This is a genomic window from Streptomyces sp. NPDC032161 (genome assembly GCF_040636995.1).
Taxonomy (GTDB): Bacteria; Actinomycetota; Actinomycetes; order Streptomycetales; family Streptomycetaceae; genus Streptomyces.
On sequence record NZ_JBEZVN010000001.1, the window covers coordinates 1 to 115343 of the forward strand.

The 115343-nt window shown below is 71.8% G+C and carries 92 protein-coding genes, 2 pseudogenes and 1 riboswitch; of the genes and pseudogenes, 29 read left to right on the forward strand and 65 right to left on the reverse strand.

The genetic code is table 11. From position 1 onward, the window contains the following. Positions 1-419: 419 nt before the first annotated feature. From AB0E67_RS00005 to thyX, 3 genes are all read right to left on the reverse strand, one after another. Entirely contained in the window at positions 420-2105 is a 1686-nt protein-coding gene (locus AB0E67_RS00005; RefSeq protein WP_362018839.1) for a ribonuclease J, read from the reverse strand. A gap of 130 nt (positions 2106-2235) precedes the next feature. Then, positions 2236-3135 carry a 4-hydroxy-tetrahydrodipicolinate synthase gene (gene dapA, locus AB0E67_RS00010; protein WP_362018842.1) on the reverse strand — a complete coding sequence of 300 codons (900 nt, stop codon included), beginning with the start codon at positions 3133-3135 and terminating at the stop codon, positions 2236-2238. Between the two features lie 152 nt (positions 3136-3287). After that, positions 3288-4025: an FAD-dependent thymidylate synthase gene (thyX, locus tag AB0E67_RS00015; protein ID WP_362018844.1), complete on the reverse strand. Its 738-nt coding sequence runs from the start codon at positions 4023-4025 to the stop codon at positions 3288-3290. A gap of 187 nt (positions 4026-4212) precedes the next feature. Between thyX and AB0E67_RS00020 the strand changes: the two genes are divergently transcribed. After that, on the forward strand, positions 4213-4449 hold the full coding sequence (locus AB0E67_RS00020) for a hypothetical protein (protein WP_362018847.1): 237 nt from the start codon (positions 4213-4215) through the stop codon (positions 4447-4449). A gap of 104 nt (positions 4450-4553) precedes the next feature. Then, positions 4554-5120: a hypothetical protein gene (locus AB0E67_RS00025; RefSeq protein ID WP_362018849.1), complete on the forward strand. Its 567-nt coding sequence runs from the start codon at positions 4554-4556 to the stop codon at positions 5118-5120. Positions 5121-5387: 267 nt separating this feature from the next. Here the strand turns inward: AB0E67_RS00025 and AB0E67_RS00030 are convergent, their stop codons facing one another. The 6 genes from AB0E67_RS00030 to eccD all read right to left on the reverse strand — a co-directional run bounded on the left by AB0E67_RS00030 (position 5388) and on the right by eccD (position 12613). Next, the gene (locus AB0E67_RS00030; RefSeq protein ID WP_362018851.1) at positions 5388-5885 is read right to left on the reverse strand and encodes a hypothetical protein; all 498 of its coding nucleotides are present in this window, start codon (positions 5883-5885) and stop codon (positions 5388-5390) included. Between the two features lie 12 nt (positions 5886-5897). Continuing rightward, positions 5898-6650, reverse strand: coding sequence for a 4-hydroxy-tetrahydrodipicolinate reductase (gene dapB / locus AB0E67_RS00035; protein ID WP_362018854.1), 753 nt, complete (start codon positions 6648-6650; stop codon positions 5898-5900). A gap of 36 nt (positions 6651-6686) precedes the next feature. Then, entirely contained in the window at positions 6687-8066 is a 1380-nt protein-coding gene (locus AB0E67_RS00040; protein WP_362018857.1) for a pitrilysin family protein, read from the reverse strand. Continuing rightward, positions 8063-10300, reverse strand: coding sequence for a polyribonucleotide nucleotidyltransferase (locus tag AB0E67_RS00045; RefSeq protein WP_362018860.1), 2238 nt, complete (start codon positions 10298-10300; stop codon positions 8063-8065). Before AB0E67_RS00045 ends, AB0E67_RS00040 begins: the two co-directional genes overlap by 4 nt. Before the next feature lie 334 nt (positions 10301-10634). Next, positions 10635-10922, reverse strand: coding sequence for a 30S ribosomal protein S15 (gene rpsO, locus AB0E67_RS00050; protein ID WP_073791486.1), 288 nt, complete (start codon positions 10920-10922; stop codon positions 10635-10637). Positions 10923-11122: 200 nt separating this feature from the next. Beyond that, positions 11123-12613 carry a type VII secretion integral membrane protein EccD gene (gene eccD, locus AB0E67_RS00055; protein WP_362018863.1) on the reverse strand — a complete coding sequence of 497 codons (1491 nt, stop codon included), beginning with the start codon at positions 12611-12613 and terminating at the stop codon, positions 11123-11125. Between the two features lie 183 nt (positions 12614-12796). On the opposite strand from eccD, the gene eccCa reads away from it, so the two are divergent. The 5 genes from eccCa (at position 12797) to AB0E67_RS00080 (ending at position 21697) form a co-directional block, all read left to right on the forward strand. Then, on the forward strand, positions 12797-16756 hold the full coding sequence (gene eccCa, locus AB0E67_RS00060) for a type VII secretion protein EccCa (RefSeq protein ID WP_362018865.1): 3960 nt from the start codon (positions 12797-12799) through the stop codon (positions 16754-16756). Between the two features lie 240 nt (positions 16757-16996). Beyond that, a complete protein-coding gene (locus tag AB0E67_RS00065) occupies positions 16997-17449 on the forward strand; it encodes a hypothetical protein (RefSeq protein WP_362018868.1) in 453 nt (150 codons plus the stop codon). Between the two features lie 103 nt (positions 17450-17552). Further along, a complete protein-coding gene (locus AB0E67_RS00070; RefSeq protein WP_362018870.1) occupies positions 17553-19847 on the forward strand; it encodes a hypothetical protein in 2295 nt (764 codons plus the stop codon). Between the two features lie 65 nt (positions 19848-19912). After that, positions 19913-20923 (forward strand): hypothetical protein, encoded by a 1011-nt coding sequence (locus AB0E67_RS00075; protein WP_362018873.1) that lies wholly within the window; start codon positions 19913-19915, stop codon positions 20921-20923. 540 nt (positions 20924-21463) lie between these two features. Next, a complete protein-coding gene (locus tag AB0E67_RS00080; protein ID WP_073791479.1) occupies positions 21464-21697 on the forward strand; it encodes a DUF397 domain-containing protein in 234 nt (77 codons plus the stop codon). A gap of 96 nt (positions 21698-21793) precedes the next feature. Here the strand turns inward: AB0E67_RS00080 and AB0E67_RS00085 are convergent, their stop codons facing one another. The 4 genes from AB0E67_RS00085 to eccB form a co-directional block, all read right to left on the reverse strand. Then, positions 21794-22099, reverse strand: coding sequence for a WXG100 family type VII secretion target (locus AB0E67_RS00085; protein WP_360104238.1), 306 nt, complete (start codon positions 22097-22099; stop codon positions 21794-21796). A gap of 50 nt (positions 22100-22149) precedes the next feature. Next, a complete protein-coding gene (locus tag AB0E67_RS00090) occupies positions 22150-22506 on the reverse strand; it encodes a hypothetical protein (protein WP_351520417.1) in 357 nt (118 codons plus the stop codon). Positions 22507-22746: 240 nt separating this feature from the next. Next, entirely contained in the window at positions 22747-23997 is a 1251-nt protein-coding gene (gene mycP / locus AB0E67_RS00095) for a type VII secretion-associated serine protease mycosin (RefSeq protein ID WP_362018877.1), read from the reverse strand. A 47-nt stretch (positions 23998-24044) separates the two neighbouring features. Next, the gene (gene eccB, locus AB0E67_RS00100) at positions 24045-25595 is read right to left on the reverse strand and encodes a type VII secretion protein EccB (protein WP_362018879.1); all 1551 of its coding nucleotides are present in this window, start codon (positions 25593-25595) and stop codon (positions 24045-24047) included. A 226-nt stretch (positions 25596-25821) separates the two neighbouring features. On the opposite strand from eccB, the gene eccE reads away from it, so the two are divergent. The 8 genes from eccE (at position 25822) to AB0E67_RS00140 (ending at position 37624) form a co-directional block, all read left to right on the forward strand. After that, the gene (gene eccE / locus AB0E67_RS00105; protein WP_362018882.1) at positions 25822-27153 is read left to right on the forward strand and encodes a type VII secretion protein EccE; all 1332 of its coding nucleotides are present in this window, start codon (positions 25822-25824) and stop codon (positions 27151-27153) included. Next, positions 27153-27875, forward strand: coding sequence for a hypothetical protein (locus tag AB0E67_RS00110; protein ID WP_351520424.1), 723 nt, complete (start codon positions 27153-27155; stop codon positions 27873-27875). The genes eccE and AB0E67_RS00110 overlap by 1 nt, the downstream gene beginning before the upstream one ends. Before the next feature lie 448 nt (positions 27876-28323). Further along, positions 28324-31272, forward strand: a complete 2949-nt coding sequence (locus tag AB0E67_RS00115; protein ID WP_362018885.1) for an SCO5717 family growth-regulating ATPase — start codon at positions 28324-28326, stop codon at positions 31270-31272. Between the two features lie 197 nt (positions 31273-31469). After that, entirely contained in the window at positions 31470-33350 is a 1881-nt protein-coding gene (locus AB0E67_RS00120; protein ID WP_362018887.1) for an ABC transporter substrate-binding protein, read from the forward strand. A 176-nt stretch (positions 33351-33526) separates the two neighbouring features. Beyond that, complete coding sequence (locus AB0E67_RS00125) at positions 33527-34609, forward strand: ABC transporter permease (RefSeq protein ID WP_362018890.1); 1083 nt, start codon at positions 33527-33529, stop codon at positions 34607-34609. A gap of 11 nt (positions 34610-34620) precedes the next feature. Then, positions 34621-35568, forward strand: coding sequence for an ABC transporter permease (locus AB0E67_RS00130; RefSeq protein WP_362021304.1), 948 nt, complete (start codon positions 34621-34623; stop codon positions 35566-35568). Between the two features lie 80 nt (positions 35569-35648). Next, entirely contained in the window at positions 35649-36635 is a 987-nt protein-coding gene (locus AB0E67_RS00135) for an ABC transporter ATP-binding protein (RefSeq protein ID WP_362021307.1), read from the forward strand. Beyond that, positions 36632-37624, forward strand: a complete 993-nt coding sequence (locus tag AB0E67_RS00140) for an ABC transporter ATP-binding protein (protein ID WP_362018892.1) — start codon at positions 36632-36634, stop codon at positions 37622-37624. Before AB0E67_RS00135 ends, AB0E67_RS00140 begins: the two co-directional genes overlap by 4 nt. Positions 37625-37689: 65 nt before the next feature. On the opposite strand, the gene AB0E67_RS00145 is transcribed toward AB0E67_RS00140, so the two are convergent. The 9 genes from AB0E67_RS00145 to rimP all read right to left on the reverse strand — a co-directional run bounded on the left by AB0E67_RS00145 (position 37690) and on the right by rimP (position 49844). Beyond that, positions 37690-38643: a bifunctional riboflavin kinase/FAD synthetase gene (locus tag AB0E67_RS00145; protein WP_362018895.1), complete on the reverse strand. Its 954-nt coding sequence runs from the start codon at positions 38641-38643 to the stop codon at positions 37690-37692. 43 nt (positions 38644-38686) lie between these two features. Beyond that, positions 38687-42472: a serine protease gene (locus tag AB0E67_RS00150; RefSeq protein ID WP_362018898.1), complete on the reverse strand. Its 3786-nt coding sequence runs from the start codon at positions 42470-42472 to the stop codon at positions 38687-38689. 213 nt (positions 42473-42685) lie between these two features. Further along, positions 42686-43633 carry a tRNA pseudouridine(55) synthase TruB gene (gene truB, locus AB0E67_RS00155; RefSeq protein ID WP_362018901.1) on the reverse strand — a complete coding sequence of 316 codons (948 nt, stop codon included), beginning with the start codon at positions 43631-43633 and terminating at the stop codon, positions 42686-42688. Next, positions 43630-44082: a 30S ribosome-binding factor RbfA gene (rbfA, locus tag AB0E67_RS00160; protein ID WP_362018904.1), complete on the reverse strand. Its 453-nt coding sequence runs from the start codon at positions 44080-44082 to the stop codon at positions 43630-43632. Before rbfA ends, truB begins: the two co-directional genes overlap by 4 nt. Before the next feature lie 83 nt (positions 44083-44165). Then, positions 44166-44462 carry a DUF503 domain-containing protein gene (locus AB0E67_RS00165; RefSeq protein WP_073791457.1) on the reverse strand — a complete coding sequence of 99 codons (297 nt, stop codon included), beginning with the start codon at positions 44460-44462 and terminating at the stop codon, positions 44166-44168. Positions 44463-44632: 170 nt separating this feature from the next. Beyond that, the gene (gene infB / locus AB0E67_RS00170; RefSeq protein WP_362018908.1) at positions 44633-47671 is read right to left on the reverse strand and encodes a translation initiation factor IF-2; all 3039 of its coding nucleotides are present in this window, start codon (positions 47669-47671) and stop codon (positions 44633-44635) included. A 148-nt stretch (positions 47672-47819) separates the two neighbouring features. Beyond that, on the reverse strand, positions 47820-48098 hold the full coding sequence (locus tag AB0E67_RS00175; RefSeq protein ID WP_199883403.1) for a YlxR family protein: 279 nt from the start codon (positions 48096-48098) through the stop codon (positions 47820-47822). 205 nt (positions 48099-48303) lie between these two features. Continuing rightward, a complete protein-coding gene (nusA, locus tag AB0E67_RS00180; protein WP_351520439.1) occupies positions 48304-49344 on the reverse strand; it encodes a transcription termination factor NusA in 1041 nt (346 codons plus the stop codon). A 2-nt stretch (positions 49345-49346) separates the two neighbouring features. Next, positions 49347-49844, reverse strand: a complete 498-nt coding sequence (rimP, locus tag AB0E67_RS00185) for a ribosome maturation factor RimP (RefSeq protein WP_362018911.1) — start codon at positions 49842-49844, stop codon at positions 49347-49349. Positions 49845-50020: 176 nt separating this feature from the next. Here rimP and AB0E67_RS00190 point away from each other — a divergent pair, with 176 nt between their 5' ends. From AB0E67_RS00190 to AB0E67_RS00200, 3 genes are read left to right on the forward strand one after another with little or no spacing between them, the layout of a single operon-like run. Then, on the forward strand, positions 50021-50545 hold the full coding sequence (locus AB0E67_RS00190) for a hypothetical protein (protein ID WP_362018912.1): 525 nt from the start codon (positions 50021-50023) through the stop codon (positions 50543-50545). A 14-nt stretch (positions 50546-50559) separates the two neighbouring features. After that, the gene (locus AB0E67_RS00195) at positions 50560-51069 is read left to right on the forward strand and encodes a ferritin-like domain-containing protein (RefSeq protein ID WP_362021310.1); all 510 of its coding nucleotides are present in this window, start codon (positions 50560-50562) and stop codon (positions 51067-51069) included. Positions 51070-51097: 28 nt separating this feature from the next. Then, the gene (locus tag AB0E67_RS00200; RefSeq protein ID WP_362018915.1) at positions 51098-51997 is read left to right on the forward strand and encodes an aminoglycoside phosphotransferase family protein; all 900 of its coding nucleotides are present in this window, start codon (positions 51098-51100) and stop codon (positions 51995-51997) included. Positions 51998-52150: 153 nt separating this feature from the next. Here the strand turns inward: AB0E67_RS00200 and AB0E67_RS00205 are convergent, their stop codons facing one another. From AB0E67_RS00205 to AB0E67_RS00250, 10 genes are all read right to left on the reverse strand, one after another. Continuing rightward, on the reverse strand, positions 52151-53851 hold the full coding sequence (locus AB0E67_RS00205) for a proline--tRNA ligase (RefSeq protein ID WP_362018918.1): 1701 nt from the start codon (positions 53849-53851) through the stop codon (positions 52151-52153). 172 nt (positions 53852-54023) lie between these two features. Further along, positions 54024-54593, reverse strand: coding sequence for a GNAT family N-acetyltransferase (locus AB0E67_RS00210; RefSeq protein ID WP_073791443.1), 570 nt, complete (start codon positions 54591-54593; stop codon positions 54024-54026). Positions 54594-54684: 91 nt separating this feature from the next. Then, complete coding sequence (locus AB0E67_RS00215) at positions 54685-55530, reverse strand: GNAT family N-acetyltransferase (RefSeq protein ID WP_362018921.1); 846 nt, start codon at positions 55528-55530, stop codon at positions 54685-54687. A 232-nt stretch (positions 55531-55762) separates the two neighbouring features. Continuing rightward, complete coding sequence (ispG, locus tag AB0E67_RS00220; RefSeq protein WP_362018924.1) at positions 55763-56917, reverse strand: flavodoxin-dependent (E)-4-hydroxy-3-methylbut-2-enyl-diphosphate synthase; 1155 nt, start codon at positions 56915-56917, stop codon at positions 55763-55765. A gap of 193 nt (positions 56918-57110) precedes the next feature. Next, on the reverse strand, positions 57111-58421 hold the full coding sequence (locus tag AB0E67_RS00225) for a site-2 protease family protein (RefSeq protein ID WP_362018927.1): 1311 nt from the start codon (positions 58419-58421) through the stop codon (positions 57111-57113). Continuing rightward, positions 58418-59671 carry a 1-deoxy-D-xylulose-5-phosphate reductoisomerase gene (dxr, locus tag AB0E67_RS00230; RefSeq protein WP_362018930.1) on the reverse strand — a complete coding sequence of 418 codons (1254 nt, stop codon included), beginning with the start codon at positions 59669-59671 and terminating at the stop codon, positions 58418-58420. Before dxr ends, AB0E67_RS00225 begins: the two co-directional genes overlap by 4 nt. A 141-nt stretch (positions 59672-59812) precedes the next feature. Further along, entirely contained in the window at positions 59813-61759 is a 1947-nt protein-coding gene (locus tag AB0E67_RS00235) for an acyl-CoA dehydrogenase family protein (protein ID WP_362018933.1), read from the reverse strand. 590 nt (positions 61760-62349) lie between these two features. Then, on the reverse strand, positions 62350-63795 hold the full coding sequence (locus AB0E67_RS00240; RefSeq protein ID WP_362018935.1) for an aldehyde dehydrogenase family protein: 1446 nt from the start codon (positions 63793-63795) through the stop codon (positions 62350-62352). Between the two features lie 367 nt (positions 63796-64162). Further along, complete coding sequence (locus AB0E67_RS00245; protein WP_362018938.1) at positions 64163-65770, reverse strand: PucR family transcriptional regulator; 1608 nt, start codon at positions 65768-65770, stop codon at positions 64163-64165. Positions 65771-65944: 174 nt separating this feature from the next. Then, on the reverse strand, positions 65945-68446 hold the full coding sequence (locus AB0E67_RS00250; RefSeq protein WP_362018940.1) for an ATP/GTP-binding protein: 2502 nt from the start codon (positions 68444-68446) through the stop codon (positions 65945-65947). Between the two features lie 296 nt (positions 68447-68742). Here AB0E67_RS00250 and gabT point away from each other — a divergent pair, with 296 nt between their 5' ends. Both gabT and AB0E67_RS00260 read left to right on the forward strand, forming a co-directional pair. Further along, positions 68743-70083: a 4-aminobutyrate--2-oxoglutarate transaminase gene (gene gabT, locus AB0E67_RS00255; protein ID WP_362018943.1), complete on the forward strand. Its 1341-nt coding sequence runs from the start codon at positions 68743-68745 to the stop codon at positions 70081-70083. Positions 70084-70230: 147 nt separating this feature from the next. Beyond that, the gene (locus tag AB0E67_RS00260; RefSeq protein WP_362018946.1) at positions 70231-71085 is read left to right on the forward strand and encodes a phosphatase PAP2 family protein; all 855 of its coding nucleotides are present in this window, start codon (positions 70231-70233) and stop codon (positions 71083-71085) included. On the opposite strand, the gene AB0E67_RS00265 is transcribed toward AB0E67_RS00260, so the two are convergent. From AB0E67_RS00265 to AB0E67_RS00300, 8 genes are all read right to left on the reverse strand, one after another. Beyond that, entirely contained in the window at positions 71070-72893 is a 1824-nt protein-coding gene (locus AB0E67_RS00265) for a glycoside hydrolase family 18 protein (RefSeq protein ID WP_362018948.1), read from the reverse strand. The two genes, AB0E67_RS00260 and AB0E67_RS00265, sit on opposite strands and share 16 nt — an antisense overlap. Positions 72894-73033: 140 nt before the next feature. After that, positions 73034-73495, reverse strand: coding sequence for a hypothetical protein (locus AB0E67_RS00270; RefSeq protein ID WP_362018950.1), 462 nt, complete (start codon positions 73493-73495; stop codon positions 73034-73036). Positions 73496-73768: 273 nt separating this feature from the next. After that, the gene (locus tag AB0E67_RS00275; protein WP_362018952.1) at positions 73769-75190 is read right to left on the reverse strand and encodes an FAD-dependent oxidoreductase; all 1422 of its coding nucleotides are present in this window, start codon (positions 75188-75190) and stop codon (positions 73769-73771) included. 58 nt (positions 75191-75248) lie between these two features. Next, positions 75249-76049, reverse strand: a complete 801-nt coding sequence (locus AB0E67_RS00280; protein ID WP_073792016.1) for an ABC transporter permease — start codon at positions 76047-76049, stop codon at positions 75249-75251. Then, entirely contained in the window at positions 76049-76978 is a 930-nt protein-coding gene (locus AB0E67_RS00285; RefSeq protein WP_362018955.1) for an ABC transporter permease, read from the reverse strand. The genes AB0E67_RS00280 and AB0E67_RS00285 overlap by 1 nt, the downstream gene beginning before the upstream one ends. Further along, positions 76975-78150, reverse strand: a complete 1176-nt coding sequence (locus AB0E67_RS00290) for an ABC transporter ATP-binding protein (protein WP_362018958.1) — start codon at positions 78148-78150, stop codon at positions 76975-76977. The genes AB0E67_RS00285 and AB0E67_RS00290 overlap by 4 nt, the downstream gene beginning before the upstream one ends. A gap of 217 nt (positions 78151-78367) precedes the next feature. Then, positions 78368-79618 (reverse strand): spermidine/putrescine ABC transporter substrate-binding protein, encoded by a 1251-nt coding sequence (locus AB0E67_RS00295; RefSeq protein WP_362018959.1) that lies wholly within the window; start codon positions 79616-79618, stop codon positions 78368-78370. Positions 79619-79660: 42 nt separating this feature from the next. Further along, positions 79661-81175, reverse strand: coding sequence for a gamma-aminobutyraldehyde dehydrogenase (locus tag AB0E67_RS00300; protein ID WP_362018961.1), 1515 nt, complete (start codon positions 81173-81175; stop codon positions 79661-79663). A gap of 202 nt (positions 81176-81377) precedes the next feature. Here AB0E67_RS00300 and AB0E67_RS00305 point away from each other — a divergent pair, with 202 nt between their 5' ends. Continuing rightward, complete coding sequence (locus AB0E67_RS00305) at positions 81378-81926, forward strand: NADAR family protein (protein WP_362018964.1); 549 nt, start codon at positions 81378-81380, stop codon at positions 81924-81926. 165 nt (positions 81927-82091) lie between these two features. On the opposite strand, the gene AB0E67_RS00310 is transcribed toward AB0E67_RS00305, so the two are convergent. Next, positions 82092-82838, reverse strand: coding sequence for a DUF4190 domain-containing protein (locus AB0E67_RS00310; protein ID WP_362018966.1), 747 nt, complete (start codon positions 82836-82838; stop codon positions 82092-82094). A 134-nt stretch (positions 82839-82972) separates the two neighbouring features. On the opposite strand from AB0E67_RS00310, the gene AB0E67_RS00315 reads away from it, so the two are divergent. From AB0E67_RS00315 to AB0E67_RS00325, 3 genes are all read left to right on the forward strand, one after another. After that, a complete protein-coding gene (locus AB0E67_RS00315; protein ID WP_362018968.1) occupies positions 82973-84007 on the forward strand; it encodes an adenosine deaminase in 1035 nt (344 codons plus the stop codon). Between the two features lie 222 nt (positions 84008-84229). Next, complete coding sequence (locus AB0E67_RS00320) at positions 84230-84982, forward strand: glycerophosphodiester phosphodiesterase (protein ID WP_362018971.1); 753 nt, start codon at positions 84230-84232, stop codon at positions 84980-84982. Positions 84983-85063: 81 nt separating this feature from the next. Continuing rightward, on the forward strand, positions 85064-85861 hold the full coding sequence (locus AB0E67_RS00325; protein ID WP_362018973.1) for an SAM-dependent methyltransferase: 798 nt from the start codon (positions 85064-85066) through the stop codon (positions 85859-85861). 67 nt (positions 85862-85928) lie between these two features. Here AB0E67_RS00325 and AB0E67_RS00330 read toward each other — a convergent pair. The 3 genes and pseudogenes from AB0E67_RS00330 to AB0E67_RS00340 form a co-directional block, all read right to left on the reverse strand. Further along, positions 85929-86537, reverse strand: a pseudogene (locus AB0E67_RS00330) (serine hydrolase); the annotation flags it as partial. 214 nt (positions 86538-86751) lie between these two features. Continuing rightward, the gene (locus AB0E67_RS00335) at positions 86752-87915 is read right to left on the reverse strand and encodes a spermidine/putrescine ABC transporter substrate-binding protein (protein WP_362021313.1); all 1164 of its coding nucleotides are present in this window, start codon (positions 87913-87915) and stop codon (positions 86752-86754) included. A 252-nt stretch (positions 87916-88167) separates the two neighbouring features. Then, on the reverse strand, positions 88168-89607 hold the full coding sequence (locus AB0E67_RS00340) for a gamma-aminobutyraldehyde dehydrogenase (RefSeq protein ID WP_362018976.1): 1440 nt from the start codon (positions 89605-89607) through the stop codon (positions 88168-88170). Between the two features lie 163 nt (positions 89608-89770). Here AB0E67_RS00340 and AB0E67_RS00345 point away from each other — a divergent pair, with 163 nt between their 5' ends. The 4 genes from AB0E67_RS00345 (at position 89771) to AB0E67_RS00360 (ending at position 93811) form a co-directional block, all read left to right on the forward strand. Beyond that, on the forward strand, positions 89771-90277 hold the full coding sequence (locus tag AB0E67_RS00345) for an Lrp/AsnC family transcriptional regulator (RefSeq protein WP_362018978.1): 507 nt from the start codon (positions 89771-89773) through the stop codon (positions 90275-90277). Then, on the forward strand, positions 90262-91641 hold the full coding sequence (locus AB0E67_RS00350; protein WP_362018981.1) for an aspartate aminotransferase family protein: 1380 nt from the start codon (positions 90262-90264) through the stop codon (positions 91639-91641). Before AB0E67_RS00345 ends, AB0E67_RS00350 begins: the two co-directional genes overlap by 16 nt. Positions 91642-91910: 269 nt before the next feature. Then, positions 91911-92648, forward strand: coding sequence for an ATP-binding cassette domain-containing protein (locus tag AB0E67_RS00355; protein WP_362018984.1), 738 nt, complete (start codon positions 91911-91913; stop codon positions 92646-92648). Continuing rightward, complete coding sequence (locus AB0E67_RS00360; protein ID WP_362018986.1) at positions 92630-93811, forward strand: hypothetical protein; 1182 nt, start codon at positions 92630-92632, stop codon at positions 93809-93811. The genes AB0E67_RS00355 and AB0E67_RS00360 overlap by 19 nt, the downstream gene beginning before the upstream one ends. Before the next feature lie 108 nt (positions 93812-93919). Here AB0E67_RS00360 and AB0E67_RS00365 read toward each other — a convergent pair whose 3' ends face one another. The 9 genes from AB0E67_RS00365 to rpsB all read right to left on the reverse strand — a co-directional run bounded on the left by AB0E67_RS00365 (position 93920) and on the right by rpsB (position 104104). Next, positions 93920-94945 carry an ABC transporter ATP-binding protein gene (locus tag AB0E67_RS00365; protein ID WP_362018989.1) on the reverse strand — a complete coding sequence of 342 codons (1026 nt, stop codon included), beginning with the start codon at positions 94943-94945 and terminating at the stop codon, positions 93920-93922. A 22-nt stretch (positions 94946-94967) separates the two neighbouring features. Then, positions 94968-96581 carry an iron ABC transporter permease gene (locus AB0E67_RS00370; protein WP_362021316.1) on the reverse strand — a complete coding sequence of 538 codons (1614 nt, stop codon included), beginning with the start codon at positions 96579-96581 and terminating at the stop codon, positions 94968-94970. 140 nt (positions 96582-96721) lie between these two features. Beyond that, positions 96722-97852 (reverse strand): thiamine ABC transporter substrate-binding protein, encoded by a 1131-nt coding sequence (locus tag AB0E67_RS00375; RefSeq protein WP_362018992.1) that lies wholly within the window; start codon positions 97850-97852, stop codon positions 96722-96724. A 73-nt stretch (positions 97853-97925) separates the two neighbouring features. Next, a riboswitch (TPP riboswitch) is annotated at positions 97926-98043 on the reverse strand. A gap of 242 nt (positions 98044-98285) precedes the next feature. Beyond that, entirely contained in the window at positions 98286-99392 is a 1107-nt protein-coding gene (gene rlmN, locus AB0E67_RS00380; protein WP_351516841.1) for a 23S rRNA (adenine(2503)-C(2))-methyltransferase RlmN, read from the reverse strand. A gap of 140 nt (positions 99393-99532) precedes the next feature. Further along, positions 99533-100618, reverse strand: coding sequence for a phosphatidate cytidylyltransferase (locus AB0E67_RS00385; RefSeq protein ID WP_362018995.1), 1086 nt, complete (start codon positions 100616-100618; stop codon positions 99533-99535). Then, positions 100618-101175: a ribosome recycling factor gene (gene frr / locus AB0E67_RS00390; RefSeq protein ID WP_335938695.1), complete on the reverse strand. Its 558-nt coding sequence runs from the start codon at positions 101173-101175 to the stop codon at positions 100618-100620. The genes AB0E67_RS00385 and frr overlap by 1 nt, the downstream gene beginning before the upstream one ends. 180 nt (positions 101176-101355) lie before the next feature. After that, on the reverse strand, positions 101356-102132 hold the full coding sequence (gene pyrH / locus AB0E67_RS00395) for a UMP kinase (protein WP_362018999.1): 777 nt from the start codon (positions 102130-102132) through the stop codon (positions 101356-101358). Positions 102133-102292: 160 nt separating this feature from the next. Further along, on the reverse strand, positions 102293-103129 hold the full coding sequence (gene tsf, locus AB0E67_RS00400; protein ID WP_362019002.1) for a translation elongation factor Ts: 837 nt from the start codon (positions 103127-103129) through the stop codon (positions 102293-102295). A 99-nt stretch (positions 103130-103228) separates the two neighbouring features. Beyond that, positions 103229-104104 (reverse strand): 30S ribosomal protein S2, encoded by an 876-nt coding sequence (rpsB, locus tag AB0E67_RS00405; RefSeq protein WP_351516836.1) that lies wholly within the window; start codon positions 104102-104104, stop codon positions 103229-103231. 596 nt (positions 104105-104700) lie between these two features. On the opposite strand from rpsB, the pseudogene AB0E67_RS00410 reads away from it, so the two are divergent. Then, a pseudogene (locus tag AB0E67_RS00410) lies at positions 104701-105147 on the forward strand (peptidoglycan DD-metalloendopeptidase family protein); the annotation flags it as partial. Positions 105148-105250: 103 nt separating this feature from the next. On the opposite strand, the gene AB0E67_RS00415 reads toward AB0E67_RS00410, so the two are convergent. The 12 genes from AB0E67_RS00415 to rplS form a co-directional block, all read right to left on the reverse strand. Next, on the reverse strand, positions 105251-105817 hold the full coding sequence (locus AB0E67_RS00415; protein ID WP_362021319.1) for a helix-turn-helix domain-containing protein: 567 nt from the start codon (positions 105815-105817) through the stop codon (positions 105251-105253). 116 nt (positions 105818-105933) lie between these two features. Further along, positions 105934-106770 carry an RNA polymerase sigma factor WhiG gene (gene whiG / locus AB0E67_RS00420; RefSeq protein ID WP_362019005.1) on the reverse strand — a complete coding sequence of 279 codons (837 nt, stop codon included), beginning with the start codon at positions 106768-106770 and terminating at the stop codon, positions 105934-105936. 248 nt (positions 106771-107018) lie between these two features. After that, complete coding sequence (dprA, locus tag AB0E67_RS00425) at positions 107019-108221, reverse strand: DNA-processing protein DprA (protein ID WP_362019008.1); 1203 nt, start codon at positions 108219-108221, stop codon at positions 107019-107021. 74 nt (positions 108222-108295) lie between these two features. Further along, positions 108296-109927, reverse strand: coding sequence for a YifB family Mg chelatase-like AAA ATPase (locus AB0E67_RS00430; RefSeq protein ID WP_362019011.1), 1632 nt, complete (start codon positions 109925-109927; stop codon positions 108296-108298). Continuing rightward, positions 109927-110283, reverse strand: a complete 357-nt coding sequence (locus tag AB0E67_RS00435; RefSeq protein WP_351629591.1) for a YraN family protein — start codon at positions 110281-110283, stop codon at positions 109927-109929. The genes AB0E67_RS00430 and AB0E67_RS00435 overlap by 1 nt, the downstream gene beginning before the upstream one ends. Before the next feature lie 320 nt (positions 110284-110603). Continuing rightward, the gene (locus tag AB0E67_RS00440; protein ID WP_043444228.1) at positions 110604-110912 is read right to left on the reverse strand and encodes a DUF2469 domain-containing protein; all 309 of its coding nucleotides are present in this window, start codon (positions 110910-110912) and stop codon (positions 110604-110606) included. A 64-nt stretch (positions 110913-110976) separates the two neighbouring features. Further along, positions 110977-111465 (reverse strand): NUDIX hydrolase, encoded by a 489-nt coding sequence (locus tag AB0E67_RS00445; protein WP_362019015.1) that lies wholly within the window; start codon positions 111463-111465, stop codon positions 110977-110979. Continuing rightward, positions 111455-112255: a signal peptidase I gene (gene lepB, locus AB0E67_RS00450; RefSeq protein ID WP_362019018.1), complete on the reverse strand. Its 801-nt coding sequence runs from the start codon at positions 112253-112255 to the stop codon at positions 111455-111457. The genes AB0E67_RS00445 and lepB (AB0E67_RS00450) overlap by 11 nt, the downstream gene beginning before the upstream one ends. A 52-nt stretch (positions 112256-112307) precedes the next feature. After that, positions 112308-113204 (reverse strand): signal peptidase I, encoded by an 897-nt coding sequence (gene lepB / locus AB0E67_RS00455; protein WP_362021322.1) that lies wholly within the window; start codon positions 113202-113204, stop codon positions 112308-112310. Next, positions 113113-114180 (reverse strand): signal peptidase I, encoded by a 1068-nt coding sequence (gene lepB, locus AB0E67_RS00460; protein WP_362019021.1) that lies wholly within the window; start codon positions 114178-114180, stop codon positions 113113-113115. Before lepB (AB0E67_RS00460) ends, lepB (AB0E67_RS00455) begins: the two co-directional genes overlap by 92 nt. Next, a complete protein-coding gene (lepB, locus tag AB0E67_RS00465) occupies positions 114173-114943 on the reverse strand; it encodes a signal peptidase I (RefSeq protein ID WP_362019024.1) in 771 nt (256 codons plus the stop codon). The genes lepB (AB0E67_RS00460) and lepB (AB0E67_RS00465) overlap by 8 nt, the downstream gene beginning before the upstream one ends. 45 nt (positions 114944-114988) lie before the next feature. Next, entirely contained in the window at positions 114989-115339 is a 351-nt protein-coding gene (rplS, locus tag AB0E67_RS00470) for a 50S ribosomal protein L19 (protein WP_148839582.1), read from the reverse strand. Between the last annotated feature and the right edge of the window lie 4 nt (positions 115340-115343).

Sequence of the window (115343 nt, forward strand, 5' to 3'; positions counted from 1 at the left end):
ACGCTTCCTTCGTACTCACCCCGACCTTCCGGTCCAGGCTTTCCTCCGGGCTTTTCCCTTCGGTCTTGCGTTTCCGACTCTATCAGACTCTTTCGCGTCCGATTCCCGGTCGAAGCGGGTTCGCCTCCCAGGTCCCACGCTTTCGCGCTTTTCCCTTTCGGCGGTTCCAACCGTACCAGATTCTATTTCCGTTCCGTTTCCGGTACGAATTTCAATTCCGGTGGCCGCTGGAAGACCTTTTGCCTTTCGGCGGGCCCGACTTTATCAGAGATTCTGAGTCGGAAATTCCGCCGCGCTGCAGAGGCCACGGACACAAGGGTGCCTGTGGTGCTGTGCGGTCGGGCGGAGCCGTAAACGTACTGGAGCGGGGTGCCCCGATGCAAATCGGGGCACCCCGCTCCAGGGTTCGCGTGCGCCGGTCAGACCTCGACGACGACGGGAAGGATCATCGGGCGCCGACGGTAGGTGTCCGAGACCCACTTCCCCACCGAGCGGCGTACGAGCTGCTGGAGCTGGTGCGGCTCCATCACCCCGTCCTGCGCCGACTTGTTGAGCGCGTCCTCGACCTTCGGCACGACGGCGTCGAACGCCGAGTCGTCGATGCCGGATCCGCGGGCCTGGATGTAGGGACCGCCCGTGATCTTGCCGGTGGTGCTGTCGACGACGACGAAGACCGAGATGATGCCCTCGTCGCCGAGGATGCGGCGGTCCTTGAGGGAGGCCTCGGTGACGTCGCCGACCGAGAGCCCGTCGACGTACACGTAACCGGCCTGGACCTTGCCGGCGATCCTGGCCCTGCCGTCGACGAGGTCGACGACGACGCCGTCCTCGGCGATGACGATGTGGTCCTTGGGCACGCCGGTGAGGGCGCCGAGTTCAGCGTTGGCCCTCAGGTGACGCCACTCGCCGTGCACCGGCATCAGGTTCTTCGGCTTGCAGATGTTGTAGAAGTACAGCAGCTCGCCGGCCGAGGCGTGCCCGGAGACGTGGACCTTGGCGTTGCCCTTGTGGACCACGTTGGCGCCCCAACGACTCAGACCGTTGATCACGCGGTAGACCGCGTTCTCATTGCCCGGGATCAGCGACGACGCCAGGATCACGGTGTCGCCCTGGACGATCCGGATCTGGTGGTCACGGTTGGCCATCCGGGACAGCGCGGCCATCGGCTCGCCCTGGGATCCCGTGCAGACCAGCACGACCTCGTCGTCGGGCAGGTCGTCGAGGGTCTTGACGTCGACCACCAGGCCCGCGGGGACCTTCAGATAGCCCAGGTCGCGAGCGATGCCCATGTTGCGCACCATCGAGCGTCCGACGAAGGCGACCCGGCGGCCGTACTCGTGGGCGGCGTCGAGGATCTGCTGGATGCGGTGCACATGACTGGCGAAGCTCGCGACGATGATGCGCTTGTGGGCGTTGGCGAAGACCGTGCGCAGGACGTTGGAGATGTCCCGCTCGGGCGGCACGAAGCCGGGGACCTCCGCGTTGGTCGAGTCGGAGAGCAGCAGGTCGATGCCCTCCTCGCTCAGCCGGGCGAACGCGTGCAGGTCGGTGAGCCGGCCGTCCAGCGGGAGCTGGTCCATCTTGAAGTCGCCGGTCGCGACGGCCATGCCCGCAGGGGTGCGGATGGCGACCGCGAGGGCGTCCGGGATGGAGTGGTTGACCGCGACGAACTCGCAGTCGAAGACGCCGATGCGCTCGCGCCGGCCCTCCTCGACCTCGAGCGTGTACGGGCGGATGCGGTGCTCCTGCAGCTTCGCCTCGATCAGCGCGAGGGTCAGCTTGGAACCGATGAGGGGGATGTCCGGCTTCAGACGCAGCAGATACGGGACACCACCGATGTGGTCCTCGTGGCCGTGCGTCAGGATGATCCCCTCGACCTCGTCGAGGCGGTCCCGGATCGTGGTGAAGTCCGGCAGGATCAGGTCGACTCCGGGCTGCTCCTCCTCCGGGAAGAGGACACCGCAGTCGACGATGAGCAGACGGCCGTCGAACTCGAAGACCGTCATGTTGCGGCCGATCTCACCGAGGCCACCGAGCGGGGTGACGCGGAGGCCGCCCTTGGGGAGCTTCGGCGGGGCGCCGAGTTCGGGGTGCGGATGACTCAAAAGACTCTCCTTACCACGCGCGCCACGTACCGCTTGGGCACGTGGCGCGCATGTCATTTCGTGCACTTGCTGTTGTCTGTTGTGTTGCTCTTGAGAGTTTTCTTCTTTTATTCAGTTGTGAAGTCCGTGATCAGAGCTCTACCCCGCCGGCGGCGAGATCGATCTTGAGCTGTGCCGTCTCCTGCGCGGTGAGCTCCACCATGGGCAGGCGCAGCGGGCCGCCGGGAAGGCCCTGGAGCGCCAGCGCGGCCTTGGTGGTGATCACACCCTGGGTGCGGAACATGCCGGTGAAGACGGGCAGGAGCTTCTGGTGGATCTCCGCGGCCTTCTGGACGTCGCCACCGAGGTACGCCTCGATGAGGGCACGCAGCTCGGGGGTGACGACGTGGCCGACGACGGAGACGAAGCCGACGGCGCCGACGGAGAGGAGCGGCAGGTTCAGCATGTCGTCGCCGGAGTACCAGGCGAGGCCGGACCGGGAGATGGCCCAGCTCGCGCGGCCGAGGTCGCCCTTGGCGTCCTTGTTGGCGACGATGCGGGGGTGCTCGGAGAGCCGAACCAGCGTCTCCGTCTCGATGGGCACACCGCTGCGTCCGGGGATGTCGTAGAGCATCACCGGCAGTCCCGTGGCGTCCGCGATGGCCGTGAAGTGACGGAAGAGGCCCTCCTGCGGCGGCTTGTTGTAGTACGGCGTCACCGCGAGCAGGCCGTGCGCGCCGGAGCGTTCGGCCGTGCGGGCGAGTTCGACGCTGTGGCGGGTGTCGTTGGTGCCGATGCCGGCGACGACATGGGCCCGGTCCCCCACCGCTTCCAGGACCGCCCTGACGAGCTGGTCCTTCTCCGCGTCGCTGGTGGTCGGGGACTCGCCGGTGGTGCCGTTGACGATCAGGCCGTCGTTGCCCGCGTCCACCAGGTGGGCGGCGAGCCGCTGGGCGCCGTCGAGGTCGAGTGCGCCGTCCGCCGTGAAGGGCGTGACCATGGCGGTGAGGACCCTCCCGAAGGGGGTCTGCGGAGTGGAGATCGGAGCCATGGGTAACACGCTACTCGCTGCTCAGGGCCCGTGGACCCCTCGGGGGGACACACCGTAGGAGCCCGACACTGCCTGCTCGGGGGTTCAAGCAGTGCCGGGTCCGTTTGATCAGCCTAGATGAACTTCACGAAACGTCGCAATATGGACACCGCTTACGGGGCAACACGTCCGTTTTTGTTGAAGGCTGCATGGGTGAGCGGCATGAGCCGGGCCCAGTGCTCCTCCATCCGCTGCCCGACCATCTCGATCTCCCGCTGCGGGAAGGAGGGCACCGTCGCCATCTCGTGCTGGGTGCGCAGACCGAGGAAGTGCATCAGTGAGCGGGCGTTGCACGTGGCGTACATCGAGGAGTACAGGCCGACGGGGAGGACCGAACGGGCGACCTCGCGGGCCACCCCGGCGGCGAGCATCTCCTGGTACGCCTCGTACGCCTGGCGGTAGGAGTCCTCCATGACGCGGCCGGTGAGCTCGTGCTGCGCCTGCGTGCCCTCGACGAACTCGTACTTGCCGGGACGGCCCTGCTGGACGAGCTTGCGCGACTCGTCCGGGACGTAGAAGACCGGCTCCAGCTGCCGGTAGCGGCCCGATTCCTCGTTGTACGACCAGCCCACGCGGTGGCGCATGAACTCGCGGAACACGAAGATCGGGGCGCTGATGAAGAAGGTCATCGAGTTGTGCTCGAACGGGCTGCCGTGCCGGTCGCGCATCAGGAAGTTGATGAGCCCCTTGGAGCGCTCGGGGTCCTTGGTGACCTCCTCCAGGGACTGCTCGCCCGCCGTGGAGACACGGGCCGCGAACAGGACGTCGGCGTCGCCCGCGGAGTGTTTCACCAGCTCGACGGTGACATCGCTGCGGAAGCTGGGCTTTGCGGGCTCGGGGGTCTCGGTCACCGGCGGGGTCCTTCCAAATCGCGTCGCACGGGCGGCGCCCACTCTACGGGCCGCCACCGACAACGCTGCCCGGAAGGTCCACCCCGGGACTTCTTCGACGAATTCGGCGATTCGGGGCACCAAACGGGCCTGTCGCACGTCTGTCTCAATAACAGCACCGACCACAGAGTTCAAGGAGAGCTTCCTCATGTTCCGCCGGCGCGAGTCCGTCCCGTTCTCGTTCGTGTCCGAGGCCGACAGGTTCCGCAGCAACGTCACTCCGCCCCCGCGGGAGCGCACCAGCGTCTCCCAGATGGCCGCCCGCTCGCTCGTCGGGCTCACGATCGTCGCGGGTCTCGTCGGCTCCCTGGTGCTGGGCATGCCCGCTCTGAGCCCGCAGAGCGAGTCGCACCCCCAGCAGACCGAGGCCGCGACCGGCCGCTGAGCGGCCCCGCCCCGCACAGGCCCCCTGGGGTGGTCGGGCCGGTGATCTCCTCGATAGCCTCACCGGGCACAACAATCGAGCGTGCTTGTGAGTGAGGATCAGTCGTGCCCCTGCCCTTCCTGACGGCCGACCGCGCGTTTGACGCGGGCGCTGAGGACGTAGCGCTGCCGTTCGACGACCACGACAGCTGGCGGCGCCCGTACCGCCCCGGGCCCTGGCGGGTCGCGGCCGCGGCCTCCCTGCTGCTGCTCGCGTCGTTCGTCCTCCTCGCGGGGATGATCACCGCGTTCGCCGGGGCGGTGTCCGGCGCGGCCGTGTGTCTGGGACTCGCCGCCGCGGTCATCGCCTCCGCCCTGCGGCTGCTGCGGATGGGCGCCTGGGTGAGCCGGCACGGGGTGCGCCGGGTGGGCTTCCTCTCGACGGCGACGGTGCCGTGGGAACGGGTCTCGGCGATCCGCACGGTTCAGCAGCCGGTGCGGTGGCTGGGGTTCCCGCGCACGGTGCAGGGTCAGGCGCTGATCGTCGTCCGCCGGGGCGGCGAGGCCGTGGAGCCGCTGCTCACCGACAGCAACGCGGACTTCCTGGGGCGGCCCGAGGCGTTCGACCGCGCCGCCGACACGGTCGAGGTGTGGGGGGACGAGTACCGGCGGGACCGAGAGCCTGTCGGGTGACCTCCGACCGGGCGGCCACGCCCTGGCACGCGCGCTTCCGGCGTCACCGGGATGCCCTGGGACGAGGTTTCCCCTGCTCGAACGAAGCCGAGTGCCCGGGGAAGCCGCTACAAGAACATCTGGGTGCCTCGGCAGCCGACGCGCCATGCCGACGCGTCGGCTTGCCTGGTCGAACGGTCACCCGGCAGGCGCTGAGACGCCTGTTCATCGCTCGGGCCCGGCGGCCGTCCACGGCTGCCGGGCCCGAGCCCGTTCGTCACACCCTTCTCAGGCGCCGGACGGGCGTGATCCGGCGGCCTTCGCACCCTTGCCGGGCCGGGCGGGCGTCGCCCGCGCGTGCAGGGCGATGGCGCGCTGCATGGCCTTCCGGGCCCTGGGGGTGTCCCTGGCGTCCTGGTAGGCGACGGCCAGCCGGAACCAGCAGCGCCAGTCGTCCGGGGAGTCCTCCGTCTCCGCGCGGCGCCGGGCGAACACGGCGTCGGCCGAGTCGCGGTCGATGCGGCCGGAGGGGGTGCGGACCAGTTCGTCGACCGGCAGGCCGCCCTCCGCGTCGAGTTCCGCCGCCAGCGCGTTGGCCCGCGCCACGAACCGGGTGTTCTGCCAGAGGAACCAGACCCCGATCACCGGCAGGATGAGCACGGAGACCCCGAAGGCCACCGTCAGCGGGGTGCCGTGCTCGATGAGCAGGACGCCACGGCTGCCGACCAGGACGAAGTAGAAGACCAGGACGGCGGCGGTGACGAAGTACGTGATCTTTGCGCGCATGGCGGGGCCCAGTCAGTCCAGGTCGAGGAAGTTTTCCAGGCCGAACGTGAGCCCGGGGGTGGCCACCACGCGGCGGACGCCGAGCAGGATGCCCGGCATGAAGCTGCTGTGGTGCAGGGAGTCGTGCCGGATCGTGAGGGTCTCGCCCTCGCCGCCCAGCAATACCTCCTGGTGGGCGAGGAGGCCGCGCAGCCGGACCGCGTGGACCGGGACCCCGTCGACGTCCGCGCCGCGCGCGCCGTCCAGGGCCGTGGTGGTGGCGTCCGGCTGCGGGGCGCAGCCGGCCTTCCGCCGCGCCTCGGCGATCAGCTGGGCGGTGCGGGTCGCGGTGCCCGAGGGGGCGTCGGCCTTGTTCGGGTGGTGCAGCTCGACGACCTCGACGGACTCGAAGTAGCGGGCGGCCTGCTGCGCGAACCTCATCGTGAGGACGGCGCCGATGGAGAAGTTCGGCGCGATGAGCACCCCGGTCTCCGGGGAGCCTTCCAGCCAGGTGCGCAGCTGCGCGAGCCGTTCGTCGGTCCAGCCCGTCGTGCCGACGACGGCGTGGATGCCGTGCCGTACGCAGAAGTCGAGGTTGCCCATCACCGATGCGGGGGTGGTGAGCTCGACGACGGCCTCGGCGCCGGACTCCACGAGGGTCTCCAGCTTGTCGCCGCGGCCCAGGGCGGCCACCAGCTCCATGTCGTCGGCGGCCTCGACGGCTCGTACCGCCTCGGCCCCGATGCGGCCCCTGGCGCCGAGAACGGCCACGCGCAGCTTGCTCATGTGCTCTGCTTCCTTACCGGTTCTTGGGGTCTCGTGCTACGAGACCGCTTCTTCGAGGCGGTCGGCCTGCTTGTCCTTGAGCGGGCCGATGACCGAGAGCGAGGGGCGGTGTCCGAGGACCTCGCCCGCGACCGCGCGGACGTCGTCGGGGGTGACCTGTGCCATCCGGTCCAGCATGTCGTCGACCGACATCTGATCGCCCCAGCACAGCTCGCTCTTGCCTATGCGGTTCATCAGCGCGCCGGTGTCCTCCAGGCCGAGGACCGTGGAGCCGGAGAGCTGACCGATCGCCCGGCCGATCTCCTCGTCGCTCAGTCCCTCGGACGCTACCCGGTCCAGCTCGTCGCGGCAGATCTTGAGGACGTCGTGGACCTGGCCGGGCCGGCAGCCCGCGTACACGCCGAACAGGCCGCAGTCGGCAAACCCTGAGGTGTACGAGTAGACGCTGTAGGCGAGGCCGCGCTTCTCCCGTACCTCCTGGAAGAGGCGTGAGCTCATGCCGCCGCCGAGCGCGGTGCTGAGGACCCCGAGGGCCCAGCGGCGCTCGTCGGTGCGGGACAGTCCCGGCATGCCGAGGACGACGTGGGCCTGCTCGGTCCTGCGATTGAGCAGTTCGACGCGGCCCGCGGTGCGCAGGGTGCGGGAGCCGGTGCGCGGGCCGACCGGGACGGCGTCGGTGCGGGACAGGGCACCGGCGCGTTCGAACGCCTTGCGGACCTGGCGTACGACCGTGGCGTGGTCGATGTTGCCCGCGGCGGCGACGACCAGACGGGTCGGGTCGTAGTGCTTCTTGTAGAAGCGGGCGATCCGGCCGCGGTCGAGTGCGTTGATGGTGTCGACGGTGCCGAGGACCGGGCGGCCGAGGGGGGTGTCGCCGAGCAGGGTGTGCGCGAACAGGTCGTGCACGCAGTCGCCCGGGTCGTCCTCCGTCATGGCGATCTCCTCGAGGATGACGCCGCGCTCGGCGTCGACGTCCTCGGGGGTGATCAGCGAGCCGGTCAGCATGTCGCAGACGATGTCGATGGCCAGCGGCAGGTCGGTGTCGAGGACCCGCGCGTAGTAGCAGGTGTACTCCTTCGCCGTGAAGGCGTTCATCTCGCCGCCGACCGCGTCGATGGCGGCGGAGATGTCGAGGGCGCTGCGCCGGGCGGTGCCCTTGAAGAGGAGGTGTTCGAGGTAGTGCGTCGCGCCGTTGAGGGTGGGGGTCTCGTCGCGTGATCCGACGTTGGCCCAGATCCCGAAGGTGGCGGAGCGGACGGTGGGCAGGGTCTCGGTGACGATCCGCAGACCGCCGGGGAGGACGGTGCGGCGGACCGTTCCGACGCCGCCGGTGCCCTTGAGAAGCGTTTGGGTACGGGCGACGGCCCGCGCCTTCGAGGAGGCACGGGCCGTCGTCACGGAACTACGGGACGTCACTTGGCGGCGTCGTCCTTCTTGTCGGCCCCCGCGGCGGTGCCGCTTTCGGACTCGGCGTCCTCGATGACGGGGACGAGGGAGAGCTTGCCGCGCGAGTCGATCTCGGCGATCTCCACCTGGACCTTGGTGCCGACACCGAGCACGTCCTCGACGTTCTCCACGCGCTTGCCGCCGGCGAGCTTGCGGATCTGCGAGATGTGCAGCAGGCCGTCCTTGCCGGGCATGAGGGAGACGAACGCACCGAAGGTGGTGGTCTTGACGACCGTACCCAGGTAGCGCTCGCCGACCTCCGGCATGGTCGGGTTGGCGATCGAGTTGATCGTGGCGCGGGCGGCCTCGGCGGCCGGTCCGTCGGCGGCACCGATGTAGATGGTGCCGTCGTCCTCGATCGTGATGTCGGCGCCGGTGTCCTCCTGGATCTGGTTGATCATCTTGCCCTTGGGGCCGATGACCTCACCGATCTTGTCCACCGGGATCTTGACGGTGATGATCCGCGGGGCGTTCGGGGACATCTCGTCCGGGACGTCGATGGCCTCGTTCATCACGTCGAGGATGTGGAGGCGGGCGTCGCGGGCCTGCTTCAGCGCGGCGGCCAGGACCGAGGCGGGGATGCCGTCGAGCTTGGTGTCGAGCTGGAGCGCGGTGACGAACTGACGCGTACCGGCGACCTTGAAGTCCATGTCGCCGAAGGCGTCCTCCGCACCGAGGATGTCGGTGAGGGCGACGTAGTGGGTCTTGCCGTCGATCTCCTGGGAGATCAGGCCCATGGCGATACCGGCGACGGCGGCCTTGAGCGGCACACCGGCGTTCAGCAGCGACATGGTGGAGGCGCAGACCGAGCCCATGGACGTCGAGCCGTTGGAGCCCAGCGCCTCGGAGACCTGGCGGATCGCGTACGGGAACTCCTCGCGCGACGGCAGCACCGGCACGATGGCGCGCTCGGCGAGCGCGCCGTGGCCGATCTCGCGGCGCTTGGGCGAGCCCACGCGGCCGGTCTCGCCGACGGAGTAGGGCGGGAAGTTGTAGTTGTGCATGTAGCGCTTGCGGGTCACCGGGGAGAGGGTGTCCAGCTGCTGCTCCATGCGCAGCATGTTGAGGGTGGTGACGCCCAGGATCTGGGTCTCGCCGCGCTCGAACAGCGCCGAGCCGTGCACCCGCGGGATGGCCTCGACCTCGGCGGCGAGCGTACGGATGTCCGTGACGCCGCGGCCGTCGATGCGGACCTTGTCCTTGATGACGCGCTCGCGGACCAGCCTCTTGGTCAGCGCGCGGTAGGCGGCGGAGATCTCCTTCTCGCGGCCCTCGAAGGCCGGGAGGAGCTTCTCGGCGGCGATCTCCTTGACGCGGTCCAGCTCGGTCTCGCGGTCCTGCTTGCCCGCGATGGTGAGCGCCTGGGCCAGCTCGGAGGTCACGGCGTCGGCGAGGGCCGCGTAGACGTCGTCCTGGTAGTCCAGGAAGACCGGGAATTCGCCGGTGGGCTTGGCGGCCTTGGCGGCGAGGTCCGACTGGGCCTTGCAGAGGACCTTGATGAACGGCTTCGCGGCCTCGAGACCGGCGGCGACGACCTCCTCGGTCGGGGCCTCGGCGCCGTCCTTGACGAGCTGGATGGTCTTCTCGGTGGCCTCGGCCTCGACCATCATGATCGCGACGTCGCCGTCCTCCAGGACACGGCCCGCGACGACCATGTCGAAGACGGCGTCCTCCAGCTCGGTGTGCGTCGGGAAGGCGACCCACTGGCCCTTGATCAGAGCGACGCGGGTGCCGCCGACCGGACCGGAGAAGGGCAGCCCGGCGAGCTGCGTGGAGCAGGATGCGGCGTTGATCGCGACCACGTCGTAGAGGTGGTCGGGGTTGAGCGCCATGACCGTCTCGACGATCTGGACCTCGTTGCGCAGGCCCTTCTTGAAGGAGGGGCGCAGCGGGCGGTCGATCAGGCGGCAGGTGAGGATGGCGTCCTCGGAGGGACGGCCCTCGCGGCGGAAGAAGGAGCCGGGGATCTTGCCGGCGGCGTACTGCCGCTCCTCGACGTCCACCGTCAGGGGGAAGAAGTCGAGCTGGTCCTTGGGCTTCTTGGAAGCGGTGGTGGCCGACAGCACCATGGTGTCGTCGTCCAGGTACGCGACGGCGGAGCCGGCGGCCTGCTTGGCCAGGCGGCCCGTCTCGAAGCGGATGGTGCGGGTGCCGAAGGTGCCGTTGTCGATGACGGCCTCGGCGTAGTGGGTCTCGTTCTCCACTAGCGTTTTCTCCGTTACATGTCGTCTTTTCGTCCCCGCGCCCGTGTGGCGGGGGGACGGTTGCGGAGAAGCGCTCCTTGACGGGCCGGTCTTCGATCGAAGCACCCGGTCGATGGGTCCGGGAGCCACTACCGAGGACCGGCGGCGGGGAGTTTCGCTTCTCGCTCGTCCGCGGGACGTTTCTGCGACCAGGTTACTGAGATCCGGGTCGGCTTGGCATTCCGGCCGTGCGGGTCGGCCCGCCACGACCCGCGCATGTGTATGTACGTACAACTGTACGTACGGCAAAGGGAGCGGTCCCCTCGATTGCGGGAACCGCTCCCTTCACGGCGTCTTACTTGGCGCCGGCCGCACCGCGACGGATGCCGAGGCGGTCGACCAGCGCACGGAAGCGCTGGATGTCCTTCTTGGCCAGGTACTGCAGCAGGCGGCGGCGCTGGCCGACCAGGATCAGCAGACCACGGCGGGAGTGGTGGTCGTGCTTGTGCGTCTTGAGGTGCTCCGTCAGATCCGAGATGCGACGGGAGAGCATCGCGACCTGGACCTCGGGGGAACCGGTGTCACCCTCCTTGGTGGCGAACTCGGCCATGATCTGCTTCTTCGTAGCGGCGTCGAGCGACACGCGGTACTCCTCTTCGGTGTTCGAGCGCCCGCGAGTGCCCCTGTCTTGACACCAGGGGGTCTTCCGTTACTCGGGGGCGAGGGTCCGATGGGCGCTGCTCCCAGGATGTTCCGGGAGCGCGTACACAAACGGCCGTCACACAGCGTACCAGTCCCCTGCGTGGGGGGCGTACGCCGGTGACGGCCGCGGGGCCCGCGGGGTCAGCCGGTGAGGGCCCTGGCCCGTACGAAGACGTCCAGGACCGCCAGGCAGAGCGGGACCAGGGAGAGCAGGACGGCCCCCTCCGCCAGGTCGAGCAGGCGCCCCCAGAACGGGGAGAGGCCCTTGCGCGGGATGATCAGGCCGATCGCGGTGAACAGCGCGGCCCCGGCGGCGACCGCCGCGGAGAGCCAGATCGTACGGATGTCGAGGGAGCTGCGGTCGCCGTAGCGGACCAGGTCGAACAGCAGGTCGACCGGCGGGTTCAAGGAGAGGCCGAGGACCAGCAGGGCGATCGCGCCGATGCCCGCGACCAGGACGCAGGCGACCTGCGAGGTGTAGCGGAAGAGGCGGGCGCGCAGCAGCATCGCGAGCCCGGAGGCCAGGGCCAGCAGCTGACCCCACACGCTGTCGGAGAAACCGAGGACGGCCGCGCAGCCGACGACGACCGCGGCACAGCCTCCGACGAGACCGAGCAGCATCTCGTGGCCCCGGCGGGCCTGGGCCGCGATGCGGTCGGCGTCGACGGGGTCGGCGGGGGCGCCGGATCCGTCCGGGCCGGCGTTCGGGTCGGTGAGGCTGTCGTCGTAGCCGCCGGGGGCGGTGTGCGGCGAGGCGTAGCCGATGGGCAGCCGGGCGAAGCGGGCGGAGAGGCCGGGCAGGAAGGCGACGAGTCCGAGGGCGACGGGGGCGCAGACGGCGGCGGTCTCGGTGGCGGTCGCCTCGGTGAGGATCGCGACGAAGGTGGCGAGGGTGCCGACGGTGGCGAGGAACGTCGCCGCGACGAACGGGGCGTCGCCGCTCGGGGTGAGGGCGACCAGGGCGACGGAGGCGACCAGGACGGCGACGCAGCCGAGGAGGAACTGGAGCCTGCCGGGGCCCTGGTCCGCGTCCGGGCCGATGATGCCGGAACCGGCGATGAGCACGAGGGGCAGGGCGCCGAGGCCGAGGGCCACGGCGGTGGCCCGGTCCGCGTAGACCCGGGCGCGGACCCCCGCGAACGCGGTGAGCAGGAGCCCGGCCGAGCCGGCGACGACACCGGGCAGTCCGTGCATGTCGTGCCGGACCGGGTCGGCGAACCAGAGCACGAAGCCCATCAGGACGAGCAGGAGCACGCCGCCGACCAGCCCCGCGCCGCGCAGCAGGTCGTCGCTCCACAGATGGCGGTCGCGGGTGACGGCCGAGGCGACGGCATCCGAGACGTCGTCGAAGACGGCGGGCGGCAGGGACTGGGCGAAGGGGCGCAGACTGAGGAGTTCGCCGTCGAGGACCTGCTGGGCGGCGAGGGTGCGCGCGCCGTCGAGGACCGTGCCGTCGCGGCGCACGAGGTGGTATCCGGCGGGCGCGCCGGTCGGCTGGCTCTGGCCGGTGAGGCGCAGGATCTCCGGGTAGACGTCGGCGACGGCGATGTCCTCCGGCAGGGCCACATCGATCCGGCTGTCGGGCGCCACGACTGTCACGCGGCAGAATCCCGTCGCTGCGGTCGAACTCACGTGTCTGGTCCCCCTGATTCGCGGTTGCGCACAGTGCGCGCGCCACCCTACCGGGAGGGGTCCCGGTGGTCTGCACGTAGGATCACCGTCACGCGGAGGGACGTCCGCGAGCAGGGGAAGCCACGGGGGGCTTCGGTGCGCATCCGGCCTTCCGCCCGTCCGTACCGAGGGATTGGTGTTTCGGTGAGCCAGATCGTCGTGAAGCGACCTCCGCGTGCCCTGCCACCGGAAGTCCCCATGGACGAGTTGACGTTGGAGGCCCCTCCCGAACTGCCCCGCGGGCAGCAGGAGGGGATGCTGATGCAGATCCTGCCGGTGCTCGGCATGGGGTCGTCGGTGGTGTTCTTCTTCTCGCCCCAGGCCCCTCCGTTCATGCGGATCATGGGCGTGCTGATGCTCGTCTCGACGGTCGGCATGGTGGTCGCCCAGTTGGTCCGGTATCGCCGGGGTACGCAGGGGCAAATGGCAGATGTCCGGCGCGACTACCTCAAGTACCTGGCGCAGACCCGGCGTACGGTGCGCCGGACGGCGCGCGCGCAGCGGGACGCGCAGTTGTATCTGCAGCCCGCTCCGGAGCAGTTGTGGTCGGTGGTCGCCGAGGGCAGCCGGGTATGGGAACGGCGCGCCGGGGACAAGGACTTCGGGCAGGTGCGGCTCGGTCTGGGCGCGCAGCAGCTGGCCACCCCGTTGGTCGCGCCGGACACGGCTCCGGTGGACGAGCTGGAGCCGATGTGCGCGGGGGCGATGCAGCGGTTCCTTGCCGTGCACGGGTCGCTGGACGGTCTGCCGATGGCCGTGTCGATGCGGGCGTTCTACCACGTGACGGTCTCCGGGCAGCCGGAGGCGGCGCAGTCGGCGGCGCGGGCGCTGGTCGCGCAGCTGGTGACGCTGCACTCCCCCGAGGACCTGGTGGTCGCGGTGGTGGCGGCGCGGGGCGCGGTGGAGCGCTGGGACTGGACGAAGTGGCTGCCGCACGCGCAGGTGCCGGCGCAGGTCGACGGGGCCGGTACGAAGCGGCTGTTCGGGGACGATCTGGGTGAGCTGGAGCAGTTGCTGGCGGGCCGGCTGGAGGGACGGCCGCGGTTCGGCCGGGACAACCAGCCGCTGCTGGACCAGCCGCACGTCGTGGTGGTGCTGGACGGCGGGATCGTGCCGCCGGACTCGCTGTTCGCGGCGGCCGAGGGCCTGCAGGGGGTGACGATCGTCGAGGTGGTGCCCGGCGAGCTCGACGAGCCGCGCGGTGGCCTCTCGGTGGTGGTGCGGCCGGGGCTGCTGCGACTGGAGTCGGGCACGGGGATGGTGTACGAGGGGGTTCCGGACGGCCTCTCGCTGCCCGCGGCCGAGGCACTGGCCCGGCAGCTGGCGCCGCTGCGGATGGGCGGGGGCGACGACGACGAACCGTTGCTGGCCAACCTGGACTTCACGGATCTGCTGAACCTGGGCGACGCGGCCTCGGTCGACGTGGCGCGGACCTGGCGGCCGAGGTCGGTCGCCGAGCGGCTGCGGGTGCCGATCGGGGTCGGCGAGGACGGCCAGCCGGTGATGCTGGACCTGAAGGAGGCCGCGCAGGAAGGCATGGGCCCGCACGGGCTGTGCGTCGGTGCCACGGGTTCGGGGAAGTCGGAGCTGCTGCGGACGCTGGTGCTGGGGCTCGCGGTCACGCACTCCTCGGAGACGCTGAACTTCGTGCTCGCGGACTTCAAGGGCGGTGCGACGTTCGCCGGGATGTCGCAGATGCCGCACGTGGCGGCCGTCATCACCAACCTGGCGGACGACCTGACACTGGTCGACCGCATGGGGGACGCGATCCGCGGTGAGCTGCAGCGTCGTCAGGAGCTGCTGCGGGCGGCGGGCAATTACGCGAACATCCACGACTACGAGAAGGCGCGGGCGGCGGGCGCGGCGCTGGAGCCGCTGGCCTCGCTGGTGCTGGTGATCGACGAGTTCTCGGAACTCCTCACCGCCAAGCCCGACTTCATCGACATGTTCATCCAGATCGGGCGCATCGGGCGTTCGCTGGGTGTGCATCTGCTGCTCGCCTCGCAGCGTCTGGAGGAGGGCAGGCTGCGGGGTCTGGACACGTATCTCTCGTACCGGATCGGTCTGCGGACGTTCTCGGCGGCGGAGTCGCGGACGGCGCTGGGCGTGCCGGACGCGTACCACCTGCCGTCGGTGCCCGGCTCGGGGTATCTGAAGTTCGGCACGGACGAGATGACCCGGTTCAAGGCGGCGTACGTGTCGGGGACGTACCGCACGGGCGGTCCCGACCTGTCGGTGGGGGCGTTGCCGATCGAGCGGCGGGCCGCGGTGTTCAGCGCGCTGCCGGTGCCGGTGGTGTACGCGGCGCCCGACCCGGCGCATCTGGTGGCGGCCCGGGCCGAGGCGGAGGACGACGCGCTGGCGGACACGGTGCTGGACGTGATCGTGCGGCGGCTGGAGGGTCAGGGGGTGCCCGCCCATCAGGTGTGGCTGCCGCCGCTGGACCGGGCGCCGGCGCTGGACCAGTTGCTGCCGGGGCTCGCGCCGACAGCCGAGCGCGGGTTCACGGCGACGGAGTACACGCGTCCCGGCGGGCTGACCGTTCCGCTCGGGCTCATCGACAAGCCCTTCGAGCAGCGGCGCGAGGTGCTGTACACGGACTTCTCGGGGGCGGCGGGCCACATGATGGTGGTCGGCGGGCCGCAGTCCGGGAAGTCGACGCTGCTGCGGACGCTGGTCTCGTCGTTCGCGCTCACCCACACCCCGCACGAAGTGCAGTTCTACGGGCTGGACTTCGGTGGTGGCGGTCTGGCCTCGCTGGCGGAGCTGCCGCATGTCGGCGGGGTGGCGTCCCGGCTGGATCCGGAGCGGGTGCGACGTACGGTCGCCGAGGTCGTCGGGGTGCTGAACCGGCGCGAGGAGTTCTTCCGCGCCCATTCCATCGACTCGATCGCCACCTACCGGCGCAAGCGTGCGCTCGGTGAACTGCCCGGCGAGGCGTGGGGCGACGTGTTCCTGCTGGTCGACGGCTGGGGCGGTTTCCGGTCCGAGTACGAGCTGCTGGAGCAGACGGTCACCGACATCGCCTCGCGCGGTCTCGGCTACGGCATCCACGTCGTGATCACGGCCGCCCGCTACATGGAGGTGCGGGCCGCGCTGAAGGACCAGATCCTCGGCCGGCTGGAGCTGCGGCTGGGTGACGTGATGGACTCCGAGTTCGACCGGAAGGTGGCGGCCAACGTGCCCGCCGGGGTGCCGGGCCGGGGTCAGGTGCCGCAGAAACTGCACTTCATGGGCGGGCTGCCGCGCATCGACTCCTCCAGCGACGCCTCGGACCTCTCGGAGGGCACGGCGGCGTTCGTGTCGGCGGTGAAGTCGAACTGGTCGGGTCCGTCGGCACCGGCCGTACGGCTGCTGCCGCGCAAGCTGCCCGCGGACCATCTGCCGAAGGGCTTCGAGTTCCCGCAGCAGGGTGTCGCCTTCGGTATCGACGAGACCGCTCTGGAGCCGGTGTTCGTCGACTTCGAGACCGATCCGTTCTTCCTGGTCTTCGGGGAGAGCGAGTCGGGGAAGACCAATCTGCTGCGGCTGCTGGCGAAGCAGATCTCGGAGCGCTACTCCCCCGACGAGGCGAAGCTCGTCGTCGGCGACTACCGGCGCGGGCTGCTGGGCGCGCTGCCGGAGAGCCATCTGCTGGAGTACGCGCCGATGGCGAGCTCGATGCAGATGCACATGGAGGCGCTGGCCGGAGTGTTCGCGCGCCGGCAGCCGCCGACGGACGTCACGCCGCAGCAGCTGCGGGACCGCAGCTGGTGGAGCGGTCCGCAGATCTTCATCATCGTCGACGACTACGACCTGGTGGCGACCAGCTCGGGCAACCCGCTGGCCCCGCTGGCGGAGTACCTGCCGTTCGCCCGGGACACCGGCGTCCGTTTCATCATCGCGCGCAACTCGGCGGGGGCCTCCCGGGCCATGTACGAGACGTTCATGCAGCGCGTGAAGGAGCTGGGCGCGCAGGGCGTGGTGCTGTCGGGCGACCCGTCCGAGGGCGACCTGATCGGCTCGGTGCGCGGTCACGCGATGCCCCCGGGGCGCGGCTACTTCGTCTCGCGGCGCCGGGGCAACCCGCTGGTGCAGATCGGGCGGCTGCCGGAGCAGCGCTGAGCGGGGGCGCGGGCGGGAGACCGCGCCGTGCGTACCGGGCCGGGGTCTCGCCGTGTGCCGGGGCCGGGGTCCCGGGTGCGGATCCCGTGCCGTTCACCGGGACTCCGCACACCGGGTCCTCGCCCGGGCGCCGGGTTGTATGGGCGTATGAGGTGTGATTTTCACCCGCGTACCGGCTGACGGGTCGCGTGTGGACGCCGGACGTCGTTCCGGGCGGGTTCAACAGAATTGGGGAATGTCATGGGTTTTGACGAGGAGTGGGGTCTGCTGCGCGGGGAGGCCGCGACACGGCAGGGCACCCGGATGCGGCTGAACGGCACGGGCGGCGCGTCGTCGGACGGTCCCGGAGACAAGGACTTCGCCTCGACACCGGCGCAGAAGAAGGCCGCCGCGAACACCATCGAGACCGAGCTGGAGCCGAACACGAAGAAGGCCACCGACTGGGCGGACGAGACGTCCGAGGCGGCGGTCAAGGAGTTCGACGGCTGGGACACCGGGGCCGGGCTCAAGAAGGTGATGGAGACGTGGGACAAGCAGGTGAAGGTCCTGATGGGCCGGCTGTCCGTGGAGAAGGGCGCGCTGCGCGGCGCGTCCGGGCTCTTCACCGGCAACGACGAACTGATCAAGTCCCAGTTCACCCCGTTGCTGAAGCCGCAGCAGGGTCCGTACTCCTCCGGGCTCGACGGTCTGTAGGGCTGAAGTGGCCGACGGCACGGCCCCGCCGGAGCGGGGCTGCCGTCATCCGTACGACGAACTACGCGAATCACGGGGACGCATGCTCACGTATCACGACGTAATGACCACGGATCTCGGTCAGTTGACCACAGCGGCCGGCAAGTGGGACGAGATGGCTGCGGAGATCAAGAAGGTCGAGGACCGTTACAAGGACAGCGTCCAGAAGATCACGCTCGGGACCGCCTGGTCGGGGGTGAGCGCCCAGACCGCGCACACCAATTTCGCCGCCACCCGCTACGAGTACTCGGCCGCCCAGGCGGAGGCGAAGGCCATGGCCTCGCTGCTGCGCGACGCGCACGAGGACTTCGTGCGGCTGAGGAAGAACCTGGAGTCCAAACGCGCGGAGGCCATCAAGGCGGGGATGCGCGTCTCCGAGAGCGGAGTGGTCAGTTACGACTACGAGAAGCTCACACCCGGAGAGCGTTCCGCCATGCACCACGACCCGGACTACGCACAGAGCGTCAGCAAGGCCGTGACGTCGTGGACCGAGGCGATCAACGCATGCGTCAAGGCGGTGGACGACGCCGACCAGGGGGTGAAGATCGCGCTCGACGCGGTCACCAGGGACGGCTACGGCGACAAGAACGACGAGACGCTGGGCATCGGCTTCAACAAACACGCGTACGGCGACATCGAGAAGTACGAGGCGGAGAACACGGCGGACATCGCCACCCGGCTCAACAACGGCGAGAAGGTCTCCGCCGCCGACATGGCCGAGTTCCAGCGTGCGGTGCGGGACAACCACGGCGACAAGACGTTCTCGCAGACGCTGCTGAGCAGCTTGGGACCGGACGGCTTGTCCAAGGTCACCATCCGGCTGAACGACCGGGCCTACGACTCCGACAAGAAGCACAAGGGCCAGTACCTGGACATCGAGAAGAACCTCGCGAACACGGTCGCCACCGCGACCCGGGTGCCCGGCAGCGTGAAGGACGCCCCGCCCGGATCGGACGCGTTCAAGAAGTGGGTGAAGAGCGACGAGGGCAAGTTCTACCGCGAGTGGATGGAAGGGCTCGACAAGAGCGGCAACAAGGACTACGACGTCGAGACCGGCAACCCGCTCTACGGGTATCAGACCGTCGTCAGCCTGATGCAGAGGGCCGACACGCAGTTCGACGACCAGTTCCTGTACGACATGGGCGACAAGCTCATCCGGGCCGAAAAGCAGCAGCCCGGCATCTTCGAGATGTGGAGCGACGGTCACGCCGGTATCGAGACGGACGCCATCGACGGTCTGATGGGCGTGATGAGCAAGAACCCCGACGCCGCCACCGCCTTCTTCGATCCGGACGGGAACGGGACCGACCCGAACCATGTCGACAACGACCACTTGAAATACCTGGTGGGCAGTGGCGAGGGTTCCCGCGAATGGCCCCGGCAGACCATCACGGGCGTGGCCGTTCTCAGGTACGACGACCCGACGACCCGGATGGGGCTGGGGGCCGCGCTCGAAGCCGCCGCGACCGGGCACGTGCCGCTGGGCGCGGGGCAGGACGCGTGGCCGGAGGCCAGGCACAACGAGGCGCAGGCACGGGTGATGAACGGCGTCCTGGAGCAGTTCGCGCCGGGCAAGGGCGAGGGCACCGAGGCGTCCGTACCGAAGAACCTGCAACTGCCCGTTGCCAACGCCCTGGCCGAGTACGCCTCGGACACGCACGAGATCATCAGTGAGACGTCGGGGGACCACGTCCACAACCGGGTCGAAGGATACTTCGTCGACGCGGACGGCCACGGCCATCTCTCGACCACGTCGAAGGACCTCATCCAGGTGATGCGCGGGCTCTCCGACGACCCGAACGCCTATGCCACGCTCCACAAGGCCGAGGCACGTCATCTCAATGCCCTGCTGGACGACATCCCGAAGGGACAGACGGACTTCGACCACAGCGGCCGATTGGGGGACGCGGGTGCCGTCCTCGGCGCGTACTCGGCGATCCGTGAGGACGTGATCAACGACGAGCGGATGAGCGAGTACAGCAAGGCCGACTGGAAGTCGAAGATGGCCTACCACGTGGTGGGCGGGGCCGTCACGCCCCTCACCCTGCCGGTCGGTGGGAAGATCCTGCCCATTGGGGACGCGATTCAGCGCGGTGTGGACACCTGGGCCTGGGAGTGGGGCAACCAGATGAAGAGCGAGGCCGACGTGAAGGCCAACGCCGCGATCGCGGACGAGTATCTCGATGCATCCATGCAGGTCACCGAGACCCTCGACGGCTGGGCCGATGGGCGTGACGACATCGACAGCAGCACCGAGGACGGCAAGGAAAAGCTCAGAACGCTCAGTCGGCTGATGCTCAATGGTCGAACGACCGGCAGCACCCAAGCCCAGAAGTACCTGACCGACACCACCAACTGACCGCGCGGAGCACAACGCCTCCGGCCCGACCGGCCACACGCCCACCTGTCGAAGAGGAACACCAGATGTCAGGACCGTCCGCCGACAAGCCGCGCAGCCGCCGCCCGCTGTACGCGGTCACCGCCGCCCTGCTCGCCGTGGCCCTGGCCGGGGGCGCGTGGTTCCTGCTCGGCCGGGGGCAACCGACGGACGACTGCGGCACGCTCATCAAGGACGATCGTGTCCGGTCCGCGCTCGGCTCGCACTACTCGGCCGGCATGAGCTGCACGGATCTGGGTGCGGCGGTGAAAGCCGCCACCACCGGCGGCAAGGCCGCGCCGCACACCCGAGCCCAGGCCGACAGCATGAAGAAGATCCTGCTCGCTGTGAACGACAGTCTCATCCACGGCGACGGGGCCCTCGCCGCGGAACTCCGGCTGCCGCTCGCCGAATCCCTGGCCGACTACGCGAACGACACCCAGGAGATCCTGGACGGCACCAACTCCGAGTACACCCGTTGGGCCTCCCCGAACAGCATCGCGTGGCAGGACGCGACCGGATACCACTTCTCGGTGTTCAACGGCTTTCTCGTTCGCGTACTGCGGGCCGTCTCGGAGGAACCGGCGGCATACGCGGCCCTGCGCGACGCCCAGACGCGGTGGGGAGCGGCGCAGCTCGGTTCGCTGACCGCAGAGGCGAGGAAGAACGATCTGGGAGGGGCGCCGGTCACCAATGCCGCGGCCCTCGGCGGCTACGACGCGATCGCGGCCGATGTGGTACGGAGCAAGGAGGCGTCGGACGCGCCCCGGTGGGTGGACGCGGTGTACGCGGCCCTGCGCAGCCCCGAGGCGCCCGTGTCGGCGGCACCTCGGTCCGCGCTCTCCGACCCGATCGCCAAGAGTTGGCGGGCGTCGCTGGCATCAGTACCGGCCGAGGAGCGGACCGACCACCTGCGCGAGCAGGGCGCGTTCATGTTCACCGCCTGGGCCGAGGCGGCTGGAGTGGGCCGTGACCGGGCGGAGCCGGTGGAGGAGCAGTGCCGTCGGACCGGCCAGGAGCGGTACGGTGCAATCGCCCAGGACCTGAGAAGGTCATGACCACCCGGGAGCGGAAGAACAACATCCGCAGCGGCAGGGGGCGGGACGGCAACCTCGGATACGAGTGGGCGGCTCTCAGGACGACTGACGGCGCCCCGGGGCGGAAGCAATGCGGTGACGTGCTGATGGACGACACGACGGAGCAGTCCCGCCCGAGGAGCGAGCGGCTGCGCGCCACCGCGGTCGTGGTGGGCCGAGCCCTGGCCGCCGCGGTGGCCGCGACCGCCGTCCGGCTCGTCGTGGGAACGAGTCCCCGGGGGACCATGCGGGCTGCGACGGAGTGGTCTCTGACGAAGCGGGCGTCGGGCGATGCGTACCGGTCCGATCCGACCTGTCCGGAGCTCGGCACCGTGGTGGTCAGGGCGGGCGACCGCACGAACGGGCAGGCAGTCCGTCGGCCCCGTCCCGTCGGGCGTGCGAACCGCGCCGCTACCACCACCGTGCCGCAGCTGTCCATCGCGGACCGCGGTCCGTCCCGGCGGGGGATAGTCTGCACGAGGGCGACGACCGCGTTCCGCCGCAGGAGACGAAAGGCACCTGATGGGTACTCAGCAGGAGAAGGACGAACTGTACGCACTCGACATCTCGGGCGTGGAATGGCTCAGCGCGCCCGGCACGGAAGAGGCGGAGGAGCGCGTCGAGATCGCCCATCTGCCGGGCGGTGCCGTGGCGATGCGGTCCTCGCTGGATCCCGACACCGTGCTGCGGTACACGGAGGCCGAGTGGCGGGCGTTCGTCCTGGGTGCGCGGGACGGCGAGTTCGACCTCAAGTAGGGGTTGCGGAATGCCCGTTGGCCCCGGCCCCGGGGCGCGCGGGAAGGGGCACGACCTGGACGGTCGTGCCCCTTCCCGCGTAGGAGTGCCGGGCGGTCAGTACGCCTCGGTGAAGCCGCGCGAGGCCCGCAGGTCGGTGGCGCGGTAGCTGTCCTTGCCGGACTCGATGATCTTCGCGACCTCCGCCAGGCGGTCCCTCATGTGCTCCGCGCGGCCCTTGTACTTCCTCTGCAGGACCACGTACTCCTTGTGCGCCTCACCGTCCCAGGTGTCGGTGACGACCCTGAGCGCGGCGTCCATCTCCTCCAGGTCCTTGACGATGTTCTGCGACACCGCGCGGACGCGGTTCGCGATCTCCTGGACGCTCTCGTACCTGACCTTGGTGTTCGGGTCGTGGCCCATGGTTGTTCTCCTCGGTGCTCGCGTGTGCGGAAGGGGTGGTGCGGCGCGGTTCAGACGTTGTTCAGGCCGGAGGTGTTGGCGGGGGCTCCGCCCGGCCCCTCCTTGACCCGGTTGAAGGCCGCGCGGACCTCCTCGTCGTTGGCGTTGCTGAGGTTCTTGGTGCTCTCCACCGCGTTGTGCAGGACGTCGAGGAGACGACGGATCTGGTCGTGGTCCTCGTTGATCATCAGCTGCGCGGAGGTGAATCCCGAGGCACCGACACCGGTCCACCCGGCGCCCACCGTGGCGAGGATGTTGGCCAGTTCGCGGGACTGCCGCGAGACGGCCCCGGCGGTCTCCACGATCTTGTTCTTCGCCTGGACGATCGGATCGTCGGCAAGTCCGAAACCGCCTGCGGGGTTGGTCATCCGGAGGTCCTATCTCTCAGTTCTCCGGCCCGTCCGCGCGATGCGGCCGGGCCCTTCCTGTCCCCCGTGTGCTCCGGCAAAGGAGTGGGGAGAGCGCGGGGCCGGGAAGTGCGCTGTCGGCATTTCCGCGCTCCGAAATCGGACTCGGCCACTTCTCGTTCCCCCGTCACACACGTGAAGTCTGCTGCCACCCTAGTCAATTCGTCCGCCGTCCCCAACTGTGCTTCCTCCGGGGGGAAGTCACCTCGCGGGGCGGACGGAACGGCGCGCGGAGCGCCGTCGGCGGACATCCCGGACGACCGTCGCGGTTCCGGCGATCACACCGACGAGTACGACGGTCAGGGCCAGCGCGTAGGTGGCGTACCGCTCGCTGCGCTCCTGCGGAGTCTCCGACAGCGAGAAGTGCGCGGGCTCGGGCGCGGGGGCCCTGGGCGGCGCCGGATCGGGGCGCGGGGCGTCCTGCGGGGTGTCGTCACCGGACAGGGCGCGTACCGGGTCGACGACGCCCCAGCCCACGAAGGGGTCGTGCCCGGTGACGGAGCGCTCCGCGGTCTGCTCGATGCGGGCGACGATCTGGGCGGCGGTCCACTTGGGGTACTTGGCGCGCATCAGTGCGGCTACCCCGGCGACGTACGGGGCGGAGAAGCTGGTGCCGTTGTCGGTGCACTGGCCGTTGCCCGGGACGGTGGAGACGATGTCGACGCCCGGGGCCGCGACCCCGACGAAGTCGCCCGCCTGGGAGAAGGGGGCGCGTTCGTTGTTGCGGTCGGAGGAGGCGACGGCGAGGACGCCGTCGAACGCTGCGGGGTAGGTGCGCCTGAGCTTGCCGTCCATGCCGTCGTTGCCCGCCGAGGCGACCACGACGATGTCGGCGGCGAGCGCCCGGGCCACCGCCCTGCCCAGTGCCGAGGTTTCCGACAGGGGCTTCGCCGTGTCCTGGGAGATGTTGATGACCTGGACCTTCTTGGCGATCGCATGGTCGATCGCGGTGGCCATGGTGGTGTCCTTGCCGCTGTTCTTCTCGTCGTTCTGGCGGATCGGGACGATCGTGGCCTCGGGGGCCAGTCCGACGAATCCGGTGCCCTTGCGGGGGCGGGCGGCGATGATCCCGGCGACCTTGGTGCCGTGGCCCACCTCGTCGACCGTTCCGTCGCTCTTGCCGCCCTTGAGGAGGTCGGCGCCCGACGACGCGTCGACGGCCGTTTTCAGCTGCGGGTTGTCGTTGTCGACGCCGGTGTCGATGACGGCGACGCGTACGCCCTTGCCCTTGGTGTCCTGCCACAGTTCGTCCAGGAGGACGCGTTGCAGGGACCAGGGCCGCCCCTCGTACTGGTGCTTCATCGGGAAGGTGCATTCGCCGCCGCCGTCTATCCCGACGCCGCCGGCTCCCCGGACGCCCTCCGCGTACGCCGTCGGCACGGTGGCCGCGGTCAGTGACGCGGTCAGCGCGGCGACGGCCGCCGCCGTGCGGGCCGTCCTTCGGTACGCCATCTCTTTCTCTCCCCCGGGTCTCTCGATGCGTGTGTGGCCGCGGGCCGTCATGAACCCTGGGGCTGCCGGGCGCTGTTGGTGTCGAGCCGGGGCCCCTTGGAGAGGAAGTCCGACCAGGCGATCGGCACCAGCGCGGGCGTCACCTTCTCGTAGCCGAGCCTGCTCTGTGCCTGGCTGGGCTCGGGGCGGCCGTCCGACTGCTGCTGTCCGTCCCCGGCGCCGATGTCGGAGGGCCGGGCGTCGCTGTCGCCGTTCGCCTGGACCGCGTAGCGCAGTCCGGTGTCGGTGACCAGGAACAGCGATCCGTCGGGGCGGGTCTGGCGGCCCTGGACCTGGGTGTAGAGCAGGCCGCTGCCGGGGGTGACGTAGGTGCTGGTGCCCCCGGCGCTGATGGCGGCCGGGTACGAGGTGCCCGCCCACGTGCTCAGCGTCGTGCGGCCGGAGCCGTCGACCTTGCGCAGCACGTTGCAGATGGTGTCGCGCCCGCCGCTGCCGCCGTCCGCGGAGTTCACCTGGGTGGCCCTGCGGGCCGGCCAGTGCGCGGGCTGGCCGGCGAAGGTCTCGGGGTCCGGGACGAAGGTCTGCAGGCCGACGGAGCGCGCCTCGCTGTCCAGGTCCAGACCGGCCGTCTGCGGGGAGTTGATCAGCAGCCAGGCGGTGAACTCGGAGACGGGCTGCACCTTTCCGTCGAGCACCACGTAGTACTGGGTGCCTTCACCGGTCCTGGTCCTGAGCACCGTGCCGATCCGGTTCTCGTCGTCGGAGAGCTGCCCCTGGACGTTCGCCGGGGCGCCGACCTCGCCGGGGATCCGCGGGAAGGCGACGGGGCTGCCGTCGTGCAGGGTGGCCAGCCAGTCGTCGGTGACGGGCTGCGGACGGCGGCTGCCGACCAGCGCGTTGGTCAGGTGGCCGTTGTCGGCCGCGGTCTCCTCGATGCGGTACTTGGTGCCCTTCGCGTCGACCAGGTAGCGGGCCTGGTCCTGGCCCTGGACGTAGAGCACCTGGCCGCCGGTGAGCCGGTCGCGTCCCTCGGTCCGCTCGTCGTCGCGCGCGCCGAAGACGAAGGTGGCCTTCTGTACCGAGTTGCCCTTGCCGCCGGGCTGTACGCACACGGCCCAGCGCTTGGCCGTCCCGGCGTCCTTGGCGTCGGGCAGCCGGTCGGGGGCGTACGGGATGCCGAGGATGGGTCCGCGCGGGGGCTTGCCCGCGTCGAGCACGTCGTCGGCGACCTGGATGACGTCGTAGTCCTGCGGGTTGAGGAGCAGCCGGGCCGAGGCGAGGTTGAGCACCGGGTGCAGCAGTGTCTTCTTCTGCTTGCCCTTTCCGGTGGTGAGCACGACGTAGCGGGTGGTGGACTTCTTGCCGACGATCACCTTGGCACCCGGCTTGTCCCAGTCCTTGGGCGCGGTGGGTTTGAACATGCCGAAGGCGCCGAAGCCGGCGAGGATCAGCGCACCGACGACCACGCTCGGCAGGACCGCGCGCAGCGGCCGGGGAGCGCCCTCGTCCGAGCCGGTGGACGAGGGTTGGAGGAAGGCCGCCACCGTGCGCTTCTTCGCAAAGGTGTATGCGTTGAGCTCATCCCGCCGTGATGCCATGAGTCGCTTTTCTCCCGTGTCTCCCCGCGCGGCACCGGTGCGGTCGCTGTCCCCCGGCCCGTGCCGGGCCCGCGACGCCGGACCTCGGTGCCGGACCGGCCCCCTACTATGCCTGCTGGCCGTCGGCGACGGTGGGGCGGGTAGGGTGATCCAGCCGCCGAGGTCCTGCCCGGGACAGGCGGAATACGGGTGGAGTTGGGGACTGATGAACGGGGGGAATGCCGGAATGACGGCTTCCGCTGCACCGACGCGTCCGACCGGGCGCGCGCGTACCGCCGGGGCTCCCCCGGCCGGTGACCCGCCGCCGTCCCGGGGCTCCGCACGGCGCTCCCCGCGACCGGCGGCGGCCCGGTTCAACGGGCCTGCGGGACAGTTCGGTTCATTCCGATTGCAACAGTTCGTGCTGCTGGAGATCGCCGCCGCGGTGCTGCTCACGGCGTGGGTGATCGAGCCCCTGCTGCTGGTGCCGGCCGCCGTCGTCGCCGCCCTGCTGATCCTGCTGGCCGTCGTGCGCAGGCACCGCCGTTCGCTCCCGGAGTGGCTGGGCACCGTCCTGGCCCTGCGGGCACGTTCGCGGCGGGCCGGCTCCCTGGAGCTGCCTGCGGGCACGGAGCCGGGGATCGCGCCCGTCGTGGAGTGCGATCCGGCGTTGCGCACGTACTCCTTCAGCGACCGCGACCGGCGGCCCGTGGGCATGATCGGTGACGGTACGTTCGTCACGGCGATCGTCCAGGTGGAGTCGGACGCCTCGGCACTCCGACCGGACCGTTCCGCCCGTCCGCTGCCGCTGGCACTGGTCCGGGACGTGCTCGAAGTCGACGGCATCCGGCTGGAGTCGGCACAGATCGTGCAGCACACACAGCCGGCCCCCGCCCCGCATCTGCCTCCGCAGTCCGTCGCCGTGCGCAACTACGCGCCGCTCCAGGCCCAGACGGGTTCGCCCGCCGTGCGGATCACCTGGATCGCGCTGAAGCTGGACCCCGAGCTCTGCCCGGAGGCCGTGCGGGCGCGCGGTGGCGGGGTCGTCGGGGCGCAGAAGTGCGTGGTGCGCGCGGCCGACCAGTTGTCGAGCAGGCTGACCGGGGCCGGTTTCCGCGCGACGGTGCTGACCGAGCAGGAGCTGACGTCGGCGATCGCGACCTCGGTGTGCGCCAGCCCGTCCGCCATGACGCAGGCGGGCCGCACCGGGTCGCCCGCGCGGCGCACCGAGGAGTCGTCCAGGACCTGGCGTTGCGACGACCGGTGGCACACCACCTACTGGGTGGCCCGCTGGCCCCAGTTCGGCACCGGCGGCTCGGCGATGCCGCAGCTCGTGGCGCTGCTCACCTCCATGCCGGCGCTCGCCACGACGTTCAGCCTCACCCTGGGGCGCGGTGAGCGGCAGGGTGTCTCGGTCGCGGGACACATCAGGATCACCGGGCGCAGCGACGAGGAACTGCTCAGCGCCCGCCATGAGTTGGAGCGTGCCGCGCGCGGTGTCCGGACCTCGCTGGTCCGGCTCGACCGCGAGCAGCTGCCCGGCGTGCTCGCCACCCTGCCGCTCGGAGGTACCCGCTGATGTCCGCACTCACGGGGGGTCGTACCCGGCTCGGTTTCGGTCTGATCGGTCCGCGTCGCGAGCGGCAGTCGGTCACGCTCGACCAGTTGGCTTCGCTGGCCCTGCCGGTCGGGGACGACGGCATGGTGATCGGCGTGGATGCCCAGGGCCGTCCCGCCGTCCTCGGCATCAACCACCCGACCCCGTACGACGTGACGTTGATCGGCGGTCTGTGGACGGCGCAGGTGCTGGCGCTGCGGGCGGCGGCCACGGGCGCGCGGATCGTCGTGGAGACGGGGCGCGCGCAGACGTGGACGGGGCTCGCGCACGCCGCGGGCGGCGGTCAGCCGTGCGTCACGCTGCACGACGTGGGGCGGGTGCCGCCGCAGGGCCCCTCGGCGGGTTCGCCCGTGGTCGTGGTCCGGGACTGCGGCATGCGCCCGCCGCGCGGGCGGGTGGTGTCCGCCCCGTGGCAGTCGGTGCTGACCCTGCTGCCGTATCTGAGCCCGGTGGCGCCGCGGTTGATGGAGAAGTCGGCCCTGGTCGGCGTGCAGCGGGTGTCCCCGGACGAGGCCGCCCGGATCGGCCGGATCCTGCACCTTCCGGCCGCCGAGACGCAGGCGCTGTCGACGCTGGCGGACGGGGTGACCCTCTGGTGCTCGGGCGGCGACCGGCAGTTCGTGATGACGCAGGCGACCGACGCCGAGACCGGGCTGCTGGGCGGCGCGCGCCGGATGGACTGAGGTCTCGCCGGCCCCCTTACGGGCCACGCGTACGCGTTCGCCTGTGTGCGCGTGTGCCTGTGCACGGTGCGTCGGCGGGCGTGTGCCGGATGCCGTACCGGACGCGTCCGGGTGCGTGTGCGGGACGCGTGTGTGGGATGCCGGGCGGCGCGTGTACGGAATGTTCGGCGTTCCGTCAGCAGTTGTACGGCTTTGACTGCTTCGCCCTTCACCTTGTGCCGCTGGCGGTTCACTTGAGAGTCCCTTCGTTACGTAAGGGACAGCTCTTGCGGTGCCGTACGGCCTGACGGAGCGGGCCCCTTGACGATTAGGGTGGGTCCGGGCGCGGCAGAGGAGCCTGCGGGCAGGCGTTGCGTGTCCCAGGGGGAGAGCCGGGCGCTCGGCAGAACGGAAACGGTCGCCCCCACCCATCAGTGCACAAGGGTGCTCGACCACACCAGGAGGCAAAGTGAACGGCGATCGGGACGAGAAGCGCGGGAGCTGGAACATGCCCGTCGACGAGTCGTCCGACGCGGAGCCCGCCGAGATGACGGGTGAGTTCACCATCGACTACACCCCGCCCGCCTGGTACACGCAGAACTCGTCGGGGGACTCGTCGGGCGGTGCCGGAGCGCATCTGGCGCCGCCTCCGCCGCCCAGCGGGGCGCCGCTCGCCGTACCCCCGCCGCCGCCGGGGAGCGGCTTCGACCACGGCTGGACCGCGGCGCCGCCGACCCCGCCCGTGCCGGACCCGGCCCAGGCTTCCGAACCGGCCCGTGCCGCGGCGGGCGACCCCTCGGCCGCCGCCCCGGAGGGGGCGACGGCGGGATCGCCGGCAGCGGGTGACACCGACGCGACGACGGACCCGTTCGGCGGCGGGGACGTGGAGAGCGGCGCGACGATGCGGTTCTCCCCCGCTTCACTGAAGCGGGAGATCGCCGAGCGCGAGGAGGCGTCGAAGCGCGCGGAGGAGGACGGTTCCGCCAGGGGTACGGGTACGGGCCCGGCCGCCGGATCCGCCACGGCCACCGATGCGGGTGCGGCTGCGGGCGCGGACAGTACGGGCAGTGCCGACGGTACGGACGGGAGCGGGGGCACCGGTTCGCTGCCCAACCCCGCGCCGACGACGGACGTGGCCGCCGACGCACCGGCAGACGCGAACGCCGGTGCCGGTACCGGCGCCGGCGCCGGCGCGCCCGAGCCCGCGGCGGACGGTATGGCGTCCGCCGACGACGCCGGCGGCACCGGGGATGCCGTCGACGGCGATGCCCCGGAGGCGCCGCAGGACCCCGCGCCCTCGGACGCCGTCCCGGACGCGGCGCACCAGGACGCGCAGCCCGCCGCCGAGCCCCAGGACGTTCCGCCCGCCCCGTGGGCCCCGGCGCCGCCACAGGGTGGTCTGCCGCCGCTGCCGCCCGCCTTCCAGCCCGCCGCGCCGCAGCCCGCCGCGCCTCCGGCGGCGTCGCAGTGGCCCGTGCAGGCCCCGGCCGCCGCCCAGGGCCCCGGAGGATACGGATTCCCGCAGGCCGGCGCCCCTCAGGCACCGCGGCAGCCACAGCAGGGCGGTTACGGCTTCCCGCAGCAGGGCGGCTATGGCTTCCCGCAGCAGCAGCCCGCTCAGCCGGCACAGCAGGCCCCCGCACAGCAGACCCCGGCGCAGCCGCTTCCCCCGCAGGCGGGTTACGGCTTCCCGCAGCAGCAGCCGCAGGCACCTCATGCGCCGCAGACATCGCTGCCGCCCCAGGCTCCTCACGCGCCCCAGGCACCGCAGGCACCCCAGTGGCCCGCACAGCAGGGTGCGCCCCTGCCCGCACAGACCACGCCGCAGCAGTCCGCTCAGCCACACCAGGCACAGCAGTCCGACCAGCCGCAGCAGGCGCAACAACAGCCCCAGCCGCAGCAACAAGCCCAGCAGCCGCAAGCCCAGCAGCCGCAGGGCCTGCCCGAACAGGGCCGGGGACAGCACCCCCAGGCCCAGCCCGTCGACCCGCGCACCGGAACCGCCTGGCCGTCCCCGATCACCCACGACCAGCGCGAGCGTTCCGTGCCCGGCGCCCCGCTCGGATACACGGCGGCGGTGGAGCTCTCCTCCGACCGGCTGGTCCGGGGCAAGCAGAAGGCGCGGAGCAGCCGCGCGCCGTCCGCCGCGTCCCGCTTCAGGCTGGGCGGGAAGAAGGAGGAGGCCGAGCGGCAGCGCAAGCTCGAACTGATCCGCACCCCCGTGCTGTCCTGCTACCGGATCGCGGTCATCAGCCTCAAGGGCGGCGTCGGCAAGACCACGACGACCACGGCCCTCGGCGCGACCCTGGCGACCGAGCGGCAGGACAAGATCCTCGCCATCGACGCCAACCCGGACGCGGGCACGCTCGGCCGCCGGGTGCGCCGGGAGACCGGGGCCACCATCCGCGACCTGGTCCAGGCGATCCCGTACCTCAACTCGTACATGGACATCCGCCGCTTCACCTCGCAGGCGCCCTCCGGCCTGGAGATCATCGCCAACGACGTGGACCCGGCGGTCTCCACGACGTTCAACGACGAGGACTACCGGCGCGCGATCGACGTACTGGGCAGGCAGTACCCGATCATCCTCACCGACTCGGGCACCGGTCTGCTCTACAGCGCGATGCGCGGGGTGCTGGACCTCGCCGACCAGCTGATCATCATCTCGACGCCGTCGGTCGACGGTGCGTCCAGCGCGTCCACCACCCTGGACTGGCTGTCGGCGCACGGGTACGCGGAGCTCGTCCAGCGCTCCATCACCGTCATCTCCGGGGTTCGCGAGACCGGCAAGATGATCAAGGTCGAGGACATCGTGCAGCACTTCGAGACCCGCTGCCGCGGCGTCGTCGTCGTCCCGTTCGACGAGCACCTCGCGGCCGGCGCGGAGGTCGACCTCGACATGATGCGCCCGAAGACCCGCGACGCGTACTTCACGCTCTCGGCGATGGTCGCCGAGGACTTCACGCGCGCCCAGCAGCAGCAGGGGCTCTGGACGGCGAACGGCTCCACGCCCCCGCCGCAGTACGCCCCGCCGATGCCCGGCCAGCAGCAGTACGCGCCCCAGCAGCCCCACCCGCAGCAGCCCCAGCAGCCGTACGCCCAGCCCCAACCCCAGCAACCGCAGCAGCCCCAGGCGCCGTACGGCGGTGCTCAGCCGCCCCAACAGCCTTACGGCGGCGGCCCGTACCCGCCGCACCCCGGCCCCGGCGTGCAGCAGCACGGCTGGCAGTCCCCGCCGTCCCAGGCGCAGTCCCCGGCGAGTCCGGCCGGCCCGCCCGCGCCGGCCCAGCAGCCGCCCGGCGCGCCGGACCAGTCCGTTCAGCCTGGTCAGCCCGGTCCTTCGCAGGGCCCGCTCCCCCAGGCCCCGGTACCGCCTCCCGGCTGGCAGCAGCAACCGCCGTCAGCGCCTCAGCAGTAAGGCGACAGAGGAATAGACCAATGAGGGCCCGCACCGTCTCCGCGGTGCGGGCCCTGCGCGCATTACCGCAGACCACACGCTGTTTCGAGGACCGTTGACGTGGCTCGACCACCGCTGATAAACCTTCGCTTCACCAGCTGGCGAACCACAGATCAACCCGCCTTCTCCGTGCGAGTCATGACGCGAGGTCCCTGACCATGGTTGAAAGAGTTCCACCACGCTCCGCCCAGCCGCGCCGATCCCGGCGTGTCCTTCTGGCCTCCGGTGCCGCCGCGCTGGCGCTGGCCGCCGGTTCCGTCGTACCGGGCGCGCCGCTCGGTGCCGCACCGCAGGCGCAGGCCGCCGACAACGGCACGTCCACACTGACCGTCGCCGTCGCACAGAGTGTCGACTCCCTGAGCCCGTTCCTGGCGCAGAAGCTGATCAGCACCAGCGTCTCCCGGCTCATGTACGACTTTCTGACGAACTACGACGTCAAGGACAGCCATCCGATCCCCGCGCTCGCCACCAAGTGGGAACCCTCCGCGGACAAGTTGACCTGGACGTACACCATCCGCTCCGACTCCAAGTGGACGGACGGGCAACCGGTCACCGCCGAGGACGCGGCGTGGACGTTCAACAAGATGATGACCGACGAGGGCGCCGCGCAGGCCAACGGCAGCTTCGTCACCAACTTCAGGAAGGTGACGGCGCCCAGCCCGACCCAGCTGGTCATCGAGCTGAAGGAACCGCAGGCCACGATGGCCGCGCTCGACGTGCCGATCGTCCCGAAGCACGTCTGGGAGAAGGTCGGTGACTTCTCCAAGTTCAACAACGACACGAAGTTCCCGATCGTCGGCAACGGCCCCTTCGTCCTGGCCGACTACAAGGTCGACCAGTACGTGAAGCTCAAGGCCAACGAGGACTACTGGCGCGGGAAGCCGAAGTTCGACGAGCTGGTCTTCAAGACGTACAAGGACCAGGACGCCGCGGTCGCCGCCCTGCGCAAGGGCGAGGTCTCCTTCGTCGCCGGATCCCCGGCCCTGACGCCCGCTCAGGCGGCCTCCCTCAAGGGCGAGAAGAACGTCAAGGTCAACGAGGGCCCCGGCCGCCGCTTCTTCGCGCTGGCCGTCAACCCCGGCGCGCAGACCAAGGACGGCAAGGAGTTCGGCGACGGCAACGAGGCCCTGCGCGACCAGAAGGTCCGTCAGGCCCTCTTCCTCTCCATCGACCGCAGGACCATCGTCGACAAGGTCTTCCAGGGCCACGCCGTCGAGGGCCAGGGCTACATCCCGCCGCGCTTCTCGGACTACTACTGGCAGCCCTCCGCCGGACAGAGCCTCGCCCACGACCCGGCCAGGGCCGCGAAGCTGCTCGACGAGGCGGGCTACCCGCTCAAGGACGGCAAGCGCGTGGGCCAGGACGGCAAGCCGCTCGACCTGCGCATCCTGTGCCACGCCACCGACCCCAACGACAAGGCGATCGGCAAGTACCTCAAGGAGTGGTGGGGCAAGCTCGGCATCGGCCTCAAGGTCGACTGCCGCGACGACGTCTCCGTGCCCTGGTACGCGGGTGAGTACGACCTCGTCTTCGACGGCTGGTCCGTCAACCCGGACCCGGACTTCGTCCTCGGCATCCACACCTGCGCGGCACTGCCCGTCAAGGCCAAGGAGAGCGCCGCCACCGACAACTTCATCTGCGACAAGACGTACGACGGGCTCTACCGCAAGCAGCTCGCCGAGTACGACCCGGCCAAGCGCGCGGATCTCGTCAAGCAGATGCAGTCGTGGCTGTACGACTCCGGGTACATGAACGTCATCGCGTACCCGAACGCGGTCGAGGCGTACCGCACCGACCAGATCAAGTCCATCACCACCATGCCCGAGGCGGCCGGCAACATCTACGGCCAGGACGGGTACTGGAGTTGGTGGTCGGCCGTTCCGGCGGACGGCGAGGGCGCGCACGGGGCGGGCGGTTCCGACTCCGGTTCGGGTTCCACCGGTGTCGTGATCGGCGTCGTCGTGGTGGTCGTGGTCCTCGCGGGCGGCGGGCTGCTCCTCGCGAAGCGCCGCCGCGCCACGGCGGACGACCGCGAGTAGGAGGGCCCGGCAGTGGGCAGCGCGGCCCGCGACGCCGCGAAACCTGCTGCCGGACCCTCTGAGCGCACCAGGACGGCCGGGACCGGCGGAGCGGTCGCGGGGTCTCCCGCGGCCTCCGCCACCAGCGGCCGGTCCCGGTGCGGCACGAGTATCAGCACGAGTAACGAGAGTTCCTTATGACAGCTGACAGCACTCCGGCGCTCGTGCGGAACGCGGACGCGGATCCCGAAGGCCCGGCCCCGGCCGGTCCCTCGGCCGCACGCGGTCCACGGGCGCGCGACACCCGGGCCTATCTCCAGTACGTCGCGGCCAGGATCGGCGGCGCGATCGTCTCCCTCTTCGCCGTCCTGGTCACCAGCTTCTTCCTCTTCCGCCTGCTGCCCAGCGACCCGGTCAAGCAGATGACCGGCGGCCGCCGCGTCTCCGCCGAACAACTCCAGTCCCTGCGGCACCAGTTCGGGCTCGACCTGCCGCTCTGGAAGCAGTTCACCAGCTATGTGGGCGACGCGCTGACCGGGGACTTCGGCACCTCCTACCAGTTCCACGCCCCGGTCATCGACAAGATCGTCGAGGCGCTCCCGGCGACGCTGCTGCTCACCGGCACGGCGTACGTCCTCTACACCGCGCTCGGCATCTGGCTGGGCACCCGTACCGCCTGGCGCAACGGCTCGACGAGCGACCGCTTCCACACCGCGTTCGCGCTCACCCTCTACTCGGTCCCGTCGTTCTGGCTGGGCCTGCTCCTGATCATCGTCTTCTCGGTGGGCGTCGGGCCGATCCCCGGCATGTTCCCGACCGGAGGCATGGAGTCGGGCGGCGAGAGCGGGTTCGGGTACGTGCTCGACGTGGCGCACCACCTGATCCTGCCGGTGATCACACTGGTCGCGGTCGGGTACGCGCAGACGCTTCTGGTGATGCGCTCCTCGCTGCTCGACGAGATGGGCAGCGACTACCTGACCACGGCCCGCGCGAAGGGGCTGCGGGACGACGTCGTGCGCCGCAAGCACGCCGTGCCCAACGCCATGCTGCCGACGTTCACGCTGATGTTCGTGAACCTGGGGCATGTGGTCGCCGGGCAGATCCTGGTCGAGACGGTGTTCTCCTGGCCGGGCCTCGGCGGCCTCTTCTACCAGGCACTCAGCGTGCCCGATCTCCCTCTCGTACAAGGGCTGTTCTTCGTCTTCGCCACCGCGGTGATCCTGGCGAACACCCTGGCCGACGTGCTGTATCCGCTGCTCGATCCCCGGGTGGGCCGATGACGACCGATTCCATGCCCACGCCCGCCGAGGGGGAGGCCGCCCCCGCCGAGACCGGGCCCACGCCCGCCGGGAACCCGCGCGCCCTGGCCAGGGCCCGCAGACGGCAGTCCGCCGCCCGCTTCTGGCGCGACTACCGCCGCAACCGGGGCGGCCTGTGGGGCCTGGGCGCGCTCGTCCTGATCGCACTGGTCGCCGTGTTCGCCCCGCAGCTCGTCGGCGCGGACTCGCAGAGCGTCACCGACGCGCCCGGCGGCGCACTGGAGTCGCCGAGCGGTGAATTCCCGCTCGGCACCGACCAGTTCGGGCGCAGCGTGCTCGCGCTGCTGGTGTGGGGGGCCAGGGTCTCACTGACGGTCGGCCTGCTGGCGGCGTTCCTCTGCGTCGCCATCGGCACCCTCGTCGGCATCGTCGCGGGACACTTCCACGGCTGGTACACCACGGTCCTGATGCGGATCACCGACTGGTTCCTGGTGATGCCGACCCTGGTCCTGGCCATCGCGCTCGCCACGGTGATGGACCGCTCGATGTGGACCGTCATCATCGCCATCGGCGTCACGACCTGGCCGACCACGGCCCGCCTCGTGCGCGCCCAGACCCTGGCCGTGGAGTCCCGCCCGTACATCGAACGGGCCCGGGCCCTCGGCGGCGGCCACGGGCACATCATGATCCGGCACGTCCTGCCGAACGTGATGCCGCTGGTGCTCGCGCAGACCACGCTGGTGATCTCCAGCGCGATCCTCACCGAGGCCACGCTGGCCTTCCTCGGCCTGAGCGACCCGACCGTCACGTCCTGGGGCGGCATGCTCCAGGACGCCCGCGAGGCGGGCGCGGTGAGCGCGGGCCACTGGTGGTACCTGGCACCGCCCGGCATCGCCGTCGCCGCGGTCGCCCTGGCCTTCACCCTGTGCGGACGCGCCATCGAGTCCGTGCTCAATCCCAAGCTGGGGGTGACCCGTTGAGTACGCCGCGTACGCCGAACACGACGAGCGCAGCGAGCACGCCGGGTGCCGCGGGCGACCGCGGGGCGCCGCTCCTCGAGATCCGGGACCTCACCGTGACCTACCCCGGCGGGGCGCGCGCCGTCCGCGGGGTGGACCTCGCCGTCGACGCCGGGCAGAAGCTCGGCATCGCCGGCGAGTCGGGCTGCGGCAAGTCGACCCTGGCACTCGCGCTGCTGCGTCTGCTGCCCGCCGGGACGAAGGTCACCGGCGAGATCCTGCTGAACGGCGAGGACGTCCTCACCATGAAGTGGGGCCGGGTCCGGGCGGTGCGCTGGGCGGGGGCGTCGATCGTCTTCCAGGGCGCCATGCACTCCCTCAACGCGGTGCACCGCATCGGGGACCAGATCGCCGAGCCGATCCTGCTGCACGGCGGGGCGAGCCCGGCCGCCGCGGCCCGGAAGGCCGGTGAACTCCTGGAACAGGTGGGGCTGCCGGCCGCCCGCGCGAGCGCGTATCCGCACGAGCTGTCCGGCGGGCAGCGCCAGCGCGTGATGATCGCGATGGCCCTCGCCTGCGATCCGGACCTGGTCGTCGCGGACGAGCCGACCACCGCGCTCGACGTGATGATCCAGGCCCAGATCCTGCGGCTGATCGAGCGGCTGGTGTCCGAGCAGGACCTCGGCCTGATCATGATCAGCCACGACCTCGCGGTGCTCTCGGACACCTGCGACCGGCTCGCGGTGATGTACGCGGGCCGGGTCGTGGAGGAGGGCCCGGCCGCCGAGGTCCACCGCGACGCTCAACACCCGTACGGCAGGGCCCTGTCCGGAGCCTTTCCGCGCATCGGCGACCCGGCCTCCCGGTTCGCGCCCCGCGGGCTGCCCGGCGACCCGCCGGACCCGTCGGCGCTGCCGGACGGTTGCGCGTTCCACCCCCGCTGCCCGGTGGCACTGGACTCCTGCGCCACGCGGGACCCGGAGCCGCGGGAGTCGGGACCGGGGCGACGGGCCGCCTGTGTGCTGGTGGGACCGGAGGCGGCGACCGCGGCCCGGCCGGCCGCCGAGGAAGCGAGGAACACACCATGACCCCCACCACTCCCCTGCTCAGCGCCGAGGGGCTGAAGGTCGCCTTCCCCGGGCGGCGCGGGGACGCCCCGGCGCGCGCCGTGGACGGCGTCGACCTGGACATCCGGCCCGGCGAGATCGTCGCGCTGGTCGGGGAGTCCGGCTGCGGCAAGACGACGCTGGCGCGGTCGCTGCTCGGCCTGGTGCCGCCGACGTCCGGGCGGGTGACCTTCGACGGGCAGCCGCTCGACCACACGAGCCGGGCGCTGAAGGCGTACCGCAAGCGGGTCCAGCTGGTGCTCCAGGACCCCAGCGGTTCGCTCAACCCCCGGCACACGGTGTACGACGCCGTCGCCGAGGGTCTGCGCATCCACGGGTACGCGGGCGACGAGCGGGCCGCGGTCGCCGGGGCGCTGTCGCGGGCCGGGCTGCGGCCACCCGAACGGTTCTTCCTGCGCTACCCGCACGAGCTGTCCGGCGGGCAGCGCCAGCGGGTCGTGATCGCGGGCGCGCTGGTGCTGGAGCCGGAACTCCTCGTGGCCGACGAACCGGTGGCCTCGCTGGACGCCTCGGTGCGCGGGGAGATCCTGGCCCTGCTGCTGCGGCTGCGGGACGAGCTGGGTCTGTCGGCCCTGGTGGTCACGCACGACCTCGGGCTGGCGTGGAACATCGCGGACCGGGTCGCGGTGATGTACCTCGGGCGGATCGTGGAGACCGGCGAGGTGGAACAGATCCTCACGGCCCCCCGGCACCCGTACACCCGGGCCCTGCTGTCGGTGCTGCCGGAGGCCGGGACCGAGTCCGTGGTGCTGACCGGTGAGCCGCCGGACCCGTCCCGGGTGCCGTCCGGCTGCCGGTTCCACGCCCGCTGCCAGGTGCTGGCGTCGGGTGAGGCGGAGCGGGCGGGCGTCGCGGAGGCGTGCCGCACGGAGGAGCTGCCGGTGCTCGCAGGCGGCGGCCGGACGCAGGTGGCGTGCCACTGGGCGACCGCCACGGCGGCGCGTTCCTGACCCGGCGGGGCCGGGCCACCGCGACGCGGCGGCGGCCCGGCCCCTTATCCCGGCGGAAGACCCGGTCAGCGGCGCTCGTACGCGGAGATCAGCTCGCCGCACCGCTTCACGTCGGCGGCCATCGCCACGAGCAGCTCGTCGACCGATTCGAACTTCCGCATCCCGCGCACGTAGGCGAGGAAGTCCACCGAGACGTGGAGCCCGTACAGGTCGAGGCCGACGCGGTCGATCGCGTACGCCTCCACCGTCCGCTCCGTGCCGTCGAACTGGGGGTTGGTGCCGACCGAGATCGCGGCGGGCATCGACTCGCCGTTCGCGTTGAGCCAGCCCGCGTAGACGCCGTCGGCGGGGATCGCGGTGTGCGGCAGCGTCTCCAGGTTGGCCGTGGGGAAGCCGAGCTCGCGGCCGCGCTGGGCGCCGCGGACCACGATCCCCTCGACCCGGTGCGGCCGTCCCAGGATCTCGGCGGCGCCCGCGACGTCGCCCGCGGCGACCAGGCGCCGGGTGAGGGTGGAGGAGAACGGTTCGCCGCCGCCCGCCTCGCCGCTCACGTACAGGTCGATGACCTCGACGTCGTAGTCGTACGTCGTGCCGAACTCGGTGAGCAGCTGTACGTTGCCGGCCGCCTTGTGGCCGAAGCGGAAGTTCGGGCCCTCGATGACCAGGCACGCGTGCAGCCGGTCGACGAGCACCTTCACGATGAAGTCGGTCGGCGCCAGCTTCGAGAACTCGGTGGTGAAGGGCAGGACCAGCACCGCGTCCACGCCGAGGTCGGCCATCAGCTCGGCACGCCGGTGGTGCGGGGCGAGCAGCGGGGGGTGGCTGCCGGGGCGCACGACCTCGCTGGGGTGCGGGTCGAAGGTCACCACGACCGACGGCACGCCCAGTTCGCGCGCCCGCTCCACGGCACGCCCGATGATCAGCTGGTGTCCGCGGTGCACTCCGTCGTAGGAGCCGATGGTGACGACGCTGCGTCCCCAGCCCTCGGGGATGTCCTCCAAGCCACGCCAGCGCTGCACTGTGACCGCTCCTCGCCCGAACCCGTGTACGTGAGATTGCCTTTTACGCAGGTCTAAGACTGCCATGCTCACGCCCCGCGGCCCGCATCGGCATCGGTTTCGGGCCTCCCGACGCCGCCACCGCCCGCCGTGCGTCCGGGCCGAGGAGGGCCTGCCATTCCTGCGGGGCGTCGTCCGCCCACCCGGCGACCAGGGCGGCGAAACCGGGCACATCACGCATCGTTCCGGCCAGCAGGCGGTCGAACCGGGAGGCGCCCTCGGGGGTGCGGACCAGCAGCGTCCCGGCGCGGTGGACCAGGGCGCGGGTGCGGGTCGGGGCCCGCTCGCCGCAGCCCGTCGCGGCCGCCCGCAGCAGGGCCTCCAGCACGCGGGGGTCGCGGTGCGCGCCCTCCTCGAAGTCGAGCAGGACCTCCAGCAGCTCGCCCCGGAGCCGCCCCGAGTCCCGTCCTCCCGGTGCGGCGAGCACCCCGGCGAGGGAGACGCGCACCGCCGGGGGCACGGGACGGTCCCGCAGCAGTCCGGTCACCAGGGGCGGCAGCAGGGCGCGGGCGGCCGGGCCGTGCTCCAGCCTGCGGTCGAGGTAGGCGGCGGGGTGGACGGTGTCGGCGGGGTGGCTGTCGATGTATGCCCGCACGAGTCCGGCGGCGTGCAGGGCCAGCGCGGGGGCGTCGGTCCCGGCGAGCGCGCGCAGCGTCTCCGCCGCTCCCTCGCCGGGTCGGGTGAGCCGTTCCCGCAGCGCCGCGAGCACCTGTTCCGGGTGGGTGGGCAGCGCGGCGACGAGGGCCTCGACGGGCAGCGGCGGCGTGCCCCCGACGAAGGCCCGCAGCGCCTGCGCGAGGACCCGGTCCCGGGTCCCCGGGTCCTGGACGAGCAGGGTGAGCGCGGCCCCGCGCGCGGCGTCGTCGCCGGGGCGGGCCAGCAGGGCGTCGGCGGCCCCGCGCAGCAGCTCGCGGTCGTCGTCGAGGACGACGTGCGGGGCGGTGAGCAGGGTGCACGAGGCGGCGGCGGCCCGGCGTCCGGGGTGTTCCTCGTCACGCGCCCAGCGGTCCACGGCCCGGCACAGCGCCGACGGCTCGTCCTCGGCCAGCACGGCCAACAGTTCCCCGGCCCTGGGGTGGCCGCTCGCGACCAGGGCGTCGGCCAGGTCGTCGACGGCCAGGTCCCGGTGGGCGTGGAGCAGGGCCTGGGCGACGGCGGCCACGGTCGGGCGCGGGACGCCGCCGTCCCCGGCGGCCAGCGGGCGCTCGTCGGTGAACCAGGCGCACAGCAGCGGCTGCACGGTCCGCGGCCGGGCGGTGAGGAGGCGTGCGACGGCGTCGAGGTACCCCTCACCATCGGTACCGCCCTCGCTTCCCGGGCCGGGGCCGTGGCCGTCGCTGCCCGCGTCGGCCCGGCGCGGCCCGTCGGCGGGGACGAGGCGCCGGAGCAGATCGATCCGGTCCGGCTCGGGCAGCCTCAGCCGCCGCCAGAACCACGGGCCGAACCCGGCGTACGTCCCGACGGCTCCCGGCCCGCCCGTGACGGCGTGCCGGACGACGAGGCCGGCGAGCAGCCGCAGCACGTCCAGATGGGGCCGGGCGTCCGGCACCCGGAGAAGGGTGCGCGAGAGCAGGTGGGCCGCCCACCAGCGGGCGTCGTCGCGGGCCCGGTGCCCGGCCGTCGGCGAGGGCGCGCACGTCAGCCGGTCCAGGGCCTCGACGAGACCGGCCAGGCGGTGCGCCAGCGCGGCGGGGCCCTCCCGGCGTCCCAGGAGCAGCAGCGCCTGGATCACCGGACCGGTCCGGTGGCGCGGCACGGACAGGGCCCCGGGCCGGTGCGCCGGGCCCGTCACCGTTGCCGCCTCCGCCACCGCTTGCGGCGCGGGCGGGCCGCCCGGCGCGCCCGCTGCCGTGGGAGCCGCCTCGGACGCGGGGGCGGTGCCGCGCCGGTCCCGCGCCCGGCGCGGCCTCGGGACACGGGGCACGCGCGCCACGGCGTCCGCCGTACCCGGCCCGGCCCCGGACCCCGGTCCCGGGTCCACGTCCGGCTGCCCGCGGTGGACCAGTGCGTGCAGGGCCGTGTCCAGGTCCAGGTGGGCGCCCTGCACCCAGTCCCCCAGCTCCTCGTGGGCGAAGCGGTAGCCCGCGCCCGCCGGGACGATCAGGCCCTCGGTGAGGACCGCCGACGCCCAGCCCGTGCGCCAGGGGAAGATCTCCTCGAACGTCGCCCGGTCCAGCTCCCCCTGTCCGGGGCCCAGACAGCGCCGCGCCGCCTCGTGGACCTGTCCGGCCACCCGGGCGGCCAGGCGGCGGACCGCGCCGCCCCCGGGCGCCGGGTCCGACCGGGCCGCGACACGGAGCGCGACGCGCAGGCACATCAGGTCCAGGTGGGCCCCGAAGACCTCGTCCGTGTCCGGCCGTCCCCCGGCGTCCGGCGGCAGTGCCTCGCGCACCTCCGCGAACAGGCGCAGCGTGAGCGGGTGCCGGTCGTGGCCGGGCGCCAGCGCGCCGGGCGGGACGGCGTACCGTTCCGCGGCCCGTGCGGCCTGGCCCGCGGTGAGGTCGCCGAGACGGACGGCGTACGGGGGCCGTCCGGCCCGCCCCGCGGGCCGGTGCGGCGCGTCGGGCGGGAGGAGCGCGCCGGCCGTCTCCCAGTGCTCGGGCGTGCAGGCGATCACGAGCCGTACGTCGTTGGCGCGCAGCCAGTCCACCGTCCCGGCGGTCCACCGGGCCAGGTCGTGGGCGAGCACGGGGGGCATCTCCTCGGGCCCGTCCAGCAGGACGAGCAGCGGGTTCCCGTTCCCCGAGGCCAGCCGGGCCACGCGTTCGGGGACGGCCGTGGTCATGTCGCCGCGCGCACCGGCGGCGGACACGATCCGTCCGGCCCGCCGCAACGCGCGGCCGATCGCGTCGGCCACCGAGGTGTCGTCGGCCAGCAGATCGGCGCCCCGCAGCCAGACCGTGGGGGCGGGCACCGACCCGCTGGCCCGGCGGGCGGCGAGCGCGGCCAGTTCGGTGGTACGGCCGGAGCCCGGCGCTCCGACGAGGCCCAGGACCACGGCGGGTCCGGGCGCCGGTGCCGGTGGGCCCGCGGGGAACGTGAAGACGGCGAACTCCGCGGTGACGTACGGGCGTTCCACCGGATCGGGGCAGCCGGACGGGCCGCCCGCCGCCCCCAGCGAGGTCGCCGTCAGGTGGAGGACTCCCGCGAGGTTCAGGTCGCGCCCGTAGCCGGGCACGCCCGTCGTGTTGCGCCGCAGCAGCTCGCCCAGCGGGCCGTCGGCGCCCGGGCCGCCGAGCGGCACCGCGAGACCCGCGGCGGGGTGCCCGGCCCGCAGGGCGGTGCCCAGGACGGCCACGACCGCCCCGCTGTCCGGGTCGACGACGGGCCCGCCCCGGGCCGTACCACCCAGCCGCAGCGCGTCCGCGCCGTCCGTGCCGAGCGCGAGTTCCAGCGCGCCCTCGATCCGGTGGTCGCGCCCGTCGACGGTGGAGGTCACCGGGCAGGTGCCGAGCACCCGTGCCTCGCGCCAGCCGTGGGCGGCGATCGTCACGTACGTCCCCGCCTCGATCCGGCTCCGGGAAGCGATCGGGACGGGATCGACGCCGAGCACGCGTGGCCCTCCGGTGCGCAGCAGCGCGAGGCCCCGCTCGGGCAGTGCGGTGATGTCCCCGGCCCCCGCGGAGCAGGTGCGGCCGTCCGCTCCGTGCAGGACCAGCCGGGCGGCGCCGGTGATCGTTTCGTGGCTGGTCACGACCGTGCCCCGGTCGTCGGCGACGAAGCCGCTCCCCCGCGGCCGGCCGGCCGGATCGCAGATTCGTACCAGCGTCGTCCGGTCCCCGCTTCCCATGGTCCGACGTTAGGCCGGCCACGATCGGCGCGCGGACCACTCGGGTCGCAAGCACCCCTGGAACACCCCCAATTCACCCCTCGCGCCTGCTCGTTGGGGTGAATTCTGGGCGTTCGGCGGACCGGAGCCGCCGGGCCCCGTCCTGGAGCGGACGCGGCGGCCCCGTCCGCTCCGGGACGGGGCCCGGCACGGTTCGCGGTCCCCTGCCGTCGGTCAGGCGAAGACGGCGAGGCTCTTGGCCTTGCCCTTCTGCTCCTCGACGAGGACCAGGAAGCGCCCGTCGGGCCCGAAGACCCCGACCGGCCCCGGCGGGAAGGCGGGCATGTCCAGCCGTACCCCGTTGAGCAGCAGCCTGGCGCGCTTCTCGTCGACGTCCCAGCGGGGGAACGCGGAGGCGGCGGCCTCGGCCACCGGCATCACGGTCAGCCGTTCCTGGTGCTGGTCGAGCGTCCGCGCCGCGTCGAGTCCGTACGGGCCGACGCGGGTGCGCCGCAGCGCGGTCAGGTGCCCGCCGACGCCGAGCGCGGCGCCGAGGTCGCGGGCGATGGCACGGACGTACGTGCCGGAGGAGCAGACGACGGAGACGACCAGGTCGATCACCGGCGTGCCGTCCTCGGCGGTCTCCTCGCGCACGTCGTAGACGCGGAAGGACGAGATCGTCACCGGCCGGGCCGGGATGTCGAACTCCTCGCCGCCGCGCACCCGGGCGTAGGACCGCTTGCCGTCGATCTTGATGGCGCTGACCTTGGACGGCACCTGCATGATCGGACCGGTCAGGGCCGCGACTCCGGCGTCGATGGCTTCACGGGTCACCCCGGAGGCGTCGGCGGACGAGATGATCTCGCCCTCCGCGTCGTCGGTGACGGTGTTCTGGCCGAGCCGGATCGTGCCGAGGTACTCCTTCTCGGTCAGCGCGAGGTGGCCGAGGAGCTTGGTGGCCCGTTCCACGCCGAGCACGAGGACGCCCGTCGCCATCGGGTCCAGCGTGCCGGCGTGGCCGACACGCCGGGTCCGGGCGATGCCGCGCATCTTGGCGACGACGTCGTGCGAGGTGAAGCCGGCCGGCTTGTCGACGATGACCAGGCCGTCCTCGGGGCCCGTGCCGCCCCGGCCCGGGGCCGCCTTCCCGCCCCGGCCGGCCGTCTTGTTCTGCGATGTCATTCGGAGGCGGTGTCCTCGTCGTTCGCGCCGTCCGCCTTGCGGTACGGATCGGCGCCACCGGCGTACGTGGCACCCGAGGACGCCTCGCGCACCCGCGCGTCCGAGGCCCGGGCCCGGTCGAGGAGGTCCTCGATCGTCCTGGCGTTCTCGGGGAGCGCGTCGGCCACGAACGTCAGCGTGGGGGTGAACTTGGTCCCCGCCGCCGCTCCGACCGCCGAGCGCAGCACGCCCTTCGCGCTCTCCAGCCCGGCCGCCGCGCTCGCCCGCTCCTCGTCGTCCCCGTAGACCGTGTAGAAGACCGTGGCCTCCCGCAGGTCACCGGTGACCCGGGTGTCCGTGATGGTCACGTGGGTACCCAGACGGGGGTCCTTGATACCGCGCTGCAGTTTCTGGGCGACCACCTCCTGGATGAGGTCCGCCAGCTTTTTCGCCCGCGCGTTGTCGGCCACTGGTCCGTCTCCTTCTCAGCTTCGGGACAGGCCACCGAGGGGTGGCACGTACCACCCCTCGCCGTCCCTTCCTTCTTACGTGCTCAATCGTCTTGGTCGCTGTGCAGCCGCCGTCGTACGGACAGCAGCTCCACTTCCGGCCGGGCGGCCACCAGCCGCTCGCACCGGTCCAGAACATCTGTGAGGTGTCCGGTGTCCCCGGAGACCGCGGCAAGGCCGATCTCGGCCCTCCGATGGAGATCCTGACCGCCCACCTCCGCCGCGCTCACCGCGTATTTGCGCTGGAGCTCGGCGACGATGGGACGGACGACGGAGCGCTTCTCCTTCAACGACCGTACGTCGCCGAGAAGCAGATCGAAGGACAGTGTCCCCACATACATGAATGTCCGGATGTCCCGCCGGTTCGGGTTCGCGCCCTGCCAGCGCTTGGCAGGGACACCAGAACCGTACACGGAACGGCCGGGGCCGATCGACGGAAATACGACCCGTCGACCGGCCCCGAACGTTGCGGAGAACCCCGGGAGGCGTCCCCCCGGAGACCCGCCGCGGATCAGCCTCGCGGCTTCTCGCGCATCTCGTACGTCGCGATGATGTCGTCGACCTTGATGTCGTTGAAGTTGCCGAGGTTGATACCGCCCTCGAAGCCTTCGCGGATCTCGGTGACGTCGTCCTTGAAGCGGCGCAGACCGGAGATGGTGAGGTTCTCCGCGATGACCTTGCCATCGCGCAGCAGGCGCGCCTTGGTGTTGCGCTTGACCTCGCCGGACCGGACGAGCACACCGGCGATGTTGCCCAGCTTGGACGAGCGGAAGATCTCGCGGATCTCCGCCGTACCGAGCTCGACCTCTTCGTACTCCGGCTTGAGCATGCCCTTGAGGGCCGCCTCGATCTCCTCGATCGCCTGGTAGATGACCGAGTAGTAGCGGACGTCCACGCCCTCGCGCTCGGCCATCTGCTGCGCACGCCCGGCGGCGCGCACGTTGAAGCCGATCACGATGGCGTCGGAGCCGGTCGCCAGGTCGATGTCCGACTCGGTGACCGCACCCACGCCGCGGTGCAGGACCCGGATGTCGACCTCGTCGCCGACGTCGAGCTGGAGCAGCGAGGACTCCAGGGCCTCCACCGAACCGGACGCGTCGCCCTTGATGATGAGGTTGAGTTCCTGGACCAGACCGGCCTTGAGCGCCTCGTCGAGGTTCTCCAGGGAGAACCGGACGCCCTTGCGGGCGAAGTTGGCGTTGCGCTCGCGGGCGGCACGCTTCTCGGCGATCTGCCGGGCCGTGCGGTCCTCCTCGACCACGAGGAAGTTGTCGCCGGCGCCCGGGACGTTGGTGAGACCGAGCACGAGGACCGGGGTCGAGGGACCCGCCTCCTCGACGTTCTCACCCTTGTCGTCGAGCATGGCGCGCACGCGGCCGTAGGCGTCGCCGACGACCATCGTGTCGCCGACGCGGAGGGTACCGCGCTGGACGAGGACGGTCGCCACGGCGCCGCGGCCGCGGTCGAGGTGGGCCTCGATCGCGATGCCCTGCGCGTCCTGCTCCGGGTTGGCCCGCAGGTCGAGCGAGGCGTCCGCGGTCAGGACCACGGCCTCCAGGAGCTCGTCGATGTGCAGCCCCTGCTTGGCGGAGATGTCGACGAACATCGTGTCGCCGCCGTACTCCTCGGCCACCAGACCGAACTCGGTGAGCTGGCCGCGCACCTTGGTCGGGTCGGCGCCCTCGACGTCGATCTTGTTGACCGCGACCACGATCGGCACGTCGGCCGCCTTGGCGTGGTTCAGCGCCTCGATCGTCTGGGGCATCACACCGTCGTTCGCCGCGACCACGAGGATCGCGATGTCGGTGGACTTCGCACCACGGGCACGCATGGCGGTGAACGCCTCGTGACCCGGGGTGTCGATGAAGGTGATCCGACGGTCCTCGCCGTTGACCTCGGCGGAGACCTGGTACGCACCGATGTGCTGCGTGATCCCGCCGGCCTCGCCCGCGACGACGTTCGTCTTGCGGATCGCGTCCAGCAGTCGGGTCTTTCCGTGGTCGACGTGACCCATGACGGTCACGACCGGCGGGCGCGGGATGAGCGCCTCGTCGCCGCCCTCGTCCTCGCCGAACTCGATGTCGAAGGACTCGAGCAGCTCGCGGTCCTCCTCCTCCGGGCTGACGATCTCGAGGACGTAGTTCATCTCGTCGGCCAGCAGCTTCAGCGTGTCGTCGGAGACCGACTGCGTGGCCGTGACCATCTCGCCGAGGTTCATCATCACGGCGACGAGCGACGCCGGGTTGGCGTTGATCTTCTCCGCGAAGTCGGTGAGGGAGGCACCGCGCGACAGACGGACGGACTGCCCGTTGCCGCGGGGCAGCATGACGCCGCCCACCGACGGGGCCTGCATGGCCTCGTACTCCTGGCGCCTCTGCCGCTTCGACTTGCGGCCACGACGCGCCGGACCGCCGGGACGGCCGAACGCACCCTGCGTGCCACCGCGGCCACCGGGGCCACCGGGACGGCCGCCGAAGCCGGGACGACCGCCGAAGCCGCCGCCACCGCCACCGGGACGACCGGCACCGCCGCCACCGCCACCGGGACGGCCGGCGAAACCGCCGCCACCGCCACCGGGACCGGCCGGACGGCCGGCGAAGCCGGGACGACCGCCACCGCCACCGGGACGACCGCCACCGCCACCGGGACCACGGCCACCGGGGCCGCCGCCGGGACGCGGGCCCGCGGCGGGACGCTGCGGCATCATGCCCGGGTTCGGACGGTTACCACCGGGGCCGCCGCCCGGACGGGGCGCCTGCGGACGCGGCATGCTGCCCGGGGTGGGACGCGGAGCGCCCTGACCCTGGGGACGCGGGGCGCCACCGGGGCCGCCCTGCGGGCGCGGAGAAGGACGGTCCTGGCCGCCGGGGCGCGGAGCGCCGCCCGGACGGGGCGCCTGCGGACGGGCCATGCCCGTCGAGCCACCGGACGTGAAGGGGTTGTTGCCCGGACGGGGACCGGCCGGACGTGTGCCGGGGCGCGGGCCGCCCTGGCCGCCGGGGCGGGCCGGACGCTCGCCGCCGCGGCCGCCGTCACGCTGGCCGCCGCCAGGACCCGGGCGTGCGCCGGGGCGCGGGCCGGGGGTGGCGCCGGAGGGGCGCGGTGCCTGCTGCTGGGGCGCGGCCGGCTGGGCCGGGGCCGAGAACTCGGCGGCCGGGACCGGGGTCACCGGCGCGGGCTTCGGCGCCGGACGCGGGCCGGGGCGCGGCCCGGGAGAGGGCGCCGAGGGGGTGCTGCCCGCCGGGGCGGCGGGGGCCGGCTTGGGGGCCGGGGCGCCGGGCTTCGGGGCAGCGGGACGTGCCGCGGCGGCCGGAGAGGGCGCCGAGGGCTTGGCAGGCGTCGCCTTGCGGGGCGCGCCAGGCTTGGCAGCGGGCTTGCCGGCGCTGCCGCCGGGCCCCTGCAGTGCGTCAGTCAACTTGCGTACAACCGGCGCCTCGATCGTCGAGGACGCCGAACGGACGAATTCACCGAGTTCCTGGAGCTTGGCCATGACGACCTTGCTCTCCACACCGAACTCCTTGGCGAGTTCGTATACCCGGACCTTAGCCACTTCGCTCCTTTTAGGTCCGGTTACCGCCGGACCGTCGCTACTTCATGGGCGTACTCATCGCGTACTCATCGAGTGCTCATCGCAATCTCGACCTACTTCCAACTCGCGAGGTACCTGACCGCACGGGGTTTTCCGTGCCGTTCACTTCTTACGGTGTCGCCCGCTCGACGAACCCCCGCAGTGCGGTGGTGTCGAACGGCCCCTTGGCCTTGAAGGCCCGGGGGAACGCCCGGCGGCGAACCGCCAGGTCCAGACAGACAGAGACGGGGTGTACGTACGCACCCCGGCCGGGCAGCGTACCGCGAGGATCGGGGACGCAGGCGTCCCCGTCCGCGACGATGCGCAGCAGCTCGTGCTTGGCCGCCCGCTCCCGGCATCCCACGCAGGTTCGCTCAGGGCACGCGCGGGCATGCGTCCGGCCAGACACGTCCAAGTCTACCTCCCCACGTCGACCTCACCCCTTTGGGGCAAAAATCGAACGCATGTTGTTGTCACAGCGGTACGCCGCCCGGGGATTATTCCCGCGGCCCGCGCGAAATCACCCGGCGCCGGCGCTCCCGTCCCGTCGTCACCGCCTCCGGACACCGTCCCGCCGCCGGGGCCGGCTGATCCGCCCGGCCACGGCGGGCGGATCAGCCGCGCTCCGACCGCTGACGGGCCCGCTCCGACCGCTCCCGGTCGGCGACGTCGCGCTCGGCGTCCGTCTCCGTGTCCGGGCGGATGTCGATGCGCCAGCCGGTGAGGCGGGCGGCGAGGCGGGCGTTCTGCCCCTCCTTGCCGATCGCGAGCGAGAGCTGGTAGTCCGGGACGGTGACCCGGGCGGACCGGGCGCCGAGGTCCACGATCTCGACCTTGCTCACCCGGGCGGGCGACAGGGCGTTGGCGACCATCTCGGCCGGGTCGTCCGACCAGTCGACGATGTCGATCTTCTCGTCGTGGAGTTCGGCCATCACGTTGCGCACCCGGCCGCCCATCGGGCCGATGCAGGCACCCTTGGCGTTGAGGCCGGAGCGGGTCGAACGGACCGCGATCTTGGTGCGGTGACCGGCCTCACGGGCGATCGCGCAGATCTCGACGGAGCCGTCGGCGATCTCCGGGACCTCCAGCGCGAAGAGCTTCTTCACCAGATTGGGGTGCGTGCGCGACAGCGTCACGGACGGACCGCGCACACCCTTGACGACCCGGACGACGTAGGTGCGCAGACGCAGGCCGTGCGGGTACTCCTCGCCCGGCACCTGTTCCTGCACCGGCAGGATGGCCTCCAGCTTGCCGATGTCGACCAGCACGTTCTTCGGGTCCTTGCCCTGCTGGACGACGCCGCTGACGATGTCGCCCTCGTGGCCCGCGTACTCCCCGAACGTCTTGTCGTCCTCCGCGTCGCGCAGGCGCTGCAGAATGACCTGCTTGGCCGTGGACGCCGCGATCCGACCGAACCCGGAGGGGGTGTCGTCGAACTCCTTGGGCTCCTGGCCCGGCTCCAGGTCGGCCGGGTCCTCCGTCGCCCACACCGTCACATGGCCGCGCTCGTCGATCTCCACGCGCGCGCGGCGGTGGCTCCCCTCGGTCCGGTGGTAGGCGATGAGGAGGGCCGACTCGATCGCCTCGACGAGCACGTCGAAGGGGATCTCCTTGTCCTGCGCCAAGCCCTTCAAGAGCTTCACGTCGATGTCCACGGCTACGCCTCCTCTTCCTTCTTGTCCTTGCGGTTGAATTCGATCTCCACGCGTGCCTTGGCGATCTCGTCGAAGGCGATCCGACGGGAAGTGGGCCTGCGGCCCTTGACGCCCGGCACCTCCAGGTCGAGCCCGTCCTCGTCCACGGCGAGGATCCGGGCGACCAGCTCGCCGCCCTCGCGCAGGTGCAGCCTGGCCAGGCGGCCCGTGGCGCGTACGTAGTGGCGGTGCTCCGTCAGCGGGCGGTCGGCACCGGGGGAACTGACTTCGAGGACGTACTCGCCCTCGCCCATCGCGTCGGTCTCGTCGAGCTTCTGGGAGATCACGCGGCTCAGCTCGGCGCAGGCGTCCAGCTCCACGCCCTCTTCGGAGTCCACGACGATCCGCAGCACCCGGCGGCGGCCCGCCCGGCTCACCTCGATCTCCTCGAGGTCCAGTCGCTCGGCGCTGACGAGCGGTTCGAGCAGCCCGCGCAGCCTTTCGCTCTGGGTGGTGCTCATCCGGGTGACTCCTCGGCCGCGTGTGCTGTTGTGGGATCTCGCGTGTCAGGTCAAAGGGTATCCGGTCCCGAGGGGTGTTGCCGTCCTCCCGGCCCCCGACCGCGGGTACGCTCGCCTGCGGTGATCACTTCAGGACAGATCCAGTCACAACAGGGCCAACCCCGAAGGAGAAACAAGTGCGGCGCACGGGGACGACGCGCAGAGGCGCGTTGACCGCGACGGGGGCGATCGCCATGGGCGCGATCCTGAGCGGCTGCGGCGGGAACGGGGACGGGGAGGGCTCCGCCCGGGCCGGCGCGCCGACCGCCGCCGAGATCGCCCGGGCCGTGCGGACGGAGCGCAGGCTCCGGGCGAGCGCCGCACGGACCAGCCTGGAACTGCTGGCCCGCTACGAGCACGTGGTCGGTGCCTATCCGGTGATCGCCGCCGGGCTCGCGCCGTTGCGCGACGCCGTGCGGGCCCACACCAGGACACTGACCCCCGACGGCGAACAGGAGCTCACGCCCACGAGGTCGCGCGCCACCGGTGCCCGGGCCGCCGTCGAGGAACTGGCCGACGCGGAACGCCGCACGGCCGACGCGCACCTGGCGTCGCTCATGGAGGCGCCGCCGGAACTGGCCCGGCTGCTCGCGTCGATCGCGGCGGCCGGCGCGGCCCATGCCTATCTGCTGACCGACCTGGCCAAGGAGACCTCGTCATGAACGACGGGACCGTCATGAGCGACGCGACGCGCAAGGCCGGCCAGGCGGCGCTGGCCGCCGAGCACGCGGCGGTGTACGGCTACGGCGTGGTCGGCGGGCGCGTCGCGGCGGACCGCCGGGCCGAGGCCACCGCGGCCTATCACGCCCACCGGGCCCGCCGGGACGCGCTGGTGCGGTCGCTCCGTGACATGGGCGCCGAGCCGGTGGCGGCGCGGCCCGCGTACGCTCTGCCCTTCACGGTGCCGGACGCGGCGGCGGCGGTCCGGCTGGCCGCCGTGCTGGAGGACCGGGTCGCGGACGTGTACTCCGACCTCGTGCGGGCTGCCGAGGGGCCGCTGCGGCGCCAGGCCGCGGACGCGCTGCGCGAGTCGGCCGTGCGCGCGGTCCGCTGGCGGGGCAGCGGCGTACCGTTCCCCGGCCTCGTCGAGCACGCCGCCGACGGGTCCGGTGCGACGGCCGGGGCGGCGATGAAGGCCGCCGGGGACGGGGCCGGCCCGGGGAACGGCTCCGGCTCCGCGCACTGAAGAGGCTTCGAGAGGGAACAAGGCACGTATGGATTTCGAACCGCCGCAGCGGCTGGTGCGAGCGCTCGGCGAGTCGTACGGGGACGCCGCCGACTGGCTGGCGCGGCTTCCGGCACTGACCGAGGAGGCGCTGTCCTCGACCGGGCGGGAGCTGACCGTCGACCGGGTCGTCGCCCCTGGCGGCCGCAGCGGTCTGGTCCTGCTGGTGACGTGTTCCGACGGCACCCCGGCGGCGCTGAAGATCGCCCCGCCCGGGGCCGTGCCCGAGCAGGAGCGCGCGGCGCTGGCGCACTGGAACGGCTGGGGCGCGGTGCTGCTGCTCGCCGACGGCCCCGGCGCGCTGCTGCTGGAGCGGTTGCATCCCGAGGTGTCGCTGCGCTCGCTGCCGGAGGCGAAGGCGCTGCTGGAGGCGGCGGGCACGGTGCGCCGGCTCTGGGTGGAGCCGCCGGCCGGGCACGGCTTCGAGACGGTCGCCGAGCGGACCGCGCGCCAGGCGGGACCGATGCGGGCCGGCGCCGCGGCCGATCCGGGTCTGGAACCGCTGGTCTCCGCGGCGCTCGCGGCACGCGACGAGCTGCTCGACCGCTCCCCCGAACTCCTGTTGCTGCACGGGAACTTCCGGCAGAGCAAGGTCCTGGCGGGCGAGCGCGCGCCCTGGCTGGCGGTCGGGCCCGAGCCGCTGGTCGGCGAGCGGGCCTATGATCTCGCGCGCCTGGTGCGCGACCGCGTCGAGGATCTGATCGCCTCGCCCGCGGGACCGGCGTCGGCGCGGCGCCGGATCGGGAAACTGGCCGACGCGCTGGACGTGGACCGGGAGCGGCTGCGCGGCTGGACGCTGTTCCGCGCGGTGGAGTCGGGCACCCGGGCGCTGGCGGCGGGCCGCCGCCAGGAGGGCGAGCTGACGCTGGAGTTCGCCGGCTGGCTGTAGACCGTGGGGCCGGGGCGCCCCGGCGCCCCGGCCGTGAGGAGCTCATGGGTGCGCGACAGCAGCCCCCGCGCGACGCGCGGGGGCTGCTGTGTGCCGTACGGCTCGGAGCCGGTCGGACGGCCTTCGAGCGGCCTGAGGCCGTCCGACCGGCTCTCAGTCCTGGGCGGTGAGGCGGGCGATCGCCTCGTCGACCGTGAGTTCCTCGCGCTCTCCGGTCCGGCGGTCCTTGAGCTCCAGGACGCCTTCGGCCGAGCGGCGGCCGGCGACCAGGATCTTCGGGACGCCGATCAGCTCGGCGTCGGTGAACTTCACGCCGGGCGAGACGCCGGCCCGGTCGTCGACCATGACCCGCAGACCGGCGGCGGCGAGCCGGTCCGAGACATCGAGGGCGAGTTCCGTCTGGAGGGCCTTGCCCGCCGCGACGACGTGGACGTCGGCCGGGGCGATCTCGCGCGGCCAGCACAGCCCCTGCTCGTCGGCGGTCTGCTCGGCGAGCGCGGCGACGGCGCGGGAGACGCCGACGCCGTACGAGCCCATGGTGACCCGGACCGGCTTGCCGTTCTGGCCGAGCACGTCGAGCTGGAAGGTGTCCGCGTACTTGCGGCCCAGCTGGAAGATGTGGCCGATCTCGATGGCGCGGTCCAGCTTGAGGCCGGCGCCGCACCGGGGGCAGGGGTCGCCCTCCTCGACGACGACCACGTCGAGGTACTCGTCGACCTCGAAGTCGCGGCCGACGACGACGTTCTTCGTGTGGGTGCCCGGCTTGTTGGCGCCGGTGATCCAGGAGGTGCCGGGGGCGACGCGCGGGTCGGCGATGTAGCGGACCTTCTCGAGGCCCTGCGGGCCGACGTATCCGCGCACCAGGTCGGGGCGGCCCTCGAAGTCCTCCGCGGTGACCAGTTCGACGACGGCGGGGGCCAGGTGCTCGCCGAGCTTGCCGAGGTCGACCTCGCGGTCGCCGGGCACGCCCACCGCGACGATCTCGCCGTCGACCTTGACCAGCAGGTTCTTCAGCGTCGCGGAGGCGGGCACGCCCAGGTGCGCGGCGAGCGTCTCGATGGTCGGGGTGTCGGGGGTGTCCAGCTCCTCGGCCGGGCCGTGCGCGGAGCCGTCCGCCGGGGCGCCCTTGAAGGTCACGGCCTCGGTGTTGGCGGCGTAGTCGCAGGCGGGGCAGTCGACGAAGGTGTCCTCGCCGGCCGGGGCGGGGGCCAGGAACTCCTCGGAGGCGGAGCCGCCCATGGCGCCGGAGACGGCGGAGACGATGCGGTAGTCGAGGCCGAGCCGCTCGAAGATGCGGATGTAGGCGCCGCGGTGCAGCTGGTACGCCTCGGCGAGGCCCTCGTCCGTGGTGTCGAAGGAGTACGAGTCCTTCATCTGGAACTCGCGGCCGCGCAGCACGCCGGCGCGCGGGCGGGCCTCGTCCCGGTACTTGGTCTGGATCTGGTACAGGATCACGGGCAGGTCCTTGTAGGACGTGATCTGATCCTTGACGACCTGGGTGAAGATCTCCTCGTGGGTGGGGCCGAGGAGGTAATCGGCGCCCTTGCGGTCCTTCAGCCGGAACAGCAGGGCGCCGTACTCGTCGTAGCGGCCGCTGGCCTCGTACGACTCCTTGGGGAGCAGTGCGGGGAGCAGGACCTCCTGGCCGCCGATGGCGTCCATCTCCTCGCGCACGACGCGGGTGATGTTGTCCAGGACCTTCTTGCCGAGCGGCAGCCAGGTCCAGATCCCGGCGGCGGTGCGACGAACGTATCCGGCCCGGACGAGGAGCTTGTGGTTGAGCGTCTCGGCGTCCGCCGGGTCGTCGCGCAGTGTCTTGATCATCAATCGGGACATGCGCTGGACCTGGGCCATGATGAACTCCTGCTCGGAAAGGGTGATGAGCAGGAGGTTAGCCGGGCGGCCCGGTCGGGCGGAAATCGATTGGTGCCGCGGCCCGCCCCGCGCACGGCTCCCGGGCCCGTCCCCCGCGCGGCTCCGGCCGCCGCCGCGCGGCTCCCCGCTCCTGCCCCGCGTGCTCCCGGCGCTACCCCTCGCGGCGCAGCGGGAGCGGCGCTCCCATCACCGCGTACGGCTTGGGGGCGCTGGGGAAGTGCACCTGCCGGGCCAGGTCCCGGTAGCCCAGGCTGCGGTACAGGCCGCGTGCCGGGCTGTCCGTGTCGATCGCGGAGAGGATGGAGCGGGGCTGGTCGGCGGCGTCCGTGAGGGTGGTGATCAGGGAGCGGCCGATGCCGCGGTTCTGGAACCCGGGCAGGACGTGCAGTTCGGTGATGACGAAGGAGTCGTCCAGCCAGTGCGCGCAGTCGGTGGCGCGGAGGTAGGGCTCGACGACGGTGGACCACCAGTGGGTGCGTTCGTTGGGCATGCCGTAGACGAAACCGACGAGCCGGCCGTCGGGGGTGGTGGCGCCGAGGGCTCGGGCGTGCGGGTGGTCGAGGTGCCGCAGGACGATGTGGCGGCGTACCTCGACCTCCTCCGGACCGAGGCCGAAGGCGACGGCCTGGACGGCGAGCGCCTCGTCCACGCGTGCGGCGAGATCGACCGGGCCGATCCGGACGCTGGGAGTGCGGGGGCCGTCCCCGGGAACTGCTGCCATGGGCCGACCCTACTGGCCCCGGAGGGACGGGCGGTACGGCCGGGTGCCGGGCCCCGGCGTCCGCGCGCCCACGCCGTCGGCGGCCGGCCGGTCAGAACAGCACGCTCATGAACGAACCGGTCTCGCGAAAGCCGACCCGGGCGTACGCCCGGCGGGCGGGGGTGTTGAAGTCGTTCACGTAGAGGCTGACGACGGGGGCGACATCGGCCAGGGCGTAGCGCAGGACCGCCGCCATCCCCGTCTCCGAGAGGCCACGTCCGCGGTGTTCGGGGGCGACCCAGACGCCCTGGATCTGGCAGGCCTGCGGGGTGGCCGCGCCGATCTCCGCCTTGAAGACGACCTTGCCGTCCTCGATCCGGGCGAACGAGCGGCCGGCGCCGATGAGTTCGGCGACGCGTGCCTGGTAGAGGAGTCCGCCGTCGCCCGCGAGCGGGGAGACGCCGACCTCTTCGGTGAACATCGCCACGCAGGCCGGCATCAGGACGTCCATCTCGTCCTTGCGGATGCGGCGGACCAGGGGGTCGGGGGCGATGTCGGCGGACGGGCTCTCGGTGACCATGAGCGGCTGGTGGGCGCGGACCTCGCGGGCCGGTCCCCAGCCGGGTTCGAGCAGCTGCCACAGCCGCGCGGTGGGTTCGGCGGGGCCGACGATCGAGGAGCAGCGGCGGCCGGCCCGGCGGGCGCGGTCGGCGAAGGCCCGGACGGCCTCCGGGCCCGCGCAGATCGGTACGAGATTGGCGCCGGAGTAGCACAGCGAGCGCAGCCGTCCGTCGGCGTACCAGCCCCACATCTCGCCGCCGAGCCGCCAGGGGTCGAGTCCCGCGATCCGGACCCGGGACGTCACGAAGGCGTTGGCGACGGGGTCGCTCTCCAGTACGGCGAGAGCGGCGCCGAGGTCGCTGGGTTCGAGGACCCGGGTGGTCGTCTGCGTCAACACGAGGGGGCCTCACCATGCGGTCTGCTGATTTCCGCACTGTACCCAAAGAGGCTGTGCGGCGCCGCCCCTGAGGGGGACCGGGGCCGCGGCACGGGGCGGGTCCGGTCACGGCGCGGCGCCCCGCGGGTCGGATGTCCGTCCGGCGGGGCGCCGTGGTGCGCGGGGTCCCGGCGGCCGTGCCCGGGTGCTCCCGACGCGGGTGCGTGCGGGTCCCGGCGGCCGGGCCGGGGGCTCAGCCGACGGAGACCTCGGGCTCGCCGGAGGCGATGCCGTCCTTCTCCATCTGCTCGGCGATCTTCATGGCCTCTTCGATCAGGGTCTCGACGATCTTCGACTCGGGCACGGTCTTGATGACCTCGCCCTTCACGAAGATCTGGCCCTTGCCGTTGCCCGAGGCCACGCCCAGGTCGGCCTCGCGGGCCTCGCCGGGACCGTTGACGACACAGCCCATCACGGCTACGCGCAGCGGGACCTCCATGCCGTCGAGGCCGGCCGTGACCTCCTCGGCGAGCTTGTAGACGTCGACCTGGGCGCGGCCGCAGGACGGGCAGGAGACGATCTCCAGGCGGCGGGGCCTGAGGTTGAGCGACTCCAGGATCTGGTTGCCGACCTTGATCTCCTCGACCGGCGGGGCCGAGAGGGAGACGCGGATGGTGTCGCCGATGCCCTCGGAGAGCAGGGCACCGAAGGCGACCGCCGACTTGATCGTGCCCTGGAAGGCGGGGCCGGCCTCCGTGACGCCGAGGTGCAGCGGGTAGTCGCACTTCTCGGCGAGCAGGCGGTAGGCGTTCACCATGACCACCGGGTCGTTGTGCTTCACCGAGATCTTGATCTCGCGGAAGTCGTGCTCCTCGAAGAGGGACGCCTCCCACAGCGCGGACTCGACGAGCGCCTCGGGGGTCGCCTTGCCGTACTTCTGGAGCAGACGGCGGTCCAGGGAGCCCGCGTTCACACCGATGCGGATCGGGGTGCCGTGGTCCTTCGCCGCCTTGGCGATCTCCTTGACCTGGTCGTCGAACTTCTTGATGTTGCCCGGGTTCACCCGGACCGCGGCGCATCCGGCCTCGATGGCCGCGAAGACGTACTTCGGCTGGAAGTGGATGTCCGCGATCACCGGGATCTGCGACTTCCTCGCGATGGTCGCGAGCGCGTCCGCGTCGTCCTGCGTCGGGCACGCCACGCGCACGATCTGGCAGCCCGACGCCGTCAGCTCCGCGATCTGCTGCAGCGTCGCGCCCACGTCCGCCGTACGGGTCGTGGTCATCGACTGCACCGACACCGGCGCGTCCCCGCCCACCGCGACCGACCCGACCTGGATCTGGCGGCTGACCCTCCGGTCGGCGAGCTTGGTCGGAACGGACGGCATTCCGAGAGAAATCGCAGTCATGCGCTGAGCATCCCCAAGGTGTGGATCGAGGTCCCGAGTTCGGCGGGCTCCGAACTTCGAGATTACGGCACCGGGAGCGCCCCGGAGCACACCGCATCTTGGAGCGCCGCGTTCCGGTACGGCCCGGACACACGCTGTGTGCCGGGCCGTCACCGTCGGTGCACCGGCCGGTCCTCCGGGGCGCTGCGGCCGGTCAGGTGATCTTGACCGGGTTCACGATGTCGGCGACCAGCACCAGCAGCGTGAAGCAGATGAAGACGCCCGCCACGACGTAGGCGACCGGCATCAGCTTGGCCACGTCGAAGGGGCCGGGGTCGGGCCTCCGGAAGACCCGGGCCACGTTGCGGCGCAGCGCCTCCCAGAGCGCCCCGGCGATGTGTCCGCCGTCGAGCGGCAGCAGCGGCAGCATGTTGAAGAGGAACAGCGAGAGGTTGAAGCCCGCCAGCAGGAACAGCATCATCGCGACCTGGTTCTGCGCCGGAACGTCCAGCGTCATCACCTCGCCGCCGATCCTGGCCGCGCCCACGACGCCCACCGGCGAGTCGGCCGCCCGTTCGCCGTCGCCGAAGGCGGCGTCCCACAGTCCGGGGATCTTGGACGGGAGGGCGATGATCGAGTCGACGCCGTTCTCGATCATGTCTCCCATGCGGACCACCGAGTCGCCGAAGGAGAGCGGGACGATCTCGGTCTGTGCGGCGAAGCCGAGGTAGCCGGCCTTCACGTACTCGCCGGGGACGACCTCGCCCCGGGAGTCCTTCTTGGCGACCGCGTTCTCCTTGAGTACGGCGTGGAGGGTCTCCTCCCGGCCGTCGCGCTGGACGGTGATGGTGGCCGGGCCGATGGTGTCGCGGATCTTCTCGGAGAGCGTGGCCCAGTCGTCGACCTTCTGGCCGTCGAAGGCGACGATCCGGTCGCCCTTCCGGAGCCCGGCGGCCTGTGCGGGCGAGACGTCGTCGGACTTCTTGCAGGTGTCGCGGTTCTCGCTCTGCGGGATCACGCACTTCTGGACGCCCGCGACCTCGGTGGTCTGGGTCTGGAACCCGAACGTCATGGCCACGCCGAGGAAGATGCCGACGGCGAGGACCAGGTTCATGAACGGTCCGGCGAACATCACGATGACGCGCTTCCACGGCTTGCGCGTGTAGAAGAGCCGCTTCTCGTCGCCGGGTTCGAGTTCCTCGAAGGCGGCGGACCGGGCGTCCTCGATCATGCCGCGCCACGGGGACGTGGAACGGGCCTCCAGCCGGCCGTCCGGTCCCGGCGGGAACATGCCGATCATGCGGATGTAGCCGCCGGCCGGGATCGCCTTGATCCCGTACTCGGTGTCGCCCTTCTTCCGCGACCAGATCGTCGGTCCGAAGCCGACCATGTACTGGGGGACGCGGATCCCGAAGAGCTTCGCGGTCGACAGGTGCCCGAGTTCGTGCCAGGCGATGGAGAACAGCAGGCCGATGACGAAGACGGCGATGCCGAGAATCGTCAACAGGACCGTCGAAATGCTCATGCGCGCGCCTCCGCTGTCGCCTTCGCCGAGAGTTCACGGGCCCGGGCGCGGGCCCAGGTCTCCGCTTCCAGGACGTCTGCGACCGTGAGCGAAGTTCCCGCGGCGGGGGTGCCGTGTTCGGCCACCACCGCCGTGACCGTATCCATGATGCCGGTGAACGGCAGCCTTCCCGACAGGAACGCGTCGACGCACTCCTCGTTCGCGGCGTTGAAGACGGCGGGGGCGGTGGAGCCGAGCGTGCCCACGTGCCGGGCGAGTCCCACGGAGGGGAACGCCTCGTCGTCGAGGGGGAAGAACTCCCAGCTGGACGCCCTCGACCAGTCGAAGGCGGGCGCGGCGTCCGGGATGCGCCGGGGCCAGCCGATGCCGATGGCGATCGGACCCCGCATGTCCGGGGGCGTGGCCTGGGCGAGAGTGGAGCCGTCGGTGAACTCCACCATCGAGTGCACGTACGACTGGGGGTGCACCACGACCTCGATCCGGTCGAACGGGATGTCGTAGAGGAGATGCGCCTCGATGACCTCCAGGCCCTTGTTGACGAGGGTGGCGGAGTTGATCGTGATGACGGGTCCCATGGCCCAGGTCGGGTGGGCCAGGGCCGCCTCGCGGGTGACGTCGGCCAGCTCCGCGCGGGTGCGGCCGCGGAAGGGGCCGCCGGACGCGGTGACGACGAGCTTGCGCACGTCGGCACGGGTGCCCGCGCCCAGGGCCTGGAAGAGGGCGGCGTGCTCGGAGTCGACCGGGATGATCTGGCCGGGCTTGGCCAGCTCCTTCACCAGCGGGCCGCCGACGATCAGCGACTCCTTGTTGGCGAGGGCGAGGGTGCGGCCCGCGCCGAGGGCGGCGAGGGTGGGGGCGAGACCGATGGAGCCGGTGATCCCGTTGAGCACGGTGTGGCAGTCGGTGGCGGCGAGTTCGGACGCCGCGTCGGGTCCGGCGAGGATCTCGGGGAGCGGTTCGCCCGCCCCGTACCGCTCGCGCAGCGCCTCGCGGAGGGCCGGTACGGCGTCCGGCGCGGAGACGGCGACGGCACGCACCCGCAGTCGATGCGCCTGCTCGGCGAGAAGGCCGACCCGTCCGCCCGCGGCGGCGAGGCCGGTGACGCGGAAGTGGTCGGGGTTGCGCAGCACCAGGTCGATGGCCTGGGTGCCGACGGAACCGGTGGAGCCGAGGATGACGAGATCCCGGCGACCTTCCGCGGCATCGAAGACGAGGTGCGGGTCGGCAAGGGGGGCAGGGCTGTCGCTCATGCCCCCCATTGTTGCCGCATCGGCCGTGCCCGTGGACAGGGCGTCCCCCCGTGCCCGGCCGGGCGGCCGGTCGGTGGGCCGCCGAGCCCGCGATCGGGCGGGGCGGCGACCCGGTGGCTCAGCGGCCCGGCCACCCGGCGGTCAGCGCACGCGGCGGCGGACGTCGTCCCGGGCACTGGGCCCCGGGGTGGCGTCGGCGATCCACGGGCCGTCGTCGCTCGGGTCGATGACGCCCTCCTCCAGCCAGGTGTACGCGCCGGACAGGATGCCGTCGACCAGACGCCGGTCCTGGTCGTCGGTGTTGGACCACAGGCGGGTGAAGAGTTCCTCGACCCGGATGCGGGACTGCCGGCAGAAGGTGTCGGCGAGCCGATACGCCTCGCGGCCGTGGTCGCCGGAGGAACGCAGGTGCTCGGCGCGGACGCAGGCGGCGCTCGTCGCGAAGAGTTCCGCGCCGATGTCCACGATCCGGCCGAGGAAGCCCTGTTTGGTCTCCATCCGGCCCTGCCAGCGCGACATGGCGTAGAAGATGGAGCGCGCGAGCTTGCGCGAGCAGCGTTCGACGTACCGCAGGTGGGAGGAGAGGTCCGGGAGCCCGGGGTGGGTGAACTCCCCGTACGTGCGCGGCAGTTGTCCCGGTCCGGTGACGAGCCTGGGCAGCCAGCGGGCGTAGAAGCCGGCCGCGTTCGCCCCTGCCCTCGCCTTGGCGGCGAGGGGCTTGTCGGGGTCGATGATGTCCCCGGCGACCTTCAGGTGGGCGTCGACGGCCTCCCGGGCGATCAGCAGGTGCATGATCTCGGTGGAGCCCTCGAAGATCCGGTTGATCCGCAGGTCGCGCAGGAGCTGCTCGGCGGGGACGGCGCGTTCGCCGCGGGCGGCGAGGGACGCGGCGGTCTCGAAGCCCCGTCCGCCGCGGATCTGGACGAGTTCGTCGGCCATCAGACAGCCCGTCTCGGAGCCGTACAGCTTGGCGAGGGCCGCCTCGATCCGGATGTCGTTGCGGTTCTCGTCGGCCATCTGGGAGGCGAGGTCGACCATCGCCTCCAGGGCGAAGGTGGTCGCGGCGATGTAGGAGATCTTGGCGCCGACGGCCTCGTGCCGGGCGACCGGGCGGCCCCACTGTTCGCGCACCGCCGACCACTCGCGGGCGATCGTGAGGCACCATTTCCCGGCGCCGACGCACATGGCGGGCAGCGAGAGCCGTCCGGTGTTGAGCGTGGTGAGGGCGATCCTGAGCCCGGCGCCCTCGGGTCCGATGCGGTTCGCGGCCGGGACCCGGACGCGGTGGAAGCGGGTGACACCGTTCTCGATACCGCGCAGGCCCATGAAGGCGTTGCGGTGCTCGACGGTGATGCCCGGGGAGTCCGCCTCGACGACGAACGCGGTGATACCGCCCTTGTGGCCGTCGGACTCGGGGACGCGGGCCATCACGACGAGCAGGTCGGCGACGACGCCGTTGGTGGTCCACAGCTTCACGCCGTCGAGGACGTAGTCCTGGCCGTCCGGGACCGCCGAGGCGGCCAGCCGGGCCGGGTCGGAGCCGACGTCGGGTTCGGTGAGCAGGAACGCCGAGATGTCGGTGCTCGCCAGCCGGGGCAGGAACGCGTCCTTCTGCTCCTGGGTGCCGAAGAGCTTCAGCGGCTGCGGTACGCCGATGGACTGGTGGGCGGAGAGCAGCGCGCCGAGCGCCGGGCTGACCGAGCCGACCAGCGTGAGGGCCTTGTTGTAGTAGAGCTGGGTCAGCCCGAGTCCGCCGTACTTCGGTTCGATCTTCATCCCGAGCGCGCCGAGTTCCCTGAGGCCGTTGATGACCTCGTCGGGGATCCGGGCCTCGCGCTCGATGAGGGCGCCGTCGACCTCGGTCTCGCAGAACTCGCGCAGCCGGGCGAGGAACGCCTCGCCGCGCCGGACGTCGTCCGGGGACGGCAGCGGGTGCGGGTGGATCAGGTCGAGCCGGAAGCGCCCGAGGAAGAGTTCCTTGGCGAAACTGGGCTTGTGCCAGTCCTGTTCGCGGGCGGCCTCGGCCACCCGGCGCGCCTCGCGCTCGGTGACCGCGGAGGTGTTCTTGGGTGCGGATGGGGCGGACATGAGGAACTCACCTCGCCGCAGCGTGGGGGTGGGCGGACGCGGCCGGTCCGGGCGGGGGCGCGGATGCCTGCCGTGCCGTACCGAACGGTGCTACGTGTCCTGATCTACCCGATGCGCGGGCCCGCCGCCATTCGCGGCCGCCGATCGGGTCGGCGGCCACCCCGTCGGCCGTTCCCGCGGTGACAGGGCGGCCAGGGAGTGCACGGGGAGCGCGCGGGCGCGTCCGCCTCCCGCCCCGCGCACGCGCGAACGGCCGGGAGGGCGCGGACACGCGAAAGCGGCCGCAGCCCCCGCACAGTGGGCTGCGACCGCCTCCCTCGCCGCCCGCCCCCCGCTGTCCAGGCGGATGGGAGCGGGCGGTACCGGTGGGCCGGGTGTCGTTCCGGTTCCGGGTTCCGGGATCTAGGCCGTGTCTTCACAGTGCCGTCGTTCGGCCGGAGGCCGGGCCGTGCGGCGTCTGGTGCGTGCGATCGCAAGACGGAGGATCGTTCTCGTACTGGACGTACGAGGACGAGTCCGACGACGCCGCGAGCGTGTGCGCCAGGCGTCGCACGGCAGGCAGCACCGTGAAGACACGGACTAGAGGTGGACTAGAGGGCGAGGCCGGTGAGGACCAGCACACGCTCGTAGGTGTAGTCCTCCATCGCGTAGCGGACGCCCTCGCGTCCGACGCCGGACTGCTTGGCGCCGCCGTACGGCATCTGGTCCGCGCGGTAGGAGGGGACGTCGCCGATGATCACGCCGCCGACCTCCAGGGCGCGGTGGGCGCGGAAGGCGGTCTGCAGGTCGTGCGTGAACACACCGGCCTGGAGGCCGTACTTGGAGGAGTTGACGGCGGCGAACGCCTCGGCCTCGCCGTCCACCTTCTGCACCGAGAGGACCGGTCCGAAGACCTCCTCGTGGGCGAGGGTGACGTCCTGCGGCAGGTCCGCGAGGACGGTCGGCGCGTAGGTGGCACCGTCCCGCTTGCCACCGGCGAGCAGCCGGGCTCCGCCCTGTACGGCCTCGTCGACCCAGGACTCGACGCGCTTGGCGGCGTCCTCGCTGACCAGCGGGCCGACCTCGGTGGAGGCGTCGGACGGGTCGCCGGTGACCTGGGCCTCGACGGCCGCGACGATCTTCGGGACGAGCCGGTCGTACACCGAGGCGTCCGCGATGACGCGCTGCACCGAGATGCAGGACTGGCCGGCCTGGTAGTTCGCGAAGGTCGCGATGCGGTTCGCGGCCCAGTCCAGGTCCTCCTCGGAGGCGTAGTCGCCGAGGACGACGGCGGCGGCGTTGCCGCCGAGCTCCAGGGTGCAGTGCTTGCGCGGCACCGACTCCAGGATCGAGTAGCCGACCGGGCCGGAACCGGTGAAGGAGATGACGGGCAGGCGCTCGTCCTGGACCAGGTCGGGCATCCGGTCGTTGGGGACGGTCAGCACGGACCACGAACCGGCCGGGAGGTCGGTCTCGGCCAGGATCTCGCCCAGGACCAGCGAGGAGATCGGGGTGGCCGGGGCGGGCTTCAGGATGATCGGGGCGCCGACGGCGATGGCCGGGGCGACCTTGTGGGCGCTCAGGTTCAGCGGGAAGTTGAACGGGGCGATGCCGAGGACCGGGCCGCGCGGGAAGCGACGGGTCAGGCCGAGGCGGCCGGTGCCGCCCGCGTCGGTGTCGAGGCGCTGGGCGTCGCCACCGTTGAAGCGGCGGGTCTCCTCGGCGGCGAACCGGAACACGGAGACGGCGCGGCCGACCTCGCCGCGGGCCCACTTGATGGGCTTGCCGTTCTCGGCGGAGATCAGCTGGGCGATCTCCTCGGTGCGCTCCACCAGGCGCCGTACGACGTGGTCGAGGGCGGCGGCACGGACGTGGGCCGGGGTCGCGGCGAACTCCTCGCGCACGGCGTGCGCGGCCGCGACGGCCTCCTCGATCTGCGCGTCGGTCGGCACGCCGACGGTACCGACGAGCCTGCCGTCCCAGGGGTTGGTGACGTCGAAGCTGTCCTCACCGGTGGCCCGGCGGCCGGCGAGCCAGAAGGCGTGGGTGGAAGTCATGGAGGTTCCGGCCCTTCGGAGTCGTGGGGTGTGCTGCACCCCACCGTAGGGCCGAACGCCCGGCCTGACGTTTGTCCGACGTGGAGCAGTGCGCCCCGGGCTTTCTACGGATTGTCCGATGCGTCACGTGACCGGGGACGCTTCTCGGCGCGACGGGCGGACGTCGCCGGGAGGGGCGCCGGGCCGTGTCTCCGAAGTGCCGCCCGCCGTGCCCCGCGTGGCACACACGCTCGCGGCGTCGTCGGACGCGTCCTCGTACGTCCGGTACCAGGACCGGCCCTCCGCCTCTCGCACGCACGCACCGGACGCCCCGCGGCCCGGCCCCCGGCCGAACGGCGGCACTTCGCCGGCACTTCGACGACACGGTCTAAGGCCCGGGCGGCGTCTCCTGCGCGGGCGGGGTGCTCGTGGCCTTCAGGGCCAGCCACAGCTCCATCCGCACGTCCGGGTCGTCCAGCGAGCGGCCGAGGATCTCCTCCACCCGGCGCATCCGGTAGCGCAGGGTGTGGCGGTGCACGCCCAGGTCCGCCGCGGCGGCGTCCCACTGGCCGTGGTGGGAGAGCCAGGCGCGCAGCGAGGCGACCAGGTCGCCGCGCCCCTTCGCGTCGTGCTCGCGCAGCGCCCGGAGCATTCCGTCGGCGAAGGCGCGGACGGCGTCGTCGGCCAGCAGCGGCAGCACGGAGCCCGCCACCAGTTCCTCGTGCTCGACCAGTGCCCTGCCCCTGCGCCGGGCCACGGACAGCGCCTGCTCGGCCTGCTTGTAGGCGGCGGAGACGGTGGTGAGGCCCGACGGTGCGGAGAGGCCCATGACCACCCGGTCCTCCTCCCGTGCCGCCGGTTCGCGCGCCGGACGCGTCTCACGGGTCTCCCTGGCCTCCTGCGCCTCCGCGTACACCGTGCAGGCGGCGACCACCGCTCCCCCGTCCGCGGCGAGGACGACGAGCCGATCGCCCTCGGGGACGGCCAGCAGCGCCTCACCGGTCCGGAAGGCCGCGGCCTCCAGCGCCTCGCCCAGCGCCACCGGCGCGCGGGGGCCGTCCACCTCGGCGATGAGCAGCCGGAACGGGGCATCGAGCAGTTCCCCGTACAGGTCCCCGGCGACGGCCCTGGCGTGGTCCGGCCAGCCGGCGAGCAGCATCCGCAGCACCGCCGCGCCCAGCCGCTGCTCGGCGCTCTGGAGGGAGCGGGAGCGGGCGGTGGTGAGGGTCAGCAGGGCGACCGCCGAGTGCACCGCGTACCGCTCGGCGGTGCCGAGTGCCGCGCCGGTGCCGACGGCCAGCGCGCCCCGGACCCGGCGGCCGGTGCCCAGGGTCTGGAGCTCGACGCGGTCGTCGGTGCCGCCCACGACCACACTGGCCGGGGCGGGGCGCTCGCGCAGCCGCTCCACGTCGGGCGTGAGCCGGGCGGCCCGGCGGGCGGCCCATTCGGGGGCCGCGGCGACGACGGCGCCGGAGGTGTCGTAGAGCGCGGCCCAGCCGTCGACGTGCGCGGCGAGCCGGGCGAGGAGTTCAGCGGGGCCGTCGCCCGACACCGCGGCCTTGGTCAGCTCCCGCTGGGCGGCGAACCCGGCCGTCACCGCCTGGTACTGGTCGGCGGCGATCGCCGAGGAGACGGCCTTGGCGATGGCGATGAACGGGGTGCGGCGCGGCACCTCCAGCAGCGGGAGGCCCGCCTCCTCCGCGGCATCGATCAGGGCGCGCGGCACCTCGTCGTAGTTCACGCCGACGGCGAAGCCCAGGCCGACGACCCCGGCCCCGGCCAGCCGCCGCACGTACCGCCGCATCGCCTCGGGGTTCTCGGCGTCCAGGTTGGTGGCGGTGACGAGCAGGAACTCCCCGCCCTCCATGTACGGGACCGGGTCGGGCAGTTCGCTGGCGTGGGCCCAGCGGACGGGCACGTCGAGCCGGTCCGCCGCCGCACGCACCCTGAGTCTGAGCGCCGAGTGCTGGACGAGCGAGGCAAGAGTGGGGGGCATGGGGACCGTGGGACCTCGGGCATTCGTTTTTCGCCGTCCCGTATGAACGGCTGTCCTCAATTCTGCCAGGGCGGCGCAGTCCGCGGCGACGGCTCGGCCGCGCCGCCACCACCGCCCGCGCGTACCGGCGCCGTCGCCCCGTGCTTCCCGGGCCGGTCGCCCTGCCTGCCGAGGTCAGTCGCCCAGCCGCACCAGCAGCGGCGGCGCGTGCTCGCCGTCGACCGTCGTCAGCGAGAGCACCGCGTGTCCCGGGGGCAGTTCGTAGGCGAGCGCGGAGGCGGACCAGCGTTCGCGCTCCACCTGCCGCACGGTGACGGCGTCGACGGTGACCGCCTTGCCGGTGGCGAGCTTGCGCAGGGCGTGCATGGCCCGGGTGAACGGCTGGTCGGCGAAGACCCCGTGCTGGGCCACCTCACGGACCGAGACCCACTCCTTGCCCCAGGTCTCCGAGAACCGCTTCCCGTCCCAGGTGGTGACGCCCGAGAAGATCATCCCGCAGCCCACCGCGCCCAGCAGGGACGCGTGCAGCCCCTCGGGGACGTCGTCGACGGTGCGCAGGGCGAGCACCGCGCCGGCGTTCAGCGGCCTGAGCCCCCTGATCCCCTGGATGGTCCGGGCGGTGAGGGTGTGGGTCGCGTCGTCCAGCACCAGACAGGCGAACGCCGACCGGTCGGTGCGGGTCTCGGCCATCGCGTTGAACTGCGCGAGGACGAGGCGGGCCAGCACCCTGGACGCGGCGGCGTGGGCGCGTTCCGGGAGGTCGATCCGGACCCTGAGCGGATGCTGTCCGAAAGCACGCAGGGAGAAGGGTCGTGCGTCCTCCCCGGTCGCGAAGAACCCGGCGAACGCGGGCCGGTCGAGGAGGGCGACGCGGTCGGCGAGCAGCGCCGCGGGGTCCGACCCGGCGCCCGCCTGCCGGGTCCGGGCGTCGAGTTCGCGGAGCATCGCGGCATGGCCGCCCGCCTCCAGCTCCTGCCGCAGTGCGCCGAGGGCCCTCTCGTCCCCCGCGAGCAGTTCCCGCAGTTCGGGTACGGACGGGAAGTGCCCGTGGACCGTCCGGTAGGGGCCGAGCAGTTGTCCCAGGGCCAGGGCCGCGCGCCGGCCGTCCAGTTCGGGGACGTCCCCGGCCAGCCCTTCCGCGAGGGTGGCCGCGGCCTCGTCGGGATCGGTCGATCCGCCGTACAGGTCGAAGTCGTGGACGGACGAGGGGTCGCCGATCCTGACGACGACGTCGTACGCGTCGTCGGGCCCCAGCGGCGTGCCCGCGGCGCCGACGGCGAGCACCGCCACCGCGCCGGTCAGCGCCTGGAGGGCGAGCGTCTCGACGACGGGTCGCACCAGCCCGGTCGTCTTGCCCGCGCCGGGCGGCCCGACCGCCAGCAGGGACGTGCCCAGCACGGCGGGGTCCAGGGCGACCCCCGAGCCCCGGCGCGCGTAGGGGTTGCGTTCGTCGTCGGCGCAGCCGCCGATGCGGACCTGACCGGTCAGCAGGTCGTGGCGGGCGGTGCGCAGGGGGAGGTCGCGGTGGCCCGAGGGGTGCAGGAAGGCGTCGGCGCCCCGGCGCACGACCGTCTCGTCGAAGGACGCCGGGCCGTCGTGGCGGGACCGGGCCCGTGTCCAGGCGTGGTGGACGCGCACGCAGTCCACGTCGTTCAGACGCCCGCCGCGCACGGCCGAGGTGAGCACGTCCGCCGCGGCGGTGAGTCCCGCGGCCCGCAGCGCGGGCCACCGGGCGGCGTCCGTCCCGGACACGGGCGACGGGCCCTGACCGGCCGCGGGAGGAACGGCCGCCGGAAGGTCGCCCGCTGGACGCGCGGCCGCGCGGCGCGCCGACCGGGCGCGGAGGGCGGCGCGCCAGCGTCCGGCCCGGGCGAAGGGCCACACGACCGCGGCGATGACCAGGGCGTAGGCGCCGTAGGCGACCACCGCCGCCAGGTACGCGCTGCCGCCGCCCTGCAGCCAGCTCTGCGGGATCAGATAGAAGACGACGTCCAGCAGGGGCACTGTGCCGTTCCCGACCAGCCACAGCGCGAACAGGGCGGCGAGGCCCGAGGCCCACAGCCGGGCCCGGTCCGTGTTCGGTCCCGCCCAGTGGCGGAAGATCCCGGACCAGTGCCCGAGGCGGGCGGCCCACAACCCGGCGAGCAGCACCAGCAGCTGGTAGTAGAGCGTCTCGATGCTGTACGCGGCGCGCGGGACGTAGCCCGCCCGCAGCGTCTCGAACACCCACCAGTCCCCCGGCGTGATCGCCACCAGGGGCACCTTCACGTACGGGATGCGGAAGTCCGCGAGCAGCGCCCAGACCAGCAGCCAGAGTCCCAGCGCGATCAGTGGCCCGAGCAGGGAGGGCCGGGGCGGCTTCTCGGCGGGGCGCGGCACGTAGCCGTACCGCCAGATGCCGGGCGCGGCGGCGGGGCGGAGGGCGTTCAGCCACTCGGTGACCGACGGCCCGGTCCGCGGAAGCCCGGCGGGCATCGGCGGCGCGGCGGACGGCGGCGCCGCGGGGGGAGGCCCGGCGGGCCCGGGCGGGGCGGCGGGCGGCGGTCCGGCCGGGCGCGGCACCACGTGCCGGGACGCGCCGGGGCCGACGTGCCCCCGCTGCGTACCGTCCTCGTCCCGCACATCGAGCGGGTCACCGCTCGCGCCCCGCACGCCGTGCACGTCGTCGCTCTTCATGAACCGTCGCCCCCCTGACCGGCCGGGTCCGTCAGCTGCCCCGGTCAATCTAGTGCCCCTCCCGGTGTTGTCCGCCCCGTCGCGCCGCCCGGCGCGCGCGGCGGGTCCGGCGGGGCTCCCGGGCGGCGGCCGTACGGGTGGTGTCCGCGCGTCCCGGCACCCCCGCCCCGTGCGTGCTATGTCCGCGACGGACAACGCCGCACGGCCACCACTCCCGAACGGAACATGCCGGACCCCCGGTCCCGCCCCTAGCCTGCAGGCAGAGAAGCGTCCGAAACACCCCACAGGAGCCCCGCATGACCTCTCTTCCGCAGGAGCGCCGCCTCGTCACCGCCATTCCCGGCCCGAAGTCGGTGGAGCTTCAGGCCCGTCGTACCGCGACGGTGGCCGCAGGCGTGGGCTCCACCCTGCCGGTGTTCGCCGCGCGCGCCGACGGCGGGATCATCGAGGACGTGGACGGCAACCGTCTGATCGACCTCGGTTCCGGCATCGCCGTCACGTCGGTGGGCGCCTCCGCCGAGGCCGTCGTACGCCGCGCGTCCGCCCAGCTCGCGGACTTCACCCACACCTGCTTCATGGTCACGCCGTACGAGGGCTACGTCGAGGTCTGCGAGCGGCTCGCCGAGCTGACGCCGGGCGACCACGCCAAGAAGTCCGCGCTGTTCAACTCGGGCGCCGAGGCCGTCGAGAACGCCGTCAAGATCGCCCGCGCGTACACCAAGCGTCCCGCGGTCGTCGTCTTCGACCACGGCTACCACGGCCGTACCAACCTGACGATGGCGCTGACCGCCAAGAACATGCCGTACAAGCAGGGCTTCGGCCCGTTCGCGCCCGAGGTCTACCGGGTGCCGGTGGCGTACGGCTACCGCTGGCCGACCGGTGCCGAGAACGCCGGGGCCGAGGCGTCCGCCCAGGCCATCGACCAGATCAACAAGCAGATCGGCGCGCAGAACGTCGCCGCGATCATCATCGAGCCGGTGCTCGGCGAGGGCGGGTTCATCGAGCCGGCCAAGGGCTTCCTCCCGGCGATCGCGCAGTTCGCCGAGGACAACGGCATCGTCTTCGTCGCGGACGAGATCCAGTCCGGCTTCTGCCGCACCGGCCAGTGGTTCGCCTGCGAGGACGAGGGCATCGTCCCGGACCTGATCACCACCGCCAAGGGCATCGCGGGCGGGCTGCCGCTGTCCGCCGTGACCGGCCGCGCCGAGATCATGGACGCCGCGCACGCCGGCGGCCTCGGCGGCACCTACGGCGGCAACCCGGTGGCCTGCGCCGGTGCGATCGGCGCCATCGAGACGATGCGCGAGCTGGACCTGAACGGGAAGGCGAAGCGCATCGAGGAGATCATGAAGGGGCGGCTCGCCGAGATGCAGGCGAAGCTGCCGAACGGCGACATCATCGGCGACATCCGCGGCCGCGGCGCGATGATCGCGATCGAGCTGGTGAAGTCCGGCTCGAAGGACCCGAACCCGGAGGCCGCCGCGAAGCTCGCCAAGGCGTGCCACGCGGAGGGTGTCCTGGTCCTCACCTGCGGTACGTACGGCAACGTCCTGCGCTTCCTGCCGCCGCTGGTCATCGGCGAGGACCTGCTGAACGAGGCGCTCGACGTCCTCGAACAGGGCTTCGCCGGCGTCTGACCCGTGCGACCCCCGGCCCTGTCCGCGGCCCTGCTCGCGAGGATGGTCCGGGGGCCTCGTGAGGGCTGTGAAGAAGGTGTGCGGGGCCGATGGCGGGATCCGTTTCCGGCTGTCGGTCCCCCTCCCGCTGCCGTACGGTTTCCGCAGATGAGAGAAACACCCCGCCCGCAGGGGACTGCCGGCGACGCCGGGCCGACGCTTCCCCAGCACCGTCCCGGCCGTGCCCTCGCGCACACCACTGGAGCCTCCGGCTCCGGAACTCCTCACCGATCGGATGGCCGCTCGCCCCAGACCCCCCGGGGCGCGCGGCACACCGGTCCGACCGGCCGTCCCGGAACCTCCCCCCCTGTTCCCGGGCGGCCGGCCCTTCTCGTTCTCCCGGCTTCCGGGCTCCTGGCCCTCCTCGCGCTCGTCACCTGGCAGGTCGCGGCCGACGGACCGCTGCGCGGGGCTGACGAGCGGGCCGCCCGGGCCGTCGTCGGACACGGCCCCGTCCCGCTGACCGAATTCCTCGCCGATCTCGGCAACACACAGGTCGCGCTCCCCGTGCTGGGGTGCGCGATCGTGTGGGCGCTGCTGCGCGGGGAGCGGCGCGGGCCGTTGTACGCGGCGCTCGCCATGGCCGCGGTGCCGCTGCTGGTCGTCCCGCTGAAGGACTGGATCGCCCGCCCGGGACCGCTGACCGGGGCCACCGGCTACTACCCCTCCGGCCACGCGGCGACGGCCGCGGTGGCGTACGGCGCGGCGGCGCTGCTCACCGCGCGGTGCGTGCGGGACGCGGGCGGTGGGCGGTGGGCGCGGGGCGTGTGGCGGTGGGTGCGGACGTGGATGATGCCCGTCGCCGCCGTCCTGCTGACGACGGGGACGGGCATCGGTCTGGTGCTGCGCGGCTATCACTGGCCGCTGGACGTGCTGGGCAGCTGGTTCCTGTCCGGACTGCTGCTCCTGCCGTCGTACCGGGTGGGCCGCGCCGGGAGCGGGACGCGTCAGCGGCCGAAGTAGGCGTCGAAGTTCTTCGAGAACTCCCCGTTGTTGAAGCGGTCCCAGTTGATCGACCACGTCATCAGCCCGCGCAGCCCCGGCCAGGTGCCGTGGGTGGTGTACGAGCCGCAGTCGGTCTTCTTGGTCAGGCAGTTGAGCGCCTTGGTGACCTCGGCGGGCGAGGTGTGGCCGTTGCCGGCCTGGGTGGAGGCGGGCAGGCCGACGGCGACCTGGTCGGGGCGGAGCGCCGGGAAGACCTTGGTCCGGTCACCGGCCACCGGGAAGCCGGAGAGCAGCATGTCGGTCATGGCGATGTGGAAGTCCGCGCCGCCCATCGAGTGGTACTGGTCGTCCAGGCCCATGATGGAGCCGGAGTTGTAGTCCTGGACGTGCAGCAGCGTCAGGTCGTCGCGCAGTGCGTGGATGACCGGGAGGTACGCGCCGGCGCGGGGGTCCTGGCCGCCCCAGGGGCCGGAGCCGTAGTACTGGTAGCCGAGCTGGACGAAGAAGGTCTCGGGGGCCATGGTCAGGACGAACTTCTCGCCGTACTTGGCCTTGAGGGTCTTCAGCGCGGAGATCAGGTTGACGACGACCGGGGTGGTCGGGTTCCGGAAGTCGGTGTCGCCGGTGTTCAGCGAGAGCGAGTGGCCCTCGAAGTCGATGTCGAGGCCGTCGAGGCCGTACTCGTCGATGATCCTGCCGACCGAGGAGACGAAGGTGTCGCGGGCGGCGGTGGTGGTGAGCTGCACCTGGCCGTTCTGGCCGCCGATGGAGATCAGCACCTTCTTGCCCGCGGCCTGCTTGGCCTTGATGGCCGCCTTGAACTCGGCGACGGACTCGACGTTCGGACACTCGGTGACCGGGCAGAGCGAGAAGCGGATGTCGCCGGAGGTGGCGGAGGTCGGCTCGCCGAAGGCCAGGTCGATGACGTCCCAGGAGTCGGGCACGTCCGCCATGCGCGTGTAGCCGGAGCCGTTGGCGAAGCTGGCGTGCAGATAGCCGACGAGCGCATGGGCGGGCAGCTGACCGCCTCCCCCTCCGCCTCCCCCGGTGGTGGTGGCCTGGACGGCGGCGGACCTGGCGGACTCGCCCGCGGAGTTGGTCGCGGTGACCTGGAAGCTGTACGCGGTGGACGCGGTCAGTCCGGTCGCGGTGGCGGAGGTGCCGGTGACGGAGAGGACCTTGGTGCCGTTCCGGTAGACGTTGTAGCCGGTGGCGCCCGGGGACGCGGTCCAGGACAGGCCGACCGAGGAGGCGGTGACCGTGCCGGCCTTCAGTCCGGCGGGCGCGGCGGGGAGTTCGGCCGGGGCGCCGCCGGGGCCGATCAGGGTGAGGTCGTCGGCGTGGTAGGCGGGGGTGCCGTACCAGCCGTGGGTGTAGACGGTCACCGAGGTGGTGGACGGGCCGGTTCTGAAGGTGGTGGTGAGCTGCTTCCAGTCGGGCGCCGACTGCGCCCAGGTGGACACGTCGGTGGTGCCGGTGCCGGACGCGCCGAGGTAGACGTAGCTTCCCTGGACCCAGGCGCTCAGCGTGTACGTGGAGTCCGGCTCGACCGTCACGGTCTGGGAGCACTTGGCGTTGTCGCCGCCGGACGGCGTCGCCTTGAGCGCCGAAGTGCCTCCGTGCGTCGGCGAGCCGACGACGGCTCCGCTGCCACCGGTGCAGCTCCAGCCGTCCAGGCCCGCCTCGAATCCTCCGTTGCGCGCCAGGTCCGCGTCGGCGGCGGCGGCCGAGGGGGCGGTGGCGGCGAGTCCACCGGCGGCGAGCAGCGCGGCCGAGCAGGCGGCCACCAGTCCGGTCAGTCGGGTGGGGGGTCCCGTGCGTTCCACAACTGCCTCCGTACAGGGGGGTCGGGTGGGGCGGAATTGAGTGCGGCCGCCACAACATGGTCCAGACCAATCAGCTTGTCAAGACCTCTGGCGGCACTCCGGTCGCTCCGGAGTGCCGTCGACCCCTGTCTGGCGTATCGTCAATTACCGCCTCTCTCGGCCCTCATGGCCGCCGCTTCATGCATCGCGAGTTCGAGGAGCGTCGCGTCGTTGAGCATCCCCGTGCCGTCCGGCGGGATGAGCCAGCGCACCGCGCCGACGACCTGTCGGCCCGGATGCGGCACGACGATCCACGTGCCCCGGCCCGCACCGCGCACCCCGGTGCCGATCCAGCCGTCGACGGTGCCCGGTGGCACGAAGAAGCCCATGCGGGCGTTGCCGAAGTCGGAGAGGACCGGCCCCGGCCGGTCCACGAGACGGGTGAGCACGTCGAAGGTGGGATGCCCCAGCTCCCCGGGGAGAATCAGCACGTCCCAGCGCCTGCCCGCGGGAAGGAGCGCGACCCCCCTGGGATCGCGCTCCCACACCCACCGACAGGCATTCGGGTCCGGCGCCACCGATGCCAGCCACTCGACCGCTGCCCCGACCCCCGCGCCAGCCATGACCGGCCCTCCGTTCCGTATCGACCGGCTCCGTGTCGCCGGTGCGTCCACACGGGGAGAGAGGGGTGACGCCGTTCCATTACGCGAGTCGGTTACCCATTGGCAGTGATCTGGATCACACCTTCGGCCGGTCCCTTCGCCGGACAGCCCGTTCACGGTTGGTCCGTGGACGGGCCACCCGTGCACCGGACGGCCCGTCCACGGCGTGGCCGACGCGTGGGCGGCCGGTGCGCGGGGCGGCCCGTCCACCGGGGGCGGTCCGCGGGGGTGCGGTCAGCTGTCGAAACCGAGCCCCACGCGGTCCATGGTCCGCAGCCACAGGTTGCGGCGCCCGCCGTTGTCGTCCGCCCTGGCCAGGGACCTCTTGGTGAGTTCGATCCCGGCCCAGGCGAAGGGCTCCGGCGGGAACGGCAGCGGCTTGCGGCGGACCATCTCCAGCCCGGTCCGCTCGTTGCGTTCGCCCGCCAGCAGGTCGAGCATCACCTCGGCCCCGAACCGGGTGGCCCCCACGCCGAGCCCGGTGTATCCGGCGGCGTAGGAGACCTTCCCCCCGTGGGCGGTGCCGAAGAACGCGGAGAAGCGGGAACAGGTGTCGATGGCCCCGCCCCAGGCGTGGGTGAAGCGGACCCCGGCCAGTTGCGGGAAACACTCGAAGAACTGGTCCGCCAGCTTGTGGAAGGTCTCCGGACGCTGGTCGAGGGCCGCGCTCAGCCGGCCGCCGTACGGATAGATCGCGTCGTAGCCGCCCCACAGGATCCGGTTGTCGGCCGACAGCCGGAAGTAGTGGAACTGGTTGGCGCTGTCGCCGAGCCCCTGCCGGTTCTTCCAGCCGATCGCGTCGAGCTGTCCGGCGGTGAGCGGTTCGGTCATCAGCGCGTAGTCGTAGACCGGGACGGTGTACGGACGCACGCGCCTGACCAGCGAGGGGAAGACGTTGGTGCCGAGGGCCACGTGCCGGGCGAACACCCTGCCGTGCCGGGTACGGACCGTCATTCCCCCGGCGGCCCCGGCCAGTTGGAGGCCGGGAGTGTTCTCGTACATCCGCACGCCCAGGCCGAGGCAGGCCCGCTTCAGGCCCCAGGCCAGCTTGGCGGGGTGCAGCATGGCGACCCCGCGCCGGTCCCACAGCCCGCCCAGGAACGTGGGCGAGTCGACCTCGGCGCGCAGCGCGTCCCGGTCCAGGAACTCGAGCCCGGTGAAGCCGTGCCGCTCGGCCTCCCGGTGCCAGGCACGCAGTTCCTCCAGCTGGTGCGGCTGCGTGGCGACATCGATCTCGCCGGTGCGCTCGAATTCGCAGTCGATGGCGTACCGGGCGACGGCCGCCTCGATGGCGTCGAGGTTCCGCGCGCCCAGTTCCTCCAGCTTCTCGATCTCGTCGGGCCAGCGCTCCAGGCCGTTGGGCAGGCCGTGGGTCAGGGAGGCGTCGCAGAACCCTCCGTTGCGGCCCGAGGCGGCCCAGCCCGCCTCGCGGCCCTCGATCAGGACGACGTCCCGCCCGGGATCGCGTTCCTTGGCGATCAGCGCGGTCCACAGACCGCTGTAACCGCCGCCGACGACGAGCAGGTCGCAGTGCTCGTCCCCGGTGAGCGGGGGCAGTGCCTCGGGCCTGCCGGGGTCGTCGAGCCAGAACGGGACCGGGCTCGTGTCGGCGAGTGAGAGTGATGACGCAGCGGTACGCATGGCTTTGGGGGCCATGGCTTCCAACTCCTTCGGGGCTTTCCGTAGCGCGCCCGCGTTCGCCGTCCGTCGGACGTCAGCGGGCGCTGTTCCTGCGCCGGTTCGCGATCAGTTGACCGGCGACGACCACCAGGACGGCGATGACGAACATGGCCGTTCCGATGACGTTGATCTGCACGGGCGTACCGCGTTGCGCCGATCCCCAGACGAACATGGGGAAGGTCACGGTGGAGCCCGCGTTGAAATTGGTGATGATGAAATCGTCGAAGGAGAGCGCGAAGGCGAGCAGCGCTCCCGCGGCGATCCCGGGGGCGGCGATCGGCAGCGTCACCCGCAGGAAGGTCTGCACGGGTCCCGCGTACAGGTCGCGGGCCGCCTCCTCCAGCCGCGGGTCCATCGACATCACGCGCGCCTTCACAGCCGTCACCACGAAGCTCAGGCAGAACATGATGTGCGCGATGAGGATCGTCCAGAACCCGAGCCGCGCCCCCATGTTGAGGAAGAGCGTGAGCAGCGAGGCGGCCATGACGACCTCGGGCATCGCCATCGGCAGGAAGATCAGCGAGTTGATCGCACCGCGCGCCCGGAAGCGGTAGCGGACCAGCGCGAAGGCGATCATCGTACCGAGGACGGTCGCGCCCAGCGTCGCCCAGGCGGCGATCTGGAGGGACAGCGACAGCGAGCCGCACATGTCGGCCACTCCGCACGGGTCCTTCCAGGCGTCCGTGGAGAAGTGCTGCCAGGCGTAGTTGAAGCGCCCCTTCGGCTTGTTGAACGAGAACACCATCACGACGACGTTCGGAAGGATCATGTAGGCGAGGGTCAGCAGACCCGCGATGACGACGAGGTTGCGTCGTATCCAGCGCAGTACGGGCATCAGACCAGGTCCTCCGTCCCGGAGCGGCGGATGTAGACGGTGACCATGATCAGGACGACCGCCATGAGGATGAAGGAGAGCGCGGCCGCCGTCGGGTAGTCGAGCACGCGCAGGAACTGGGTCTGGATGACGCTGCCGACCATCTTGGTGTCGGTGGAGCCCAGCAGTTCGGCGTTGACGTAGTCGCCGCTGGCCGGGATGAAGGTCAGCAGCGTCCCGGAGACGACCCCCGGCATCGAGAGCGGGAAGGTCACCTTGCGGAAGGTGGTGGCGGGGGTGGCGTACAGGTCGCCGGCCGCCTCGTGCAGCCTGCCGTCGATCCGCTCCAGCGAGGTGTAGAGCGGCAGGATCATGAACGGCAGGAAGTTGTACGTGAGACCGCAGACCACGGCCATCGGCGTGGCCAGCACCCGGTTGGACTCGGTCCAGCCGAGCCAGCCGGTGACGTCCAGGACGTGCAGGGTGTTCAGTACGTCGACGACCGCGCCGCCGTCCGCGAGGATCGTCTTCCAGGCCAGCGTGCGGATCAGGAAGCTGGTGAAGAACGGCGCGATGACCAGCACGAGGACGACGTTGCGCCAGCGCCCGGCCTTGAACGCGATGAGGTACGCGAGCGGGTAGCCGAGCAGCAGGCACAGGAGCGTGGCGGTGCCCGCGTAGAGCAGGGACCGGACGAACTGCGGGTAGTAGTCCTTCAGCGCGTCCCAGTACGTCTGGAAGTGCCAGGTGACCTCGAAGCCCTTCTCCAGGGACCCGGTCTGCACGGACGTCGACGCCTGGTAGACGAGCGGCAGCGCGAAGAAGACGACGAGCCACAGGATGCCGGGGAGCAGCAGCCAGTACGGGACGAGGCGTCTGCGGGTGGAGGCCCTGCGGACCTCCGGTTCGGTGACGGGCGCGGCGGGCTGCGCCTCCTCGGTGACGGTCACGCCGCGTCCTCCACCGTCTCCACACCGGCGTCGCCCGTCGTCCCCGCGAGCATGGACTGATCGGCGTCCAGGCCGAAGGTGTGCGCGGGGTTCCAGTGCAGGACGACCTCGGCGCCGGCCGTGAGTCCGGCGCGCCGCTCGACGTTCTGCTCGTACACCTGGAGCGCCGTGCCCGCGGGGCTCTCCACCACGTACTGGGTCGAGACCCCGATGAAGCTGGAGTCGGTGATCCGGCCGGTGACCCGGTTGCGGCCGTCGGCCGTGGCGCCCGCGTCGTCGGCGGGGACGACCGAGATCTTCTCCGGGCGCACGCCGAGCAGCAGTCTGCCGCCGTTCACGAGCGGGGCCGTACATCGCTCCCGGGGCAGTCGCAGCGTGCCGCCGCCGGCCGTCACGACGACCTCACCGCCCTCCGTGCCCGCGTCGACGATCTCGGCCTCGATGAGGTTGGAGGTGCCGAGGAAGTTGGCGACGAACGTCGTCCTCGGGTTCTCGTACAGGTCGGCGGGGGCGCCGAGTTGCTCGACCCGTCCGGCGTTCATCACCGCGACGGTGTCGGCCATGGTCATGGCCTCCTCCTGGTCGTGGGTGACGTGGATGAAGGTGATGCCGACCTCGGTCTGGATGCGCTTGAGCTCCAGCTGCATCTGGCGGCGCAGCTTGAGGTCGAGGGCGCCGAGCGGCTCGTCGAGGAGCAGCACCTGCGGGTGGTTGATCAGAGCGCGGGCGACGGCCACGCGCTGCTGCTGGCCGCCGGAGAGCTGGTGGGGCTTGCGCTTGGCGAAATCGCCGAGCTGGACGAGGTCCAGCATGTCGGCGACCTGCTTCTTCACCGACTTGATGCCGCGCCGGCGCAGTCCGAAGGCGATGTTCTCGGCGATGTCGAGGTGCGGGAAGAGCGCGTAGCTCTGGAAGACCGTGTTGACGGGCCGCTTGTACGGGGGCAGGTCGGTGATGTCCCGGTCGCCGAGCCGGATCGTGCCGGTGGTCGCCTCCTCCAGGCCCGCGATCATGCGCAGGGTGGTGGTCTTGCCACAGCCGGACGCGCCGAGGAGCGCGAAGAAGGAGCCCTGCGGGACGGTCAGATCGAGCGGTTTGACGGCGTTGAAGGAGCCGTACGTCTTGCTGATCCCGGTGAGGCGGACGTCGCCGCCGGTCTGCTGCTGTGTCATGGGTCGCGGTCCCAGTGTGTGTCGGGTCCCAGTGGTGTCAGGGGAGGTCGGACGGGAAGGGCGGGGCGGTCGGGCGGCGGGAGGGCCGGTGGGCGTGGCCGGGTACCGACGCGGGCGGCCCGAGGGCCGGGGAAGCGTCGGGCTCCGGCGGAGAAGGCCGGCCGCCGACGGGTACGGTCGCGTACCGGCGGAAGCGCTCGGGCTCCGGCGGAAGCGGTCAGGCTCCGATGAGCTTGGCGAACTTCTCCTCGTACGCCGTCTCCTCCTCGGCGCTGAGCGAGCGGAAGGCGTGCGACCTGGCCGCCATCTCCTCGTCGGGGAGGATCAGGACGTTGTCGGCCATCGCCTTGTCGATCTTCGCCAGCTCGTCGCGGACCCCGTCCACCGGGCAGACGAAGTTGATGTACGCGGCGAGCCGGGCGGCGGTCTTCGGCTCGTAGTAGTGGTCGATGAGCTTCTCGGCGTTGGTCTTGTGCCGGGCGTTCACCGGGACGAGCAGGTTGTCGCTGGATATGACGTAACCGGCGGCCGGGATGGCGTATTTGATGTCCGGGTTGCCCGCCTGGAGCTGGATGATGTCCCCGGCCCAGGCGACGCAGGCGGCGATGTCGCCCTTGTCGAGGTCGGCCGTGTAGTCGTTGCCGGTGAAGCGCCGGATCTGCTTGCGATCGACGGCCTTCTGGATCCGGCCGATCGCGGCGTCGTAGTCGGCGTCCGTGAACGATCCGGGGTCCTTGCCCATGTCGAGCAGGGTCAGGCCGACGGAGTCGCGCATCTCCGAGAGGAAGCTGACCCGCCCCTTCAGCTTCGGGTCGTCGAGCAGCTGGGTGACGGAATCGACCTTGCGGCCCCCGGTCGCCTTCGCGTTGTACGCGATGACGGCGGGGATGCCCGCCCACGGGTAGGAGTGGGCGCGGCCGGGGTCCCAGTCCGGCGAGCGGAACTGGGCGGAGAGGTTCGCGTAGGCGTGCGGCAGGTTCGACGCGTCGAGCCGCTGCGCCCAGCCGAGCCGGACGACCCGGGCGGCCAGCCAGTCGGTGAGGCAGATGATGTCGCGCCCGGTGTCCTGGCCGGCCGCCAGCTGGGGCTTGATCTTCCCGAAGAACTCGACGTTGTCGTTGATGTCCTCGGTGTACTTGACCCGGATCCCGGTGCGTTTCGTGAACGCCTCCAGGGTGGGCCGGTGCTTGCCGTCCTCGGTGACGTCCATGTACTCGGTCCAGTTGGAGAAGTAGACCTCCTTCTCCTCGGCCGAGTGGTCGTCGGACGCCGCGGCGGCGTCCCCGTCCCGCTTCGCGGGCGGGATGCCGCACGCGCTCAGCGTGCCCAGTCCGCCGATCGTGAGCGCCCCCAGACCGGAGGCGCGGAGCAGCGACCGGCGGGTCAGGGCGCCCCGGCCGCCGGTCATGCTCCGCCGCATCGCGGCCAGTTGGGCCGCGGAGAGGCGCTCGGGCTGGTAATGCTCCATGCGCGTTGCCCTTTCGGATGGGTGGGGCCGGGGCCGGCCGGGCTATCGGTCCCCGAAGATCGTGCGGTGCCAGTCCTTGCGGGCGACCGCGGTGTTGTCGTACATGACGTGCTTGACCTGCGTGTACTCCTCGAAGGAGTACGACGACATGTCCTTGCCGAAGCCGCTGGCCTTGTATCCGCCGTGCGGCATCTCGCTGATGATCGGGATGTGGTCGTTGACCCAGACGCAGCCCGCCTTGATCTCGCGGGTGGCGCGGTTCGCCCGGTACAGGTCGCGGCTCCAGGCGGAGGCGGCGAGTCCGTACGGGGTGTCGTTGGCGAGGCGGATGCCCTCGTCGTCGGTGTCGAAGGGCAGCACGACCAGGACCGGGCCGAAGATCTCCGACTGGACGACCTCGCTGTCCTGGGCGGCGTCGGTGATCAGGGTCGGCCGGTAGTAGGCGCCGTCCGCGAGTTCACCGCCGGGGGCCTCGCCGCCGGTGACGACGGTGGCGTACGCGCGGGCCCGGTCGACGAACCCGGCGACCCGGTCCCGCTGGGTGTGGCTGATCAGCGGGCCGAGGTCCGTGGACGGGTCGAACGGGTCGCCGAGCCGGACGGTCTCCATCAGCTCCGCGACGCGGCGCACGAAGGCGTCGTACAGCGGGCGCTGGACGTAGGCGCGGGTGGCGGCGGTGCAGTCCTGGCCGGTGTTGATGAGCGCCCCGGCGACCGCTCCGTTGGCCGCCGCCTCCAGGTCGGCGTCGTCGAAGACCACGAAGGGGGCCTTGCCGCCGAGTTCGAGGTGCAGACGCTTGACGGTGGTGGTGGCGATCTCCGCGACCCGCTTGCCGACGGCGGTGGACCCCGTGAAGGAGGTCATGACGACGTCCGGGTGGCCGACCAGATGCTCGCCCGCTTCCTTGCCCACGCCGGTGACGATGTTGATCACGCCGTCCGGAATGCCTGCGGCGGTGGCCGCCTGCGCGAACATCAGCGAGGTCAGCGGGGTGATCTCGGCGGGCTTGAGCACGATGGTGTTTCCTGCGGCGATCGCCGGGAGGATCTTCCACGCGGCCATCTGGAGCGGGTAGTTCCAGGGCGCGATGGAGCCGACGACACCGATCGCCTCGCGGCGTACGTACGAGGTGTGGTCGCCGTCGTACTCGGCCGCCGACCTGCCCTCCAGGTGGCGGGCGGCGCCTGCGAAGAAGGAGGTGTTGTCGACGGTGCCGGGCACGTCGAACTCGGTGGACAGCTTGATCGGCTTGCCGCACTGGAGGGACTCGACATACGCGAAGTCCCCGGCCTGTTCGGCGAGCACGGCGGCGAAGCGGTGCATCGCCTCGGCCCGTTCGGCGGGCGTCGCGCCCGACCAGCCGGGGAACGCCTCGCGGGCGGCCGCGACGGCCGCGTCGACATCGGCGGTGCCCGCCAGTTCGTAGGTGTACACCGTCTCGCCCGTCGCCGGGTTCACCACGTCGTGGTGGCGCCCCGATGTGCCGGGCCGCAGCTTTCCGCCGATGTACTGTGCGCCGTCCGCGAACCGGTCCCGCACCTGGATGCTGTTGCCCATGACGCTCTCCTCCGCCGCGTGCGCACGAGGCGCGCGGCGTCGTTCCTGCTGGAATTGATTGCCGATCCTGGCAGAGGCACCCAACCCCAACAAGTGATTCCGTTGTTGCCTTTTGGTTACGCAACGGAATCCTTCGACCATGTGTCGCGTAGACGCGGAATTACGGGACGGAGTGTCAGTGGCGGATGCCAGACTCACGTGCATGGGACACATGGACGACCTCCTGGCGCGGACCCGGCGCGGCGAGAAGGTGAAGTACCTGCGCTTCTGGGGGCACCGCCCGCTGCCCGACGGACGCGTCGGCGCGAGCTGTCTGAGCCAGTGGTGGCCGTCGCCGTTCGAGGTCGACGGTGTGCGGTACGCGACGGCGGAGCACTGGATGATGGCCGGCAAGGCGCGGCTGTTCGGTGACGCGGAGGCCGAGGAGCGGGCCGTGGCGGCGAAGGGCCCGGCGCAGGCGAAGAAGGTGGGCCGGCTGGTCCGCGGCTTCGACGAGGCGATATGGGAGCGCGAACGCTACGCCCTGGTGGTGGCGGGCAACGTCCACAAGTTCGGGCACGATCCGCGGCTGCGGGAGTTCCTGCTCGGCACCGGAGAACGGGTGCTCGTCGAGGCGAGCCCCGTGGACCGTATCTGGGGCATCGGGCTGGCGGCGGACGATGCGCGCGCCCAGGACCCCGCGGCGTGGCGGGGGCTGAATCTGCTGGGGTTCGCGCTGATGGACGCGCGGACGGCGCTGCGCGCGGGCTGATCCGTCCCGCGCGCCGACCGGACCGCGGGGACAGGAGCCGACCGGACCACGAGAACGGGAGAGGGGGCGCGGACGGCCGGACGGGCCGGCGTACGACCCGTCCGGCCGGAGTGCGCCCGTACGGTTCGCGGTGCGTTCCGTACGGCTGAAGCGCGCCCGTCCCGGCTATCGCGCGATGTCGACGACCAGGGACGTGGCGTAGGGGTCGTCGTAGGTGGACTCGTCCTCGAATTCCTCGGGGTTGGCCACGACCACCCAGATCATGAAGGTGAGGAACGCCGCGCCGAGAACCAGGCCGACGGACCCCATGATGATCCCGGCGAGCGCCTGGCCGCTGTTGTTGGCCTCGCCCCGCCCCGCCCGCTTGCGGCCCAGGATGCCGAAGATCAGGGCGAGCACGCCCAGGACGATGCCCGGTATCCCCCACATGCAGAGCAGGCAGAGGGACAGGATGCCGAGCACCATGGCCGCCGTGCCCATGCCGTTGGCCGGTGGCGGGGTGCCCCAGGCCGCCTGCGGGTATCCGGTGTACCCCGGGTACCCGTACTGCGGTGCGGGCGCGGCGGGGTAGCCGTACTGCCCCGCCGGGGGCGGGATCTGCTGCCCCGGCCCGTTCGGCGCGACCGGCGGGGGCGGTACCGCCCCGAACGCCGCACCCGGGCCCGGCACGGACCCGGGCGGCGCGGCCGGGCCGGGGGTCGGTGCGGCCGGCGCGGGCCCGTCCTCCGCCCCCGGCATCGAGGTGACCGTCGGCTGGTCGTGGACGGCCGGCGGCCGGGGCTCCCCGGCCGACTTGTCCAACGGCACCCGCGGATCACCGGTCGGCTTCTCCAGCGGGACGCTTCTGTCCGGCGGAGCCCATGGATCGCGCGGCGCCGCCCCGTCCGCGGGCTGCTGTGTGTTGTCTGACATGGGCCTCCCCCATCGTGGTCCCGTCATGCTACGACCCGTCCCCCTGCCCGGGGACCGGGCCTACGATGATGCCCGTCCCCGGCCCGGCCACCCGCGCCCGGCAGTCTCGACGTCCCACGCCACCGGAGAGTCCGATGACCGATCTGCGCCCCTTCATCGCGGGGCTGCCCAAGGCGGAACTGCATGTCCACCATGTCGGTTCCGCCTCGCCCCGCATCGTCGCCGAGCTGGCGGCGCACCACCCCGACTCCAAGGTGCCCACCGACCCCGAGGCGCTGGCCGACTACTTCACCTTCACCGACTTCCGTCACTTCATCGAGGTCTACCTCTCCGTCGTGGACCTGATCCGCACCCCTGAGGACGTCCGGCTGCTGACGTTCGAGGTCGCCAGGGACATGGCCCGGCAGAACATCCGCTACGCGGAGCTGACGGTCACGCCGTTCAGCTCGACCCGGCGCGGCATCCCCGAGCGGGCGTTCATGGAGGCGATAGAGGACGCCCGCAAGGCCGCCGAGGCGGAACTCGGGGTGGTGCTGCGCTGGTGCTTCGACATCCCCGGCGAGGCCGGACTCGAAGCCGCCGAGGAGACCACCCGGCTCGCGGTGGACCTGCGCCCCGAAGGACTCGTCTCGTTCGGGCTCGGCGGCCCGGAGATCGGGGTGGAGCGCCCGCAGTTCAAGCCCTTCTTCGACCGGGCGATCGCCGAGGGCCTGCACTCCGTTCCGCATGCCGGGGAGACCACCGGGCCGCAGACCGTCTGGGACGCGCTGACGCATCTGCGCGCCGAGCGGATCGGCCACGGCACGCACTCCGTCCGCGACCCGGAACTGCTCGCCCATCTCGCCGAGCACCGCATCCCGCTGGAGGTCTGCCCGACCTCGAACATCGCGACCCGCGCGGTGGCCGACATCGAGCAGCACCCGGTGAGGGAGATGGTGCGGGCGGGCGTCCTGGTCACCATCAACAGCGACGACCCGCCGATGTTCGGCACCGACCTCAACAACGAGTACGGGGTGGCCGCCCGGCTCCTCGGTCTGGACGAGCGCGGCCTCGCGGGCCTGGCGAAGAACGCCGTCGAGGCGTCGTACCTCGACCCGTCGGGCAAGCGGGCCCTGACGGCCGAGATCGACACCTACACGGCCGCCTGGCTGGAGCGGACCGCGCTCTGACGTGCCGGTGCCGGGGCGCCACCATGACCGCACGGCCGCCGACGCCCCGGCACCGCCCTCCGTACGACCGCCGACGCGCCCCGGCCGACACCACGGCAGGTCCGCACGCCCACCGCCACCCCCGGCCGCCGACGGACCCGATCGGCGGCGCCGTCGGCACGCCCCCGGCCGTCGGCACGCCCGGCCGTACCACCGCTCGTCCCCGCTCGTCACAATGGCCGCATGGCCAGCACCGCCGACCCCGCTCCCACTCCCGCCATCGCCACCGCCACCGCCCGTCGTGTCGCCGCCGTGGCCCATCGCGGCGACCCGTACCGTGCCCGCGAGAACACCCTCGCCTCGATCCGCTCCGCCCTCGAACGGGGAGCGGACGCGGTCGAGATCGACGTGCGGGTCACCCGCGACGGCGTGCCCGTCCTGCTGCACGACGCGACGCTGGACCGGCTCTGGGGCCACGACGTGCGGCTCGACCGGCTCACCCACGACCGGCTCACCGAACTGACCGGGGGCGGCGTGCCCACCCTGCACGAGGCGCTGCGTGCTTCCGGAGAGCACCGCGTCATGGTCGACCTGCCCGGTTCCACCGACGCCTCGGTGCGCCGGATCGTCGACGTGATCCGTGAGTGCGGCGCAGACGGGCGGGCGTACTACTGCGCGGGAGCCGTCGCGATGCTGCGGGTGCGGGCCGCCGACCCGTCGGCCGAGATCGCCCTCACCCGCACGAGGCTCGCGCCGCCGGAAGCCGCGCTGCTCGAAGCCGTGCGGCCGCGTTGGCTGAACTACCGGTTCGGCCTGGTGGACCGGGATCTGACGGACCGTCTGCACCGGGACGGCCTGCTGGTCTCCGCCTGGACCGCCGACACCGGACTCACCATGCGCCGCCTCGTCCGCGCCGGGGTGGACTCGATCACCACGAACCGCATCGACGTCCTGCGCGGCGTGCTGGCCGGGCGCCGGTCGACCCGGTCCTCCTGATCGCCCTCCACGACCGGTCCGGCATCATGGACGGATCCGCATCCGCCGTGATGCCGGCCCCGGATCCAGAGGAGCAGCGCCGTGTCCGAACCGAGCACCCCCCTTTCCGCCCGCATCCGTTCCGACATCGCCCACAACGCACGGGTCTGGAACCACTGGCTCGGCGGGAAGGACAACTATCCCGTGGACCGGGAGGTCGGCGACCAGGTCATCGGCATGTACCCGAGCATCGGCGAAGTGGCCCGCGCCGACCGGGCCTTCCTGGGGCGGGCCGTCCGGCATCTGGCCGGCGAGGTGGGGATCACCCAGTTCCTGGACATCGGCACCGGGCTGCCGACCGCCGACAACACCCACGAGGTCGCCCAGCGCACCGCACCCGGTGCCCGCGTGGTGTACGTCGACAACGACCCGATCGTGCTCGCGCACGCCCGGGCGCTGCTCACCAGTTGCCCGGAGGGCGCGACCGAGTACGTCGACGCGGACGCGCACGACCCCGAGAAGATCCTGCGGGCCGTCGAACCGACGCTGGATCTGACGAAGCCGGTCGCGGTCATGCTGCTCGGCATCCTCAACTTCGTCATGGACACCGACGAGGCCCGGCGCATCGTGCGGACGCTGATGGACGCGATGCCGTCCGGCAGCTACCTGGCCCTCACCCACCCCACGACGGAACTGGGCGGCGAGGGCAACGAGGCGGCGATGCGCTTCTGGAACGAGAACGCCACCCCCCCGATCACCGCCCGCAGCCGCACCGAGTTCGCCTCGTTCCTGACCGGGCTCGACCTGGTGGAACCGGGCATCGTCTCCTGCGCGCGCTGGCGTGCGGAGCCCGGCGCGGTGGAGGTCGCCCAGTTCGGCGCGGTGGCGCGCAAGCCGTAGTGGGCGCACGGGCGGTGCGGGCGCGCCCCGGGGCTCCCGGTAGTCTCCGCCGAGCGCCCGGGGGGAGCTGGGGTCGCGGGGGGTCTCCGGGGACGGCCCCGGTGATCGCCGGTTCGGCCCGGTCCATCCTGGTGACCCTGTCGCCGAGTCCGCGCACGTACGCCGTCAGCCGGGCCGGTCCGCCGAGATCGCGCAGCAGCAGGTTCCCGGCCGTGCCGTCGCTGAAACGGACGGCGGCGTCACATAACTGACGGATCGCCATCCCCGTGTCCACATGACGGCTCGTCAGGGGCGCGTGCTTCATCAGGTCGGCCTCGGTGTACCTCACGACCGTGTCCAGGTGCGACGACGGGTTGTGCGCGAGGACCCCCGCCGCCAGCCCCTTGAACGTGGAGCAGAACGCGAACCGTTCGTCGGCTCGGTGGACGACCGTGGAGCCGGTGCCGGTGTCGAGAGCGAAGAGCCCGAGCCGTGCGTCGAACTTCCGCTCCAGCTCGGCGAGGCGCGGGTGGTCCCGGCGTTCCGCGACGGCGGTCGGGGACGCGGCGGGCCCGTCCGCCGCGGCGGCGGAGGGAGAAGCCGCGGGGGTCCTCTCCTTCGCGCACCCGGCCAGCGGCACGAGCGCGAGCGCCCCCAGGAAGGCCCGGCGGCCGACGGGCGATCGCGGTGGCTCCATCGTCTCCCCTTCATCGGCGACGCGCGGGGAACCACGCGTCGCCGATGAAGGTACCGCCGGACCGGTCACGCACGGCTGCGGCCACGCCGCGATGTCGGCCTCGCCCGATCGGCCCGCTCATGAGGACCGCCCACGCGCTGTCGTGCGCGAAGCAGGACGTGCGCGTCCGGATCGGGAACGGGGGACCCCGGGGTCACGGCCGACGCGCCACGGCTCAGAGCCCCACGACGGCGTTCCACCTCTTCGCGAACTCGGTGCGCTCCTCGGAGGTGATGTCGCGGGCGATGGCCAGCCGGCTGCGCATCGCGTCGTCGGGGAAGATCAGCGGGTCCTCGGCGAGCGCCGCGGTCTCCTCGTCCTTGGCGGAGGCCAGTACGTCGCGGGCGGCGGGGACGGGACAGACGTAGTTGACCCAGGCGGCCAGTTCGGCGGCGACCTCCGGATCGTAGTAGTGGTCGACGAGCTTCTCGGCGTTGCGCTTGTGGCGGGCGAGGTTGGGGATCATCAGCGACTCCGCCCACAGTTCGGCCCCCTCCTCGGGGACCACGAACTCGATCTCCGGGTTGTCCGCCTGGAGTTGGATGACGTCGCCCGAGTACGCCTGACAGGCGAGCACGTCGCCGGTGGAGAGGTCCTTGATGTAGTCGTTGCCGGTGAAGCGGCGGATGTGCCTCTTGCGCACGAGCTTCTCGACCTGGTCGCAGATCTGGTGGAAGTCGTCCGGCCGCCAGCGGGTGATGTCGACGCCGTTGCCCTGCATCAGGAGCGCGAACGACTCGTCGAGCCCGGACAGGAGCGTCACCCTGCCGCGCAGATCGTCCGCCCACAGGTCGCTCAGGTGCCTGATCTCTCGCCCGAGCCGCTTGCGGTTGTACGCGATGCCGGTGATCCCGGACTGCCAGGGGACGCTGTGCGTACGGCCCTGGTCGAAGGCGGGCGAACGCAGCTGCGGGTCGAGGTACTTGGCGACGTTCGGCTGCTTCGCCCGGTCCATCTCCTGCACCCAGCCGAGCCGTACGAACCGCGCGGCCATCCAGTCGCTGATGACGATCAGGTCGCGACCGGTCTCCTGATGGTTCATCAGAGCCGGGCTGATCTTGCCGAAGAACTCGTCGTTGTCGTTGATCTCCTCCGTGTACGTGACGGAGATCCCGGTGCGTTCGCGGAACGCGTCGAGGGTGGGCCGCTTCGAGGCGTCCTCGTCGTCGGTGTCGATGTAGAGCGGCCAGTTCGCGAATTGCAGGGCGCGGTCGCGGGCCGAGGTGTCGCGTCCGGCGCGGTCGCCGGGCTCCACGTAGGCGGCGGGTACTCCGCAGCCGGCCAGCGCGGCACCGGTCGCCGCGGCTCCGAAGGCGCGCAGCAGGGACCGGCGGGACATGGGGTTCTTCGGGGTTGCTCGCACCCGCGCAGGATGCCCGGCGGCGGCGGCGCGGGCAATGGACCAACCGTCCAGCGGCACACGCCCCGTCCGCACACCCTGTCCAGGCCGCCCGCCCGGGAGCCGGACACGTGCGAAGACGCGGCACCGGATCCGGCACGGGCCCGGATCCGGCACGGGCCTCGGTTCCGGTACGGGCACGGGTGCGGCCCCGGGCGTGTGCCCGGGGCCGCAGCGGCTGTTGACGGAGGATCAGCCGTCGAGCGAGGTCATGACGTGCTTGATGCGCGTGTAGTCCTCGAAGCCGTACGCGGAGAGGTCCTTGCCGTAGCCGGACTTCTTGAATCCGCCGTGCGGCATCTCGGCGACGAGCGGGATGTGGGTGTTGATCCACACGCAGCCGAAGTCGAGGTTCTTGGACATCCGCATGGCGCGGGCGTGGTCCTTGGTCCACACCGAGGAGGCCAGCGCGTACTCGACGCCGTTCGCGTACTCCACGGCCTGGGCCTCGTCCGTGAACTTCTGGACGGTGATGACCGGGCCGAAGACCTCGTTCTGGATGATCTCGTCGTCCTGCTCCAGGCCGGAGACGACGGTCGGGGCGTAGAAGTAGCCCTTGTCGCCGACCCGGTGGCCGCCCGCCTCGACCCTGGCGTGGGCGGGGAGCCGCTCGATGAAGCCGCTGACCTGCTTCAGCTGGTTGGCGTTGTTCAGCGGGCCGTACAGCACGTCCTCGTCGTCCGGCTTGCCGGTCTTCGTGTCGGCGGCGGCCTTGGCGAGCGCGGTGACGAACTCGTCGTGGATGGACTCGTGGACCAGGACACGGGTGGCGGCCGTGCAGTCCTGACCGGCGTTGAAGTAGCCCGCCGTGGAGATGCCCTCGACGGCCTGGGCGATGTCGGTGTCCTCGAACACCACGACCGGCGCCTTCCCGCCGAGCTCCAGGTGGACCCGCTTGACGTCCTTGGCGGCGGACTCGGCGACCTGCATGCCGGCCCGAACCGAACCGGTGATGGAGGCCATCGCCGGGGTCGGGTGCTCGACCATCGCGCGGCCGGTGTCACGGTCGCCGCAGATGACGTTGAAGACGCCCTTGGGGAGGATCTGCCCGATGATCTCGGCGATCAGCACGGTCGACGCCGGCGTGGTGTCGGACGGCTTGATGACGACGGTGTTGCCCGCGGCGAGCGCCGGGGCGAACTTCCAGACGGCCATCATCATCGGGTAGTTCCACGGCGCGACCTGCGCGCAGACGCCGACCGGCTCGCGCCGGACGATGGAGGTGAGGCCCTCCATGTACTCGCCGGCCGAGCGGCCCTCCAGCAGTCGCGCCGCGCCCGCGAAGAAGCGGATCTGGTCCACCATCGGGGGGACCTCTTCGGTGCGGACGCCCTCGAGCGGCTTGCCGGTGTTCTCCGACTCGGCGGCGATGAGGTCCTCGGCACGCTCCTCGAAGGCGTCAGCGATCTTCAGCAGGGCCTTCTGGCGCTCGGCGGGCGTGGTGTCGCGCCAGGCGGGGAAGGCCGCCGCGGCGGCCTCCATCGCGGCGTCGACGTCGGCCGGACCGGAGAGCGGCGAGGTCGCGTAGACCTCCTCGGTCACCGGGTTGATCACGTCGATGGTCCGCCCGTCAGCGGCGTCCCGGAACTCTCCGTTGATGTAGTTGCGCAGACGGCGCACCTCGGTGGTCACAACCACCCCTCCTGTCACACACGTCCAATGGTGAGATGTCCACCCTAGTCGCATGGGTGTCGCTTTCGACATGCCCAACCACGGTGAACTTCGGATTCAGTGCGATCCAGAGTCTCAAACAACGAATTTCATCGATCCGGGGTTGCCAGACCGACGAGTCCCGGTGCACAGTGGATGTGTGGCCAGTCGCAGCGCAGACTCCAGGAACGGGAACGGATCGCCCCCCGTGGTCGATGCCGTGTCCCTCGCGATCATCGAGCAGCTCCAGGAGGACGGGCGCCGCCCGTACGCCGCGATAGGCAAGGCCGTCGGCCTGTCCGAGGCGGCCGTACGGCAACGCGTCCAGAAGCTGCTCGACCAGGGAGTGATGCAGATCGTCGCCGTCACGGACCCGCTCACCGTGGGATTCCGGCGCCAGGCGATGGTCGGCATCAACGTCGACGGCGACCTCGACCCCGTGGCCGAGGCGTTGTCGGCCATGGCCGAGTGCGAGTACGTGGTGATGACCGCGGGCTCCTTCGACCTGATAGTGGAGATCGTCTGCGAGGACGACGACCACCTGCTGGAAACGATCAACAAACGCATCCGGGCCATCCCCGGCGTGCGCTCCACCGAGAGCTTCGTGTACCTGAAGCTCAAGAAGCAGACCTACATGTGGGGAACCCGATAGCCGTGAGCAAGGACCTCAGCCGAACCGCGTACGACCACCTGTGGATGCACTTCACCCGCATGTCGGACTATGCGAACGCGCCCGTTCCCACCATCGTGCGGGGTGAGGGCACCTACATCTTCGACGACCAGGGCAAGCGCTACCTCGACGGCCTGTCCGGCCTGTTCGTGGTCAACGCCGGCCACGGCCGTCACGAGCTCGCCGAGGCGGCCTACAAGCAGGGTCAGGAGCTGGGCTTCTTCCCGGTCTGGTCCTACGCCCACCCGAAGGCCGTCGAGCTCGCCGACCGCCTCGCCGACTACGCGCCGGGCGACCTCAACAAGGTCTTCTTCACCACCGGCGGTGGCGAGGCCGTAGAGACCGCCTGGAAGCTGGCCAAGCAGTACTTCAAGCTCCAGGGCAAGCCGACCAAGTACAAGGTCATCTCTCGCGCGGTCGCCTACCACGGCACCCCGCAGGGCGCCCTGTCGATCACCGGCCTGCCGGGCCTGAAGGCCCCCTTCGAGCCGCTGGTCCCCGGCGCGCACAAGGTCCCCAACACCAACATCTACCGCGCCCCGATCCACGGCGACGACCCGGTGGCCTTCGGCCGCTGGGCCGCCGACCAGATCGAGCAGCAGATCCTCTTCGAGGGCCCCGAAACCGTCGCCGCGGTCTTCCTGGAGCCGGTGCAGAACGCCGGTGGCTGCTTCCCGCCGCCGCCCGGTTACTTCCAGCGCGTGCGCGAGATCTGCGACAAGTACGACGTGCTGCTCGTCTCCGACGAGGTCATCTGCGCCTTCGGCCGCCTGGGCACCATGTTCGCCTGCGACAAGTTCGGCTACGTGCCGGACATGATCACCTGCGCCAAGGGCATGACCTCGGGCTACTCCCCCATCGGCGCCTGCATCGTCTCGGACCGGATCGCCGCGCCGTTCTACGAGGAGGGCAACACCTTCCTGCACGGCTACACCTTCGGTGGCCACCCGGTGTCCTCGGCGGTCGCTCTCGCCAACCTCGACATCTTCGAGCGCGAGGGCCTCAACCAGCACGTCCTGGACAACGAGAACGCCTTCTTCACCACGCTGCAGAAGCTGCTCGACCTGCCGATCGTCGGCGACGTCCGCGGCAACGGCTACTTCTACGGCATCGAGCTCGTGAAGGACAAGGCCACCAAGGAGACGTTCAGCGACGAGGAGACCGAGCGCGTCCTGTACGGGTTCCTCTCCAAGGCGCTCTACGACAACGGCCTGTACTGCCGTGCCGACGACCGCGGCGACCCGGTCGTCCAGCTCGCGCCGCCGCTGACCTCCGACCAGTCGACGTTCGACGAGATCGAGGGCATCCTGCGCAACGTCCTGACGCAGGCGTGGGCCAAGCTCTGACCGGCAGATCCGTCCGCCGACCGGCCACGGACCGGCCGGCGGACGGAATCCGGTGCCCGACCGCTGCCTGACGACCGCCCGACCGGCGGTCGTCCCCCACGGTCCACGACGGCCCGGGTGCCCCCATTCGAGTGGGATGGGGTGCACCCGGGCCGTGTGCTGTGTCCAGACCCCGGTCCGGGTCCCTACGGTGCCGAGTGACCGATCGGCCCCCGCATCGTTCCCCCGTACGGGGGACGGGACTTACGATCTGAACCGAGGTGTACACCATGGTGGCCCCGCCGGACAACGACGTGATCTGGGCGCGTTCCCTCCAGCACTCCCACAACGGCTCGCCCGCGCTCGGCGGAGTCTCCCTGGGCGTCCGCGACGGCGAGATCCTCGCCGTGACGGGCCCCAGAGGCAGCGGCAAGACGACCCTGCTGCTCTGCCTGTCCGGTCAGTTGGTGCCCGAGCAGGGCGAGGTGTGGTTCAACAGCGTCCCCGTCCACACCATGGGTCCCCGGCTGCGCGAACGGCTGCGCCGGGACAGGTTCGGCTGGATCGCCCCCGTACCGCAGCTCGTCCCGGAGCTGAACGCCTGGGAGAACGTGGCGCTTCCGCTGCTCCTGCGCGGCACCACGCACCGGGAGGCGAAGAAGACCGGCCTGGAGTGGCTGGAGCGGCTCGACATCGGCGCGTGCGCCAAGCAGCGGCCGCACACCCTGCTCCAGGGGGAGCGCCAGCGGATCGCCGTGGCCCGCGCGCTGGCCACCTCGCCGACGGTGATCTTCGCCGACGAGCCCACCGCGGCCCTGCACCGTGCCGACCGGGCGCACGTGCTGCGCACCCTCACCAGCGCGGCCCGCTCGCACCGCATCACGGTGGTGCTCGCCACCCATGACGCGGAGGTCGCCTCCCTCGCCGACCGTACGGCCCCGCTGCTGGACGGCCGCCGGGTCGCCACCGTCGCCCTGCCCGCCGTGTCCGATGCGGAGGGCCGCGCGGCGTGCTCGCTCTCCGTCTAGCCCGGGGTTCCCGTCCGCTGGTCCTGCTGCGCAGGCTGCTCGTCGCGGCAGCCTCCGCCGGGGTCGGCTTCCTGCTGCTGTGCGCCCTGGGCTACGCGTCGGGGCACCCGGACCGGCCCGCCGCTGCCCTGCTGCGGCTGCTGTGGTGCTGCGTACCGCTCGCCGCCACCGTGCAGTTCGCGGTCGCGGTGGCCCGTACGGATCCCAGCACCCGGCCGCGTTCCGGGCTGGCCGCCGTGGGCCTGGGGCCCGTGAAGCTCACCGTGCTGGCCGCCGTCTCCACCGCCGTCTCCTGCACGCTCGGATCGGTGGTGGCGCTGCTGGTCTTCCTGCACCTGCGCGGCGATCTGTCCGGGCTGCCGTTCGACGGCGCCGCGGCCGGACTGCTCGACGCCCGATCCCCGCTGCCGCTCGCCGCCGCACTGGTGCTGCTGTCCCTGGTCCCGGTGTCCGCGGCCGTCGCGAGCGGGATCGCGTTGCGCGAGCGGCCCGTGGTGGTCCCGCTGCCCGACGAGGGCCCCGCGGACGGCCCGCAGGAGGAACACCCTGCTCCGGCCACGCCCCCGGGCGGGCTGCCGTGGGGCGTGGCCCTGACCGCCGTGGGCCTCGCCGTCGAGGCGTACATGAGCCGTGGTGACGGGCACAGCCTGCTCCCGCTCCCGGGCCGGCTCGACGACAGCCCGGCCGGGGTGCTGGCGGGGTGGGCGCTGACGGCGGTCGGCCTGGCGATGGCCGGGCCCGGCCTGGCGTACCACTGCGGCCGGCTGCTGCAGTCGGCGCGCCCCGGTGCCGTACGGCTGCTGGCCGGACGGGTCCTCATGAACGAGGCGCGCCGGATCGGCGGGCCGCTCGGTGTGGTGTGCGCGGTGCTCTCGGCGGTGGTCGCCGTGTACACGCTGCACGGAACGGGGCCCCGGCCCTTCGGCCCGCTCACCGCGCTGGGCTCGGTGCTCGTCCTCGGCTGTACCGCGGCCACGCTGCTGACCTCGGCCCTGGAGGCCAGGCAGGACCGTGCCCGGACGTCACGGACGCTGCTGCGGCTCGGCACCCCGGCCTCGGCGCTGCGGTACGCGACGGCGCTGCGCGCCGTCGTCCTGCTGGCGGTGTTCGCCCCGCTGACCTGGCTGGTCGCCGAGCTGGCGGCGCTGCCGCTGACCGTCTGACGAGGCCGTCCCCGCGGGCGGCGGCCGTCGGGGGCGCGGGCCGGTCGCCCTCCGGTGGGGCGGCCCGCGTGTGCCGTCCCGGGGCCTCCCGGCCGCCCGGGGCCCGCGTCACCGTTCGGCGGGCAGCACCACGCACTCCGCCGCGTCGAAACGGACCCCGACCGTCTCCCCCTCCCCGGGGACGTCGCGCAGCGCGCACTCCGCCTCCAGAGCCGGACCGCGCTGCGGCGTCAGCCGTACGGCGACGCGATCGCCCCGGAACGTGCGGGCCCCGACCGCGCAGCGCAGCCCCTCCTCCGGGGCACCGATCCGCACCCCGGCCGGACGCACGAGCAGGGCGCGCTCCCCCTGCGGCGACCCCTCGGGCACCGGGACCCCGCCCCACGCCGTGTCGGCGACCGCGCCGTCCACCGTCGCCGCCACCACGTTGTCGAAGCCGAGGAACCGGGCGACGAACGCGGAGGCGGGCCGCTGCCACACCTCCAGCGGAGTGCCCGTCTGGGCGATGTGCCCGTCCCGCATCACCACCACCCGGTCGGCCAGCGCGAACGCCTCGCCCTGGTCGTGCGTGACGGCCAGCACCGTCGTGCCCAACCGGCCGAAGAGCGTGCGCAGTTCGGCCACGAGGCGTTCGCGCAGACCGCGGTCGAGCTGGCCGAGCGGCTCGTCCAGCATCAGCAGCTTGGGACGCGGGGCGAGCGCCCGCGCGAGGGCGACCCGTTGCTGCTCGCCTCCGGACAGCGCGGCGACGGCGCGCCGCTGGGCGCCCGGCAGGCCCACCAGGTCGAGGAGTTCGCCGACCCGGCGCTCCTGATCGCGCCGGGACACCCCGCGCATCCGCAGCCCGAACGCGACGTTGGCGCCGACGTCCCGGTGCGGGAAGAGCTGGTGGTCCTGGAACATCAGGCCGAGGCCCCGCCGGTGCACCGGCACCCCCGCCTGGTCCGCCCCGTCCAGCAGCACCCTGCCGCCGTCCGTCCTCTGGAGCCCGGCGACCACCCGCAGCAGGGTCGACTTGCCGCTGCCGCTCGGTCCCAGCACACAGACGATCTCGTGCTCGTCGACCTCCAGGTCCACCCGGTCGAGCGCGGTCCGCTCACCGAAGCGGACCGTGGCCGATTCCAGTGTCAGCATCGTCAGAACTCCCCGGACATCCCTAGAACTCGCCGGACCGGTCCGTGCGAATACGTTCGAGCAGCAGCAGCGAGACCGCGCAGACCACCATCAGAACGGTGCTGAGCGCCATCGCCTGGCCGTAGTTGAGCTCACCGGCCCGGCCCAGCAGCCGGGCCACCGCGACCGGCAGCGTCGGCCGGTCGGGCCGCGCGATGAACACCGTCGCACCGAACTCGCCGAGCGACACGGCGAACGCGAAACCGGCCGCGACCAGCAACGCCCGCCGTACCAGCGGGAGATCGACCTCCCGCCAGGCCCGCAGCGGCGACGCCCCGAGCACCGCGGCCGCCTCCCGGAGCCGGCCGTCCACCGCGCGCAGCACCGGCAGCATGGTCCGTACGACGAAGGGCACGCCGACCAGCGCCTGGGCGAGCGGCACCAGGATCCATGACGTGCGCAGGTCCAGTGGCGGCTTGTCCAGGGTGATCAGGAAGCCGAAGCCGACGGTGACCGCCGACACCCCGAGCGGCAGCATCAGCAGCGCGTCGAAACCGCGCACGAGCCGCCCCGCGCGCCGGGTCAGCGCCGCGGCGGCCAACCCGCCGACGACCAGCGCGATCACGGTCGCGACCAGCGCGTACGCCACGGAGTTCCCGATCGCTTCGAGCGGCGCGACCAGGAAGGTGCCGCCGCCCGCGTCCACGGACCCCAGGGCACGGTAGAAGTCGAGGCCGTGGCCGTCCGGGGTGTCCAGCGAGCGTTCCACCAGCACCGCGAGGGGCAGCAGGATCAGCACCAGCACGGTCAGCAGCACCGCGCCGAGCAGCGCCCACTGCCCGGCCCCGCGCGGCCTGCGGGCGGTCCGTTCCGGATCGACCAGCCTCAGCGCGGTCTCCCTGCGCCGTACGGTCCAGGCGTGCGCGGCGAGGATCGCGCCCACGGTGGCGAACTGCGTCAGCGTCAGCACGGCGGCCGTCGGAAGGGCGAGGAGCTGGGCGGTCTGCCGGTAGATCTCCACCTCCAGCGTGGCGTACCCGGGGCCGCCGAGGATCTGCACGACGCCGAAGGAGGTGAAGGTGAAGAGGAAGACCATCAGCGCGGCGGCGGCAACGGCGGGCGCGAGGGCCGGCAGCGTGACCCGCCGCCAGGCCGCGAACCGTCCGGCGCCCAGCACCCGGGCGGCCTCCTCCTGCCGCGGGTCGAGCTGCGCCCACAGACCGCCGACGGTCCGTACGACCACCGCGTAGTTGAAGAAGACATGAGCCAGGAGAATCGCCCACACCGTGGTGTCGAGGCGCACCCCCCAGAGTTCGTCGAGGAACCCGCCGCGACCCAGCATCGCCAGGAAAGCCGTCCCGACGACGACGGTCGGCAGGACGAACGGCACGGTGACCACCGCCCGCAGCAATTGCTTTCCGGGGAAGTCGAGGCGGGCGAAGACGTACGCGCCGGGCAGCGCGACGAGCAGCGTCAGCGCGGTCGAGGCGAGCGCCTGCCAGGTGGTGAACCACAGGACGTCACGGATCTCCGGCCGGGCCAGCACCTCACCGATCCGGCCGAACTGCCACACTCCGTCCGCCTTCAGCCCCCGGCCGACGATCGCGACGACGGGGTAGGCGAAGAACACCGCGAAGAACGCGAGGGGCACGGCCATCAGGGAGGGCCGCACCGCGCCCGCACCCAGGCGCCGGGCCGCCGTCCGCACCGCGTCCGTCGTACGCCCGGCGCGCGGGCGCGGACCCGTGATGTCCGCGCCCTTCGCCGCCGTGCCCGTCCCCTGTGCGGCGGTCCCGGCTACTTCACGACGAGCGAGGACCACGACTGGACCCACTGCTCACGGTTCTTGGCGATCAGGTCGGGGGCGACGGTCGTCGGCTTCTCGACGGTCTCTCCGAACTTCGTGAACAGCTCCGGCAGTTTCGCGTCCGACACGACCGGGTTCACGAACATGTTGAGCGGCATGTCCTCCTGGAACTTCTTGCCGATCAGGAAGTCCAGCAGTGCCTTGCCGCCCGCCTCGTTCCCGGCGCCGTCCAGCAGGCCCGCGAACTCGATCTGCCGGAAGCAGGTCCCGGTGGCGACCCCGGTCGGGGCCTCGGTCGGCTGCGGCTTCGCGTACAGCACCTCGACGGGCGGGCTGGAGGCGTACGAGACGACGAGCGGACGGTCGGCCTTGGCCTTCCTGCCGCCCGCGGAGCCGGAGAACTCCTCGTTGTACGCCTGCTCCCAGCCGTCGACGACCTTGACGCCGTTGTCCTTCAGCTTCTTCCAGTAGTCCTGGTAGCCCTTCTCGCCGTAGGCGGCGACGGTGCCGAGGAGGAAGCCGAGGCCGGGCGACGAGGTCGCCGCGTTCTCGGTGACCAGGAGGTTCTTGTACGCGGGCTTCGCCAGGTCGTCGAAGGTCCGCGGCGGGGCGAGCTTCTTGTCGGCGAAGTACTTCTTGTCGTAGTTCACGCAGACGTCGCCGGTGTCGACCGGCGTGACCCGGTGCTCGGCGTCCAGCCGGGTGGCGGCCGCGACCCGGTCGATGCCCTTCGCCTCGTACGGCGTGAACAGGCCGCTGTCCAGGGCGCGGGAGAGCAGCGTGTTGTCGACGCCGAAGAACACGTCTCCGCGCGGTGAGCCCTTGGTCAGGATCTCCTGGTTGAGCGCGACGCCCGCGTCGCCGCTCTTGAGGACCTTGACGGTGTAGCCGGTCTCCGCGGTGAACTCCTTCAGCACCGCATCGGACGCGTTGAAGGAGTCGTGGCTGACGAGCGTCACGGTCTTCGGATCGGTGCCCTTAGTGCCGCCGGAGCCGGAGGACGACGTGTCGGAACTCCCGCACCCGGCCAGTGCCGTGATGCCGAGCGCGGCCACGACGGCCGTGGCCGTGAGACGTACGGACCCGCGCGTGGTTCCCGTGGTCCTGCGCGTGGTGGTCATGATGGATTCCTCCTGGGTTTTGGCCAGGAAGAGACGCGGCCCCACCCGCGAGACGCGGGCAGGGCGCAACAGCATGAGTTGATGACCGAACTTCCTACCCGGAATGACCCGGGCGAGGTTCAGAGGGTCTGCGGACGACCGGTCCCCCGGTGCCGCACTCTCAGCGCTGTGGCGCTCCCCTGTCGGAATATGAAGTTGATTTCCGGACCAGGTTACACGGACCGCGCGGCCGGGCCGCCGGGGCCTCGTCGTCCGGTCGACGCCGGAGGCCCGCAGCCCTTGACGCCCCGTCCGCTCCGGATTCCTGCCGGACCACCGCGGCCCCGGCGAGCGCCGGGCCCGCCGCTCCCGTGGAACCGGCGGGCCGCTCTCAGCGCTCGCGGGCCCGGCGGACTTCGGCCTCGGCATCCCACGGACCCGGAGAACGCCTGCGTCAGCGCTCGGCCGCCGCCAGCTGTCCGCAGGCCCCGTCGATCTCCTGGCCCCGGGTGTCCCGTACGGTCACCGGCACCCCGTGCGCCGCGATGGCCTCGACGAACGCCTTCTCGTCCTCGGGCCGGGAGGCGGTCCACTTGGAGCCGGGCGTCGGGTTCAGCGGGATCAGGTTGACGTGCACCCGCTTGCCCTTGAGCAGCCGGCCGAGCAGGTCGCCCCGCCACGCCTGGTCGTTGATGTCCCGGATCAGCGCGTACTCGATGGAGACGCGGCGGCCGGACTTCTCCGCGTACTCCCACGCGGCGTCCAGCACCTCGCGCACCTTCCACCGGGTGTTCACCGGGACGAGGGTGTCGCGCAGCTCGTCGTCCGGCGCGTGCAGCGAGACGGCGAGACGGCACTTGAAGCCCTCGTCGGCGAAGCGCAGCATCGCGGGCACCAGCCCCACGGTGGAAACGGTGATCCCGCGCTGTGAGAGCCCCAGCCCGTCCGGCTCCGGATCGGTCAGCCGGCGGATCGCGCCGACCACGCGGTTGTAGTTGGCCAGCGGCTCGCCCATGCCCATGAAGACGATGTTGGAGAGCCGCGCCGGTCCTCCGGGCACCTCCCCGTCGCGCAGCGCCCGCATGCCGTCCACGATCTGGTGGACGATCTCCGCGGTCGACAGATTGCGGTCCAGACCGGCCTGCCCGGTGGCGCAGAACGGGCAGTTCATCCCGCAGCCCGCCTGCGAGGAGATGCACATCGTCACCCGCTCCGGGTAACGCATCAGGACGGACTCGACGAGCGTCCCGTCGTGCAGCTTCCACAGCGTCTTGCGGGTGGTGTCGTCGTCGCAGCTGATGTGGCGGACCACCGACATCAGCTCGGGGAACATCGCCTCGGCGAGCTTCTCCCGCGAGGCGGCCGGGATGTTGGTCCACTCGGCCGGGTCGTGCGCGTACCGCGCGAAGTAGTGCTGCGAGAGCTGCTGGGCGCGGAACGGCTTCTCGCCGATCGCGGCGACCGCCTCCTTGCGCTCGGCGGGCGTGAGGTCGGCGAGATGCCGCGGCGGCTTCTTGGCTCCGCGGGGTGCGACGAAAGTGAGTTCTCCGGGCTTAGGCATGGTCCGTCCAGTGTCGCAGACGCGACGACGAGGGCCCGCCGCCCTGTGGACAACGTCCCGTGGGCAGCGGGCCCTCGTCTGAGAACGCCCAGGTCGGGACGGGCGGACCGTCCCGCGGGCTCACAGCCTGCCGGGTGCTCTCAGCCGGAGCCGACGAACAGCACCAGCAGCAGCCAGACCACCGGAGCGGTCGGCAGCAGCGAGTCCAGCCGGTCCATAATCCCGCCGTGTCCCGGCAGCAGCGTGCCCATGTCCTTGATGCCGAGGTCCCGCTTGATCATCGACTCGCCCAGGTCGCCGAGGGTGGCGCTGACCGCGACCGCGAGCCCCAGCAGCAGCCCCTGCCACCAGGCACCGCCGTCGATCAGGAACTGCATGCACAGGGCACCCGCGACCATCGCGAAGGCGACGGCCCCGAAGAGGCCCTCGCGGGTCTTCCCGGGGCTGATGCGCGGCGCGAGCTTGTGCTTGCCGAAGCGCCAGCCGACGGCGTACGCCCCTGTGTCGCTGACCACGGTCAGCAGCAGGAAGGTGAGCACCCGCTGCGGTCCGTCGTCCGCGGTCAGGAGCATGGCGACGAACGTGGCGAGGAACGGCACGTAGAACGCGGCGAACACACCGGCCGTGACGTCCTTGAGGTAGCCCTCCGGAGGCTGGGCCATCCGCCAGACGAGAACCGCGAGCGCGGTCAGTGCCACGGCCACCCAGGCGCCCTCGGCGCCCTTCATGTACCCGGCCACCACCATCGCCGCACCGCCGACCGCCAGCGGCACGAGCGGCGCGTTGATGCCCTTGCGCTCCGACAGCCGTGAGGTGAGCTCCCACAGGCCCACGACGACGGCGACGACGATCACCCCGACGAAGACGGCCTTCACGACGAACAGCGAGGCGACGATGACGGCACCGAGCCCCACCCCGACCCCTATGGCGGCTCGCAGATCGCGGCCCGCACGTTTCTTCTGCGGGGACGGTGGCGCGGTGGGCATGGGCTCCTGCGGCTTCTCGTCACGGAACAGGGGGCCGCCGTTCGGGCGTGCGCCCCCCTGCTCCCGGTCGTCACGGTCGTCAGCGTCTCCACCTGTGTCAGGGGCGTCCGGCACGATGGGCATGGGCCGAGTCTGCTGGGCGTCATGCACATCGTGCGCGGGACCCGCCGGGGCAGCACGCATCTCGGGCGCAGCCCACGGACCGGCTCCCGGCGTGGCGCCCCAGGAAGAGTCGTTCATCAGACTTCGAGCAGCTCGGCTTCCTTGTGCTTGAGCAGCTCGTCGACCTGTGCGACGTACTTCGCGGTGGTGTCGTCGAGCTCCTTCTCGGCGCGACGCACCTCGTCCTCGCCGGTCTCCTTGTCCTTGACCAGCTTGTCGAGCGCTTCCTTGGCCTTGCGGCGCACGGCCCGGATGGAGATGCGGGAGTCCTCGGCCTTGGTCCTCGCGACCTTGATGTAGTCGCGGCGGCGCTCCTCGGTGAGCTCCGGGAAGGTCACCCGGATGATATTGCCGTCGTTGCTCGGGTTGACGCCGAGGTCCGAGTCGCGGATGGCCTGCTCGATGTTGCGCAGCGCGCTCTTGTCGAACGGCGTCACGACGGCCATGCGGGGCTCGGGCACCGAGAACGAGGCGAGCTGGTTGATCGGGGTCAGCGCACCGTAGTAGTCGGCGACGATCTTGTTGAACATCGCCGGGTGGGCGCGGCCGGTCCGGATCGCGGCGAAGTCCTCTTTCGCGACGACGACGGCCTTCTCCATCTTCTCCTCGGCCTCGAGGAGGGTTTCTTCGATCACCACGTGCTCCTGCGTGTCTTGAGTGGGCCCGGCGTGCTCGGGCCCGCGGATCTGCGTCGCGTCCTCACCTGCACGGTGTCCGACCGGCAGGCCGTTGTCCATCCTCCGGGGCGCCGTGCCGGGGCTTTCCCCGCGGGTCCCGGACCCTGCCCGCGGCTTCCCGGGGACGTTTCCCGGTCCTCAGGCCCGGGTGCCCTGGTCACTCACGAGCGTGCCGATCTTCTCACCCTTGACCGCGCGGGCGATATTGCCCGTGGCCGTCAGCTCGAAGACGAGGATCGGCAGCTCGTTGTCACGGCAGAGCGTGATGGCGGTGGCGTCGGCGACCTTGAGATCGCGCGCGAGCACCTCGCCGTATTCGAGCGCGTCGAACTTCACCGCGTCGGGGTTGCTCTTCGGGTCGGAGTCGTAGACCCCGTCCACACCGTTCTTGCCCATCAGCAGGGCCTGGGCGCCGATCTCCAGGGCCCGCTGGGCGGCGGTGGTGTCGGTGGAGAAGTACGGCATGCCCATGCCCGCGCCGAAGATGACGACGCGACCCTTCTCCAGGTGCCGCACGGCGCGCAGCGGAATGTACGGCTCCGCGACCTGACCCATGGTGATGGCCGTCTGGACGCGGGAGTCGATGCCCTCCTTCTCCAGGAAGTCCTGGAGCGCCAGACAGTTCATGACCGTGCCGAGCATGCCCATGTAGTCGGACCGGGCCCGGTCCATGCCGCGCTGCTGGAGTTCGGCGCCGCGGAAGAAGTTCCCGCCGCCGATCACGACCGCGATCTGTGCGCCGTCACGGACGACCGCCGCGATTTCCCTGGCGATGGCGTGTACGACGTCGGGGTCGACACCGAGTCCCCCGCCGCCGGCGAACGCCTCTCCGGACAGCTTCAGCATGAAGCGCCCGGGTACCTTGTCGTCATCGCGCTTGTGGTCGCCTTTGGCGGCGTCCGCGCCCTTGTTCATGGAGATTCTCCTCGTGCACATACCAAGAAGGCCATTGCCGGTGGGTCTGGTGTCCCTCAGCGGCAATGGCCTCCTCGTCAGATCTGCGGTCATACGGCATGGGTGCGGCCGACGACTGCACCGGACCCCCTGAGGGATCCACCGTTGTTCGCGGACGAACTCAGATGCCGACCTTGATGCGCGAGAAGCGCTTCAGGGTGACACCGGCCTCGTCCAGAACCTTCTGGACCGACTTCTTGTTGTCCTTGGCGAACGCCTGCTCCAGAGCGACGACCTCCTTGAAGAAGCCGTTGACCCGCCCCTCGACGATCTTCGGGAGAGCGGCCTCGGGCTTGCCCTCCTCGCGGGAGGTGGCCTCGGCGACACGGCGCTCGTTCTCGACCGTCTCGGCCGGGACGTCCTCGCGGCTGAGGTACTTCGGGGCGAAGGCGGCGATGTGCTGCGCGACGTCCTTGGCGACCTCGGCGTTCTCCTTGTCCAGCTCGACCAGGACGCCGACCTGCGGCGGGAGGTCGGGCATGGTGCGGTGCATGTACGCGGCCACGTAACCGCCGGTGAACTGCGCGAAGCGGTCCAGGACGATCTTCTCGCCGAGGTTGGCGTTGGCCTCGTCGACGTACGCCTGGACGGTCTTGCCGGCCTCGATCTCGGAGGCGAGCAGCGCGGCCAGGTCGGCCGGGGAGGTTGCGGCGACGTGCGCGGCGAGCGTGTTGGCGACGCTCTGGAACTTCTCGCCCTTGGCGACGAAGTCCGTCTCGCACTTCAGCTCGAGCAGGACGCCGGAGGTCTTGTCCTCGGAGATGAGGGAGACGACGGCACCGTTCTCGGCGGAACGGCCCTCGCGCTTGGCGACGCCCTTCTGGCCCTTGATACGGAGCGCCTCGACGGCCTTCTCGACGTTGCCCTCGGCCTCGTCCAGCGCCTTCTTGCAGTCCATCATGCCGGCGCCGGTCAGCTCGCGGAGCTTCTTGACGTCAGCGGCGGTGTAGTTCGCCATGAGTCTGTGTTTCTCTCTCGAAGTCTGAAAGATCTACGGGTGAACGGCGGGGGCGGTGCTCGTGGCACCGGCCCCCGCCGTCATCAGCCGTGACGGGTGTCAGGCCTGCTCGGCGTCCGCGGCCGGGGCTTCGGCCTTGTCGGCGTCCGCGGCCTTCTCGGTCTCGGCGGAGGACTGGACCTCGGCGTCGGCCTTCTTGTCGCCCTCGAGCAGGTCGCGCTCCCACTCGGCGAGCGGCTCACCGGCGGCCTTCTCGCCCGGCTTCGAGTCACCGGTGGCGGCACCGGAGCGGGCGATGAGGCCCTCGGCGACGGCGTCGGCGATCACGCGGGTGAGCAGGGTGACGGAGCGGATCGCGTCGTCGTTGCCCGGAATCTTGTAGTCGACCTCGTCGGGGTCGCAGTTGGTGTCGAGGATCGCGACGACCGGGATGTTGAGCTTGCGAGCCTCGCCGACGGCGATGTGCTCCTTCTTGGTGTCGACGATCCAGACGGCGCTCGGCACCTTCTGCATCTCGCGGATACCACCGAGGGTCTTCTCCAGCTTGGCCTTCTCGCGCGAGAGGACCAGGAGCTCCTTCTTGGTGAGACCGGAGGCGGCCACGTCCTCGAAGTCGATGAGCTCCAGCTCCTTCAGGCGCTGGAGGCGCTTGTAGACGGTGGAGAAGTTGGTGAGCATGCCACCGAGCCAACGCTGGTTGACGTACGGCATACCGACGCGCGTCGCCTGCTCGGCGATGGCCTCCTGGGCCTGCTTCTTGGTACCGACGAACATGATGGAGCCGCCGTGGGCGACGGTCTCCTTGACGAACTCGTAGGCGCGGTCGATGTACGACAGCGACTGGAGCAGGTCGATGATGTAGATGCCGTTGCGCTCGGTGAAGATGAAGCGCTTCATCTTCGGGTTCCAACGACGGGTCTGGTGACCGAAGTGGACGCCGCTCTCCAGCAGCTCCCGCATCGTGACGACGGCCATGGCCGTACTCCTTGGGGTACTCGGTTGTCGCGACCGCAGGATTGCTGTCGCGCCTGACGCCCCGACGCGCCGTGCCACGAAGGACCGAGGAGCGCGGCCACCGTCCGCGAAGAGGGAGGTGGCGGGGCGTGCGAAGTCGACCCGGTGACCCGGATCGCCATAGGAAGTGTACGGGACGGGCCGGGTGCCGGGTGACGGCGCTGTCCACAACCGGTCGGTAGTCCACAGATCCGGTTCGTGATCCCCCGCGGATCCGGGCGGTGCGGGACGGTTCTGCCATGCGACCCGCACCTGATCCGAGGGCTTCCCGCCGCGCGCCCGTCCGTGGGCGTCGGCTCCGTGCCGTGCATGCCGTGATGGCGACGGCCGGCCTTCTCGCGCTGCTGTACGGCGCCGCGACCGGGGCACCGGTGTCCGGGCACCCGACCGCCCCCGCCGTGGCGGCCTTCCCGGCCGCGCCCGTGGGTGACCCCGTGCCCGTACCGGCGCGCGACCCGGTTCCCGAGCCGCCGCCCGCACCTGATCCCGCGCCCGCGCCGCCGCCCGTGGGTGATCCCGCGCCCGAGCCCCTCCCCGCCCCGCCGTCGCAGTCGGACGGCGCCCGGAGCCGGCCGCTCGCCGGACGGCTCGCGATCGTCCGGGGCTGGGAACCACCGGCCAGCGCCTACGGGCGGGGCCACCGCGGAGTGGATCTCGCCGCGGCGCCGGGCGCGGCGGTGCTCGCGGCAGCCACGGGACGCGTCTCCTTCGCGGGGCGGGTCGCGGGGCGCGGGGTGGTGACCATCGAGGTGGCCGACGGCGGCGACCCGCCGCTGCGGACAAGCTACGAGCCGGTGCGCGCGCTCGTCACCGCGGGCGAGCGGGTGGAGGGCGGTCAGCGCGTCGGGGTGATGGAGGCCGGGCCGTTCCACTGCCCGGCGGGCTGTCTGCACTGGGGGCTGCGGCGCGGTGACACGTATCTGGACCCGCTGTCGCTGCTGCCGCCCGAGCTGCTGCGGCGGGGCCCGTCCCGTCTGCTGCCGGTGTTCGGCGTGCCGGAACCGGGCGGGTCGGCCGACGGGGCCGGGGACGGACTCGCCGCCCCCGGCGTTCTGCTCGCCGCCTCGCGACGCGCCCTACCGCCGCGCGCCGCCCGACGGCCCGCTGTCAGCCCCGTGCGCCCTGTACGCCGCGCAGAACCATGGCCACGGCGGTGTCCGCGATCACGGCGGGCTCCTCCGCCACGCCGAGCTCGATACGCCGGACCGCGGCGTCCACGGAGCCCTGTACCAGCATCGCCGCAAGCCGCGGCTGCTCGTGGCCCAGTTCACCGAGCGCCTCGACGATCATGGCGATCAGGCCGCCGTGCGCGGCTCTGATCTTCTCGCGGGCCCCGGCGTCCAGCTCGCTCGCCGAGATCGCGACGACCGCCCGGTGGCGGCGGTCGCCGACGAGGTCCAGCTGCCGACGCACATACGCCTCGATCTTCCCCTCGGGCGTGCCGGCCTGCTCCATCGCGCTCTCGACCTCCGCCGCCCAGACAGGGAAGTCGACGGCGCACAGCTCCTCGACGACGGCCGCCCGGGAGCGGAAGTACTCGTAGACGGAGGACCTGGCGAGGCCCGTGCGCTCGGCGAGGGCGGGGAAGGTCAGCGCCTCCGTACCGCCCTCGGACAGCAGGGAGCGGGCGGCGTCCAGGAGGGCGCCGCGCTGCATGGTCCGGTGCTCGGCCACCGAGGCCGCTCGAATCCTGGGCACGGGTCCACTTTACGGCGAGCGGTGTTCGAGCGGGGGTGGGCGGCCCCGATCAGTGGCCGAAGCCATGCGCGCGGCACGGGCCGACGATGGTCTCAGCGTCCGGCTTCGGCCAGTTTCGCGCGCAGTTGCAGCACCGATTTGGTGTGGATCTGGCTGACCCGGCTCTCGGTGACGCCCAGCACGTTTCCGATCTCGGCGAGGGTGAGGCCCTCGTAGTAGTAGAGCGTGACCACCGTCTTCTCACGCTCCGGGAGGGTGTTGATCGCCCGGGCGAGCAGCCGCCTGAGCTCGCGGTCCTCGGCGACCTCGACCGGGTCGTCGGCGGTGGTGTCCTCCAGCGTGTCCATCAGGCTCAGCCGGTCGCCGCCCTCGCCGCCGACGTGCAGCAGTTCCTCCAGCGCGACCACGTTCGCCAGGGACAACTGGCTGAAGACCGAGTGCAGTTCCTCCAGCGTGATACCCATTTCGGCGGCGACCTCCGGCTCGGAGGGGGTGCGCCGCAGCTGCGCCTCCAGGGTGGCGTAGGCACGCTCCACGGCCCGCGCCTTCTGACGCACCGAGCGCGGGATCCAGTCCAGCGCCCGCAGCTCGTCGATCATGGCGCCCCTGATGCGCGTGATCGCGTACGTCTCGAACTTGATCGCGCGCTCGATGTCGAACTTCTCGATCGCGTCGATCAGCCCGAACACCCCCGAGGAGACGAAGTCGGCCTGCTCTACGTTGGAGGGCAGGCCCACGCTCACCCGGCCCGCGACGTACTTCACCAACGGGGAGTAGTGCAGGATCAACTGCTCCCGCAGCCGCTCGTCGCCCGTGGACTTGTAGGAGCGCCACAACTCGTCGAGCGAGGAGGGGGCGGGAGGGCGCACAGTGCCACGCGCAGCCGGTGGTACTGCCGCGCGGTCAGACCCGGAGGTGTGCTGGGGCATGTGGTGCCTTGAGCCGTTCTGCCGTGAAGTGGTGGGGCCGGGAGACTTGTGTCGGATGCGGAGTCGTCGTGAGCGTAGCGTGATTACGGCGTCGCGGTCCGCGCAGGGCTGCGGATCGACGCCGTGCGATTCCGGCCGATCGGGCACGACTGCGGTCCGGGACCGTCACCGCGTACGGCGGCCCCGGACGTGCCGCTGAAGGGCCGGCGAGGGTCATCGGCTTCACCTTTTCACCCGAATGCGCCAGGTCAAGAACCGCCTCGCCGCGCGTCGCCATTGCATGTCCGCCTCCGCGTCAACTGCCATCCGTCGCCATGTCGTTCGACGAACCCCAGTGAGTGCAGTTCGTACAACCGACCGAAGGCCTCGTCGGTACTGGTTCCGGCCGCGCGGGCGACGTCACGGCCGGTGACGATGCCGCTGTACGGCAGCGCGTCGAGAACCCGTGCGGCGTCGGCGTCCAGCAGGTCCCGCGGGTGGACGCGGCCCTGCGCGAGAGGGGCGAGAGCGCCGATGTCACCCACCAGTTCGACGACTTCCGCGGCACTGGTCACCAGGACGCCCTCGCCTCGCAGGAGTTCGTGGACGCCCGCGGACAACCCGCTGGTGGCCGGGCCGGGCACGCCCATCGTGAAGCGGCCGAGCCGCTGTGCGGCGCGTGCGGTGACGAGCGAACCGCTGCGGTGCTCGGCCTCGACCACGACGGTCCCGCGCGTCAACGCGGCGATGACCCGGTTCCGCAGAATGAATCTGCTGCGCGTCGGATGATCGGACGGCGGCAATTCGCCGACGACGAGTCCCTGTTCCGTCATGCGTCCGATCAACTCGGCGTGTCCCCGGGGATAGGCGACGTCCACCCCGCAGGCCAGGACCGCCATCGTCGCCCCGCCGACGGCGAGCGCGCCGCGGTGCGCCGCCCCGTCCACGCCGAAGGCCGCTCCCGACACGACGACCCACCCCAGCTCCGCGAGCCCCGCGCCGAGACTCGCCGCCATGTGGGACCCGTACGGCGTACAGGCCCGGGCACCGACCACGGCGACCGAGCGCAGCGCCCAGAGCCGCAGGTCACACGGCCCGCGCACCCACAGGCCCGTCGGTCTGGCGTCCCCCAGGTCGTCGAGTTGACCGGGCCACTCCAGCTCGCCGGGGCAGACGAACCGCCCGCCGAGCGCGGCGACCGCCGCCAGGTCCCGCTCCGGTTCGACGTCCTCGGCCCGTAGGCGGTAACCGCCGAGACGTTTCGCGGTCATGCCCTCCAGCCGTTCCGCGCTGCCGTCCCCGGCCCTGATCCGCCGCAGCAGCTCGACCGCCCCGTACTCGCGCAGCCATCGGCCGCCCCGCTCGTCCCCCGGCTCCAGAATGCGGGTCAGCGCGACCCGCGCCAGCCGTTCCCCGTCGTCGGGCACCGTTCCCTCTCCCTCCGCCGCGCCGCGCCCGGACCGCGGTCCCATTCCCTCGCCGCGCTCCGGTGACCGGTTCGAAAGGCGGCGCCGCTCCTGCGGCCGGCCGCGGTCCGCCCGGGGCGTCACGCCGCACCGGCCTTCACCGGGGCACCTCGCGGAATACCGGTCCGCAGCTCCAGCGCCACCGCGACATCGGACGCCTCCGGGCGGTCGGCGCCGCGCAGATCGGCCACCGTCCACGCCACTCTGAGGACCCGGTCCAGGCCCCGGGCGGTGAGCAGCCCGCGCTCCATGTCCCGTTCCGCCTCCAGGAGCGCGCCCGGTGCCGAGGTCAGCCGGGTGCGCAGCTCATGACCGGGGACCTCGCTGTTGGTGCCCCATCCCGTACCCGCCAGGCGGTGCCCCGCCCGCGCCCTGGCCTCCCGGACCCGGTCGGCGACGACGGCCGTCGACTCCCCTCTGCCGCCGTGCCCCATCAGGTCCTCGCGCCCGACCCGGTCGACGGACACCCGCAGATCCACCCGGTCGAGCAGGGGGCCGGAGAGCCTCGCCCGGTAACGCCGGACCGCCGAGGGCGGGCATTCGCAGCCGGCACCGCCGAGGGAGTGCCGGCCGCACGGGCAGGGGTTGGCAGCCAGCACCAGCAGGAATCTCGCGGGCAGCCGCACCACTCCGGCGCTCCGCGCCACCACCACATGCCCGGACTCCAACGGCTGGCGCAACGCGTCCAGCACCCGCACCGAGAATTCCGGGGCCTCATCCAGAAAGAGGATGCCCCGATGGGCCAGGGAGACCGCGCCGGGCCGCGGCAGACCGTTGCCCCCGCCGACCAGCGACTGCATCGTCGCGGAGTGGTGCGGCGCGCAGTACGGCGCGCGGGTGACCAGCGGCTCCCCCGGCGGCAGGAGCCCCGCCACGGAGTGCACGGCGGTGACCTCCAGGGCCTCCGTCCTGGTCAGCTCCGGCAGGATGGCGGGCAGCCGCTCGGCCAGCATCGTCTTGCCCGCGCCCGGCGGGCCGGTGAGCATCAGATGGTGGCCGCCCGCCGCGGCGACCTCCAGTGCCCTGCGGGGCAGCTCCTGTCCCGCGACGTCCGCGAGATCCGGCACGCCGCCGTCGCCCCGGCCGGAGCCTCGGACGAGGCCGGTGCCGGTGCCGGTTCCGGCGCCGGGCACCAGCAGCCCGGCCAGCATCGTGTCCGGGCGCCCCTCGTCGTCGTTCCTCGGTTCGTCCGGCACCGGCTCGTCGCAGAGCACCGCGATCAGCTGCCGCAGACTCCGTACCCCGAGCACCGAGACGCCGGGCACCAGCGCCGCTTCCCCCGCGGTCTGCTCGGGCACCACGACCTGGCGGTAACCGGCCTCCGCCGCGGCCAGCACGGCGGGCAGCACGCCCCGGACCGGCCGCACCCGGCCGTCGAGGCCGAGCTCCCCGATCATCACCACATCGGCGATGGACGCCGGGTCGATCCGCTCCGCCGCCCCCAGCACCGCGCAGGCCACCGCCAGGTCGAAGCCCGAGCCGCCCTTGGGCACGGAGGCCGGCGAGAGCCCGACCGTGAGTTTCTTCTGCGGCCATTCGGCCCCGGAGTTCACCACCGCGGCCCTGACCCTGTCCCGGCTCTCCACCAGGCTCTTGTCCGGCAGGCCCACCAGGGTGAACGCCGCCACCCCCGCCTCCAGGTCCGCCTGGACCTCCACCACCACGCCCTCGACGCCCACCAGCGCCACCGAGCACGCCCGCGCGAACCCCATCAGGCCACCCCCCGCACGTGCTCCACGACGGGTGCCCCGCGCCGGGGCAGCACCACCCCGACCAGGTCGATCCTGACCCCGCCGGACGGCCCGCCGTGCCGGTGCAGCCAGACCTCCGCAAGATGGCGCAGCCGTTCCGCCTTGGCCGGGGTGACGGCGGCCATCGGGTGCTCGAACGGCCCCGCTCTGCGCGTCTTCACCTCGCACAGCACGAGCACGTCGCCGTCCAGCGCGACGATGTCGATCTCACCGGCGCGACAGCGCCAGTTCCGTTCCCGTACGGACATGCCGGCGTCGGTCAGCAGCCGTGCCGCCAGATCCTCGCCGTACCGCCCGAGCGCTCCCCGTGCGTTCATGTCGGAACCACCTCCGGGACCGACTCTGACGTGTCCGGCCCCGGCCTGTGGATCTTGGTGGACAACTCCGGGATTGTGGATATCCCGGCCACTCGTGCGAGGGAATCAACCCCGGAGAGGGATCACGGTCCCACGGAACGGGCAGTTCCTGAAACGGGCAGTTCCTGAAACGGGCAGTTCCTGAAACGCGCGGTCCCCGCCGAGGACGAGCTCTCGTCGGGGACGAAACCCTGGGCGGGGACGTTCTCCGCGCGAGGGTCCCTCGCGGACAGCCCCGGCCCCTGGGAGGAGCAGGATCAGCCGCCCCCCGGAGAGCGGGCTCAGCCGCCCGGGAGTTCGAGATCGCTCTTGTTGAGCTCCTCGATGTTGACGTCCTTGAACGTCAACACGCGTACCTGCTTGACGAAGCGGGCGGGCCGGTACATGTCCCAGACCCAGGCGTCCGCCATCGACACTTCGAAGAACACCTCTCCCTGGACCGAGTGCACCTGCATCTCGTAGTCGTTGGTGAGGTAGAAGCGCCGTTCGGTCTCGATCACGAATTTGAACAGACCGACGACGTCTCGGTACTCCCGGTAGAGCTTCAGCTCCATCTCGGTCTCGTACTTTTCGAGGTCCTCGGCGCTCATTGGCATGTTCCCCTTCAGCCGTGCGTCCCCCTATTGTGCGCCAGGACCCGGCTCCCCCGGGCGCTCAGGCGAATTCGGGGGACAGAACCACTGGCGTACGCGGAGGACCCTCGTCGAGCAGCGTGCGCAGCAGCTCGGCGAGTCTGGTCGGGTACACCGTCTCACGCGCCGCCGACAGTTCGGCGGAGGTCCACCATCTCAGCCCCGCGACGCTGCGCTGTTCCAGCCCGGTCAGCCCACGGGTGTCGGTGGCGGTCTGCGTCGTACGGGCCAGGTAGTACCACTCGTCCTGCTCCCAACGGCGCCCGTCGAAGGGGAACGAGCACATCCGCCGCCAGAGCAGCGGGCCCAGCCGGACATCACTGATACCGGTCTCCTCCGCGAGCTCGCGCAGCGCGGCCTGCTCCCGGGTCTCCTCGCCCTCCAGGCCGCCGCCCGGGGTGAACCACCAGGTGGACGTGGGGTCCGCCGGTTCGTATCCGTGGATCAGGAGGATCCGGTCCTCGGGATCCAGCAACACCACACGGGCGACCTTCCGCTTCTCAACGCACATCCGTCTCTGTCCCTTCCCGCTGCTCCGCTGCCGACCGCGTCTCCTGTACCGACCGCTCCCCCCGAGCCGATCGTCGCTTCCGGGCCACGTGTGCGGACCGCGCCGCGATCGGGCCGTACGCGGCGCCGCCGAGGATGAGCACCATGCCCGCCACGACGGCGGTCAGCTGCAGGCGCAGAGGGCCGGGCGACGAGACTCCGCCGGGCAGCGCGGCGAAGGCCGCCGGCCGCTCGACCATGCCGTCCATCGGCCAGGCGATGGCGTCGACCCGGGCTCGTACCGCGCCCCGCGGCACGGAGCCCTGTCCCGGGTCGTCCAGATGGACCCGCGAGTCGAGGGAGGACCGGCGTTCGTCGCCGAGCAGAAAGAGCTGCCCCTTGGGCACGTCGGCCGAGAAGCTGTTCCCCGAAGCGGGCTCCCGCCCCTGCAGATACGATTCCTCAACGGCCTGGCCGTTAATGGTGAGCCGGCCCTTGTCGCAACAGGCGATCGTGTCCCCGTCGATTCCGACGACCCGCTTCACCATCGGCATGTCGCCCCAGGTCTGATCGGTGAAGACCACCACGTCGCCGCGGCGCACCTCGTCGCCGTCGATCCTCTGGGCCAGCACCCGATCACCGGCGTGCACCGTCGGCGTCATGGACTCGGTCGGCACCGTGTACGGCTGGTACACCACGGCTCCCCAGGCGAATCCGCCGAGGAAGAGCACACAGCCGACGGCCGCGGCCAGCCCCGACAGCGTGCTGCCGAGCCGCCCGCGGCCGTCGCCCGTACGTCCTGTTCCACTCATCCCAGCGTCCCTCCCCGTCGGAGATCGGCAATCGCTGATCCGAGTCGGCACCCTACCCGGCGGTACGCCCCCTGGTCAGCCTCCTGCGGCGCCACAGGACGAGGGGCACGGCACCGGCCAGGCCGAGTGCTCCGGGAGCCAGGCTCATCGCCGTGCTCACCGTCGTGTTGATCCCGGGCTGGTCGAAGGTCTTCGGGACGGGCAGGGTCGCCCAGCGGTTGATCGGCCACGCCACGACGATGGCGCGTCCGACGACCTCGTCGTTGGAGACCGTGCCGCCTCCGGGCAGCTCCTGGTGGTAGCGGGAGTCGAGGGAGTTCTGGCGGTGGTCGCCCATCACCCAGATCCGGCCCTCGGGAACCATGATCGGACCGAACGGCTCGTCGTTGCAGGGGGTGTTCCCCGGGAAGATGTAGGACTTGTCGTCGAGGGCCTTGCCGTTGACCACGACCGGGCCGTCCTTCTTGCACTCGACCGTGTCGCCGCCGACCGCGATGACCCTCTTGATCAGGTCCTTCTCCTCGGCGGACGGCATCAGTCCGATGAAGCTGAGGAACTTCTGCACCACGTTCGGCTCGGGTGCCTGGGTGTCCTCCAGCCAGCCGCCCGGGTCGTGGAAGACCACGACCTCGCCGCGTTCCGGTTCCGCGCCGAACCAGGGCGTCAGCTTGTCGACCAGCACCCGGTCGCCCCGTTGCAGCGTGTTCTGCATCGAATCCGAGGGGATCGAGAACGCCTGCACCAGAAACGTCTTGATCAGCAGCGCGAGAACAAGTGCGATGCCGATGAGCAGGGGCAGCTCCTTCCAGAAGGAGCGCGGCTTCTGCTGTCCCGTACCACCGCCCGAGGAGTCGCCGTCAGTCCCCGCTCGGTCCGCCGCCGCCCCGTCGGACCCGACGTTCTCCGGCCGGTCCTCGGGTTCGTGTCCGGATCGTGCGCCGACCGCCAAGTCCCCCACATCCACTCCTTACTCCGTGCCACCGCCCGCGTCCCAGCCGACGCAGGCCCACCACTCCCATAACGAGCGGGAGTTCCGCAGGGGTCGGGAGAGGGATCACTCCGTCGGGATCCCTGGACGACACACTATTCGACGGGCCCGATACCCGGGCCGTCCCGGCGCGCGCGTCAGGTACCGAGTCGAATGTCGCCGGTTCGTCCAGCTTTCGCCAGTGGGAGAAGGGCCAGGCGATCACCACGGCCCGTCCCACGACGCTGTTCTCGGACACCGTGCCGCGCTCCGGCTCGTCCAGGTGATAGCGGGAATCGGCCGAATCCGAACGGTGGTCGCCCATCACGAAGATCCGCCCGGCCGGAACCTTTACCTCGAATTTGATGAGGGAGGGCGGGTTGCCGGGGTGCAGATAGGGCTCGTCGAGCGGTACGCCGTTGACGGTGATCCGGCCGTCCTCGCCGCAGCACCTCACCGTGTCGCCGCCGACCGCGACCACGCGTTTGATCAGGTCCTGTTCGTCGTCGGACGGCACCAGTCCGACGAACGTCAGCGCCTGCTTCACCTGCGCCACGACGACGGGCGCGTCCTTCTCGGCGGTGTCCTCCTGCCGCAGCCAGCCGCCCGGGTCCTCGAAGACGACCACGTCACCACGCTCGGGCCGGGAGCCGAACCACGGCGTCAGCTTGTCCACCAGCACCCGGTCGCCGATCCGGATGGTCTGTTCCATCGATCCCGTGGGGATCACGAAGGCCTGCACCAGGAAGGTCTTGAGGACGAGCGCGATCAGCAGGGCCACGAGGACGAGCAGCGGGATCTCCCGGACGGCCGCCCCGCGCCGTCGCCGCCGGACCCTGCGGGCCCGCTTCCGGCGCTCCGCCCTGGTCGGCAGGGGGTGTGCGGGCGCAGAAGGTATACCGTCCGGGCCCGATGCCTCCGGACCGTCGCCGTCCCGTGGTCGGCCGCGGTCACCCATGGGCTCCACCCGTCGGTGCCCGTACGCCGGTGAAGGCGCCGCTGCCCGGCAGTGAGCCCGTCCGGCCCGGCGGCCAGCCGATCCAGTCCACCCGGCCGACCACCATGTCGACCGGGACCATGCCGCCGCCGGGATCACCCAGATGGTCGCGCGAGTCGCGGGAGCGGGAACGGTGGTCGCCCATCATCCACAGCGTGCCGTCGGGGACGACGATGTCGAAGCGCACCCGGGACGGCTCGTCCCCCGGGTGCAGGTACTCCTCCGTGACGGAGCTGCCGTTGACCTCGATCCGCCCGCGCCGGTCGCAGCAGACCACCCGGTCCCCTCCCACGCCCACCACCCGCTTCACGTAGTCGGTCTCGGCGGGCTCCGCCAGCCCCAGGGACGCCGCCGCTCCGTGCAGCAGACCCGTGACCGGATTCTGCCTCGGTGGTTCGCGGACGAAGGATCCGGTGCCGTCGAAGACCACCACGTCACCGCGGCTCGGTGCGGAGCCGAAGCGATACGCCAGCTTGTTCACCAGCACCCGGTCGCCCACTTCGAGGGTGGGTTCCATCGAGCCGCTCGGAATGAGATAGGGCTGCACCACGAAGGTGCTCAGGAGCAACACGAAGACCGCGCAGACCGCTCCGGTCACGGCGGTGCGCCGCCATGACATCGAGGCGGTCAGCCGGGAGATACGCGCGAAGCGCGGCCGTCCCTCCGACCCTGTTGCGGGTGCGGAGGAGCGGTCGCGCTCCGAGGGCCTGGCTTCCGTGTCCATCGGGGCCAGAGCTTAACCGGCCGGCCTGTGGACCCGGGAGTCGGTTCAGTTGTCGCGCTTCTCCTTGATCTTCGCGGCCTTGCCGCGCAGCTCACGGAGGTAGTACAGCTTGGCGCGACGGACGTCACCGCGGGTGACGAGCTCGATCTTCTCGAAGATCGGGCTGTGCACCGGGAAGGTGCGCTCGACGCCGACGCTGAAGGAGACCTTGCGGACCGTGAAGGTCTCGCTGACACCGGCGCCCTGGCGGCGGATGACGACGCCCTTGAACTGCTGGATACGGGAGCGGTTGCCCTCGATCACTCGCACGTGGACGTTGACGGTGTCACCGGGGCGGAACGCCGGGATGTCGGTACGCAGCGACGCGGCGTTGACGTCATCGAGCAGGGAAGCCATTTTG

Excerpts from the sequence above, each read along its gene's own strand:
- AB0E67_RS00275 (WP_362018952.1), bottom strand. The coding sequence starts at position 75,190 with ATGGCCCCCAAAGCCATGCGTACCGCTGCGTCATCACTCTCACTCGCC.
- AB0E67_RS00070 (WP_362018870.1), top strand. The coding sequence starts at position 17,553 with ATGACCACGGATCTCGGTCAGTTGACCACAGCGGCCGGCAAGTGGGAC.
- AB0E67_RS00335 (WP_362021313.1), bottom strand. The coding sequence starts at position 87,915 with ATGTCCCGCCGGTCCCTGCTGCGCGCCTTCGGAGCCGCGGCGACCGGT.
- AB0E67_RS00125 (WP_362018890.1), top strand. The coding sequence starts at position 33,527 with ATGACAGCTGACAGCACTCCGGCGCTCGTGCGGAACGCGGACGCGGAT.
- AB0E67_RS00245 (WP_362018938.1), bottom strand. The coding sequence starts at position 65,770 with ATGCCCCCCACTCTTGCCTCGCTCGTCCAGCACTCGGCGCTCAGACTC.
- dapA (WP_362018842.1), bottom strand. The coding sequence starts at position 3,135 with ATGGCTCCGATCTCCACTCCGCAGACCCCCTTCGGGAGGGTCCTCACC.
- AB0E67_RS00355 (WP_362018984.1), top strand. The coding sequence starts at position 91,911 with ATGGTGGCCCCGCCGGACAACGACGTGATCTGGGCGCGTTCCCTCCAG.
- AB0E67_RS00090 (WP_351520417.1), bottom strand. The coding sequence starts at position 22,506 with ATGACCAACCCCGCAGGCGGTTTCGGACTTGCCGACGATCCGATCGTC.
- AB0E67_RS00020 (WP_362018847.1), top strand. The coding sequence starts at position 4,213 with ATGTTCCGCCGGCGCGAGTCCGTCCCGTTCTCGTTCGTGTCCGAGGCC.
- AB0E67_RS00110 (WP_351520424.1), top strand. The coding sequence starts at position 27,153 with ATGTCCGCACTCACGGGGGGTCGTACCCGGCTCGGTTTCGGTCTGATC.
- rpsB (WP_351516836.1), bottom strand. The coding sequence starts at position 104,104 with ATGGCCGTCGTCACGATGCGGGAGCTGCTGGAGAGCGGCGTCCACTTC.
- lepB (WP_362019018.1), bottom strand. The coding sequence starts at position 112,255 with ATGAGTGGAACAGGACGTACGGGCGACGGCCGCGGGCGGCTCGGCAGC.
- AB0E67_RS00280 (WP_073792016.1), bottom strand. The coding sequence starts at position 76,049 with ATGCCCGTACTGCGCTGGATACGACGCAACCTCGTCGTCATCGCGGGT.
- AB0E67_RS00195 (WP_362021310.1), top strand. The coding sequence starts at position 50,560 with ATGAGCGACGCGACGCGCAAGGCCGGCCAGGCGGCGCTGGCCGCCGAG.
- AB0E67_RS00235 (WP_362018933.1), bottom strand. The coding sequence starts at position 61,759 with ATGTCCGCCCCATCCGCACCCAAGAACACCTCCGCGGTCACCGAGCGC.
- AB0E67_RS00130 (WP_362021304.1), top strand. The coding sequence starts at position 34,621 with ATGCCCACGCCCGCCGAGGGGGAGGCCGCCCCCGCCGAGACCGGGCCC.
- rplS (WP_148839582.1), bottom strand. The coding sequence starts at position 115,339 with ATGGCTTCCCTGCTCGATGACGTCAACGCCGCGTCGCTGCGTACCGAC.
- eccB (WP_362018879.1), bottom strand. The coding sequence starts at position 25,595 with ATGGCATCACGGCGGGATGAGCTCAACGCATACACCTTTGCGAAGAAG.
- AB0E67_RS00440 (WP_043444228.1), bottom strand. The coding sequence starts at position 110,912 with ATGAGCGCCGAGGACCTCGAAAAGTACGAGACCGAGATGGAGCTGAAG.
- truB (WP_362018901.1), bottom strand. The coding sequence starts at position 43,633 with ATGACATCGCAGAACAAGACGGCCGGCCGGGGCGGGAAGGCGGCCCCG.
- AB0E67_RS00210 (WP_073791443.1), bottom strand. The coding sequence starts at position 54,593 with ATGGCAGCAGTTCCCGGGGACGGCCCCCGCACTCCCAGCGTCCGGATC.
- pyrH (WP_362018999.1), bottom strand. The coding sequence starts at position 102,132 with ATGAACAAGGGCGCGGACGCCGCCAAAGGCGACCACAAGCGCGATGAC.
- AB0E67_RS00150 (WP_362018898.1), bottom strand. The coding sequence starts at position 42,472 with ATGGGAAGCGGGGACCGGACGACGCTGGTACGAATCTGCGATCCGGCC.
- eccE (WP_362018882.1), top strand. The coding sequence starts at position 25,822 with ATGACGGCTTCCGCTGCACCGACGCGTCCGACCGGGCGCGCGCGTACC.
- AB0E67_RS00240 (WP_362018935.1), bottom strand. The coding sequence starts at position 63,795 with ATGACTTCCACCCACGCCTTCTGGCTCGCCGGCCGCCGGGCCACCGGT.
- AB0E67_RS00270 (WP_362018950.1), bottom strand. The coding sequence starts at position 73,495 with ATGGCTGGCGCGGGGGTCGGGGCAGCGGTCGAGTGGCTGGCATCGGTG.
- mycP (WP_362018877.1), bottom strand. The coding sequence starts at position 23,997 with ATGGCGTACCGAAGGACGGCCCGCACGGCGGCGGCCGTCGCCGCGCTG.
- AB0E67_RS00435 (WP_351629591.1), bottom strand. The coding sequence starts at position 110,283 with ATGAACGCACGGGGAGCGCTCGGGCGGTACGGCGAGGATCTGGCGGCA.
- AB0E67_RS00430 (WP_362019011.1), bottom strand. The coding sequence starts at position 109,927 with ATGGGGTTCGCGCGGGCGTGCTCGGTGGCGCTGGTGGGCGTCGAGGGC.
- whiG (WP_362019005.1), bottom strand. The coding sequence starts at position 106,770 with ATGCCCCAGCACACCTCCGGGTCTGACCGCGCGGCAGTACCACCGGCT.
- gabT (WP_362018943.1), top strand. The coding sequence starts at position 68,743 with ATGACCTCTCTTCCGCAGGAGCGCCGCCTCGTCACCGCCATTCCCGGC.
- AB0E67_RS00225 (WP_362018927.1), bottom strand. The coding sequence starts at position 58,421 with ATGAGCATTTCGACGGTCCTGTTGACGATTCTCGGCATCGCCGTCTTC.
- dxr (WP_362018930.1), bottom strand. The coding sequence starts at position 59,671 with ATGAGCGACAGCCCTGCCCCCCTTGCCGACCCGCACCTCGTCTTCGAT.
- AB0E67_RS00320 (WP_362018971.1), top strand. The coding sequence starts at position 84,230 with ATGGCCAGCACCGCCGACCCCGCTCCCACTCCCGCCATCGCCACCGCC.
- AB0E67_RS00140 (WP_362018892.1), top strand. The coding sequence starts at position 36,632 with ATGACCCCCACCACTCCCCTGCTCAGCGCCGAGGGGCTGAAGGTCGCC.
- AB0E67_RS00370 (WP_362021316.1), bottom strand. The coding sequence starts at position 96,581 with ATGGCCGTGCCCCTCGCGTTCTTCGCGGTGTTCTTCGCCTACCCCGTC.
- AB0E67_RS00305 (WP_362018964.1), top strand. The coding sequence starts at position 81,378 with ATGGGACACATGGACGACCTCCTGGCGCGGACCCGGCGCGGCGAGAAG.
- ispG (WP_362018924.1), bottom strand. The coding sequence starts at position 56,917 with ATGACTGCGATTTCTCTCGGAATGCCGTCCGTTCCGACCAAGCTCGCC.
- AB0E67_RS00365 (WP_362018989.1), bottom strand. The coding sequence starts at position 94,945 with ATGCTGACACTGGAATCGGCCACGGTCCGCTTCGGTGAGCGGACCGCG.
- AB0E67_RS00310 (WP_362018966.1), bottom strand. The coding sequence starts at position 82,838 with ATGTCAGACAACACACAGCAGCCCGCGGACGGGGCGGCGCCGCGCGAT.
- AB0E67_RS00260 (WP_362018946.1), top strand. The coding sequence starts at position 70,231 with ATGAGAGAAACACCCCGCCCGCAGGGGACTGCCGGCGACGCCGGGCCG.
- AB0E67_RS00085 (WP_360104238.1), bottom strand. The coding sequence starts at position 22,099 with ATGGGCCACGACCCGAACACCAAGGTCAGGTACGAGAGCGTCCAGGAG.
- AB0E67_RS00315 (WP_362018968.1), top strand. The coding sequence starts at position 82,973 with ATGACCGATCTGCGCCCCTTCATCGCGGGGCTGCCCAAGGCGGAACTG.
- rimP (WP_362018911.1), bottom strand. The coding sequence starts at position 49,844 with ATGAGCACCACCCAGAGCGAAAGGCTGCGCGGGCTGCTCGAACCGCTC.
- dprA (WP_362019008.1), bottom strand. The coding sequence starts at position 108,221 with ATGGGACCGCGGTCCGGGCGCGGCGCGGCGGAGGGAGAGGGAACGGTG.
- AB0E67_RS00075 (WP_362018873.1), top strand. The coding sequence starts at position 19,913 with ATGTCAGGACCGTCCGCCGACAAGCCGCGCAGCCGCCGCCCGCTGTAC.
- AB0E67_RS00250 (WP_362018940.1), bottom strand. The coding sequence starts at position 68,446 with ATGAAGAGCGACGACGTGCACGGCGTGCGGGGCGCGAGCGGTGACCCG.
- AB0E67_RS00165 (WP_073791457.1), bottom strand. The coding sequence starts at position 44,462 with ATGTATGTGGGGACACTGTCCTTCGATCTGCTTCTCGGCGACGTACGG.
- tsf (WP_362019002.1), bottom strand. The coding sequence starts at position 103,129 with ATGGCGAACTACACCGCCGCTGACGTCAAGAAGCTCCGCGAGCTGACC.
- rlmN (WP_351516841.1), bottom strand. The coding sequence starts at position 99,392 with ATGCCTAAGCCCGGAGAACTCACTTTCGTCGCACCCCGCGGAGCCAAG.
- AB0E67_RS00200 (WP_362018915.1), top strand. The coding sequence starts at position 51,098 with ATGGATTTCGAACCGCCGCAGCGGCTGGTGCGAGCGCTCGGCGAGTCG.
- AB0E67_RS00120 (WP_362018887.1), top strand. The coding sequence starts at position 31,470 with ATGGTTGAAAGAGTTCCACCACGCTCCGCCCAGCCGCGCCGATCCCGG.
- AB0E67_RS00295 (WP_362018959.1), bottom strand. The coding sequence starts at position 79,618 with ATGGAGCATTACCAGCCCGAGCGCCTCTCCGCGGCCCAACTGGCCGCG.
- AB0E67_RS00445 (WP_362019015.1), bottom strand. The coding sequence starts at position 111,465 with ATGTGCGTTGAGAAGCGGAAGGTCGCCCGTGTGGTGTTGCTGGATCCC.
- AB0E67_RS00030 (WP_362018851.1), bottom strand. The coding sequence starts at position 5,885 with ATGCGCGCAAAGATCACGTACTTCGTCACCGCCGCCGTCCTGGTCTTC.
- dapB (WP_362018854.1), bottom strand. The coding sequence starts at position 6,650 with ATGAGCAAGCTGCGCGTGGCCGTTCTCGGCGCCAGGGGCCGCATCGGG.
- AB0E67_RS00375 (WP_362018992.1), bottom strand. The coding sequence starts at position 97,852 with ATGACCACCACGCGCAGGACCACGGGAACCACGCGCGGGTCCGTACGT.
- AB0E67_RS00080 (WP_073791479.1), top strand. The coding sequence starts at position 21,464 with ATGGGTACTCAGCAGGAGAAGGACGAACTGTACGCACTCGACATCTCG.
- AB0E67_RS00065 (WP_362018868.1), top strand. The coding sequence starts at position 16,997 with ATGGGTTTTGACGAGGAGTGGGGTCTGCTGCGCGGGGAGGCCGCGACA.
- AB0E67_RS00385 (WP_362018995.1), bottom strand. The coding sequence starts at position 100,618 with ATGAACGACTCTTCCTGGGGCGCCACGCCGGGAGCCGGTCCGTGGGCT.
- lepB (WP_362019021.1), bottom strand. The coding sequence starts at position 114,180 with ATGGGTGACCGCGGCCGACCACGGGACGGCGACGGTCCGGAGGCATCG.
- AB0E67_RS00290 (WP_362018958.1), bottom strand. The coding sequence starts at position 78,150 with ATGACACAGCAGCAGACCGGCGGCGACGTCCGCCTCACCGGGATCAGC.
- AB0E67_RS00205 (WP_362018918.1), bottom strand. The coding sequence starts at position 53,851 with ATGGCCCAGGTCCAGCGCATGTCCCGATTGATGATCAAGACACTGCGC.
- AB0E67_RS00300 (WP_362018961.1), bottom strand. The coding sequence starts at position 81,175 with ATGGGCAACAGCATCCAGGTGCGGGACCGGTTCGCGGACGGCGCACAG.
- lepB (WP_362019024.1), bottom strand. The coding sequence starts at position 114,943 with ATGGACACGGAAGCCAGGCCCTCGGAGCGCGACCGCTCCTCCGCACCC.